The 105,784-nt window shown below is 71.9% G+C and carries 94 protein-coding genes (1 of these 94 running past the window's edge); 27 read left to right on the top strand and 67 right to left on the bottom strand.

Features of this window, described 5'->3' with window-relative positions:
- Positions 1-505: 505 nt before the first annotated feature.
- On the bottom strand, positions 506-1,513 hold the full coding sequence (locus AB0O28_RS18120; RefSeq protein WP_363641452.1) for a winged helix-turn-helix domain-containing protein: 1,008 nt from the start codon (positions 1,511-1,513) through the stop codon (positions 506-508).
- A 707-nt stretch (positions 1,514-2,220) separates the two neighbouring features.
- Between AB0O28_RS18120 and AB0O28_RS18115 the strand changes: the two genes are divergently transcribed.
- Positions 2,221-2,985: a PRC-barrel domain-containing protein gene (locus AB0O28_RS18115; protein WP_363641418.1), complete on the top strand. Its 765-nt coding sequence runs from the start codon at positions 2,221-2,223 to the stop codon at positions 2,983-2,985.
- 150 nt (positions 2,986-3,135) lie between these two features.
- On the opposite strand, the gene AB0O28_RS18110 is transcribed toward AB0O28_RS18115, so the two are convergent.
- The 5 genes from AB0O28_RS18110 to AB0O28_RS18090 form a co-directional block, all read right to left on the bottom strand.
- On the bottom strand, positions 3,136-3,672 hold the full coding sequence (locus AB0O28_RS18110; RefSeq protein WP_363641416.1) for an FxsA family protein: 537 nt from the start codon (positions 3,670-3,672) through the stop codon (positions 3,136-3,138).
- Positions 3,673-3,749: 77 nt separating this feature from the next.
- A complete protein-coding gene (locus AB0O28_RS18105) occupies positions 3,750-4,493 on the bottom strand; it encodes a polyprenol monophosphomannose synthase (protein ID WP_363641414.1) in 744 nt (247 codons plus the stop codon).
- Positions 4,493-6,049 (bottom strand): apolipoprotein N-acyltransferase, encoded by a 1,557-nt coding sequence (gene lnt, locus AB0O28_RS18100; protein WP_363641412.1) that lies wholly within the window; start codon positions 6,047-6,049, stop codon positions 4,493-4,495. The genes AB0O28_RS18105 and lnt overlap by 1 nt, the downstream gene beginning before the upstream one ends.
- A 466-nt stretch (positions 6,050-6,515) precedes the next feature.
- A complete protein-coding gene (locus AB0O28_RS18095) occupies positions 6,516-8,753 on the bottom strand; it encodes a PhoH family protein (RefSeq protein ID WP_363641410.1) in 2,238 nt (745 codons plus the stop codon).
- A 159-nt stretch (positions 8,754-8,912) separates the two neighbouring features.
- Positions 8,913-9,386: an Lrp/AsnC family transcriptional regulator gene (locus tag AB0O28_RS18090; protein ID WP_363641408.1), complete on the bottom strand. Its 474-nt coding sequence runs from the start codon at positions 9,384-9,386 to the stop codon at positions 8,913-8,915.
- A gap of 120 nt (positions 9,387-9,506) precedes the next feature.
- Between AB0O28_RS18090 and AB0O28_RS18085 the strand changes: the two genes are divergently transcribed.
- Positions 9,507-9,803 (top strand): hypothetical protein, encoded by a 297-nt coding sequence (locus AB0O28_RS18085; RefSeq protein ID WP_142572591.1) that lies wholly within the window; start codon positions 9,507-9,509, stop codon positions 9,801-9,803.
- Positions 9,803-10,861, top strand: coding sequence for a DUF6745 domain-containing protein (locus AB0O28_RS18080; RefSeq protein ID WP_363641406.1), 1,059 nt, complete (start codon positions 9,803-9,805; stop codon positions 10,859-10,861). Before AB0O28_RS18085 ends, AB0O28_RS18080 begins: the two co-directional genes overlap by 1 nt.
- Here the strand turns inward: AB0O28_RS18080 and AB0O28_RS18075 are convergent.
- The 8 genes from AB0O28_RS18075 to AB0O28_RS18040 all read right to left on the bottom strand — a co-directional run bounded on the left by AB0O28_RS18075 (position 10,837) and on the right by AB0O28_RS18040 (position 19,733).
- Positions 10,837-11,688 carry an STM4011 family radical SAM protein gene (locus AB0O28_RS18075; protein WP_363641404.1) on the bottom strand — a complete coding sequence of 284 codons (852 nt, stop codon included), beginning with the start codon at positions 11,686-11,688 and terminating at the stop codon, positions 10,837-10,839. The genes AB0O28_RS18080 and AB0O28_RS18075 overlap by 25 nt on opposite strands.
- Positions 11,682-12,950 carry an STM4012 family radical SAM protein gene (locus tag AB0O28_RS18070; RefSeq protein WP_363641403.1) on the bottom strand — a complete coding sequence of 423 codons (1,269 nt, stop codon included), beginning with the start codon at positions 12,948-12,950 and terminating at the stop codon, positions 11,682-11,684. The genes AB0O28_RS18075 and AB0O28_RS18070 overlap by 7 nt, the downstream gene beginning before the upstream one ends.
- Complete coding sequence (locus tag AB0O28_RS18065; RefSeq protein ID WP_363641450.1) at positions 12,947-13,738, bottom strand: STM4013/SEN3800 family hydrolase; 792 nt, start codon at positions 13,736-13,738, stop codon at positions 12,947-12,949. Before AB0O28_RS18065 ends, AB0O28_RS18070 begins: the two co-directional genes overlap by 4 nt.
- Positions 13,735-14,784, bottom strand: a complete 1,050-nt coding sequence (locus tag AB0O28_RS18060; protein WP_363641401.1) for an STM4014 family protein — start codon at positions 14,782-14,784, stop codon at positions 13,735-13,737. The genes AB0O28_RS18065 and AB0O28_RS18060 overlap by 4 nt, the downstream gene beginning before the upstream one ends.
- The gene (locus tag AB0O28_RS18055) at positions 14,781-15,740 is read right to left on the bottom strand and encodes an STM4015 family protein (RefSeq protein WP_363641399.1); all 960 of its coding nucleotides are present in this window, start codon (positions 15,738-15,740) and stop codon (positions 14,781-14,783) included. The genes AB0O28_RS18060 and AB0O28_RS18055 overlap by 4 nt, the downstream gene beginning before the upstream one ends.
- The gene (locus AB0O28_RS18050) at positions 15,737-16,696 is read right to left on the bottom strand and encodes an STM4015 family protein (protein WP_363641397.1); all 960 of its coding nucleotides are present in this window, start codon (positions 16,694-16,696) and stop codon (positions 15,737-15,739) included. Before AB0O28_RS18050 ends, AB0O28_RS18055 begins: the two co-directional genes overlap by 4 nt.
- A gap of 64 nt (positions 16,697-16,760) precedes the next feature.
- Positions 16,761-18,548, bottom strand: a complete 1,788-nt coding sequence (locus AB0O28_RS18045) for a tetratricopeptide repeat protein (protein ID WP_363641395.1) — start codon at positions 18,546-18,548, stop codon at positions 16,761-16,763.
- 66 nt (positions 18,549-18,614) lie between these two features.
- On the bottom strand, positions 18,615-19,733 hold the full coding sequence (locus AB0O28_RS18040) for a Xaa-Pro peptidase family protein (RefSeq protein WP_363641448.1): 1,119 nt from the start codon (positions 19,731-19,733) through the stop codon (positions 18,615-18,617).
- Between the two features lie 217 nt (positions 19,734-19,950).
- Between AB0O28_RS18040 and AB0O28_RS18035 the strand changes: the two genes are divergently transcribed.
- Both AB0O28_RS18035 and AB0O28_RS18030 read left to right on the top strand, forming a co-directional pair.
- Positions 19,951-20,847 carry a PP2C family protein-serine/threonine phosphatase gene (locus AB0O28_RS18035; protein ID WP_363641393.1) on the top strand — a complete coding sequence of 299 codons (897 nt, stop codon included), beginning with the start codon at positions 19,951-19,953 and terminating at the stop codon, positions 20,845-20,847.
- A gap of 25 nt (positions 20,848-20,872) precedes the next feature.
- Positions 20,873-21,775 carry a 5'-3' exonuclease H3TH domain-containing protein gene (locus AB0O28_RS18030; RefSeq protein ID WP_363641446.1) on the top strand — a complete coding sequence of 301 codons (903 nt, stop codon included), beginning with the start codon at positions 20,873-20,875 and terminating at the stop codon, positions 21,773-21,775.
- A gap of 28 nt (positions 21,776-21,803) precedes the next feature.
- On the opposite strand, the gene AB0O28_RS18025 is transcribed toward AB0O28_RS18030, so the two are convergent.
- Entirely contained in the window at positions 21,804-22,658 is an 855-nt protein-coding gene (locus tag AB0O28_RS18025) for a helix-turn-helix transcriptional regulator (RefSeq protein ID WP_363641391.1), read from the bottom strand.
- 118 nt (positions 22,659-22,776) lie between these two features.
- Between AB0O28_RS18025 and AB0O28_RS18020 the strand changes: the two genes are divergently transcribed.
- Positions 22,777-24,204, top strand: a complete 1,428-nt coding sequence (locus tag AB0O28_RS18020; RefSeq protein ID WP_363641389.1) for an RNB domain-containing ribonuclease — start codon at positions 22,777-22,779, stop codon at positions 24,202-24,204.
- Positions 24,205-24,432: 228 nt separating this feature from the next.
- Here AB0O28_RS18020 and AB0O28_RS18015 read toward each other — a convergent pair whose 3' ends face one another.
- The 9 genes from AB0O28_RS18015 to AB0O28_RS17975 form a co-directional block, all read right to left on the bottom strand.
- Positions 24,433-24,753: an enoyl-CoA hydratase/isomerase family protein gene (locus AB0O28_RS18015; protein WP_363641444.1), complete on the bottom strand. Its 321-nt coding sequence runs from the start codon at positions 24,751-24,753 to the stop codon at positions 24,433-24,435.
- Positions 24,744-25,022: a hypothetical protein gene (locus AB0O28_RS18010; protein ID WP_363641387.1), complete on the bottom strand. Its 279-nt coding sequence runs from the start codon at positions 25,020-25,022 to the stop codon at positions 24,744-24,746. The genes AB0O28_RS18015 and AB0O28_RS18010 overlap by 10 nt, the downstream gene beginning before the upstream one ends.
- Before the next feature lie 69 nt (positions 25,023-25,091).
- Positions 25,092-27,809 carry a DEAD/DEAH box helicase gene (locus tag AB0O28_RS18005; RefSeq protein ID WP_363641385.1) on the bottom strand — a complete coding sequence of 906 codons (2,718 nt, stop codon included), beginning with the start codon at positions 27,807-27,809 and terminating at the stop codon, positions 25,092-25,094.
- Positions 27,810-27,888: 79 nt separating this feature from the next.
- On the bottom strand, positions 27,889-28,782 hold the full coding sequence (locus AB0O28_RS18000) for a YegS/Rv2252/BmrU family lipid kinase (protein ID WP_363641383.1): 894 nt from the start codon (positions 28,780-28,782) through the stop codon (positions 27,889-27,891).
- 48 nt (positions 28,783-28,830) lie between these two features.
- The gene (tatC, locus tag AB0O28_RS17995; RefSeq protein WP_363641381.1) at positions 28,831-29,697 is read right to left on the bottom strand and encodes a twin-arginine translocase subunit TatC; all 867 of its coding nucleotides are present in this window, start codon (positions 29,695-29,697) and stop codon (positions 28,831-28,833) included.
- A 34-nt stretch (positions 29,698-29,731) separates the two neighbouring features.
- Complete coding sequence (tatA, locus tag AB0O28_RS17990; protein WP_363641379.1) at positions 29,732-30,049, bottom strand: Sec-independent protein translocase subunit TatA; 318 nt, start codon at positions 30,047-30,049, stop codon at positions 29,732-29,734.
- A 115-nt stretch (positions 30,050-30,164) separates the two neighbouring features.
- On the bottom strand, positions 30,165-30,314 hold the full coding sequence (locus AB0O28_RS17985; protein ID WP_363641377.1) for a hypothetical protein: 150 nt from the start codon (positions 30,312-30,314) through the stop codon (positions 30,165-30,167).
- A gap of 7 nt (positions 30,315-30,321) precedes the next feature.
- On the bottom strand, positions 30,322-31,272 hold the full coding sequence (locus AB0O28_RS17980; RefSeq protein WP_363641375.1) for a WYL domain-containing protein: 951 nt from the start codon (positions 31,270-31,272) through the stop codon (positions 30,322-30,324).
- On the bottom strand, positions 31,269-32,210 hold the full coding sequence (locus AB0O28_RS17975) for a WYL domain-containing protein (RefSeq protein ID WP_363641373.1): 942 nt from the start codon (positions 32,208-32,210) through the stop codon (positions 31,269-31,271). Before AB0O28_RS17975 ends, AB0O28_RS17980 begins: the two co-directional genes overlap by 4 nt.
- Positions 32,211-32,250: 40 nt before the next feature.
- On the opposite strand from AB0O28_RS17975, the gene AB0O28_RS17970 reads away from it, so the two are divergent.
- Positions 32,251-33,318 carry a DUF3866 family protein gene (locus AB0O28_RS17970; protein ID WP_363641371.1) on the top strand — a complete coding sequence of 356 codons (1,068 nt, stop codon included), beginning with the start codon at positions 32,251-32,253 and terminating at the stop codon, positions 33,316-33,318.
- Here AB0O28_RS17970 and AB0O28_RS17965 read toward each other — a convergent pair.
- Positions 33,264-33,740, bottom strand: a complete 477-nt coding sequence (locus AB0O28_RS17965) for a DUF3291 domain-containing protein (protein ID WP_363641369.1) — start codon at positions 33,738-33,740, stop codon at positions 33,264-33,266. The two genes, AB0O28_RS17970 and AB0O28_RS17965, sit on opposite strands and share 55 nt — an antisense overlap.
- 14 nt (positions 33,741-33,754) lie before the next feature.
- A complete protein-coding gene (locus AB0O28_RS17960) occupies positions 33,755-34,402 on the bottom strand; it encodes a transcriptional regulator (protein WP_363641367.1) in 648 nt (215 codons plus the stop codon).
- A gap of 232 nt (positions 34,403-34,634) precedes the next feature.
- On the opposite strand from AB0O28_RS17960, the gene AB0O28_RS17955 reads away from it, so the two are divergent.
- Entirely contained in the window at positions 34,635-35,513 is an 879-nt protein-coding gene (locus tag AB0O28_RS17955; protein WP_363641365.1) for a chitosanase, read from the top strand.
- A gap of 62 nt (positions 35,514-35,575) precedes the next feature.
- On the opposite strand, the gene AB0O28_RS17950 is transcribed toward AB0O28_RS17955, so the two are convergent.
- The 5 genes from AB0O28_RS17950 to prcB form a co-directional block, all read right to left on the bottom strand.
- The gene (locus AB0O28_RS17950; RefSeq protein WP_363641363.1) at positions 35,576-36,538 is read right to left on the bottom strand and encodes an FKBP-type peptidyl-prolyl cis-trans isomerase; all 963 of its coding nucleotides are present in this window, start codon (positions 36,536-36,538) and stop codon (positions 35,576-35,578) included.
- A 71-nt stretch (positions 36,539-36,609) separates the two neighbouring features.
- On the bottom strand, positions 36,610-37,968 hold the full coding sequence (pafA, locus tag AB0O28_RS17945) for a Pup--protein ligase (RefSeq protein ID WP_363641361.1): 1,359 nt from the start codon (positions 37,966-37,968) through the stop codon (positions 36,610-36,612).
- 69 nt (positions 37,969-38,037) lie between these two features.
- The gene (locus tag AB0O28_RS17940; RefSeq protein ID WP_363641359.1) at positions 38,038-38,724 is read right to left on the bottom strand and encodes a hypothetical protein; all 687 of its coding nucleotides are present in this window, start codon (positions 38,722-38,724) and stop codon (positions 38,038-38,040) included.
- Between the two features lie 158 nt (positions 38,725-38,882).
- Complete coding sequence (prcA, locus tag AB0O28_RS17935) at positions 38,883-39,704, bottom strand: proteasome subunit alpha (protein ID WP_363641357.1); 822 nt, start codon at positions 39,702-39,704, stop codon at positions 38,883-38,885.
- Between the two features lie 21 nt (positions 39,705-39,725).
- Positions 39,726-40,541 carry a proteasome subunit beta gene (gene prcB / locus AB0O28_RS17930; RefSeq protein WP_363641442.1) on the bottom strand — a complete coding sequence of 272 codons (816 nt, stop codon included), beginning with the start codon at positions 40,539-40,541 and terminating at the stop codon, positions 39,726-39,728.
- Between the two features lie 274 nt (positions 40,542-40,815).
- On the opposite strand from prcB, the gene AB0O28_RS17925 reads away from it, so the two are divergent.
- From AB0O28_RS17925 to AB0O28_RS17915, 3 genes are all read left to right on the top strand, one after another.
- Entirely contained in the window at positions 40,816-42,069 is a 1,254-nt protein-coding gene (locus tag AB0O28_RS17925; protein WP_363641355.1) for a CehA/McbA family metallohydrolase, read from the top strand.
- A 66-nt stretch (positions 42,070-42,135) separates the two neighbouring features.
- The gene (locus AB0O28_RS17920; RefSeq protein WP_363641353.1) at positions 42,136-43,347 is read left to right on the top strand and encodes a Gfo/Idh/MocA family oxidoreductase; all 1,212 of its coding nucleotides are present in this window, start codon (positions 42,136-42,138) and stop codon (positions 43,345-43,347) included.
- 10 nt (positions 43,348-43,357) lie between these two features.
- A complete protein-coding gene (locus AB0O28_RS17915; protein WP_363641351.1) occupies positions 43,358-46,141 on the top strand; it encodes an alpha-mannosidase in 2,784 nt (927 codons plus the stop codon).
- A 167-nt stretch (positions 46,142-46,308) separates the two neighbouring features.
- Here AB0O28_RS17915 and AB0O28_RS17910 read toward each other — a convergent pair whose 3' ends face one another.
- A complete protein-coding gene (locus tag AB0O28_RS17910) occupies positions 46,309-46,518 on the bottom strand; it encodes a ubiquitin-like protein Pup (protein ID WP_030507144.1) in 210 nt (69 codons plus the stop codon).
- A gap of 401 nt (positions 46,519-46,919) precedes the next feature.
- On the opposite strand from AB0O28_RS17910, the gene AB0O28_RS17905 reads away from it, so the two are divergent.
- Positions 46,920-47,891: a serine/threonine-protein kinase gene (locus AB0O28_RS17905; protein ID WP_363641349.1), complete on the top strand. Its 972-nt coding sequence runs from the start codon at positions 46,920-46,922 to the stop codon at positions 47,889-47,891.
- Between the two features lie 147 nt (positions 47,892-48,038).
- On the opposite strand, the gene AB0O28_RS17900 is transcribed toward AB0O28_RS17905, so the two are convergent.
- From AB0O28_RS17900 to AB0O28_RS17890, 3 genes are all read right to left on the bottom strand, one after another.
- On the bottom strand, positions 48,039-48,458 hold the full coding sequence (locus tag AB0O28_RS17900) for a PepSY domain-containing protein (RefSeq protein ID WP_363641347.1): 420 nt from the start codon (positions 48,456-48,458) through the stop codon (positions 48,039-48,041).
- A gap of 35 nt (positions 48,459-48,493) precedes the next feature.
- Positions 48,494-49,789, bottom strand: a complete 1,296-nt coding sequence (locus tag AB0O28_RS17895) for a HAMP domain-containing sensor histidine kinase (protein ID WP_363641345.1) — start codon at positions 49,787-49,789, stop codon at positions 48,494-48,496.
- Positions 49,790-49,892: 103 nt separating this feature from the next.
- Complete coding sequence (locus AB0O28_RS17890) at positions 49,893-50,573, bottom strand: response regulator transcription factor (protein ID WP_363641343.1); 681 nt, start codon at positions 50,571-50,573, stop codon at positions 49,893-49,895.
- A gap of 94 nt (positions 50,574-50,667) precedes the next feature.
- Between AB0O28_RS17890 and AB0O28_RS17885 the strand changes: the two genes are divergently transcribed.
- Positions 50,668-51,171, top strand: coding sequence for a hypothetical protein (locus tag AB0O28_RS17885; protein ID WP_363641341.1), 504 nt, complete (start codon positions 50,668-50,670; stop codon positions 51,169-51,171).
- A 59-nt stretch (positions 51,172-51,230) separates the two neighbouring features.
- Here the strand turns inward: AB0O28_RS17885 and dop are convergent, their stop codons facing one another.
- The 4 genes from dop to AB0O28_RS17865 all read right to left on the bottom strand — a co-directional run bounded on the left by dop (position 51,231) and on the right by AB0O28_RS17865 (position 57,136).
- Positions 51,231-52,748 carry a depupylase/deamidase Dop gene (gene dop / locus AB0O28_RS17880; protein WP_363641440.1) on the bottom strand — a complete coding sequence of 506 codons (1,518 nt, stop codon included), beginning with the start codon at positions 52,746-52,748 and terminating at the stop codon, positions 51,231-51,233.
- A gap of 78 nt (positions 52,749-52,826) precedes the next feature.
- Positions 52,827-54,068: an acyltransferase gene (locus AB0O28_RS17875; protein ID WP_363641339.1), complete on the bottom strand. Its 1,242-nt coding sequence runs from the start codon at positions 54,066-54,068 to the stop codon at positions 52,827-52,829.
- A 235-nt stretch (positions 54,069-54,303) separates the two neighbouring features.
- Complete coding sequence (arc, locus tag AB0O28_RS17870; RefSeq protein WP_357054602.1) at positions 54,304-56,067, bottom strand: proteasome ATPase; 1,764 nt, start codon at positions 56,065-56,067, stop codon at positions 54,304-54,306.
- A gap of 205 nt (positions 56,068-56,272) precedes the next feature.
- Complete coding sequence (locus AB0O28_RS17865; protein ID WP_363641337.1) at positions 56,273-57,136, bottom strand: tRNA (adenine-N1)-methyltransferase; 864 nt, start codon at positions 57,134-57,136, stop codon at positions 56,273-56,275.
- 162 nt (positions 57,137-57,298) lie between these two features.
- On the opposite strand from AB0O28_RS17865, the gene AB0O28_RS17860 reads away from it, so the two are divergent.
- A complete protein-coding gene (locus tag AB0O28_RS17860; RefSeq protein ID WP_363641335.1) occupies positions 57,299-58,411 on the top strand; it encodes a GNAT family N-acetyltransferase in 1,113 nt (370 codons plus the stop codon).
- A gap of 112 nt (positions 58,412-58,523) precedes the next feature.
- Here the strand turns inward: AB0O28_RS17860 and AB0O28_RS17855 are convergent, their stop codons facing one another.
- Positions 58,524-59,747: an aminotransferase class III-fold pyridoxal phosphate-dependent enzyme gene (locus AB0O28_RS17855; RefSeq protein WP_363641333.1), complete on the bottom strand. Its 1,224-nt coding sequence runs from the start codon at positions 59,745-59,747 to the stop codon at positions 58,524-58,526.
- A gap of 48 nt (positions 59,748-59,795) precedes the next feature.
- Positions 59,796-60,716, bottom strand: a complete 921-nt coding sequence (locus tag AB0O28_RS17850; protein ID WP_363641331.1) for a PfkB family carbohydrate kinase — start codon at positions 60,714-60,716, stop codon at positions 59,796-59,798.
- Positions 60,717-60,768: 52 nt separating this feature from the next.
- Here AB0O28_RS17850 and AB0O28_RS17845 point away from each other — a divergent pair, with 52 nt between their 5' ends.
- Entirely contained in the window at positions 60,769-61,359 is a 591-nt protein-coding gene (locus tag AB0O28_RS17845; RefSeq protein ID WP_363641329.1) for a TetR/AcrR family transcriptional regulator, read from the top strand.
- A gap of 52 nt (positions 61,360-61,411) precedes the next feature.
- On the opposite strand, the gene AB0O28_RS17840 is transcribed toward AB0O28_RS17845, so the two are convergent.
- Positions 61,412-62,944, bottom strand: coding sequence for an FHA domain-containing protein (locus tag AB0O28_RS17840; protein ID WP_363641327.1), 1,533 nt, complete (start codon positions 62,942-62,944; stop codon positions 61,412-61,414).
- A gap of 257 nt (positions 62,945-63,201) precedes the next feature.
- Positions 63,202-64,332, bottom strand: a complete 1,131-nt coding sequence (locus AB0O28_RS17835) for a site-2 protease family protein (RefSeq protein ID WP_363641325.1) — start codon at positions 64,330-64,332, stop codon at positions 63,202-63,204.
- 150 nt (positions 64,333-64,482) lie between these two features.
- Between AB0O28_RS17835 and AB0O28_RS17830 the strand changes: the two genes are divergently transcribed.
- The 3 genes from AB0O28_RS17830 (at position 64,483) to AB0O28_RS17820 (ending at position 67,602) form a co-directional block, all read left to right on the top strand.
- The gene (locus AB0O28_RS17830; RefSeq protein ID WP_363641323.1) at positions 64,483-65,343 is read left to right on the top strand and encodes a PD-(D/E)XK nuclease family protein; all 861 of its coding nucleotides are present in this window, start codon (positions 64,483-64,485) and stop codon (positions 65,341-65,343) included.
- 257 nt (positions 65,344-65,600) lie between these two features.
- Positions 65,601-66,860 (top strand): sensor histidine kinase, encoded by a 1,260-nt coding sequence (locus tag AB0O28_RS17825; protein WP_363641321.1) that lies wholly within the window; start codon positions 65,601-65,603, stop codon positions 66,858-66,860.
- A 58-nt stretch (positions 66,861-66,918) separates the two neighbouring features.
- The gene (locus AB0O28_RS17820) at positions 66,919-67,602 is read left to right on the top strand and encodes a response regulator transcription factor (protein WP_363641319.1); all 684 of its coding nucleotides are present in this window, start codon (positions 66,919-66,921) and stop codon (positions 67,600-67,602) included.
- Positions 67,603-67,823: 221 nt separating this feature from the next.
- On the opposite strand, the gene AB0O28_RS17815 is transcribed toward AB0O28_RS17820, so the two are convergent.
- From AB0O28_RS17815 to metH, 8 genes are all read right to left on the bottom strand, one after another.
- The gene (locus tag AB0O28_RS17815) at positions 67,824-68,849 is read right to left on the bottom strand and encodes a dipeptide ABC transporter ATP-binding protein (protein WP_363641317.1); all 1,026 of its coding nucleotides are present in this window, start codon (positions 68,847-68,849) and stop codon (positions 67,824-67,826) included.
- Positions 68,846-69,871 carry an ABC transporter ATP-binding protein gene (locus tag AB0O28_RS17810; protein WP_363641315.1) on the bottom strand — a complete coding sequence of 342 codons (1,026 nt, stop codon included), beginning with the start codon at positions 69,869-69,871 and terminating at the stop codon, positions 68,846-68,848. The genes AB0O28_RS17815 and AB0O28_RS17810 overlap by 4 nt, the downstream gene beginning before the upstream one ends.
- Positions 69,868-70,881, bottom strand: a complete 1,014-nt coding sequence (locus AB0O28_RS17805) for an ABC transporter permease (RefSeq protein WP_363641313.1) — start codon at positions 70,879-70,881, stop codon at positions 69,868-69,870. Before AB0O28_RS17805 ends, AB0O28_RS17810 begins: the two co-directional genes overlap by 4 nt.
- Positions 70,882-70,989: 108 nt before the next feature.
- Positions 70,990-72,762, bottom strand: a complete 1,773-nt coding sequence (locus tag AB0O28_RS17800; protein WP_363641311.1) for an ABC transporter substrate-binding protein — start codon at positions 72,760-72,762, stop codon at positions 70,990-70,992.
- A gap of 72 nt (positions 72,763-72,834) precedes the next feature.
- Positions 72,835-73,833, bottom strand: coding sequence for an ABC transporter permease (locus AB0O28_RS17795; RefSeq protein WP_363641309.1), 999 nt, complete (start codon positions 73,831-73,833; stop codon positions 72,835-72,837).
- A 363-nt stretch (positions 73,834-74,196) separates the two neighbouring features.
- On the bottom strand, positions 74,197-74,673 hold the full coding sequence (locus AB0O28_RS17790; RefSeq protein WP_363641307.1) for a cellulose synthase: 477 nt from the start codon (positions 74,671-74,673) through the stop codon (positions 74,197-74,199).
- Positions 74,674-74,743: 70 nt separating this feature from the next.
- Complete coding sequence (locus AB0O28_RS17785) at positions 74,744-75,385, bottom strand: HAD family phosphatase (protein ID WP_363641305.1); 642 nt, start codon at positions 75,383-75,385, stop codon at positions 74,744-74,746.
- 80 nt (positions 75,386-75,465) lie between these two features.
- Entirely contained in the window at positions 75,466-78,930 is a 3,465-nt protein-coding gene (metH, locus tag AB0O28_RS17780) for a methionine synthase (protein WP_363641303.1), read from the bottom strand.
- Between the two features lie 219 nt (positions 78,931-79,149).
- On the opposite strand from metH, the gene AB0O28_RS17775 reads away from it, so the two are divergent.
- Entirely contained in the window at positions 79,150-80,004 is an 855-nt protein-coding gene (locus AB0O28_RS17775; RefSeq protein WP_357054844.1) for a PAC2 family protein, read from the top strand.
- Between the two features lie 277 nt (positions 80,005-80,281).
- Here AB0O28_RS17775 and AB0O28_RS17770 read toward each other — a convergent pair whose 3' ends face one another.
- Positions 80,282-80,716, bottom strand: coding sequence for a cellulose binding domain-containing protein (locus AB0O28_RS17770; RefSeq protein ID WP_363641301.1), 435 nt, complete (start codon positions 80,714-80,716; stop codon positions 80,282-80,284).
- A gap of 293 nt (positions 80,717-81,009) precedes the next feature.
- Here AB0O28_RS17770 and AB0O28_RS17765 point away from each other — a divergent pair, with 293 nt between their 5' ends.
- Positions 81,010-82,464 (top strand): helix-turn-helix domain-containing protein, encoded by a 1,455-nt coding sequence (locus AB0O28_RS17765; RefSeq protein ID WP_363641299.1) that lies wholly within the window; start codon positions 81,010-81,012, stop codon positions 82,462-82,464.
- Between the two features lie 48 nt (positions 82,465-82,512).
- Here the strand turns inward: AB0O28_RS17765 and AB0O28_RS17760 are convergent, their stop codons facing one another.
- From AB0O28_RS17760 to AB0O28_RS17730, 7 genes are all read right to left on the bottom strand, one after another.
- Positions 82,513-83,259: a sirohydrochlorin chelatase gene (locus AB0O28_RS17760; RefSeq protein ID WP_363641297.1), complete on the bottom strand. Its 747-nt coding sequence runs from the start codon at positions 83,257-83,259 to the stop codon at positions 82,513-82,515.
- Positions 83,256-84,419, bottom strand: coding sequence for a uroporphyrinogen-III synthase (locus AB0O28_RS17755; protein WP_363641295.1), 1,164 nt, complete (start codon positions 84,417-84,419; stop codon positions 83,256-83,258). The genes AB0O28_RS17760 and AB0O28_RS17755 overlap by 4 nt, the downstream gene beginning before the upstream one ends.
- The gene (gene nirD, locus AB0O28_RS17750) at positions 84,416-84,772 is read right to left on the bottom strand and encodes a nitrite reductase small subunit NirD (protein WP_363641293.1); all 357 of its coding nucleotides are present in this window, start codon (positions 84,770-84,772) and stop codon (positions 84,416-84,418) included. Before nirD ends, AB0O28_RS17755 begins: the two co-directional genes overlap by 4 nt.
- On the bottom strand, positions 84,769-87,222 hold the full coding sequence (gene nirB, locus AB0O28_RS17745) for a nitrite reductase large subunit NirB (protein ID WP_363641291.1): 2,454 nt from the start codon (positions 87,220-87,222) through the stop codon (positions 84,769-84,771). Before nirB ends, nirD begins: the two co-directional genes overlap by 4 nt.
- A gap of 14 nt (positions 87,223-87,236) precedes the next feature.
- A complete protein-coding gene (locus AB0O28_RS17740) occupies positions 87,237-88,643 on the bottom strand; it encodes an FAD-dependent oxidoreductase (RefSeq protein ID WP_363641289.1) in 1,407 nt (468 codons plus the stop codon).
- The gene (locus tag AB0O28_RS17735) at positions 88,640-90,736 is read right to left on the bottom strand and encodes a molybdopterin oxidoreductase family protein (RefSeq protein ID WP_363641438.1); all 2,097 of its coding nucleotides are present in this window, start codon (positions 90,734-90,736) and stop codon (positions 88,640-88,642) included. Before AB0O28_RS17735 ends, AB0O28_RS17740 begins: the two co-directional genes overlap by 4 nt.
- 236 nt (positions 90,737-90,972) lie before the next feature.
- On the bottom strand, positions 90,973-92,343 hold the full coding sequence (locus tag AB0O28_RS17730) for an MFS transporter (RefSeq protein ID WP_363641287.1): 1,371 nt from the start codon (positions 92,341-92,343) through the stop codon (positions 90,973-90,975).
- Between the two features lie 470 nt (positions 92,344-92,813).
- Between AB0O28_RS17730 and AB0O28_RS17725 the strand changes: the two genes are divergently transcribed.
- Complete coding sequence (locus AB0O28_RS17725; protein WP_363641285.1) at positions 92,814-93,635, top strand: peptidoglycan recognition family protein; 822 nt, start codon at positions 92,814-92,816, stop codon at positions 93,633-93,635.
- A gap of 102 nt (positions 93,636-93,737) precedes the next feature.
- On the opposite strand, the gene AB0O28_RS17720 is transcribed toward AB0O28_RS17725, so the two are convergent.
- Positions 93,738-95,126, bottom strand: a complete 1,389-nt coding sequence (locus AB0O28_RS17720) for a hypothetical protein (protein WP_363641283.1) — start codon at positions 95,124-95,126, stop codon at positions 93,738-93,740.
- Between the two features lie 367 nt (positions 95,127-95,493).
- Between AB0O28_RS17720 and AB0O28_RS17715 the strand changes: the two genes are divergently transcribed.
- From AB0O28_RS17715 to AB0O28_RS17705, 3 genes are all read left to right on the top strand, one after another.
- Complete coding sequence (locus AB0O28_RS17715; RefSeq protein ID WP_363641281.1) at positions 95,494-96,144, top strand: class E sortase; 651 nt, start codon at positions 95,494-95,496, stop codon at positions 96,142-96,144.
- Positions 96,145-96,160: 16 nt separating this feature from the next.
- Positions 96,161-96,301: a hypothetical protein gene (locus AB0O28_RS17710; RefSeq protein WP_363641279.1), complete on the top strand. Its 141-nt coding sequence runs from the start codon at positions 96,161-96,163 to the stop codon at positions 96,299-96,301.
- 183 nt (positions 96,302-96,484) lie between these two features.
- Entirely contained in the window at positions 96,485-97,090 is a 606-nt protein-coding gene (locus AB0O28_RS17705) for a snapalysin family zinc-dependent metalloprotease (protein ID WP_363641277.1), read from the top strand.
- 92 nt (positions 97,091-97,182) lie between these two features.
- Here AB0O28_RS17705 and mshC read toward each other — a convergent pair whose 3' ends face one another.
- The 6 genes from mshC to AB0O28_RS17675 all read right to left on the bottom strand — a co-directional run bounded on the left by mshC (position 97,183) and on the right by AB0O28_RS17675 (position 102,161).
- On the bottom strand, positions 97,183-98,394 hold the full coding sequence (gene mshC / locus AB0O28_RS17700) for a cysteine--1-D-myo-inosityl 2-amino-2-deoxy-alpha-D-glucopyranoside ligase (RefSeq protein WP_363641275.1): 1,212 nt from the start codon (positions 98,392-98,394) through the stop codon (positions 97,183-97,185).
- A gap of 10 nt (positions 98,395-98,404) precedes the next feature.
- Positions 98,405-99,169, bottom strand: coding sequence for an NRDE family protein (locus tag AB0O28_RS17695; protein ID WP_363641273.1), 765 nt, complete (start codon positions 99,167-99,169; stop codon positions 98,405-98,407).
- A 94-nt stretch (positions 99,170-99,263) separates the two neighbouring features.
- Complete coding sequence (locus AB0O28_RS17690) at positions 99,264-100,025, bottom strand: SCO1664 family protein (protein ID WP_363641271.1); 762 nt, start codon at positions 100,023-100,025, stop codon at positions 99,264-99,266.
- A gap of 43 nt (positions 100,026-100,068) precedes the next feature.
- Positions 100,069-100,635, bottom strand: coding sequence for a DUF3090 domain-containing protein (locus AB0O28_RS17685; protein ID WP_363641269.1), 567 nt, complete (start codon positions 100,633-100,635; stop codon positions 100,069-100,071).
- Positions 100,636-100,644: 9 nt separating this feature from the next.
- Positions 100,645-101,346, bottom strand: a complete 702-nt coding sequence (locus AB0O28_RS17680; RefSeq protein WP_363641267.1) for a histidine phosphatase family protein — start codon at positions 101,344-101,346, stop codon at positions 100,645-100,647.
- Positions 101,343-102,161 (bottom strand): undecaprenyl-diphosphate phosphatase, encoded by an 819-nt coding sequence (locus AB0O28_RS17675; RefSeq protein WP_363641265.1) that lies wholly within the window; start codon positions 102,159-102,161, stop codon positions 101,343-101,345. The genes AB0O28_RS17680 and AB0O28_RS17675 overlap by 4 nt, the downstream gene beginning before the upstream one ends.
- 35 nt (positions 102,162-102,196) lie before the next feature.
- Between AB0O28_RS17675 and AB0O28_RS17670 the strand changes: the two genes are divergently transcribed.
- The gene (locus AB0O28_RS17670) at positions 102,197-103,135 is read left to right on the top strand and encodes an aldo/keto reductase (protein WP_363641263.1); all 939 of its coding nucleotides are present in this window, start codon (positions 102,197-102,199) and stop codon (positions 103,133-103,135) included.
- A gap of 150 nt (positions 103,136-103,285) precedes the next feature.
- Positions 103,286-104,359 (top strand): hypothetical protein, encoded by a 1,074-nt coding sequence (locus AB0O28_RS17665; RefSeq protein WP_363641261.1) that lies wholly within the window; start codon positions 103,286-103,288, stop codon positions 104,357-104,359.
- Between the two features lie 16 nt (positions 104,360-104,375).
- On the opposite strand, the gene AB0O28_RS17660 is transcribed toward AB0O28_RS17665, so the two are convergent.
- Positions 104,376-105,599, bottom strand: a complete 1,224-nt coding sequence (locus AB0O28_RS17660) for an acyl-CoA dehydrogenase family protein (protein WP_363641259.1) — start codon at positions 105,597-105,599, stop codon at positions 104,376-104,378.
- Positions 105,600-105,751: 152 nt separating this feature from the next.
- Here AB0O28_RS17660 and AB0O28_RS17655 point away from each other — a divergent pair, with 152 nt between their 5' ends.
- Positions 105,752-105,784, top strand: partial view of a LysR family transcriptional regulator gene (locus AB0O28_RS17655; RefSeq protein ID WP_363641257.1) — the beginning only. It continues 888 nt past the right edge of the window; only the first 33 of its 921 coding nucleotides appear in the window; it begins with the start codon at positions 105,752-105,754; its stop codon lies off the right edge, out of view.

The following is a 105,784-nucleotide window of genomic DNA, read 5'->3' as shown; positions in this document are numbered from 1 at the left end:
CCAGGAGGTGGCCCCGTGGCGGGAGAAACACGACGCCGTGCTACCCCCCCGAACGCACACCCCACCACCACAGTTGGGCCTGCCCCCCGCCCCCCCCCCCCGGCTCCTAAATCAAGTGATCGGCACCGCAAGCCCGCTGGGAGCTGGAGCCGACGATCAGGACAGATGATGTCTCAGCCGACGCGGCAATTTCCGTCAGCCACCCAACCGTCCCAAAGGCGGCAGTACAGGCCGGAGCAGCACGTATACGTGAAGAGACAGTGCTGACCCTCCTTGGTACATTCTTGAGCCACAGTGGACTGTGACGCAAACATGTGCTGCTGGAGGCTGTTGCCGGCCAGCCTGTCGGCGATAGAAGCCGTGATCATAAGTTTCACCTCCTCAAGTTACGTTTATCGAATCGCTGCAGCGAATCTTCAGGAATTACAACATGAATGTTCGAGCCCGGTCGAGGATCAGCTGGGCCGTCGATTTGAGTAGAGTCGAATCGACGAGGTCAACTCGCTTAAAAGATTTCATCGGTCTGGTGCACCGGTAGGCGGGCGAGGGCGTTGCCGAGGGGGCTACGCCGGTACAGCACCCGCTTGCCGTCACGCCCGCGATCGAGAAGCCCCGCCTTGTACAGGATGCCCAGGTGATGGGAGACGGTGCCGGCCGCCAGCTTGTGGCGCCGCGCGAGGTCGGCGGTGGTGTGAGCGATGTCGAGGTCGGCCAGCAGCGTGGCACGGGTCACCCCGAGAAGTTCCGTGAGGTCACGCGATGCCCGCCCGAGCGGCTGCCGTCCCGATGCGGCGTTGGCTCTCCCGGCGGCGGGGAAGTAGATGGCCACGGTGTCGTCGGGACGGCTGCTCACGAGAACCCGGTCGCTCATGAAGGCCGAGCCGACACACCACAGCCCCGAGCCAGCGGTCAGCCTGGCGCGTGGCGGGACGTCGACGAGGAGGGTGTCCCCGCTCCAGGCGAGGTGCCGGCTCATGTCAGCGATGGCCGCCTGCACTCCGTCGGCGGCGAGCAGCCGCGCACGTTGATCGAACCCCAACTCCAGGTCGGCCCGCAGCCCGTCCCAATACGGTGCCAGCGCCGCCTTCCAGTAGGTCCTCAGCTCATCCGCCAAAGTTGCCAGGTAGGCGTCCTCACCGCGCGCATCCAGCAGGCGAGTGGTCAGAGGCAAAGCTGAATGCTTCCCACCCGTGACGGCACAGGTCAGCTCTTCCAGAATCGATCCCGTCGGTCTGGTCACCAGTGCGTGCAGTTCCTCGTCGAGTGAGGACGAACCGCCGGGCGCCACCGGCAGGAGGAAGTCCGGCAGGTGCCCACCCAGCCCGGTGATCTCGCGTAATAGGCGCGTTCTGCCCGGCGTCAGCCGCCCACGCACATCGCTCCACCATCGCCGGATCCACGGCGTCCGGTTCCCTCCGGTGGCCGACCACAACGACAGGGTGGCCTCGCTCAGCATCGACCAGCCGAAGCGGACATGCCTGAGCCCTTCGGCAGGAATCTCAAGTGCCTGCATCACGCCCGCTCTCTGGGCCGGCCGGCCCAGAACCCCGGGACGTCACCGGGCGCGGCCACAGCCACCGGCGGCCCCACCCACGGCCGTGAGAAACGGCCGTGCATTGTGCTGGGCAGCAGTTTCAGAGCACGCGAAATCGGCACGCCGAACCCCCTCCACAGGCAAAGTGAAGCGCGCGGCGCGACACCGCCGCTCACCCCGATTGAGATAGTGATTTTGCGATCCTGACAACCATGAGTCAATATCTGCCTCGCATCTAGATGATCACACACAGCTATCTAGACAACGGCCCGTATTCAAATCCTTAAGACCTCACCAGGCGCTAACGCGAAGAGGCACGCAATCACTCCACCGGATTCCGACGCCGATAACTCCATCACCGCAATTGTCGAAGCCGAAAGTGATTAGCCTCGATCTTTCGCGCCTATGCGCCGGCCGGCCGAGCGGCTCGCCGGAGCCGGGTGAGGGGTGTGACCAGTTGACCGGCCCAGGGCGCGGCGATGCGCAGGCACGACGGCGGCCGTATTGCGAGCGTGCCGACAGGGCCGTGGCCGGATGTCTCGATCAGTGATCAGGGCCGGGCGAGGAGATCCAACGGGCCCAGGCGCATCGCGTGGCAGGGTGGTTTCCAGAAACAGGTGGTTTCCGCTCTCCCGTCGGTGGTAGCGAAGTAAGAGACCGACCAAGCGAGAGACAAGGAGAAGCACGTGATCACTCACGAGCAGATCCCCATGGTGCTCGACAACCCGGTCCACGACCTCAACGGCGACAAGATCGGCGAGGTCGCGCAGGTATTCCTGGACGATGCGACAGGACGGCCGAAGTGGCTCTGCGTCAAGACGGGACTTCTCCACACCAAGGAGACCTTCGTCCCGCTGCACGACGCGAACCTGACGGCCGGTCATGTCGAGGTCCCGTACGCCAAGGAGCACGTCAAGAACGCGCCCGACGTGGACCTGGACGCCGACGGACACCTGTCCGCCGAACAGGAGCGTGAGCTGTACCGTCACTACGACATGGGCTGGGACGCCGCCTGGGAGCGTGCCAATCAGCCCGACAGCCTCACCGGGTGGGCCGCCAGCGGTGGCCGGCACGAACGCGAACGCCTGGAGACCGGGATCGGCGATCCTGCCGACTACGCCGTGACCCGCGGCGGGGAGCGGTACGGCACCGACGACCCCGCGCTCAGTTCCATGGATCGGCTGGACGCCGACATCCCCGGTACGCGCCCGGGCGAGCCTCTGGCGCCGCGGGACCCGGAGACACGGTCCGGGGAACTGTTCGGCCGGGGAGACCCCTCGGTCTCGTCGAGCGAGCGATATGGAACCGAGGATCCGGCGGCCCGGTCGCAGGAACGGTTCGGCACGGGCGACCCGGTGACGCGGTCAGGCGACCGGTTCGTGACCGATCCGGAGGCGCGTGATCAGGTCGTCCGCCGCCGGGACGTGCCCGACCCGGACGAGCGGCTGTAACTCGCGACACCGCTCGTCACCAGCCCCGTTGCCCCGGTGTGCCTCCGCCGCCGGGGCAACGGCGTGCCCGGCAGGCGGACGCACGACGGAACCCGGAAGGCGGGCACATAAAACCCGGCAGGCGAAGGAGAACGAGAACGAGACGGCGGCTCAGTGCTTGTCGTCGTCGATGACCTCGCCGTGCACCACGCGGCCGCGGCCCGCACCGGAGGTCCCGCCGACGCCGTCCACGCCGTCGAAGCCCGCTCCGCCGAACCCTGCCCCGCCGAACCCTGCCGTACGGTCGAAGAGCGGCGCGTACGGCGAGCGGGCGGCCAGTGAGCGCACGCGGCGGCCGAGGAACCACGACAGCCAGCGCCGGGCGATCGGCCGGGTGAACGGCAGGATCGCGAAGAATCCGAACACGTCGCTCAGGAAGCCGGGGGTCAGCAGAAGAGCACCGCCGGCGACGATCATGGCTCCGTCGATGAGTTCCTTGTCGGGCATGCGCCCCGACTCGATGGCCGTGCGCAGCGCCGCCCATGCCCGCCGCCCTTCGCGGCGCACCAGCCAGGCCCCGAGGACGCTGTCGGCGATGAGCAGGGCGACCGTCTCCCACCCGCCGATCACGGACCCGACCCGGATCAGAAACCAGATCTCCAGGACGGGAACCAGGAGGAACCCGAGGAACAGCCCGATCCGCACCATGTCTTGCCCCACTCACCCCGGCAGTCGTACGTCTGCGTCAACGCTCACGCGGCCGCTGGGGTTCCTGTGGATCGCGCCTATCGCCTTGGGCGAAACCGGTCGGCGTACCCCGTGACGCCCCAGACGGCCACGCGCCAGAAGGCCTCAAGGATGATCTTCCGGCTCATCTTGCTGGTGCCCACGGTGCGCTCGACAAAGGTGATCGGCTTCTCGACCACCCGCAGGCCCTGCCGCACGGTGCGGAGCGTGAGGTCCACCTGGAAGCAGTAGCCCTGCGACTCGACGTCGTCCAGCCCGATCTTCTCCAAGGTGGCCGCGCGGTAGGCCCGGAAGCCCGCCGTGGCGTCGGACACCGGGATGCCGAGCACCAGGCGGACGTAGGTGTTGGCGCCCCGCGAGAGCAGCTCACGCGAGAACGGCCAGTTGACGGTCTTGCCGCCGGGGATCCAGCGGGAGCCGATGGCCAGATCGGCGCCGTGGCTCACCGCGTCGAGCAGCTTGTGCAGCTCCTCCGGCTGGTGGGAGCCGTCGGCGTCCATCTCCACCAGCACGTCGTAGCCCTCGGCCAGGCCCCAGCGGAACCCGGCGATGTAGGCCGCGCCCAGCCCCTGCTTGCTCGTCCGGTGGAGGACGTGGACGTGGTCGTCCGCCTCGGCCAGCTCGTCGGCGATCCTGCCGGTGCCGTCGGGGCTGTTGTCGTCGGCGACGAGCAGGTGGACGTCGGGCAACGCCTCCCGAAGCCTGCGCGTGATCATCGGCAGGTTCTCGCGCTCGTTGTACGTCGGAACGATCACCAGCACCCGTCCCGGGGTCTGCTCCATCAGCTCTTCCTCCGCCCAGAGATGGCCGCCACCGTCGCTCCGGCTCCCATGAGTATCAAAAGCCACTCCGGCAGCGCACCTACCTCGGCCGCCACCGTGTTCTTCGTCCTGACCGGGACGTCCACGACGTTCATCCCCGCCACCAGCTCGCCGGTGTGCCAGCCGACCCGGCCGTCCGGCTCGACGTACGCCGAGATGCCCGTGGTCGCCGCGGTGACGACCGCCCGGTTGAACTCCACCGCCCGTAGCTGCGACATCGCGAGCTGCTGCGGCGGCAGGTTGGTGAGCGCGTAGCTCGCGTTGTTGGTCTGCACGACCAGCGGAGTGCCGCCCGCCAGCACGGTCTCGCGCACCGTGCTGTCGAACGCCACCTCGTAGCACTCGACGGTGCCGATCGTCACCGGCCCCATCCGCAGCGCTCCCGGCTTGTTCCCCGCGACCGACTGGCGGCCGACCAGCTGGGCCCGCGACGACAGCGCGAGGAACAGGTCCTTCATCGGGGTGTACTCCCCGAACGGCACCAGCCGCCGCTTGTCGTAGTAGGCGCCGGGGCCGGTGACCGGATCCCAGACCACGCCGCGGGTGGCCCGTTCGTCGGAGCCGATCTTGACCACCGCGCCGACGAGGACGGGCACGCCGATGTCCTTCACGGCGGAGTCGATCACCTGCCGCGCGAACGCGCTGCTGTAGGGGTCGATGTCGGTGGAGTTCTCCGGCCACACCACGATGTCGGGCCGCTGGAGTTTCCCGGCGCGCACGGCCTCGGCCATCCGGTGCGTCTCGTCGGCGTGGTTGCGCAGCACGACGGCGGGCTCGTCGCCGAGGAAGTACATTCCCCGCCCAGGGACGTTCCCCTGGATGACACCGATCCGCACTGTCCTGCCCTCGTCGCCGGGCCGGGGCACGACCAGCCCCAGTACCGGTACGGCTATCGCGGCGAGGAGCGTTCCGGCAACCACCCGGTCGGCCCGCCATCTCGGCGGACGCCGGGTGACCAGCGCGGCGAGCAGCGTCCCCGTGAGTGCGACCGTGAAACTTACAAGCGGGGCGCCGCCCAGCGCGGCGAAGCCGGTGTACGGCGACTCCCCCTGGCTGAAGGCCAGCCGCGCCCAGGGGAAGCCCCCGACGGGGAACAGTCCCCGGGCCCATTCCTGCACCACCCACAGGCAGGCCACCCAGAGCGGCCACAGGCGCAGCCGCATGACGAGGACGGCGGCACAGGCCAGCGCCGCCCAGAACAGGCTCTCGATGCCTGCCAGGGCCAGCCAGGCGTCGTCCCCGATCGGGCGGACCCAGGCCAGCGTCGGCAGGAGGAACACCAGCCCCCCGGCGTACCCGAGCCAAGCGGCCCGCCGCACCCGGGTGCCGCGGATCGCGAGGGCGAGCAGCGCCAGGCCCGCCGGAGCGCAGAACCACCAGCCGAGGGGCGGGAAGGCGAGGTAGAGCACCAGGCCGCCCGCGACGGAGGCGACGAGGCGGATCAGCGCGCCCGGCACCCGCGGCCCGGGCGCCGCGACGGCGGCCGACTCCGCGTCCTGTGCCGTCTTCAATGCCACGGGACAGTTTCTCCTCGCGTATCGCTGGTTCTGACGCACGACATCATCACAGGTGAGAGTCGCAGACAGCGGCGCAAGCCGCCAAACCGTCTCCGCCACTCTACGGGTGGCGCGCAAAGGCGATCACGCGGGTGAGAAGGGAAGGGGGCCCGGGCGGCCCTTCGGACCGGTTCCGTCCCGTCGGCGGCGGGCGCGGAGCTCCGTTGTCTACTGGGTGCCCGGGCCCCTCCTGGGTCCAACCCCCCGGCCGGCTGGGGTGCCCCGCCTCGGCGGGACGCCGCCCTGCGCCTGGTGTGCTGACGGTGTCACGCTCCGTCATCGACGCAGAGGTCGGCGGCGCCATAGAGCGGCCAACCGGTCAGTCCCGTGCTGGACTGCGCAGCAAACTACCGACCTCAGCGCAGATGTCAACCGCGTCCCGATCAGCGGAAATACCACGTTTCCGCAGGTAGGAGCGGTAGCCCGTTCAGCGCCGTTTCAGGCCGTTCAAGACGTCGGGCAGCTCCTCCGTGTGGACGACGCCGAGGCGGCTGGTGGCCCGGGTGAGGGCGACGTAGAGGTCGCTCGGCCCCCGCGGCGACTCACGGAGGATCCTGCCCGGCTCGACCACGATCACCGAGTCGAACTCCAGCCCCTTGGCCTCGGTCACCGACAGCACCGCCACCGGCGCGTCCAGGGCGGCAGGGCCCGGCCCGGTGGCCGCGCCGGGCACGGCGGCCCCGACGATCTCCCCGATCTCCTCGATCGTCCCCGCCGGGGCGATGACCACGAGGCGGCCCTCCTCCACGACCTCCGCAGCGGCCACCGGGCCAGCCTCCGCGACGGAGGCGACCCGCAGGGCCCACGGCCGCTCACCGGTCTCCCGCACCGACTCCGGCGCCTTCAGGCCGGGGCCGACCAGTTCGAGCACGCGGGCGGCGATCTCCATCAGCTCCGCGGGGGTGCGGTAGTTGACGCTGAGGTGCTCCTCACGCCAGCGGCCCGCGACGTACGGATCGAGGACACGCGCCCAGCTCGCCGCCCCCGCGGCGGAACCCGTCTGCGCGATGTCGCCGACGATCGTCATGGATCGGCCCGGGATGCGCCGCATGACCATCCGCCAGGCCATCTCGGACAGCTCCTGGGCCTCGTCCACGATCACGTGCCCGAAGGCCCACGTGCGGTCCCTGGCGGCCCGCTCGGCCGTTGTGAGATAGGTCTCCTCGGCCTGCTGCCGTTCGGCGAAGCGCTCGGCGTCCATGATGTCGGCGAGGCCGGTCAGTTCCAGCACCTCCCGGGCGTAGGCGATGCGCTCCTCGCGTTCCTGCTCGGCCAGGCGCGCCGCCCGCAGCACGCCCTCGTCGATGTCGCCCAGCAGGTCGGCGGCCTCGTCGAGCAGCGGCACGTCGGCCACGCTCCACCAGTTCTCCCCCGCTCTGGGCGGCTCGCGCAGCAGCAGGCCGCGCTCCCGTTCGCCCAGCCCCGCCGCGGCCATCCGATCGTGATCCGTGAACAGGCCGATCAGCAGCTGCTGCGGCGTCAGGTACGGCCACAGCCGGTTGAGCGCCACCCGCACCGGCTCCTCGGTGCGCAGGTCCTCACGCAGGTCGGCGAAGTCGGCGTCGTCCAGCGCGCCGCGGCCCAGGTGGCGGGCCGCCTGCCGGGTGAGCACGGTCAGCAGGTGCCGGATGAAGACGGCCCTGGCCTGGTTGTGCGGACGGCGCGAGCGGCCGGCCTTCGACCGGGCCGCCTCCAGCGTCTGCCGGTCGAGCTTCAGCGTGAACTTGTCGAGCTTGATCTCCACGGGCGTGCGCGGCATCCGCTGGCGGTCGCGTACGGCCCGCGCGATCACGTCGGCCATCGCGATCCGGCCCTTGACCGCGGCGGCCTCCGGCGGATCCTCCCGCGACGCGGTGACGCCCGGGTACAGCTCGCCCACGGTGGACAGCAACACGTCGGTCTCGCCGAGCGACGGCAGCACCTGCTCGATATAGCGCAGGAAGGTGGGGTTGGGCCCGAGGATCAGCACGCCCCTGCGTTCCAGCCGCTCACGGTAGGTGTAGAGGAGGTAGGCCGCGCGATGCAGGGCCACCACGGTCTTACCCGTGCCCGGACCGCCCTGGACCACGAGCACGCCGTTCAGGTCGCTTCGGATGATCTTGTCCTGCTCGGCCTGGATGGTCGCCACGATGTCGCGCATGCGACCGGTGCGCTTCTCGCCGAGCGCCGCCAGCAGGGCCGCCTCGCCGTTGAGTGAGGCCCGGTCGGCGTCGGTGAGGCTGTCGAAGTCGAGCAGGTCGTCGTCGACCGCGGTGACCCTGCGGCCCCGCGTGTGCAGGTGGCGCCGCCGGGTGACGCCCATCGGGGCGGCCGGGGTGGCCCGGTAGAACGGCTGCGCCACCGGGGCCCGCCAGTCGATCAGAAGCCGTTGCTGGTCGTCGTCCGACAGGCCGATGCGGCCGATGTACAGCCGCTCGCCCTCGGCGTGATCGAGCCGGCCGAAGCACAGGCCGTTCTCCACGGCCCACAGGCGGGCCAGGCGCTGGGCGTACATGCCGGCGAAGGAGTCGCGCTCCGAGCGGTTCTGATGGGTTCCCGAGGCCCCCTGGGCCAGCACGGCGTCGAGCTGCCCGCGCGTGCGCTCCCGCAGCACGTCGAGGCGCTCGTACAGCGCGGCGACGTACTTCTGCTCCCGGGCCAGCTCACCCGGCGAAGACTCTGGCATAGGCCGCCAGATTCTACGTGCCGTCGGGCTCTTGTCCCGCATCGGGCGCCGCCCGATCACCCATGTGGTCACAGGTGCGGTCACAAATGGATCTCGGGGCCCGGCCTGTCCACGCCGGCCGCCTCGCAGCGGCTCGCCCGGCTCGGCGTCAGGTGGTGCTCAGCCCTCGGCTGCGTCCGCTTCCGGCTCCTTCTCGATCACTGGGGAGCGGTAGTCGTAGGGTGTGCTGAGAACGACGGTCGTGCGCGTGCTGACGTTGGCCGAGGCGCGGATCTGCTGGAGGAGCTCCTCCAGTGCGAGCGGGGAGGCGACGCGGACCTTGAGAATGTAACTTTCATCACCGGCGACGCTGTGGCACGCCTCGATGGCGGTCAGATGACTGAGCCGTTCCGGCGCGTCGTCGGGCGCGGAGGGGTCGATCGGCTTGATCGAGACGAACGCCGTCATCGGAAGACCGATCTCGTCGTAGTCCACGAGAGCGGCGTATCCGCGGATGACACCGCGCTTTTCCAGCCTGCGTACCCGCTGGTGCACGGCGGAGACCGACAGCCCGGTCTCCTTGGCCAGATCGGTGAAGCTCATCCGGCCGTCAGTCGCCAGCAGGGTGACGATTCGGCGATCGATCTCCTCCACGCCAGCAACGGTAGCGCCGCCGGAGAGTGTCTCGTCCCGAAGCCACCGAATTGCCGAGTTCCCAGGAATGTCAGTGGGCCTGGCTAGCTTGCGATCATCGCCGAGACCGGAGGTCGACTGATGTATCGACAGGGAGACGTGTTGATCGTGCCCGTGACGGAGGAGTCGGTGCCGCGCGGGCTGCGGCCGGTGCCGCGCGATCCGCGCGGGAGGCTGGTGCTGGCGGAGGGCGAGGCGACCGGGCACTGCCACGCGATCCCGGGCCCGGGAACGCTGTATCCGGGGTTCCTGCACCTGCCCGCGGGAGGACGCCTCGTCCACGAGGAGCACGACCCGATCCCGCTGCCGAAGGGCTGGTTCCGGGTGATCCGCCAGCGGGAGTACGTGCCCGGCTCGTTCCGCACGGTGGCCGACTGATGGGCCGGCTGATGGAGACCCTGGCCTGGGAGCAGGTGGCCTTCGCGACCGGCGTGGGAGACCACGACGAGGCGCAGGCGGGGGTGCGGCTGGCCTACCGCGAGGCGGGCCTGCGCGAGCCGGAGGTGATCGTACGGCTGGCCTCCCCCGCCGCCGGGGCGATCGCGGCGGTGTGGCTGCTCGGCACCGACGAGGTCCGGGCGGCGATGGAGGAGGTCGGCTTCGGGCGGCTGCGGGCCCTCGACGGCATCGACCCCGGGGTCTCGGTGCGGTACGAGGCCCGCACCGTGCCCTGGGAGAGCGCCAGGGCTGAGGCGAGCGCCGAGGCCGGGCCCGCCGGCTGGGCCCGGTTGTGGGAGGAGACGGGCGGGCGGCTGTGGCCGCGCGTCGACCGGCTGGTCACCGAGATCCGCAGGGCCATCGGCGACCTCGGCGGCGACGTGCTGCGCCAGGCGACGCTCGACGCGGTGCTCGGCCAGCACGACGCGCCCTGGCTGTCGGCCTTCGAGTGCGTGGAGGGGCTGGAGGGGCTCAAGCGGGTCGCGCGGCACGCGGGCTGGTGGTGGCCGTACGAGCGGGTCGCGATCGTCACCGACCGTCCGGTGGAGCTGCACCTGGACGACGCGGGGCGGCTGCACAGGGCTGAAGGCCCGGCCCTGTCGTACGCCGACGGCTTCACGCTGAACGCCTGGCACGGGATGCCGGTCCCCGCGGGGTTCGGCGCGACCATGGCCGCGCTCACCCCCGAGCGCATCCGCGCGGAGGAGAACGCCGAGCTGCGCCGGGTCATGCTGGAGCACTTCGGCCTCGACCGCTACCTCGCCGAGTCGGGCGCCCGGCCGCGGCACTCCGACGAGACCGGCGTCCTGTGGCGGATCGACCTGCCGGGCGACGAGCCGGTGGTGATGGTCGAGGTGGTCAACTCGACGCCCGAGCCGGACGGCACCCGGCGCACCTACTTCCTGCGGGTCCCGCCGTGGGTGACCAGGGCACGCCAGGGGGTGGCGTGGACCTTCGGCGTACGTGAGGAGGACTACCACCCCGAGCGGGAGACCTGACCCCACGCGGCCGGGATGCGTTCCAGGACCCCGCCGAGGAAGACGTCGTAGAGGCCGAGAGGCTCCAGGTGGACGTACCCGATGTGGCAGTCGCAGACGGGCAGCGGGCAGGCGCGGGGCCGCAGGGCGGGCCGGTACGAGCCGTCGTAGAGGTTGCCCAGCACCTCCGGCACGAAGTGGCAGCGCCTGACCGTCCCGTCGCCGTCCACCGAGATCACGCTGTCCCCGGTGCGGCACGGCAGGCCCAGGCTGCGGTGCGCGTGCCTGCTGTGGCCGAACAGCGGGTCGACCGCCGTCCAGTCCGCGGCCTCGGCGTCGCTGTAGACCCGGCCCTCCTGGGCGTTGACCCACAGGTAGGTCTCGGGCGGCAGGTCGGCCCTGAGCCTGCGGGCGTCGGCCAGATGCGCGGGGTCGCCGACGATCCCGACGCTGTGCCGTACGGGCAGCGAGCGGACCTTGGGCAGGAACCGCTCGTAGGGCACCTGCGTGGGGTGGTAGGTCACCCACAGCGCCGCCCGGTCCGACGCCTCCGCCAGCCAGCCGGTGCGGCAGCTCAGGTTCGTCTGGATCGCCACCCGCCGCACGTTGTCCAGCCAGGACAGCCGCACCAGCGCCTCGCGGTACCAGGACCGCACCAGCCCCTCACCCCACGGGGTGAACAGCACCGAGATCTCGGCGTCCTGGGCCGCCACCCACGCCGTGAACCGCTCCAGGGCGGCCCGGTCGGCGCGCAGCTGCTGCGGGGTGTCCCTGCGCTTGGCGAACGGGCAGTAGCCGCAGTCGTAGTCGCAGCTCGCCAGCGGTCCCCGATAGAGGACGGTCAGCACGCGGCGTATCCCTCCATGAGCGTCCTCACCCGCGGCGAGAACAGCGCGGGGCCGATGGCGTCGGAGTGGGCGAGCCCGTCGGGGGTCGGGCGCACGGCGGACGCGTCCGCCGTCAGCCAGCCCGGGAACCGGTCGAGCAGGGGGAAGTCGTCGAGCACGTCGGTGCCGAACCTGGACCGGTAGAGGTCCCGCGACAGTCCCTCGGTCCGCAGCAGCGACTGGATGAGGTGCCGTCTCCTGCGCTCCTCCTCGTCCAGCGCGAACCCCACGTTGGCCACGCCGAAGTCGTCGCGCCGCACGTAGTCGTCGATGATCGCCCGCACGTGCCGGGCCCCGACCGCGTACTCGAAGGAGTGGTGCAGCGTGCTCGTGTAGGACCTGGCTCCGCAGCCGAGGCCGGCCATGCCGTCGGTCTGGCAGCAGTAGTCCGTGGCGGCGTCCGGACCGGGCAGCCGGAACATCCGCATGGACACCTGTTCGTACCCCGCGTCGAGCAGGTGGTCGCGGCCCTGGCGGTACAGCTCCATCCGCTGGTCGTCCCAGGCACGGCCCTGCTTTCCGAGCCCGGTGAGCGGCCGGACGTACAGCGGGTAGAGGTACAGCTCCTCCGGCTTCCACGTCAGCGCGGCGTCCAGCGAGTAGTGCCAGGAGTCCGGCGTCTGCCCGTCGATGCCGTAGATCAGGTCGATGTTGAGGGCCGCGCTGCCCGACGCGCGGATCGCGTCGAGCGCGGCGTCCACCTCCGCGCGCTTCTGCGGCCGTACGGCCGCGCGGGCCTCGGCGTCCACGAAGCTCTGCACGCCGATCGAGATCCGGCTCGCGCCCCGCTCGGCCAGCACGGCCAGCCGGTCGGGCGTGGCGGTGGCCGGGGAGGTCTCCACCGACAGCGGAATCTCCCGCAGGTCGACGCCCATCGCCTGCTCTGTGAGGTCGAACAGGCGGGTCAGCTCCCGGGCGTCCAGATAGGTGGGCGTGCCGCCGCCGAAGGCGGCCGTCGTGAAGCGCGGCTCGTCCAGGGCGGCCCGCACGGCTCGCGCCTGCCGTTCCAGGGCGTCCAGGTAGGCGCCGATGAGGCCCTCCGGAGCGCCGGTGCGGGTGAACAGGTTGCAGAACCCGCACCGCATCTCGCAGAACGGGATGTGGACGTACAGCGCGCCCGCCCGTTCCCCCGCCCAGACCTCGCTCAGGGCCGGGCGCGGATCGAGCGGCCGGTAAGCGGTCTTGTGCGGGTAGGCGTAGACGTAGCCCTCGTAAGGCGTCAATCGTGCTCCCCATGGGGATTTGCCAGGATGAACTCGGCGTAGGGCACCGTCCAGACGACCTCGTGGCCGACGCGGTGCCCGACGTGCCCGTCCTCGCCGTACGCCGTGCCGTGGTCGGAGCAGACGATGACGAGGCAGGGCCGGCGCATCAGCGCGTACAGCCTGCCGATGTGCCGGTCGACGTATTCGAGCGCGGCGGCGTGGGTGTCCGGGCCGTCCCCGGTGGCGCCGGGCAGGTAGAAGTGGTTGGGCTGGTGCAGCGCCGACACGTTGACGAACAGGAAGACCGGCCGGTCCCGCCGGGCCAGCACCTCCTCGGCGCGGTCGATCTGCCGTTCCAGCGAATGAGGGCCGGTCACCCCGAACTCCGGCTCCCAGTGGCTCTCCGCGAACAGCCCGGGCAGCGCCGAGCCCAGCGGAGTCAGCTTGTTGAAGAACCCCACTCCGCCGATGCACACCGTGTGGTAGCCGGCGCGGGCGAGCCCGGTGGGCAGGTCGGGCGCGTCGAACACCCAGGTGCCCGCCCCGGTCGTCTCGCTGCCGGGGAACGTCGCGGCGAACGGGCGCGGGTGCGGCCCCGGTGTGACCGGCGTGGGCAGGAACCCCGCGAAGATCGCGGCGTGCGCGGCGTAGGTGAAGCTGCCGGGGCTGTGCCGCCGCTCCCACCTCCTGCCGCCGGGCAGCAGATTGGGCAGCCGCCCGGCGTCGGCCAGCTCGGCCGCGACGTCGTAGCGGAGCGTGTCGAGCGTGACCAGGAGAATGTCGTGGGTCCCCACGACCTCGTTCATGTCCATGGCCGGTCCAGGATCGCCTCCACCTGCTCGGCGTAGGTGTCCCTGCCCTCGCCCGCCAGGTCGCCCAGGCCGGGCAGGAGGTCGCCGAACGCGTTGACCTCCGCCACGGCCACCGACCGCCGGTCGGCGCCGACCATGAGGTCGACGCCGGCGGTCAGGCTTCCCGGGAAGCACGCGGCGGTCCGGGCGGCCACGTCGAGCACCCGCTCCCACAGGCCGGGCCGGGCCCTGACCACGCCGAGGTCCCCCCTCAGGCCGCCGAGATGCAGGTTGGTGATCGGCGTCCTGCTCGTGCGCGTCACCGCGTGGGTCGGGCTCCCGGCCACGGTCACGACACGCAGGTCGAACGTCCTGCCGCCCGCCGACGCCTTCGGGAACCACCGCTCCACGTGCAGCCCGTCGGGGGCGAGCGTCTCGACCAGCTCCTTCACATCGGCCTCGTCCTCATAGGTGCGGACCCGCAGCGAATTGCACAGCGTGCCGCCGATCCACGCCGCGGACGTGACCGCCTTGACCCGGCCGGCGTGGGCCTGGAAGGCGACCACCCCGGAGGCCGACGAGCCGTGGGCGGGCTTGACGAACACGCGGGCCCAGCCCCGCTCGGCCATCCGCTCGCGCAGCTCGCCGTACGAGCCGGCCGCGAAGGCGGGCGGCACCGGCACCCCGGCCGCCGACAGCCGGGCGTGACAGCGGCGTTTGTCGAACATCACCGCGATCTCCTCGGCGTTTCCCAGCAGGCGGACGCCGGGAAGCACGGCGATCCTCCGCAGCCCCGCCGTGAAGGCGGCGTACCAGGCCGCGCCCCCGCCGACCCGGGTCGGGTCCCCCGGTCCGCGCAGCAGCGCGTCGATCTCGGCGTCCTCGCCCGGCGAGTCGATCCGCACGAGCGTCCCCGGCGGCAGGCCGATCTCGCCGCCGGTCAGCACGTCACGCCACGGGACCACCAGCGGTTCCGGCAGCCCCCGGGCGACGACGGCGTCGCGGAACATCGTGACCCGCCGGTCGCCGGGCACCCCGACGACGGCCAGATGGGGCGTCACTCGCTCACCGCCACATAACGCCACTCCTCGGTCTGCCGCTCGGACAGGTCCACGTCGACATCGGGCAGGGACGCCGCGATCATGGCCATCATGGGCTCACCGAGGAAGTGGTGGTGCAGGTCGAGCCGGCGCAGATGGGTCAGCGGCTGCCCGCCGAGCAGCGCCTCCGCACCGATGTCGGTCAGCGCGCCCATGGCGAGGCTGAGCTCCTCCAGCCGGGCCACCACGGGGGCGGCGGCGACGGCCGCCGCGATCTCGTCCTGCGCCGGGCTGTCGCACAGGCCGAGCCGCCGCAGCGCGGGCAGCCGCTCCCCGGACAGGATCGGCGCCAGATCGGCCACGCTGGAGTCTCCTCCGTAGTCCGGCACGCCGAGCCACAGCTCCAGGTGCTCCAACGCCGGAAGGTCACCGACCCCCACCGCCCGCACCACCTCGGCGGGCAGGCCGCCGCACTCGAACCGCAGCACGCGCAGCCGCTCGTGCCGTACGGGCCGCAGGGTCAGCCCCTCCGACCCGCGGACGTCCAGCCGCTCCAGGCGGGGGAACGCCTCAAGCAGCGGCGTGATGTCGCCCTGCTGGACCCAGGAGATCTCCCACGCCTCCGCGCTGACGAACCCGAGGAAGACCGACCGGAGGCGGGGCAGCCGGTCCGCGTTGGCGGCGAGGAACGCGGGCGCGTTGCGCGCCCCGTAACCGGTCACGGTGATCGACTCGATCAAGCCGCCGTCGACCGTGTCGAGCAACTGCCGGAGCTCCTGCTCCAGCCCCGACTCTTTCCCGTCGCCGGGTGACAACTCGTCGGCGAGAGCCCACGCGACGGCCGTGGGATCGGGGACCGCTTGGCCCGGCGTCACCACCCGCCTGCCCGCGAAGTGCTCCTCGGTCTCCCAGCTGAAACCGTACAGATACAGGTCCTCCCGGACGAAGGTCTCGCCGGGGTCGGGCGCGGTCGTCACTCGCTCACCGCCACGTAACGCCAGACGTCCCCGTCCCCGAAGCGCCTGGCCTCCTCCTGTTTCGACAGGTCGACCTCGACGCCCGGCAGCGCCTCGGTCACCCGGGGGACCATCGCGTCGGTGAGGAAGTGGTGGTGCAGGTCGAGCCTGTTCAGGTGGGTCAGCGGCTGCCCGCCGAGCAGGGCCTCGGCTCCGGCGTCGGTGAGCATGCCCATCGACAGGGCGAGGGACTCCAGCCGCGCGACGACCGGCGCGGAGGCCACGGCCGCCGCGATCTCGTCCTGGATCTCGCTGTCCTGCAGGCCGAGGTGGCGCAGCGTCGGCAGCCGATCCCCGGACAGGATCGGCGCCAGGTCGGCGACCGTGGCGTCTCCGCCGTATTCCTGGATCCCGAGCCACAGGTCCAGGTGCTCCAGGGCGGGCAGGTCGCACGCTCCGATCGCACGCACGACCTTCGCGGGCAGCCCGCCGGTCTCGAACCGCAGCATGCGCAGCGACTCGTGCCTGACGGGCCGAAGCCCCAGCCCCGTGCCGCCGCGCACCTCCAGCCGTTCCAGCCGCGGGAACGCCTCCAGCAGCGGGGTCACGTCCGACTGCTGGATCCAGGAGATCTCCGCCTCGTCGCTGCTGATCGCGCCGACGAAGAGCGAACGGAGCCCGGGAAACCAGGCGGCGTTGTCCGCGAGCAGGCCGACCAGGTGCTCCGACGAGGTCTCGTAGCAGTTCCCCCAGCCCCCGATCACCAGTGCCGGGACCTTGGCCGTGTCGACACGCGCAAGCAGCGCGTCGAACGCCTCCTCGATCTCGTAGTCGTCCCAGCCCGAGCTGATCCGCACCGCCACCGAAGCCGGGTCGGGGATCTCCTGCTCCTCCGGAGCGATTCCGACGATCGGCAACCCGGCGTAGGTGTCCTCGTAACGATTCTGCTCATCGAAGCGGGCGCCATAGGGGATCATGGATTTCCTTGACTGGGGGGATCTGGTGGGTCCGTCCTACCAGACCCCGGCGACAATTCCGCGATCACGCCTCCGCGGCCAGCGCCCGTACGTCGGGGTGCATGCCGGGAGTCGCCGACACGAGGGCGGCGAGTGAGCCGAGGATCGTCACGGGCCTCGTCTTCGACGCCTCCACGGCGGCCAGGTAGCGCCAGGCCACCAGTCCGGCCACGTCGTCGCGGGCGTCCGGATCCACCCAGGCCGTCGCGATCATCCCCAGCAGGGCGGCCTCGGTCACCCAGTCCTCCGGCCCGTACGCCAGGTCGGCCAGCACGCTCCTGCGCTCGGACTCCGCCCACGCCTGGCCGGCCCGGTGGTGGGCGATGCCGAGGCAGGCCCACGCCTGGACCTGCCTGATCCACAGCGGCACGGCCGCGGGCTCGCCGTACGGCGACAGCGGCGGGTGGACGAGCACGCCGAGCAGGTCGCCGAGAGACAGGCCCGACAGGCGTACGGCGTGGTCGTAGGCGGCCGGCAGGTGCGGCCAGCGCAGCGTCGCGACGGCGGCGACGGCCTCCAGCGCCTCGCGGGACGGCGGCGGCACGGCGGGCACGGCCGTCATGCCGTCGTAACGCCACACCCGGCGTGCCACGCTCCGCACCGGGCCGTGGGCGTACACCTCCGGCACGGTCAGCCGCGCGTCGGGCTCCGGCGCGCCGTCGATGGTCACCTCGAAGCCGGGCACGACCAGGGAGAAGGCGAGCAGCGCGCTCGGCGGTTCGGGGGCGGAGACGGTGAGCTCGCCGCCGGCCGGGACCTCCTCCTGCTCCACCAGCTGGTAGAGCACGTCGATCACCGACTCCGTCGGGCCGGGGACGCGTCCCAGCCAGAGACGCAGCGCGCAGTGCTCGCCGAGGACCGCGTCACCGTGCTCGTTGCCGGGGTCGTCGCGCAGGTGATCGGCCAGCTCCACCAGGTGCCGGACGTCCCCGTCCCGTTCGAAACGCATTCCGCAGGCCGTCGGATAGGCGTTCGCGTGCCGGGGCTCGCGCCGCAGCGCGCGCTCCACCCACTCCAGGCCCTCCTCCGGGCGGCCGCTGTCGTGCAGCATCTCGCCGATGTCGGTGTACAACGCGAGGTTCGCGGGGTCGTGCTCGAGCGCCCGCACCATGGCCCGCTCGGCCTCGGGCCACCGGCGTAGGTCGCGGTACGCGTATCCCTCGGCCAGGGCGGCCTGGAAGGACGGCACCAGCGCGTAGGAGCGGGCGGCCAGCTCCACCGCCTCCTCGGCGTCCCCCACCCGGCGCAGGAGGAGCGAGGCCGGCCAGAGCAGCGCCGCGACGTCCGGGTGCGCGCGCAGCGCGCCCCGCACCAGGGCGACGTACGGCAGCAGCGCCTCGCGGCCGTCCTCCGGCACCGTGCCGGGCAGCCCGGAGGCCAGCAGCGAGACGAGTGAGCCCAGTTCGCCGGGCGGGATCCGCCCGGGCAGCTCGGGGTCGAGCACCCACGGCACGTGGGCCCAGCGTCCGCCCGGCTCGTGCCGCTGCACCGAGATCAGCAGGCGCAGCGCGGGCACGTGCTCGCCTCGCGCGGCCAGTGCGTGGGCGCGGGCCAGCGCGGTGCCGAGGAAGACCGGCTCCTCCAGGGGAAACAGGTCCGGCCCGCCGCCCGGCCCGGCCAGCAGCCGCGCCAGCGTCTCGTGGGCCTCGGGCAGGGCGGGATCGCAGGCCAGCGCCGCCGCGACGTGCGCGGCGGCGTGCCCGGTCTCCCCGTCCGCCAGGGCCAGGCGCGCCATGCTGACCTCGCCCTCGGCCTGGGCGCGGGGATCGTCCATGCCCTCGCCGATGCCTCCGCCCATGCCCTCGTGCGTCATACGTCCTCCGATACGGCAGTTGTGATCATCACTCTGCCAGGGCCGCGGAGAGCACGGTCGCGAGGATCAGCCGATCACGACCAGGTCCCTGGTGGTGTTGTTCATCCGCTCTCCGGCGGTCTCGCCGCACACGACGATGTCCTCGATCCGGGCGCCGTGCCGTCCGGGCAGGTAGATGCCCGGCTCGACGGAGAAGGCGAACCCGGGCGCCATCTCCTCGGTGTTGCCCGCGACGATGTACGGCTCCTCGTGCGTCTCCAGGCCGATGCCGTGTCCGGTCCGGTGGACGAAGTACTCGCCGTACCCCGCCTCCGCGATCACTTCGCGGGCGGCGGCGTCCACCGACTCGCAGCTCACACCGGGCCTGACGTGGGCGCAGGCGGCCTCCTGGGCGCGCTTGAGCACCTCGTAGTAGGCCGTGAACTCCGCCGGCGGCTCGCCCACGCAGTACGTCCGGGTGGAGTCCGAGCAGTAGCCGCTCGGCATGACGCCGCCGATGTCCACGACGACGGGCTCGCCGGGCCGGATCACCCGGTCGGTCAGCTCGGCGTGCGGGCTGGCGCCGTTCGGCCCGGACCCGACGATCACGAAGTCGACCCGGGCGTGCCCCGCGTCGAGGATCGCCTCCGCGATGTCCTTGCCGACCTCGCGCTCGGTACGACCGGCCTTGAGCAACCGGGGCACCAGACCGTGCACGGCGTCGATGGCCGCTCCCGCCTCCGCGAGCGCCGCGGCCTCGGCCGGCGACTTGCGCATCCGCAGCTCGCGCAGGACGCTCCCGGCCGGCACCTGCTCGGCTCCGGGCATGACCGCGCGGAACCGCAGCGACTGCAGCGCCCACATCCGGTCGGCGAGCCCGACCCGGGCGACCGGGCCCAGGCGGCGGGCCACCTCGGCGAACGGGTCGTCGGTCTCGTCCCACGCGACGAACTCGACGCCGAGCCGGGAGGCGGGCGAGTGCTCGGCCGCCGGCAGTTCCAGGCGCGGCACCATCAGGAACGGCTCGCCGGACGCCGGCACGACGAGACAGGTGAGGCGTTCCAGAGGCAGGGCGTCGTAGCCGGTCACGTAGCGCAGGTCCGGGCCCGGCGTCAGCAGCAGCGCGTCGAGGCCGGCGCGGCCGATGGCCTCGCGTACGGCGGCGGGACGGGTCGTCGGGTACAGGTCGGAAGGCTCCGGGGACATCGTCGTCACGCGACCTAATGTAACGAGCGGCGGCGCCGGCGAAACACGCAGGGCTTCTACCACACGCGCCACGCGGGCGAGCCTCGTGGGGCTTTGGCTTATTCCACGCGAAGGAAGAAAACCGACCCCCCAGTGATGCAGGACTGCTACGCTCCGCGTCAGGGCGATCACAGAACGTCCGAACGGCAATGCAAGAGCGGCATCGAGAGCGAGACAGATGGCCGGCGTAGTGGGCGGCACAAGGCCCGCCCTTCCCCCCGCGGACGACCGCGACCCGGACGTGACCCCCGGCGCCGCCCCCGTCGGCACCCTCACTGTGCAGAACATCGGCGGACGGCGGTGGACGGGGCGCCGCGAGCGGGCGGCCGAGGAGCGCCGCGTCGCATTGGCGTTGCGGGAGGCGATCCTTCCCGAACCCGGCGCGTCGATCGAGCTGCCCCACGCCAGGATCGCGGTCCGGTACGTCCCTGCGGGCCGGGCGTCGAGCCTCGGGGGCGACTGGTACGACGCGGCTCCGCTGCCCGACGGGCGCATGTTCCTCGCCGTGGGCGACGTGTCGGGGCACGGCCTGCCCGCGATCGCCGAGATGGCGCAGCTGCGGCACGCGCTGCTCGGCCTGAGCATGACCGGGGCATCCCCCGGCATGCTGCTGACCTGGCTTAACGACCTGGTCCTCACCCGGCTGGACGACACCACGGCGACCGCCGTATGCGGCCACTTCGACCCGGTGACCCGCCTTTTCACGTGGGCACAGGCGGGCCACCCCGCCCCGATCCTGGTGCGTCGCGGGGGCGCGCGCCAGCTCGGGGCGCCCCGGGGGGTCGTGCTCGGGGCGATGCCGGGCCTGCCGTACGGAGTGGCCGACGTCCGGCTCGAGCCCGGCGACCTGCTGCTGATGTTCACCGACGGCCTGGTCGAGCGCCGCTCCCGCGACATCGGCGCGGGGGTGTCCCTCATCGTGGAGGCGGCCGTGTCGACCGGCCTCGGCGAGCGCGGCACGGACCTCGACACGGGCCTCGACCGCCTGCTGGAGGCGATCGGCGGCCCCAACCCCGAGGACGACACGTGCCTGCTGGCCGTCGCGGTCACCGGAGAGGGTCCGCGGCACCCCTGACAGGCATGACAATGGCAGGGTGCAGATGCTTCTCGACACCCCGTCGCTGTACTTCCGCGCCTTCTACGGGATCCCGGAGTCGGTGACCTCGCCGGACGGCATGCCGGTCAACGCGGTGCGCGGCCTTCTCGACATGATCGCCACCCTGGTCCGGCAGCACCAGCCCGCCCAGCTGGTGGCCTGCATGGACGCCGACTGGCGGCCGGCGTTCCGGGTGGCCGCGATCCCGTCCTACAAGGCGCACCGGGTGGCGAGCGGCGACGAGGAGGAGGTGCCGGACACGCTGGCCCCGCAGGTCCCCGTCATCGAAGAGGTCCTGGACGCGCTCGGCATCGCCCGCGTCGGCGTCGCCGGGTACGAGGCCGACGACGTGATCGGCACCTACGCGACCGCCGCGACGGGAGCCGTGGACATCGTCACGGGCGACCGCGACCTGTTCCAGCTCGTCGACGACGAGAAGCCCTGCCGGGCGCTCTACACAGTACGAGGCATTCGCAACCTCCAGGTCATCGACGAGGCGTTTGTCCGGGAGAAGTACGGCATTCCGGGCCGGGCGTACGCCGACTTCGCGACGCTGCGCGGCGACCCGAGCGACGGCCTGCCCGGCGTCGCCGGCATCGGGGACAAGACGGCGGCGGCCCTCATCACGCGCTTCGGGTCCCTGGCCGCGTTGCTGGCCGCGCTGGACGGTGCGGTGGACGGGGGCGGCGCCGACGGCTTCCCCGCGGGCGCGCGGAACAAGCTCGCCGCCGCCCGCGACTACCTGGAGGTCGCCCCCGCCGTGGTCCGGGTGGCCCGTGACGTCCCGGTCCCGGACGTCGACATCACCCTGCCCGCCGCGCCGCGCGACCCCGAGCGGCTGGTCGCGCTGTCGGAGAAGTACGGCCTCGACAGCCCGCTGAACCGCCTGCTCGCCGCGCTGTCCTGAGCGCGGCCCTCCCCCGTGCGGGAGGTCCTCAGCGGTGACTGCGGTGGGCGGTCTGCGGGCCGACGGCACGGAGGAGTTCGAGAGCCTCGGCGCTCCTGGATCCCGGCGGCGGCGTGAAGAGACGGAGACGCTGGTCCGCGGCCTGCGTCTGCAGCGTCTCGTAGTCGAACTCGATAGGCCCGACAGACGGGTGCACGACACGTATCCGGCTGGCGCGGCGCACCGCGACCTCGTGCCGCTCCCAGATGGCGGCGAACTCCTCACTCGCCGCCCCGAGCCGGTCGATCAGGGCGCTCGAGGGCCGATCGTAGCCGCGGCCTGTCGCGGCGGCACGCAGGTCCGCGACGTGCATGCGGCTGAGGCGGTCGTGTTCCTCGGCGGGGTACGGCTCGCGCACGAACGGGTCGGTGAACCAGCGCCACACGATGTTCCGGTCCGGTTCCTCGACGGTGCACACGCACCCGAACAGCGCCTCGGCCAGGGCGTTCTGGGCGAGCAGGTCGCCGAGGTCGGTGAGCAGCTGGGCCGGCGTGTCGCCCAGCCGGTCGAGGAGATAGAGCAGGGCGGGCCTGACGTGGTCTCCGGCTCGCGTCCCCGCCGGCGGGCGGTGGCCCGCCAGCAGGTAGAGGTGATCGCGCTCGTCCTCGGTCAACCGCAGCGCCCGGGCGAGGGCGCTCAGCAACTGGACCGACGGCTGGGAGCCGCGCGCCTGCTCGATCCGCATCACGTAGTCGGCCGACACCCCGGCCAGCTGGGCCACCTCCTCACGGCGCAGGCCGGGCGTGCGGCGCCGCGGTCCTGCGGGCAGGCCTGCCTCCTGCGGCCGCAGACGCTCACGGGAACGGCGGAGGAAGTCCGCCAGCCTGGCGCGGTCCATTGTCATGTCACCCATCCTCCGCCCCGGCCCCTTCCTGCTTCGCGCACGCCGGGAGAGCCGATCCTAGACAAGAGGGAGATCCCGGTGGACGTCCGAAAAATCCTGACTCGGGTAAGTTGATCGCGTGCCGTACACGACGATCCGCCTCCGGGACACCGCGGACGGGCTCCGCGACGGGTTCGCCCGCATCCGCAAGGACTTCGACCTGCCGGACGGCTTCCCCGCCCCTGTGCAGGAGGAGGCGGAGCGCGCGGCGGCCGCCCCCGCGCTGCCCACGGAGGACCGGACAGATCTCCCGCTGGTGACCATCGACCCGCCCGGCTCGATGGACCTCGACCAGGCGCTGTGCATCGAGCGGCGCGGGCCGGGTTACCGCGTCTGGTACGCCATCGCCGACGTCGCGGCGTTCGTCCGGCCCGGCGGGGCGATCGACGGCGAGGCGAGGATCCGCGCCGAGACCGTCTACATGGCCGACGGCCGGGTGCCGCTGCACCCGCCGGTCCTGTCGGAGGGCGCGGCCAGCCTGCTGCCCGGGCGGACCCGCCCCGCGGCGCTGTGGCGGCTCGATCTCGCTTCCGACGGCGAGATCGAGGCGGTGGATCTGCGCAGGGCCCTGGTGCGCAGCCGCGAGCGGCTCGACTACGAGACCGTCCAGGCGGCCGTGGACACCGGCCGGGCGGAGGGGACGATAGCGCTGCTCGCCGAGGTGGGGCCGCTGCGGCTGGAGCGGGAGCGGGCCAGGGGCGGGCTGTCGCTGCCGGCCCCTGAGCAGCAGGTGGTCCCCGACGGGAACGGCGGTTATCGGGTGGAGTTCCGCACGGACCACCCCTGCGAGGCCTGGAACGCGCAGATCTCCCTGCTCACGGGGATGGCGGCGGCCCGGATGATGCTGGAGGCGGGCGTGGGCGTGCTGCGGGTCCTCCCCGAAGCGGGCCCGGAGGACGTCGGCAAGGTCCGCAGGGTCGCCGCCGCGCTCGGGGTGCCCTGGCCCGGCGGCGCGTCCTACGCCGAGGTCGTGCACGGGCTCGACCCCGAGATCCCCGGTCATGCCGCCTTCCTGCACGAGTCCACGGTGCTGCTGCGCGGCGCGGCCTACGTCGCCTTCGACGGCGCCGCTCCCGGCCAGGCGCTGCACGCCGCCATGGCCGCGCCGTACGCGCACGTCACCGCGCCGCTGCGGCGGCTGGTCGACCGGTACGGCACGGAGGTCTGCCTGGCCGTGTCCGCGGACGGGCAGGTCCCCGAGGAGGTCAGGCGGGCACTGCCCGAACTGCCGGAGCAGATGGCCTCGGGCGGCAGGCGGGCGGGCGCGGTGGAGCGGGCCTGCGTGGACCTGGTCGAGGCGGCCGTGCTGCGGCCCCGGATCGGCGAGGTCTTCGACGCGGTGGTCGTCGACGTCGCCGACGGCAAGCCGGGCGGGCAGGTGCAGGTCACCGAGCCCGCCGTGATCGCCCGCTGCGACGGCGACCGCCTGCCGCTCGGCGAACGCATCCCCGTACGGCTCACGCGCGCCGACCCCCAGACCCGCGAGGTCCGTTTCACCGCCGCCTGACCGGCCGCCACGGCGGCCCTGCGGCGGCCTCAGGCGCCCAAGCCGCCGCCCTACTACCGGCGGGTGAGTGAAGGTGATCGGCTCTCACCCTCGCACCGTACGCGTCGTGCCGGTGAGCGGTCACGGCTCAGGCTCCCGCACCCGCCGCGGCCAGCAGCTGGTGGGCGTACGCCTCCCGCAGGTCCTCGACGATCCGCCGCTGCCAGGACCGCCGCACGACCGCCCGGGTCAGCCGCCGCGCGGCCCGGGGCGCGGCGGCGGCGATCTCCCACGCCCGGTCCATGAGCCGCTCTGCGGCAGCACCTCGTTGACCAGCCCCCACCGCAAGGCCGTGCCGGCGTCGATCCGCTCTCCCGTGTACGCCAGATAGGCGGCCCGCTTGGCGCCGAGCAGCTCCCGCAGGACGAGATGCATGCCGTCGCCGGGAACCGACCCGGCGGCGAAGTTGCCGTCACCGATCAGGGTGTCGTCGGCGCACAGCGTGATGTCGCACATCAGGGCCAGCTCCTGGCGCGGCCCGGGACCGTTGAGCACTCCGATCACGGGAATGTCGACGTCGAAGGCGAGCCGCTCCAGCGCTTTGACGCCGTCGGAGTACTGCTCGTACAGGACATCCGCCGGCCACTCGGAGACGGGCTCGGCGAAGGACCGGGGGTCGAAACCGCGGGGCCGCCGCCGGTGTGCATGCGGACCTCGGCGATCCCCGTCTCCCTGCGGATGACGAAGTGCTCCTGATATCTGACGGCGTAGTCGTCGAGCTTCGGCCGGGCGACGAAGCCGCCGAGCCGGCGGTCACGGTCGTCCAGGATGTCGCTCACGATGGTCGCTCCACAGGGCCGGGAGTGTGGGCTGCCATCCTAGACGGCCGTGATCACGCTCCCCGGATCTCAGCTGACGGAGGAGTAGGCGACGACCCCGCGGCGCATGGCGTCGACGGCCTTGGCGGCGTTCTCGGCGACCTTGCTCCCCTTCGGTGCGGCGTCCCTGAGCTGGCCGAGCAGGTCGAGCAACTGCTTGACCCAGCGGACGAAGTCGCCCGCCGCGAGGTCGCAGTCGGTCAGCACGGCGTCGAGGCTGTGGCCCTTGGCCCAGCGGAAGGCCGCCCAGGCGAAGCCCACGTCGGGCTCGCGGACGAACGACAGGCCGTGGTCCTCCTCGATGCCCTCCAGCTCGCCCCACAGACGCACCATCTCCGCGAGCGCGTCACGCGTGGCGCCGGCCGGGATCTTGGGGCTGCGGACGTCGTCGGCCTGCCGCGACTCGTACACCAGCGACGACACGCACGCGGCCAGTTCGGCGGGGTCGAGGCGGTTCCACACACCGGCGCGCAGGCACTCGGCCGTGAGCAGGTCCAGCTCGGTGTAGAGCGAGGCCAGCCTGCGGCCCTGTTCCGTGACCGTCTCGCCGTTCAGGTAGCCGAGCTGGTCGAGCACCCCGCAGACCCGGTCGAAGGTCCTGGCGATGACGTGGGAGCGCCCCTCGACCCGGCGGCGCAGCCCCTCGGTCTCCCGCAGCAGCTTGTGGTAACGCTCGGCCCAGCGAGCGTGGTCCTCGCGCTCGTCGCAGCCGTGGCAGGGGTGCTGGCGCAGCTCCCGCCGCAGGCGCGTGATCTCCTCGTCCTCCGCGGCGTGGTCGCGCGCCCGCGGCGGCTTGCCGAGGTCGCGGTCGCCCAGCTTCGCGTGCACGCTCGAGACGAGGTTGGCCCGTTCCTTCGGCGAGCGCGGGTTGAAGCCCTTCGGAATCCTGATCGTGTCGACCGGCTCGACCGGCACCGGGAAGTCGGCCGCCGACAGACGCTTGACCTGCTTACCGATGGTCAGCACCAGCGGCGCGGGCCCCTCGTGCCCCCGGCCGTTCACGCCCGGGTCGAGCACGACCGCGATGCCGGCACGGCGCCCGCCCGGCACCCGGATGACGTCGCCGGGCTTGAGCACCTCCAGGGACTGCACGGCCTGGGCGCGGCGGGCCGCCCCCCGCTGGCGCGACAGCTCGGCCTCGCGGTCCGACAGCCGCCTGCGCATCGCCGCGTACTCCTCGAAGTCGCCGAGGTGGCACGTCATGGCTTCGGCGTAGCCCTCCAGGGCCTGCTCGGCCTTGCGCAGCTGGCGGGCCAGGCCGACCACGGCGCGGTCGGCCTGGAACTGGGCGAAGGAGTCCTCCAGCAGGGTCCGCGCCCGCTCCCTGCCGACCTGCCCGACGAGATTGACCGCCATGTTGTACGACGGCTTGAAGCTGGAGCGCAGCGGATAGGTGCGGGTGCCGGCGAGACCGGCGACGGACAGGGGGTCCATCCCCGGCTGCCAGACCACCACCGCGTGGCCCTCGACGTCGATGCCGCGCCGCCCCGCCCGGCCGGTGAGCTGGGTGTACTCCCCCGGGGTCAGGTCGGCGTGGGTCTCGCCGTTCCACTTGTCGAGCTTCTCGATCACCACGGACCTGGCCGGCATGTTGATGCCGAGCGCCAGCGTCTCGGTCGCGAAGACCGCCTTGACCAGGCCCTTGGTGAACAGCTCCTCCACGACCTCCTTGAACGCCGGCAGCATGCCCGCGTGGTGGGCGGCCAGGCCGCGCTCGAGGCAGTCGCGCCATTCGAGGTAGCCGAGCACCGCGAGGTCCTCGTCCGGCAGGTGCGCGGTCCGCTCGTCCACGATCTGGCGGATCTCGTGGCTCTCGGCCTCGGTGGTGAGGCGCAGCCCCGAGTAGAGGCACTGCATGACGGCGGCGTCGCAGCCGTTCCTGGAGAAGATGAACGTGATCGCGGGCAGCAGGCCCTCGGCGTCGAGCTTCTCGATGACGTCCGACCGGCTCGGCGTCGTGCCCCGGCCCGGCCGCGAATAGCCTCGCCTGCCCCGGGCCTGGGCCAGCCGCATCTCGTCGCGGGCGATCCGCATGAGGGACGGGTTGACCCGCAGGGTGTCGTCGCCCTCGTCGACGAACAGGTCGTACATCCTGTTGCCGACCAGCATGTGCTGCCACAGCGGGACCGGCCGGTGCTCGTCCACGATGACCGTGGTGTCGCCGCGCACCTCGCCCAGCCACTCGCCGAACTCCTCGGCGTTGCTGACCGTGGCCGACAGGGCCACCACCCGCACCGACTCCGGCAGGTGGATGATGACCTCTTCCCAGACCGCGCCGCGGAACCGGTCGGCCAGGTAGTGGACCTCGTCCATCACCACGTACGCGAGACCGGTCAGCGTGTTCGAGCCGGCGTACAGCATGTTGCGCAGGACCTCGGTGGTCATGACCACGATCGGGGCCTCGCCGTTGACACTGTTGTCGCCGGTCAGGAGGCCGACCTTGCCCGCGCCGTACCTCCTGACCAGGTCGTTGTACTTCTGGTTGGACAAGGCCTTGATCGGCGTGGTGTAGAAGCACTTGCGGCCCTGCTCCAGGGCCAGGTGGACGGCGAACTCCCCCACCACCGTCTTGCCCGACCCGGTCGGCGCGGCCACCAGCACGCCGTCCCCGGCTTCCAGCGCCTGACAGGCGTCGATCTGGAACTCGTCGAGCTCGAAGTCGTAAAGCTCGCGGAACGAGGCGAGAGCGGGTCCTGTCCCGGACTGCCCCTCACGGAAGGCGGCATAGCGTTCCGCTGGCGTACTCATACCGTCAACCCTACCGATAACGGGATTCCGGGCGTCCGTCATCGGTGATCCTTTTACGCGACCGCCTTTACGTCGTAGATCAGGGCGTCAGAACCCGCAGCGCTCCCGGCTCGACGGCGCAGGTCAGCGGGACCGGGCCGACCCGCTCGCCGTCGGCGTAGGCGATCACGTCCGGGGCCTCGATCACCACCCGCCGGGCCCGCCGCAGGGTCACGGCCGGGTGACGGGTGTGTCCGCCCCGGTAGACACGGGGGAACGTGCGCAGGAACTCGCCCATGGGCATCGCCCCGAGCACGAGCACATCGAACAGGCCGTCGTCGGGCCGGGCGTCCGGGCATATGCGCATCCCCGCGCCGTACGACCGGGTGTTGGCCACGGCCACCAGCATCGCCTCGCGCTCCACCGCCTCCCCGTCGAGGGTGATCCGGAACGGGATCGGCGCGAAGGAGCTCAGCTCGCGTACGAGGGCGACCAGATACTTCGCCATTCCGGGCGGCCGGGTCATGCCGTTGGCCCGCTCGTTGACGCGGGAGTCGAACCCGCAGGCGAGGACTCCGGCGAACCATTCGTCTTTCCTGTCCCCGCCCGCCCCGATCCTGCCGGCGTCCACGACCCGCGACACCCCGCCGGCGACGACGTCCGCGGCGGCGAGGAGGTCCCCGCGCGGGATGCCGAGGGCCCCGGCGAAGTCGTTGCCGGTCCCGGCGGGCACGATCCCGAGCGGCACGGCCGTCCCCGCCACGGCCTGCACGGCGAGGTGCACCAGGCCGTCGCCGCCGTAGGCGACGAGCGCGGCGGGGCCCGCGGCGACCGCCTCCCGGGCCCGGCCGAGGGCGTCCGCCGTCGAGGTCCCGACGATCACGGAAACCGGACGGCCGCCCGCCCGCAGCCGCCGGAGCACCGGGTCGAGCAGGCGCAGCGTGCGGCCGCCGCGGGCGGCGGGGTTCACCAGGACGACGATCTCATCGGCCACATGCGGAACCTACCGCCGCCCATGAGGCGGCACCAGAGGGAGATTCGGTCAGTCCCTCACGTCGAGCGAGTCCGCCGTGCCCTCCGCGGCGGACGGCCCGTCGAGCTCCTCCTCGATGGCCTTCGCGTGCGCCGCGTCGGCTTCGTCGCGCTTCTTGTCGTGGAAGTACATGAACGCCTCCGCGACGAAGAAGAGAAGGACCATGGGGAGCGCCAGGGCCAGCATGGTGATGGGGTCCTGGCTCGGCGTCGCGACGGCCGCGAAGACGAACATCAGGAACACGACCATGCGGGTGTGCTTGGACACCGTCTTGAACCGGAGCACCCCGATGACATTGAGGAACACGAGCAGCAACGGCATCAGGAAGGAGACACCGAAGATGATCAGCATCGCGAGCGCGAAGCTGAGGTACTCGTTGATGCTCACCAGCGTGAGCGTGCCCTCGGGGGCGAAGCTGAGCAGCAGGGACAGGCCCTTGTCCATCGTGACGTAGGCGAGGGCCGAGCCCGCGGTGAACAGCGGGACGGAGAGCCCGAGGAACGCCATGGTGTAGCGGCGCTCGTTCTGGTAGAGGCCCGGGGTCACGAACGCCCAGAGCTGGTAGATCCAGAATACGGCCGAGACCACCACGCCGAAGATCACTGCGACCTTCAGGTTGACGAAGAACGAGTCGAAGACCCCGTTCACCACCAGCAGGCACTGGTCCTTGTTGAACTGGTGGGCCTGCGGCAGCCGGCAGTACGGCTGCTTGAGAAAGTTCCAGATGGGCTCGAAGTAGATGAACCCGACGGCGGTCCCGACGACCACCGCCAAAATGGCCTTGATCAGCCGGTTGCGCAGCTCGCGGATGTGCTCCATGAGCGTCATCCGCCCGTCGTCCGCCGTGGCGGGAGTCGACCGTTTCAGCAGGGCCATCTAGCTCGTCCTGAAGTCAGTGGGGGTGCGGCGCCTAGTTGGAGCGCTGCTCGTTCTGCGAGCTCACCGGCTGCTGGCTCTCCCGCAGCTTCCGGTTCTCCTCCTCCAGCACACGCAGCCGCTCCTCGACGGACGGGGTGGCCGCCGGGATCTGCGCCGCCGGCGGAGCGACGGGCTCGGCCTTGACCGTCTGCCGCTCCTCGTCCTCCTCGCTCATCTTGCTGGTTTCCTTCTTGAACATGCGCAGCGACTGCCCCAGCGCTCTCGCGGTGTCCGGGAGCTTCTTGGCGCCGAAGAGAAGGATCAGAACCAGGAGGATCAGGATCCATTCCATGGGTCCGAGGTTGGGCATGTCGTGTCCTTACCGCGAGGGCCGTGAGTACTACCCCCCGATCGTACGCGCACCTCGCGCCAAAGTTCACCTGTCTCCGAGCCTCAAAATCGCATCAATTTGGGGCAAAATCACTCTATTCGGGCAGCCCGAGCCGTCCTCTGGCCCGCTCGACCTCGGCCTGCAGGTCCCGCGCCGCGGCGAGCACCCGGGCGGCCGGCCACGCGAGGACCGCGAGCCCGGCCACGGCCACGCCGACGAGAGCGAAGATCCACGTCATGTCCATCCGGGCGTCACACCGTCTCGTAGTTGGCCAGCGCCTGCTTGGCGACGGCCGTCACCCGCTCGGCGAGAGACGCCGGCGCCAGCACCCTGCCGCTGTCGCCGAGCCGGAGCGCGAGCCGTACCAGCCAGGACTGGTCGCGGATCCGCAGCGCGACGCGCAGGCGGCCCTCGCCCAGCTCGGCGACCTCCTCGCACGGGTAGTACTCCGCCACCCAGCGGCCCGCCGGGGTCAGCTCCAGCTCCACCAGCTCGTCGCTGTCCGACGGCCGGAACACGCCCCGGGCGACGTCCATCGGCTCGGCCCCGGCCGGCGGGTCCACGGGCACGTCGAGGACCTCGACGTCCAGGACCCGGTCGACGCGGAACATCCGCATCGCCTCGGCGCGGTAGCACCAGCCCTCCAGGTAGTGCCGCCCGTCCACCAGCACGACCCGCAGCGGGTCGACCTCCCTTGGGGTGATCTCGTCGCGCCCCGGGACGTAGTAGCGCAGCGACAGCCTGCGACCCCTGCGGGCGGCGTCGGTGATGACGGCGTGGGCGTCCGGGGCCGCGCCGATCTCCACCTGGACCTGGCTGCTCACCGTGGCCGCGCCCTCGCCCGCCGCCTGCTCCAGCTTCGCGATGACCCGCCCGAGCACGTCGCGGTCCTGGAACTCGGGCAGCTCGTCGAGCATGCGCAGCGCGACGAGCAGCGCGCTCGCCTCGTCCACGCCGAGCTTGAGTGGCCGGGCGATCGCCTCGGCGTTGTCGATGAGGATCTCGCCGCCGTCCCACGAGACGTCGATCAGGTCGCCGGGCGTGTGCCCGGGCAGGCCGCACATCCAGACGAGCTGGAGATCGTCGATGAGCTGCTTTTCCGACAGGCCGAACAATCGCGCCACCTCGGGCACCTGCGCGCCCGGGTGCGACATGAGGTACGGCACGAGCGCGAGCAGCCGCGGCAGCCGGTCCGAGCTCACTGCAACGCCCCCTTCAGACGGCGGATCACGGCCTCGCGCGCGTCCGGCGGGTCCAGCACGACGGCGTCGGGGCCGAGGCTGGCCAGCCATCCGGCCAGCCGTTCGGGGTCGGCGAAGGTCACCTCGGCCTCGTCCCACTCGCCCTCGCCGGGTCGTACGGCCTGGGCGGCGTGCCGCAGGCCCAGGCAGGTGCCCTTGCGCACCCGCACCAGGGCGACCCTTTCGCCGGGCAGCTCCTGGTAGCCCACCATCGCCCGCAGGTCCAGCTCTTCGGGCACGGTGAAGGCGCCCGGCCGCCCCAGGCCGGACACCGTCCCGGTGATCCGGCTCAGCCGGAAGACCCGGGCGGCGCCGCGGTCGCGGTCGTGCCCGACCAGGTACCACCGCCCGCGCCTGCTGACGACCCCCCACGGCTCGACCGTCCGCCGCAGCACCGACTCGCTGCCGGCCGACCGGTAGTCGAAGGCGACCACGCGCCGGTCCCGCACGGCCTCCCACAGCGCGGGGAACGCGGGATCGCGGGTGTCCACCCGCAGCTCCAGGGGGCTTTCCGCGAGGCCGGCGTGCACGCCGCCGGCGGTCAGCTTCAGCAGCGCCCCGCTGGCCGCCTCGGCCAGGCTCGCCCGCTGCCACACCTGCGCGGCCAGGCCGATGACGGCGGCCTCGTCGGGCTCCAGGGTGATCTCGGGCAGTTCGTAGGCCTCGCGCACGATGCGGTAGCCGGGGTCGTCCTCCCAGGGGTCCTTGTGGACCTCGATGGGGATGCCGATCTCCCGCAGCTCGTTCTTGTCACGCTCGAACATGCGCTGGAAGGCCTCGTCGTTGTCCGGGTCGTACCCGGGGACGGCCTGCCGGATCTGTTCCGCGCTCAACGGCCGCCGCGTCGCGAGCAGGCAGATAACCAGATTGAGCAGCCGCTCGGTCTTCCGCCGCGACATCCGGGCCTCCCTTCCAGTCGAGAACGCTACCCTTTTCGGCGTGATCAGATGGCGCAAGGGCGAGGTGGTGCGGGTCCGGCGCGAGTGGCCGGGGGCGGTGGAGCTCGACGTCGCCGTCGCCGAGGGCGAGTGCCGGGCGCTCGCCTATCCCCCGCTGGTGGGACGCCCTGAGGTGGGCGACACCGTGCTGCTCAACACGACCGCCCTCGCCATGGGTCTCGGTACGGGAGGGTACGCCATGGTGGTGGCCGTCCCGGACCGTTTACCGCAAGATCCTTCCGGTCCCGGTCACCTGGTGAAGGCACGCTACACCCCGTTGCAGGCCACCGTGCTCGGCGCGGACGAGCAGGAATCCCCGCACCACGAGGCGCTGCGTGACGCCGACTCGGTCGGCGGGATGCCGGTGGTGGTCGCCGACCTGCACTCCGCGCTGCCCGCGATCCTGTGCGGCCTGTACGCGGGCTCCCCGGGGATCAGGGTGGCGTACGTCATGCAGGACGGCGGGGCGCTGCCGGCCTGGTTCTCGATGTCGTGCGCGGCGCTGCGCGAGCGCGGCTGGCTGTGCGGAGTGGTGACGACGGGCCAGTCCTTCGGCGGAGACGTCGAGGCCGTCACGCTCCACACCGGCCTGCTGGCCGCCCGCCACGTGCTCGGGGCCGACGTCGCCGTGGTGACGCAGGGACCGGGCAACCTCGGCACCGGCACCCGCTGGGGATTTTCCGGCGTCGCCGCGGGCGAGGCCGTGAACGCCGCGGCCGTGCTGGCCGGGCGGCCCGTGGCCGCGCTGCGGGTCAGCGAGGGCGACCGCCGCGAGCGGCACGTCGGGGTGTCGCACCACTCGCTCACGGCGTACGGCCGGGTCGCGCTGGCCCCGGCCCAGGTCCCCGTGCCGGATCTGCCCGGCGCGTTCGGGGCGACCGTGCGCGAGCAGGCCGCGGCCCTGGCCACGCGTCACGAGATCGTGACCGTGCCGGTGGACGGCCTGCACGAGGCGCTCAGGGCGTCCCCGGTGCGGCTGTCCACCATGGGCCGCGGCCTGGAGGAGGACCTGGCCTACTTCGTGACCTCCGCCGCCGCCGGGAGGCACGCGGCGTCGCTGCTGTCGTAGAAATCCCTGAACGTGAACGCCTCCGGGCCCGGCCCCTGGACCCGGAGGAGGGCCAGGCGGTCCATGGCCTCGTCGAGCGGCGGCAGGTGGCCCTCGGGCACCCACCACATCACCGTGTACGGCTCGGCGATCCGGTGGAACCACTCCCGGCGGCGCCGCATCACCTCCAGGTGAGCGCTGCGGTAGACGAAGTTCCACAACGTCTCGCGGGACTCCCAGACCGAGAGGTTCACGACCAGCATCGGTCCGTAGTCGTGCTGGATCAGGTCCGTGGGCTCATCACCCTCCTTCATGCGCCAGACGAAGCCGGGCGCGGCGTCCGACACCTGGTAGACCGGCGCCAGGGCGGCGAGGAAATCGGTCAGCGCGGGCGAGTCGAGGGGTTCCCTGAGATGGGCGACGTTGAGCTGGGCGAGATGCATGCCGCGATTCTATGTCAATCTTTATTATTTTTAGAAGACATGAAGGCCACACAGCACTCCCCCGGCCTCGGATCGAGTGCCGCGGCGACCCCGGTCTCGCCCAGACCGGCCAGCAGCCCCTCGCAGAGCGCGAGGTTCATCGAGCACACGAGCAGCGGATGACTTTCGGCCAGCACGTGAAAGGGGCAGTTGCGCAGGCGAACCCGCCCCTCCTCCTCGTATGGCTCGTAACCACGCTCGCGCAGCACCTCCATGAGGTCGCCGGCCCCACCGGCAAGACGCTTTCCGGTCCTGCGGGCGGCCTCCTCGGCCTTCTCCTCGCCGCCCAGCAGGTCGACGGCCTCCGCCAGCACCAGCGCGAGCGTGCGGTAGTCGCGCGGCGGCAGGCTGACCGTCCGCTCCTCGCGCACCCGCCGGTAGACCTTCGCCGGGCGGCCGCCGCCGGGACCGGCTTTGCCCGACAGCCGCCGGAAGCCCGCTTCGAGCAACCCCGCCTCGACGAGCCTGTCCAGGTGGTGGGCCGCGAGCGTGCGCTGGATCCCGACCGCTTCGGCCGCCTCGTTGCGGCCCACGTCCCGCCCCTGCTCGGCCACGAACCGGTACAGCTCCCGCCGCACCGGATCGCCGAGCACACTCATCGATTCCAGGTCGTCGCTCGTCACAGCCCGGAGTCTAGGACGCGTCCCCGCGCTCACCGGGCGCGCCGCCGGGGTGAGGACGCCCCTGTCGAGCACGCCCGTTGACACCTCTCGGGCGGTGCTGCTTGCATCAGGAAACCTTCCTGCCTGATCCCCTCATGGAGGGCTCATCCCCCACCGCGCCGCCTTCCGCCTCCCCCCGAAAGATCGGCGCGGGGCGGCAGGAGGGGCGCGGGCGGAGAACGGAGCGACATACGTGCACGACCCCCTGATCAGGCGCACCGACCGGCGCGCCGCTCTGCTGCTCCTGGCCGCCGCCGCGGCCGTGCTCCCCGCGGGCGCGGCGGGAGCCGCCACCGGCGGCCCGGCCCGGAAGACACGGGAGACGCGGGAGACGCTGAAGATCACGGTCAGGGCCGCGCCGACCGGCCTGACGGACCCGGAGAAGAAGGAGATCGCGATGGAGCTCGTCTCCAGCGCGGAGAACTCCTCGCTCGATTGGAAAGCCCAGTACACGTACATCGAGGACATCGACGACGGGCGCGGCTACACCGCCGGGATCATCGGCTTCTGCTCGGGGACCGGCGACATGCTCGACCTGGTCGAGCTCTACACCAGGCGCAGGCCCGGCAACGTACTGGCGAAGTACCTGCCCGCGCTGCGGAGGGTGAACGGCACCGACTCCCACCGCGGGCTGGACCCGGACTTCCGCGGGGACTGGCGCGCGGCCGCCGCCGACCCCGTTTTCCGGCGGGCGCAGGACGACGAGCGCGACCGGGTCTACTTCGAGCCCGCCGTGGCCCGGGCCACGGCCGACGGGCTGCGCGCCCTCGGGCAGTTCGCCTACTACGACGCCATGGTCATGCACGGTCCCGGCACCGATCCCGTCAGCTTCGGCGGCATCCGCAAGGCGGCCATGAGGAAGGCGAGGACTCCGGCGCAGGGCGGCGACGAGGTCGCCTACCTCGACGCCTTCCTCGACGCCCGTAAGGCGGCGATGAAGACCGAGGAGGCGCACGGCGACACCAGCCGGGTCGACACCGCCCAGCGGGTGTTCCTCAGGGACGGCAACCTCGACCTCGATCCGCCGTTGCGCTGGAAGGTCTACGGCGACGACTACGAGATCCGGAGCTGACGCCCGTACGGCAGGGGCCCCTCCCACCGCCGGGTGAGAGGGGCCCCTGGAGTTCGTGGCTGTCAGGCCGCGCCGAGGACGTCCACGACGAAGACGAGCGTGTCGGTGCCCTTGATGCCGCCCTGCGCGTTGCCCTCCTTGCCGTACCCGAGGTCCGGCGGGATCGTCAGCAGGACGCGGCTGCCGACCGGGACGCCGGTCAGGCCCTGCGACCAGCCCTTGACCACCTGGTCGAGGCCGAACGTCGCGGGCTGGCCGCGCTCCCAGCTGGAGTCGAACTGCTTGTCGGTGCCCCAGATCTTGCCGACGTAGTGGGCGAGGACCTGCTGACCGGCCTTCACCTCCGGGCCATCGCCCTTGATCACGGTCTTGACGACCAGCTTCTTGGGCGCCTTCTCGCTGGTCTTGGTGGTCAGCGCCGGGGGCTTGTCGCCACCGGGATTGTCGAGCTTCACGCCGGCGACGCCGGGGTCGGCGGGGGTGCCCTGAACGGACTTCAGCGTGGCCGACACCACGTCGATGACCAGCACCTGGGACGCCGCGTTGAAGTCCTGGCCCTGCTGCTTGGCCGAGTCGAGCTGCTCGGTGCTCAGGTTGTCCTTGGCGACCACTGCCATCACCCGGCCGCCGGGCTTGGCGCCGACCAGCGCCTCGTGCAGCGCCTTGGGCAGCTGGGGGCTGACCGAGACGAACTCCGACTTGCCCTGGTCGTAGTCGGATCCGGCCGCCTTGTTCTCCTTGCCGTCCCAGTTGTAGACGGTGACGTTGGCGGTGAGGACGTCGCCGTCCTTGGCGGGGGTGCCCTGGCCCTCGACGACCTTGACGGAGGCGGACGTGAGTGAGGGCTTGCCCGCCGGGAAGGTCAGGGTGGGCTTCTTGCCGACCTCTCCCGTCACCTTGATGGCCGAGGCTGCGGCCTGGCCGCTGGAAGCGGGGCTCGCGCTCGGCGCGCTCTTCTGCGCGGTTCCGCAGGCGGCGGCGAGCAACAGGGGTAGGGCGGCGACGAGTGCCGTACTACGGCGCATATGGGAATCCTCAAACAGACAGCGGGTCCGGGCCAGGCTACCCGAACCCGCCGTCAGAGCGGTGTAAGAGATCACATACCCGCGATCAGCTTGTCGACCCTCTCGTCCACGCTGCGGAACGGATCCTTGCACAGCACCGTCCGCTGGGCCTGGTCGTTGAGCTTCAGGTGGACCCAGTCGACGGTGAAGTCGCGCCGCTTCTCCTGGGCCCTGCGGATGAACTCCCCGCGCAGCTTGGCCCGTGTGGTCTGCGGCGGAACCGATTTGGCCTCGAAGATGCGGACGTCGTCGGCCACCCTCTCGACGGCCCCCCGCTTCTGCAGGAGGTAGTAGAGCCCGCGCCTGCGGTGGACGTCGTGGTAGGCCAGGTCGAGCTGCGCGACGCGCGGCGACGACAGCGGCAGGTCGTACTTCTGTCTGTAACGTTCAATCATCTGGTACTTGGTGACCCAGTCGATCTCCCGGGAGACGAGGTCGAGGTCGCCCGTCTCGACCGCCCGGAGCGTGCGCTCCCACAGCTCCAGCACCCGCTTGGCGATCGCGTCACCGCCGCGGCGCTCGACGAAGTCCTGCGCCTTGGTCAGGTACTCCTGCTGGATCTCCAGCGACGAGGCCTCGCGGCCGTTGGCCAGGCGCACCCTGCGCCGCCCGGTCATGTCGTGGGACACCTCCCGGATCGCCCTGATGGGGTTCTCCAGGGACAGGTCGCGCATCACCACACCGGCCTCGATCATGCGCAGCACGAGGTCGGTGGCGCCGACCTTGAGCAGCATCGTGGTCTCGCTCATGTTCGAGTCGCCCACGATGACGTGCAGCCGGCGGAACCGCTCGGCGTCCGCGTGCGGCTCGTCGCGGGTGTTGATGATCGGGCGGGACCGGGTGGTCGCCGAGGAGACGCCCTCCCAGATGTGCTCGGCCCGCTGGGAGACGCAGTAGACGGCTCCACGCGGGGTCTGCAGCACCTTGCCCGCGCCGCAGATGATCTGGCGGGTCACCAGGTATGGGATCAGGACGTCGGCCAGCCGCCCGAACTCCCCGTGCCGGCCGACGAGGTAGTTCTCGTGGCAGCCGTAGGAGTTGCCGGCCGAGTCGGTGTTGTTCTTGAACAGGTAGATGTCCCCTGCGATGCCCTCCTCGCGGAGCCGCTTCTCGGCGTCCACGAGGAGACCCTCCAGGATGCGCTCCCCCGCCTTGTCGTGGGTGACCAGCTCCACGACGTTGTCGCACTCAGGGGTGGCGTACTCGGGATGGCTGCCCACGTCCAGGTACAGACGTGCGCCGTTGCGCAGGAAGACGTTGCTCGATCGGCCCCAGGACACCACTCGCCGGAACAGGTACCGCGCCACCTCGTCCGGCGACAGCCTCCGCTGCCCGCGGAACGTGCAGGTGACGCCGTACTCGTTCTCCAGCCCGAATATGCGTCGATCCATCACCTCACACTATTCCCCGAATGCGGCGGCCGAACAGTGATCAGGCGGGGGAATGCTGAGGCGATTCGGCTAAGCGGCGTAGATCTCCGTCACCTTGACGATCCGGCCGCCCTGGACGGTGATGAGCGCGCGCAGGTCACCGGCGTCGGCCCGCAGGATCAGTTTGTCCCGCGAGCAGCGCTCGGTGCCGAGGTACCGGCCGTCGATGGTCTGGTCCTTGCCGTCGCAGCCGACCGCGCTGAGGAACACGACATCGTTGGCGATGGGCGCGGCGAAGGCCGTCCCGTCGCCCTCCGGCGGCCCCTCGAAATGACCGCTGGCACTGCCGCCGTACTCCTTGACGAACTTGACGGGCCGATACTCCGCCACGTTCTCGTCGTGCATGGCGACCAGCTGACCGCGCACGACACCGTCCCTGCTCGGGCTGAGCCCCTTGGTGAAGTCGTGCCCGGGGTCCGACTGGAGGGTCCCGCCGAAGGGGGCCGGCGTCCTGTCCGTGATCGGCGGCCCGGCCTTGCCGGGCTTCCGCGTGGCCTCCGGCGTGGCCGGGACGGTGGGAGCGTCCTCCGCGGGGGTCTGCGCGGCCTCCGGGCCGGCGGACTGCTCCGCCGGGGACGCCGGGGCCGTCACCGTCACGGTGGCCGTCACGGTGGGGCCGGCCGAGGTGCCGGACGACCCCGAGCAGGCGGTCAGCGACAGGAGGGCGACGGCGGCGGCCGGAACGCCGGCCCGCCGAAAGAGATCAAAAGTCGTCACAACCGGATGAGAGTAGCGAAATCGGAGTTTGGTTGAGCCGAATCCCTGATCCGGCCCCTGGATCACGGCCGCACGGCCGAGCCGCACACCCGGGTCGCACAGCGGCGCCGCGCCCCCGCTGAGGGCGCGGCGCCGTGGCGTACGGACGCGAGGACGGGCTACTCGCCGGAACCCGTGTCGATGTCGCCCTCGGGAGCGATCGGCGGGGCGGTGCCGGGAGTCTGCTCCGCACCGGTCTCCTCGGAGGGGGCCTGCTCGGCGGGCTGCCCGGCGCCCTCCTCGCTCTCCTTGACGGCCTCCAGGAGCTTGTCCAGGCGGGGCCCGGTCAGGCGCAGGAACTTGCGGTGCTCCCTGCCCCGGTCGAGGACGGCGACCTCGATCTGGGTCGCCGGGGGACGCTCTCCTCCCGGCTCGGTCAGGGCGGCCAGCGCCGCGTCGAGGGCCTGCGGCAGCGGCAGCCCCTCGCTGTAGCGCTCCTTCAGGCGCCCTCCGACGGCCTCGGCCTGGCCACCGATCACGGCCATGCCCTGCTCGTCGAAGACGGAGCCGTCGAAGGTGATGCGGTAGATCTGGTCGTCCTCGGGGGCTTCGCCGACCTCCGCCACGACGATCTCCACCTCGAACGACTTGATCGACTCGGTGAAGATCATGCCGAGGTGCTGGGCGTACAGGTTCGCCAGGCCGCGGCCGGTCACGTCGTTGCGGTTGAACGTGTAGCCGTTGATGTCGGCATACCGGATGCCGGCCAGGCGGAGCGACTCGAACTCGTTGTACCGCCCCACCGCGGCGAAGCCGATGCGGTCGTAAATCTCGCTGATCTTGTGCAGCGCCTTGGACGGGTTGGGCGCCACGAACAGGATGCCGTCGGCGTACTGCATCACGACCACGCTGCGACCGCGAGCGATGCCCTTGCGGGCATACTCCGCCCTGTCCCGCATGATCTGCTCGGGCGAGGCATATCCTCCGAAGGGGATGGACACCGGGGGTGATCCTCTCTTGGGTTAGCGCAGCGGCGCGGTCGGGCCTTCGGGGGCGGTCATCCGCCTCTCCAGCATGGACTCCACGAACTCGGCGACCTCGTCGTCGGGGAGACGCCGGAAGCCGTCCGCGGTGATGACGGCCACGACCGGCCAGATCTTCCGCATCACGTCGGGGCCGCCGGTCGCCGAGTCGTCGTCGGCGGCGTCGTACAGGGCGTGCAGGCAGGTCAGGACGGTGTCCTGCGGGCTGGCGTTCTCCCTGTACAGCTTCTTGAGCGAACCCCGGGCGAAGATCGAACCCGAGCCGATCGAGTGGAACTCCCTCTGCTCGTACGGCCCGCCGCCCACGTCGTAGCTGAAGATCCGCCCGGAGTCGCGGGCCGGATCGTAGGCCGCGAAGAGCGGCACGACCACGAGGCCCTGCATGGCCATGGGCAGGTTTCCGCGGATCATGGTGGCCAGGCGGTGCGCCTTGCCCTCGGTGGACAGCGAGCGGCCTTCGGTCTTCTCGTAGTGCTCCAGCTCGACCCGGTACAGCCGGGCCAGCTCCAGGCCCGTGCTCGCCGTACCCGCGATGCCCATGCAGGAGTAGTCGTCGGTGCGGAACACCTTCTCGATGTCCCGCTGCGAGATGATGTTCCCGGAGGTCGCACGCCTGTCGCCCGCCATCACCACGCCGCCGGCGCAGGTCGCCGCGACGATGGTGGTCGCGTGCGGGATCTCGTCACCCACCGGCACCGCCAGCGACTCGTTGCGGGCGGGCAGTAGGTTCGGCGCGTGCACGCCTAGGAACTCCGAGAACGACGACGATCCCGTATATGTGAAGAGGCTGTTCATCCAGGCTGGCTGAGATGCCACGCGACTCCCTCCAAGCGTGCGTTGTTACGCCCGACCCTACTCAGGTCTCAGCGCTGGTTGCACTCTTCCCGATCAGCTCAGCGCGAACCAGACATCCCACAAGAGGCCGGGCACACGTCCCCTACCCGTTCACTCCCTCTGCCGCACGGGTCCCGGGCCGTTCACGCACGCGGGGAGAAAGGGCCCTCCGGGGGAATGTGGCAGTGGTGGAGAACCTCGGCCTTGCCCAGCTCGTTTCGACCGGGACGGCCGCGTGACGACCGGGGCCGCGATCAGCGGGACGTGGACGCTGGACGACCGGCTGGCCGGGCCGGTCGCGGAGGTGCCGGTGGAGGTGCGGCCCGGCACGGCCGCCCTCACCGTGCGCCTGTCCTACGACCGGTCGGCCGGCGTGCTCGACCTCGGCTGCGCCGGGCCCGCGGGGTTTCGCGGCTGGTCGGGCGGCGCCCGCTCCGCGTACACCGTCACCCCCTGCTGGGCCACCCCCGGCTACCTGCCGGGCGAGATCGAGCCCGGGGTGTGGCGGGTGCTGGTCGGGCTGCACCGGGTGCCCCTCGGCGGCCTGCCCTATGAGATCCGGGTGATCAGGCACGTGCGGTCGCCCGCCCGTCCGCGCCGGCGCCGTCCCTCCCGGGTGCCCGGGAGCCTGCGGCCCGAGCCCGCCGCCGTGCGCCGCCGCCTGCCGTCGCCGCCCGGGCATCGCTGGCTCGCCGGTGACCTCCACGCGCACACCGACCACTCGGACGGCACGCTGACCGTTCGCGAACTGGCCCGCCTGGCGGCTGCGTCCGGGCTGGACTTCCTCGCGGTGACCGATCACAACACCGTCAGCCATCACGCGGAGCTCGCGGCGGCCTCGGCGCCGACCGGCGTCGTGCTCGTGCCCGGGCAGGAGGTGACCACCGACCTCGGGCACGCCGGCGCGCTGGGGGACGTCGGCTGGATCGACTTTCGGCGGCCCCCGGACGAGTGGGCGAGGGCCGTGCGCGACCGGGGCGGGGTGCTGTCGGTCAACCACCCGGTGGCGGCCGACTGCGCCTGGCGGCACCCGATGGCCGACCGGCCGCGGACCGTGGAGCTGTGGCACCGGAGCTGGCGGGACCGCACCCGGGGCGCTCCGCTCGCCTGGGCGCAGGCCTGGGCCGCGGGCCTGACGGGCGATCTGGTGGTGGTGGGCGGCGGCGACTACCACCGGCCGGAGGAGGGCCACCCGCCCGGCGCGCCGACGACGTGGGTGCTCGCCGAGGGCGACGGCCGGGGTCCCGGGGCGGCCGGGGCGGTCGTACGGGCCGTGGCGGAGGGGCGGACGGCGGTGTCGGCCTCCCCCGGCGCTCCGCTGCTGCTGCGGCTGGAGGACGAGTTCGTGGCCGTGGACGCCGACGGACTGGTGCTGTGGGGGCCGGGCACCCGCCGGGTGGTCCGCGGGGACCTCGCGTTCCTGCCGGCCGGGCCCGGGGTCCACCGGCTGGAGACGGCCGCCAACGAGCTGATGGCCGTCTGCAGTTGACGGGGTTGCGCGCCACCCCCGATGGGGAGGTGCAGGGCAGGTCGCCGAGCGGAGGAGGGTGAGGACGTGGAGACGGTGAAGGTGGGCATCGCCGGGCTCGGCGTGGTCGCGCAGGTCGTCTACCTGCCCCTGCTGGCGCGCCGGCGCGATTTGTTCCGGATCGCCGCCGTGTGCGACCTCGACCGCGAGCACGCCGAGGCGATCGGCCGCGAGGCGGGCGTCCCGGCCTACGACGACCCGCCGGCGATGCTCGACAAGGGCGGGTTCGACGCGCTGATCGTGCTCACGCCGGGATCCCACGGCCCGCTGGTGCGGGCCGCGCTCGAACGCGGGATGTGGGTGCTTTGCGAGAAGCCCCTCGCCTACAGCCGGGCCGAGCTGAGCGGCTTTTCCGGTGAACGGCTGATGGCCGGCTACATGAAGCAGTACGACCCCGCCTCCCAGCGGCTGCTGGAGGCGCTGCACGAGGCCGGCGGGCCGGGTGTCGTCCGCCATCTGGACGCCACCGTGCTGCATCCGTCACAGGAGTCGCAGCTGCTGTTCGCCCGGGCGCGGCCGGGACGGCCCGCGCCCGATCGGGTGGCCCCCTACGCGGAGGCCGACGACAGGGCGCTCACCGCCGCGCTCGGCACGTCGTCGGAGCGGCTGCGGCGGCTGTACGCGGAGGTGCTGCTGGGCAGCCTCTGCCACGAGCTGTCGCTGATGCGGCTGTTCACCGGATCTCCCGACACCGTCGACCACGTGGCCGTGTGGCCGGTGGAGGCGTTCCCGCCGTCTCTGGAGGTGAGCGGGACGCTGGGGGGCGGATACTCCGGGAGGTACGGCATCCGGTGGCACTACCTGCCGAGCTATCCGGCCTACCACGAGGTCATGACGCTGCACCACGAGCACGGCTCGCTGGAGCTGCGCTTCCCCTCCCCGTACATGCTGAACACGCCCACCCGGCTGACGGTCACCTGCAGGGTCGGCACCACCGAGCGGACGGTCGTCAACGAGGACGTGGCCGAGGCGTTCGAGCGGCAGTTGCGCGCCTTCCACCGGTTCGTCACCCAGGAGAAATCGCCGCTCACCGGACTGGACGGGGCGCTGGAGGATATCGTCACGGCGCAGCGGATCGTGCACAGGTACGCACGGTGGGCGGGCATCCCCATCGGCGGGGAGTGCGCCCAGGAGGTCACCGGCGCCCCGCGGGAGGCGACCGCCGGGGCCGGCGGCAGCGACGCCGAGGAGGGCGCGAGTGGAGCCGGCGGTCACGCCGAAAAGAGCCTCAGCAGATAGCGACAGGATCGTGGTCGTCCCGCACACGCACTGGGACCGCGAGTGGTATCTGCCCTTCCAGCGGTTCCGCGTCGCGCTGGTGCGGGTGCTCGACGAGGTCCTGGACGCCATGGCCGCCGACCCGGCCTACCGCTTCACCATGGACGGCCAGCTGGCGGCGATCGAGGACTACCTGGAGATCCGGCCCGGGCGGCGCGGCGACGTCGCCCGTTTCGTCGCCGAAGGACGGCTGGCCGTCGGGCCCTGGCTGATCCTCGCCGACGAGTTCCTCTGCTCGGGCGAGACCCTGCTGCGCAATCTGGAACACGGCATGCGGGGGGCGGCCGCGCTCGGCGGCGCCATGCCCGTCGGCTATCTGCCCGACCAGTTCGGCCACTGCGCGCAGATGCCGCAGATGCTGGCGCTGGCGGGGCTGCGTCCGGCGTGCCTGTGGCGGGGCGTGCCCGCGCACGTGGACCGCGACGTCTTCGACTGGACCGGCGCCGACGGCACCACGATCAGGACCGTCTACCTGCCCGGCGGGTACGGCAACGCCGCCGGCCTGTTCACCGGCCCGGCCGAGGGGATGCCCGACCGCGTCACGGCCTTCGTCTCCTCGGCGGAGGGCTGGGCGGCCGGTGACACCCTGCTGGCGATGTACGGCGCGGATCACTCGGCGCCGGCCCGTGAGATCACCGCGGCGGGGCTCCGCGTCGCCACCCTCGCCGAGGCCCTGACCGCCAATCCGGCGGACGGGGAGATGCCGCGGGTGCGGGGCGAACTGCGCTCGCACGCGCGGGCCAACATCCTGCCCGGCGTGATCTCGGCCCGGGTGCCGCTGAAGCAGGCCATGGCGCGGGCCGAGCGGATCCTCACCCGCTACGCGGAGCCGCTGTCCGCGCTGTGGCTCGCCGACCGGTCCGCATCCGGGCGTCTGATCGACCTGGCGTGGCGGTCGGTGATCGCCTGCAGCGGGCACGACTCGATCACCGGATGCGGCTCCGACGAGACCGCCCAGCAGGTGGCCGCGAGGATCGCCGAGGCCGGGCAGACGGCCCAGGCGGTCGTGGACCTGGTCGCGGCGTCCCTCGCCGAGGCCGTGCCGAAGGACGCGCTCGTCGTCGTCAACCCGTCCCCGTTCACGCGGACCGGCCTCGTGCTCGCCGACCTGCCGGAGGACCGCGCGTCCCTGGCGGACGTCTCGGGCCGGCCCGTCCCTGTGGATGTTCCCGTGCAGCGGCTCGAACACGCCCCGACGCTGCTGGACGAGACCGTCATGGACGACCTTTCCCGGCTTCTGGGGCGCGTCCACGAGCGGGAACTGTACGGCCACGAGATCGTCTCCTGGGCTGCGGCGGACGGCGTGTTCACCATCACCGTGAGCCGCCACGCGTCCGGCGCGTACGCGTACGAGGACCTGCGCAGAGCCGTCCTGGAGGCCGGTCCGGGACCATGGGTCGTCCGCACGGTGGCCGAGCCCGTGGTCACCGTGGCCGCGCTGGTCACCGTGCCACCGCTCGGCCGCGCCGTCCTCACCGCCCGTCCGCCCGCACCCCGTCCGTCCGCACCCCGTCCGTCCGCGCCCCGCCGGCCCGCCTCCGTCGCGAACGCGCTGAGAACCGGCGCGTGCGGGTTCGAGCCGGTGCTGGACAACGGGCTGCTGCGGGTGCGGGTGGCGGACGACGGGACGCTATCGCTGCGCGGCGCGGACGGCGCCGAGGTCCACGGCGTCGGGCGGATCGTGCACGGCGGGGACGCCGGGGACACCTACAACCACGCGCCCCCGCCGGACGACCGGCTTCTCGACCGGCCCTCCCGCGTCGTCGTCGAGGAGATCTGCTCGGGCCCGCTGACCGGCGCCTTCGAGATCGTCCGGGTGTACGACTGGCCGGCCGGCCTCGGCGCCGACGAGACCGTCCCGACGGCCGTCACGACCCGGGTGGAGCTCAGGGCGGGCGAGCCGTTCGCGCGATGTGAGATCACCATGGAGGTGCGCTGCCGCGACCACCGTGTCCGCTGGCACGCGCCGCTGCCCCGCGTGGCCGCCGAGTCGTACGCCGAAGGGCAGTTCGCCGTGGTGCGGCGTGGTCTGACGGCCGAGGGCGGGGGCGGCGAGCGGCCGGTCCCGGCCTTCCCCGCCGAGTCCTTCGCCGCCGCCGGCGGCCTGGCCGTGCTGCTCGACCACGTCACCGAGTACGAGATCCTCAAGGACGAGATTCTCAAGGACGAGATCGGCGGGGGCGGGACCGAGATGGCGCTGACGCTCGTGCGGTCCGTCGGCTACCTGTCCAGGAACCACAACCCCTGCCGCGACGAGCCCGCCGGTCCCGAGGTGCCCACCCCGGCCGCCCAGTGCCAGGGCCCGCTGACCGTGCGCTTCGCCGTCCTGCCGTACTCCGGCGAGTGGCACGACGCCGGGCTGCCGCGGCTCGCGGAGGAGTTCCGCCACGACCTGCTCGCCGTACCGGGCACCGGCGCCGCCGATGCGTGCGGCACAGGGGACGGCGTGGGCGGGGACGACGCGGGCGGTCGCCTCGCGGTCGGCGGGGACGGCGTCATGATGGCCGCCCTGCGCGAGCGGCACGGACATCTGGAGGCCCGCCTGGTGGCCGAGCATCCCACGGCCACCGAGGCGGTCATCCGAGGAGATTTCACCGCAGCCTGGACGGCCGGTGTGCTGGGCTCTCCTCTGAGCCCTCTGGAGGTGTCCCACGACGACAGGGCGGACGGACAGACATCCCCGGCGTCGTGGCGGACGGTGCGCGTCCCGCTCAGGCCCTTCGAGATCGCGACCATTCATCTCGCCGGGGCCTGACGGCCTCCCGGCCGCTCACCGGGCTCTGCTCGTCAGTGCCGGCGCGCAGGTTCGGGCCCGCCCGGTTCGGGCCCGCTTCGCGCGCGGGGGCGGGGCCGGTGGCGGCCCGCCGGAGGGGCGCTTGGCCCCCTCCGGCGCCGCCACCGGTCCGGACGTCTCCCGCCGGGCTACTGCCCGCCCTTCTGCACGTAGGAACGGACGAACTCCTCCGCGTTCTCCTCGAGGACCTCGTCGATCTCGTCCAGGATCGCGTCGACGTCATCGGTGAGCTTCTCGTGGCGCTCCTGAACGTCCGGGGACGCCTGCGCCTCGACCTCCTCGACTTCCTGCTCCTGACGCCCGGTCTGCTTCTGGCCGCCGGTCTCCTTCGTCGCCATCCCTGACACCTCCGCTGCTCGGGGGGACGCCTTTCCTCATATCTTCCCCGAACCGACCGACAATGCGCGCGAAAGGGCGTGCGATCTTCAAGCCCGGCCCCGAGGCCGGACACCCTGGTGAGCGCCACGGGGGCGAAGACGCCGTATCCGGCCCGGCACCGGGCATGGCGGCCCGTGTGGCGGGCGCACGGCGGGCCGCACTTAGACCGGATCGTTATCGACGTCACACTCCCCGTGGCCGCCTTTCGGCGCAGAGCGACCGCATCCGGGACGAGAATTGGTGGATCACGGGGTCTGGGGCGGGTCTAGGACACGGGTGGTCGATGGCATCGCACGCACGGCAACTGCTGGCGGATCGGTACAAGTTGCTGACGCCCTTCCGGCGAGACGGCGGAGGGATCATGTGGCACGCTCATGATCTCCGCCTGAAACGCGACGTCGCGATCAAGGAAGTGCAGCCGCCGTACCGCGTCGACGTGGCCGACCTGCCCGCCGCCCGCCGGCAGGCGCTGAGGGAGGCCCGCTCCGCGGCACGGCTCAGCCACCCGGCCGTCGTCACCGTGCACGACCTGCTGGAGGACAAGGGCCGCCTCTGGATCGTGACAGAGCTCCTGCAGGGCCTCACGCTGGGCGACACCGTGCGTCACCTCGGGCGGCTGCCGGTCCACTGGGCCGCCTGGGTGGGCTTCCAGCTCCTGTCGGGCGTACGGCACGCGCATTCGATGGGCGTCGTCCATGGGGACATCCGGCCGGCCAACGTGATGCTGACCGAGGACCGGGTGGTGCTGACCGACTTCGGCATCGCCGCCTTCGACCGGGATCCGGCCGGGTCGTCGACCGTCCCCGTGGCGCGGTCCGGCGCCTACCTCGCCCCCGAGCGACTGCGGGGGAAGGGCCTGGCCCCCTCCGCCGACCTGTGGTCGTTCGGCGCCACGCTGTACTGCGGGGTCGAGGGACGCCCTCCATACCCGAACCTGGGCCCGCTGTCGGCCGGGATGATGCTCGGCCGACGGCCCGATCCGCCGCGCCGGGCAGGCATCCTGCGTCCGCTGATCGACGGCCTGCTGCGGCACGACCCGGACGAACGGCTCACCGTCGACCAGGCGATGCAGGTGCTCGTCGAGGTGTTGCGGCGGCAGGGCATCCCGGCGGCGACCCCGGGCCGGACGGCCGGCGAACTGCCCAGCCGTACCGCGCCCACGCTGAGCGGGGCGCAGCCCCACGGCCGCTCCCCCGCCGCAGGGTGGCCCCTGGCGCCGGAGGACTTCACGACCGGGGGTCCTCACGACGATTCGCGGCGCCGGGACAATCCCTATCTGCCCGCCCCCACGACCCGGCCCCGCCGCCACCGCAACGGCCCCCCGGCGCCCTGACCATCCCCCTGCCCGGCAGCACCGCCTCACCCCGTCACCGTGACCCCCGTGTGACCCCCGGCCGGACGGATGCCGGTGACGGCTCTTCCGCGTCCCCGCGGAAGAGCCGTCGTCTGCCGTCCCCGCCGTGCCGTCTTCGCCGAACGGTCAGTCGTCGTGCCCGCGGCCGTGTCCGCGGCCGTCGTGGCCCCTGTCGTCATGTCCCCTGTCGTCGTGCCGGCGGTCGTCGTTCTTGACGCGGAACTTCACGATCCTCCCGTTCGCGACGGAGACGTACACGTCATACTCCCGGTGGCCCTTGTGGAGCTCGACCTTCCATACACGGTGGCCGTGCTCCCACTCGCGCTCCACCGTGGCGACCCGGGCGCCGGGCACCCGCCTCTTGGCGATCGCGATCGCCTGGCTCCGGGTGATGGCGGTGGAGGCCGAGACGGCGGAGGTCGAGGCCGCGGCATGAGCGGAGGAAGCCGGGGCCGCGACGGAGGCGGAGGAGACGGCCGTTCCACCGGCGGTCAGAGCGGCGAGGGTCGTGGCGGCTGCGAGAGCGATCTTCGTTGTCTTTCCCATGACCCAACCGTCGCAGTGATCATGCTAGGGCCGCGCTAAGCGATCCCTAAAACCAGGCGAACCTCCGCCCCGCCCAGATCGGACCCGCCGGCGGTCAGGGATCCGCCCGACTCCTGTGCCACGCGACGAGCGATGTCGAGGCCGAGGCCGGTCGATCCGGCCCCGCTCTCCCCCCGCCTCAGCGGGTCGCCCGGGCCGAAGCCCGGACCGGCGTCCGAGACCGTGAGGACCACCGGGCCGCCCCGCCCCTCGGCGCCGTCCGAGGTGACGGCACCGGCGGCAAGGCGGACGCGGAACGACACCCCGTCGGGGGTGTGGGCGAAGACGTTGCCCAGGAGGGCGTCGACGCAGGCGGCGAGGTCCTCGGCGGAGACCGCCACCGGCAGCGGACCGGGGGCGAGGTCGAGCGCGACGGTCCTCGACTGGTCCTCGGCGAGCACCGACCAGAACGCGACTCTGTCGCGCACGACCGGGACGGCGTCACACGAGGCCCGCTCCCGCGACCGCCTCCGCACATCGTTGATCACCGCGGTGACCGCGCGCTCCAGCGCGTTCACCCGCGCCTCGATCCTCGCCGCCTCTCCGGGGTCCGACAGCGACTCCGCCTCCAGCCGCAGACCGGTGAGGGGGGTTCGCAGCCGGTGGGAGACGTCGGCCACGATCTCCCGCTCCTCGGCGAGAAGGTCCGAGATCCGTCCCGCGAGGTGGTTGAGGGCCAGGCCGGCCGTACGCACCTCGGGCGGGCCGAGCGGCGTCGCCCTGGCGGTCAGGTCGCCGGTGGCGAGGCGGTGGGAGACCTCGGCGAGCGCCGTGGTGGGCCGGACGACCGCGCGGGCGAGCCGGTCCGCGACGAGGATGCCGACACCGACCAGGGCGACCCCGAGGATCAGCAGCGCGAGCCATGTCCGGTGCACGCCGCGCGTCAGATCGTCGTCGCTGAGGAACGCGCGCACGACGGCGGTGCCGCCCGGCGTCCCCTCGACCGCCACCAGGATCTCCCGGCCGCCGGGCGCCGCCGCCGACAGGCTGCGGCCCCGCGCCGCGAGGCCGACGGCGGCCGTGCGGACCGCATGGGCTCCGAGCGTCCGGCCGTCCGGCAGGAAGACCGTCACCGGGTGGCCGCTCGACGCGCTCGCCTGCTCCGCGGTCAGCCGCAGCGTCTCCACGTCGACCGCGCCGACCGCGACCGCGACCGACTCGGCGGCCCGGGTCGCCGAGTCGACGGCCTCGCTCTGCGCCACAGAACGGACCAGCAACGCCAGCGGCACGAGCAGCGACACGAGCACGAGTGACGTCGTCGCCGCGACGAGGGCCGCGAGCCAGCGCCTCACGGACGCCCTCCCGGGCCCGCGCCCCTGGCCGGCTCCCAGGCGGCCTCCCAGGCGGCCCGCGAGGCGGCCTCCCGGCCGGGTCCGCCGCCGGTGGCCGTTCCGGTCATGCGGGCGCGGTGAGGCGGACGCCGACGCCCCGGACGGTCTGGACGTAACGCGGCTGCTGGGCGGTCTCGCCGAGCTTGCGGCGCAGCCAGGAGAGGTGGACGTCGACCGTCTTGTCGGTGCCCCCGTAAGGGATCTGCCAGACCTCGGTGAGCAGCTCGCGCTTGGTGACCACCTGCCCGGCCCTCGCCGCGAGATAGTGCAGCAGGTCGAACTCGCGCGGCGTCAGGTCCAGCGGGGCGCCGTCGAGCGTCGCCTCCCGGGTCCCCGGGTCCACGCGCAGCGCCCCCACGGTCAGCGAGGTGTCCTCGCGGGTCGTGTCCACACGGCGCAGCACGGCCCGGATGCGGGCGTCGAGCTGCGCGGCGCTGTACGGCTTGACCACGTAGTCGTCGGCGCCCGCGTCGAGCAGGCGGACCATCTCGGCCTCCTCGTCCCTGGCGGTGGCCACGATGACCGGGACGCGGCTCACGGCGCGGAGCATGCGCAGCAGGTCGCCGCCGTCCATGTCCGGCAGACCGAGGTCGAGCACGATGAGGTCCGGGCGGTCCTCCACGACCGACCGCAGGCCGTCGAGGGCGGTGGGGGCTGAGGAGACGGCGTGGCCGCGGTCACGCAGGCTCCGGGTGAGGGAGCCGCGGATCGTGGCGTCGTCTTCGATGAGGAGCACGCTTGGCATTTGGCCGCTACGTTAGCCCCCTGCGGTCCCGCGGCATAAGTCCGTTATCCGGGCCTTAGCGCTCCCTTAGCGTCCGCGGTGGGAGAGTGGGCCCGTGAACCCCCGCCTCGTTCTCGCCGTCGCCGGATGGCTGCTGGCCGCCGCCCTCGCCACCGGGGCGGGCGTCGCGGTGCTCGGCCTGCTCGGCCGGCCGCTCGCCGGACCCGCCGAGCGGCCGATGACGGCCGAGGAGATCCGCCTCGCGCTCGCCCGGGACACCCCGGCCGCGCCGTCCCCCGGCTCCTCACCCGGTGCCGTACCGGCCGGATCCCCCGACGCCGTACCGGCACGGTCTCCCGGGCACACGGGGGCGGGCGCCACGCCCGTCACCGGACGGAAGCTGATCTCGACCGGCGCGGGCAGTGTGATCGCCCGGTGCGACGGCGGCCTGGCGCGACTCCAGTCGTGGACGCCCGCTCAGGGGTTCGAGGTCCACGACGTCGATCCGGGGCCGGACGACCGCACCCGGGTGCGGTTCGAGTCGGACGAGGGCAGGGTGGAGATCGAGGTGCGCTGCGCCGGCGACGTCCCCGTCCCCCAGATCACCCGTCACGGGTGATCACCCGCCACGACTGATCACCCGTCAGGACTGACGACCTGCCACGGCTACCGCGGGGGTCAGCCCTCGCCGGTGAGGGCGGCGACGAGGTCGGCGGCCGTGCGGCAGCGGTCGAGCAGGTCGCCCACGTGCGCCTTGGTGCCGCGCAGCGGCTCCAGGGTCGGCACGCGCTGGAGCGACTCACGGCCCGGGATGTCGAAGATGACCGAGTCCCAGGAGGCGGCGGCGACCGACTCGCTGTACTGCCGAAGGCACCGGCCGCGGAAGTAGGCCCGGGTGTCGGTGGGCGGCGTCTCGACCGCGCGGTCAATGTCCTCCTCGGTCACCAGGCGCTGCATCCGGCCGCGGGCGACCAGGCGGTTGTACAGGCCGCGGTCGGGGCGGATGTCGGAGTACTGCAGGTCGACCAGCTGCAGCCGGGGATGGTTCCAGGGCAGGTTGTCCCGGGTGCGGTAGCCCTCCAGGATCTCCAGCTTGGCGACCCAGTCGAGCTCCCGGGACAGTTGCATCGGGTCCTCGGCGAGCCGGGTGAGCACAGACTCCCAGCGGTTGAGCACGTCCTTGGTGAGGTCGTCGACGCCCGCGCCGAAGCGGTCCTCGACGTACTTGCGGGCCTGCTCCAGGTATTCCATCTGGAGCTGCACAGCGGTCATCTTCCGCCCGTTGCGCAGCGCGATCTCGTACTTGCAGGTCGGGTCGTGGGAGACCGCGCGCAGCGCCGCGACCGGCGACTCGGGCGTCAGATCGATGGTGAGGAAGCCCTCTTCGATCATCGCCAGGACCAGGGCCGTCGTACCGAGCTTCAAATATGTCGAAATTTCCGACATATTGGCGTCGCCGATGATCACGTGCAGCCGCCGGTACTTCTCGGGGTCGGCGTGCGGCTCGTCCCGGGTGTTGATGATCGGCCGCTTGAGCGTGGTCTCCAGCCCGACCTCGACCTCGAAGAAGTCGGCCCGCTGGCTGATCTGGAAGCCCTCGGTGCGCGAGTCCTGGCCGATGCCGACCTTGCCCGCGCCGCAGACGACCTGCCGCGAGACGAAGAACGGCGTCAGGTGCCTGACGATGTCGGCGAACGGCGTCGCGCGGCGCATGAGGTAGTTCTCATGACACCCGTACGACGCGCCCTTGGCGTCGGTGTTGTTCTTGTAGAGCTGGATGGGCGCGTTGCCGGGCGTGGACGACGCCCGCACGGCGGCGTCGTACATCACCCGCTCGCCCGCCTTATCCCAGATCACGGCCGCCCGGGGATTGGTGCACTCGGGCGTGGAGTACTCCGGGTGGGCGTGGTCGACGTACAGGCGCGCGCCGTTGGTGAGGATCACGTTGGCGAGCCCGAGGTCCTCATCGGTGAGCTGGCTCTGGTCCGCCACCTCGCGTGCGAGGTCGAACCCTCGGGCGTCGCGGAGCGGGTTCTCCTCCTCGAAGTCCCATCGGGCCCGGCGAGCCCGGGCGGCCGACGCCGCCAGGTACGCGTTGACGACCTGTGAGGAGGTCACCATCGCGTTCGCTCCCGGTTGACCGGGCACGGCGATGCCGTACTCGGTCTCGATGCCCATCACCCGCCGAACCGTCATTCGCACCCCGCCTGCTTCAGGCCGTCGTCGTAGTCATATCCGAGCCTAGCCCTTTCTCTATGCCCTGCTACCGAACAGTTACGGCACAGATGCCTCGGGACTTTGCGCCGGAATGGCCGTCGTGGTCCGGGAGGTATCGCCACGGCCGCGGGAGCGGAACCTCCGGGAGCGGCCGAGCAGGGCCCCCAGCCTGGCGCGAAGCCATCGCTGACCGGGCTTGTCGACCATACGATAGATCAGGTACGCGAGCCCGATCGCGACCGCCATCGTGATCGCGGTCAGCAGCCACGGGTCCACCACGTCCCGGTACGCGGGGATCAGAACGGCCGAGACCGTCTGGTGCAGAAGGTAGAGCGGATACGTCAGAGCCCCGAGGGTGACCAGCCGGCGCCAGCGCACCCACCGCAGCCGGCCGAGGGCGACCGCGGCCATCAGGAGATAGATGACCGTGATCGCGACGACGACGGCCTCCGGAGGCGCCGGGTAGTGCTTGATGCCGATCAGGCGCACCCGCTCCCCCACGCGGTCCAGGGCCGCGTACAGGGACATGCCGTAACCGGCGGCGATCAGCAGCCACGGGACGAAGGACCCGGAACGCGCGCCGAATCGGTGGATCAGGAAGAAGGCCATGCCCGCGATGAAGTACGGCGCCTGCCGCGGCATGAAGACGAAGACGAGCGTCTCGTTCTGGGTGAACTCGGCCAGCAGAGCGAGGCCGGACCAGGCCGCCAGGAACACCAGGCAGCGCCGCAGCGTGATCCCCACGAGGGAGAACAGCGCCAACAGCACGTAGAACCGCAGCTCCACCCACAGGGACCAGAAGACGCCGCCGGCGTGGCCCACGCCGAAAGCCCCCTGGAACATCGTCAGATTGAGCAGGTACTCGCCGTCACTGAGCTTGGGATCGAAGCCGACGACCCCGCTGAAGCGGTACATGATGAAGATCACAAGCACGGCGAACCAGTACGCCGGGTACAACCGCGACACCCGGGAGACGGCGAACTCGCCGACCGTGTGCCCCCACACGCTCATCAGGATGACGAACCCGCTGATGAGGAAGAACAGCTCCACGCCGAGGATGCCCAGCGTGGTCAGGCGGGCGACCGGCTCGAACAGCGTGGTGGGGTACTCGTCCCACAGCGACCTGCTGGCCGCCATGAAGTGGAAGGCCATGACGGCGAACGCGGCCACGAAGCGCAGGACGTCGAGCTCGACCAGGCGACGGCCCCCCGCGGCCCCGGCGGCGTTCCCGGCCGGGACCCCGCCCGACGCCGGAACGGCCGAGGCGAGAGCGCCTGGAGCCGGGGCGGGCTGTCGCACGGGCTGTCTCACGGCAGTCCCCCGCGCGAGCCAAAGAAGATCATGCCCTCTTTGACGTGATCACTCCGGGCTTCGGTTCCCCCGGATCACGATCGTCGCGAAAGATCCCTTTTGCCCCTTTTACTGCAATCCTGTCCACATGTCGGCCTCGATAGGGCCCGGAAAGCCGGAGGAGCGGCGCGATCCGGGATCGCGCCGCTCCTCGATGGCACCGGTCCGGCCGGTGCGGGGCGTTCTACAGGTACTGACCGGTGTTGGCGACCGTGTCGATCGACCGTCCGGCCTCGGTGCCCTGCTTGCCCTGCACGAGCGTGCGGATGTAGACGATCCGCTCGCCCTTCTTGCCGGAGATGCGGGCCCAGTCGTCGGGGTTGGTGGTGTTGGGCAGGTCCTCGTTCTCGGAGAACTCGTCCACGCAGGCGGCCAGCAGGTGCGAGATCCGCAGGCCCTTCTGCCCGGTGTCGAGGAACTCCTTGATGGCCATCTTCTTGCCCCGGTCCACGATGTTCTGGATCATGGCGCCGGAGTTGAAGTCCTTGAAGTACAGGACTTCCTTGTCGCCGTTGGCGTAGGTCACCTCGAGGAAGCGGTTCTCCTCGCTCTCGGCGTACATCCGCTCGACCACCCGCTGGATCATCGCGGCGATCGTGCCCTCGCGGCTGCTGCCGTGCTCGGTCAGGTCGTCCGGGTGCAGCGGCAGGTCGCTGACGAGGTACTTCGAGAAGATGTCCTTGGCCGCCTCGGCGTCGGGCCGCTCGATCTTGATCTTGACGTCCAGCCGGCCTGGCCGCAGGATCGCCGGGTCGATCATGTCCTCACGGTTGGAGGCGCCGATGACGATGACGTTCTCCAGGCCCTCGACACCGTCGATCTCCGACAGGAGCTGGGGGACGATGGTGTTCTCGACGTCGGAGGACACACCGGAGCCGCGGGTGCGGAAGATCGAGTCCATCTCGTCGAAGAACACGATCACCGGGGTGCCCTCGGAGGCCTTCTCGCGCGCTCGCTGGAAGACCAGGCGGATGTGCCGCTCGGTCTCGCCGACGTACTTGTTGAGAAGCTCGGGGCCCTTGATGTTCAGGAAGAAACTCTTGCCGGACTGGCCGGTCTTCTCCGCGACCTGCTTGGCCAGGGAGTTGGCCACCGCCTTCGCGATGAGCGTCTTGCCACAGCCGGGCGGGCCGTACAGCAGCACGCCCTTCGGCGGCCGGAGCTTGTGCTCGCGGAACAGGTCGGCATGCAGGTAGGGCAGCTCGATGGCGTCCCTGATCTGCTCGATCTGCCGGCCGAGGCCGCCGATCTCCTCGTAGGAGATGTCGGGGACCTCCTCGAGGACGAGCTCCTCCACCTCGGACTTGGGGATGCGTTCGTAGACGTAGTTGGAACGGGGTTCGAGAAGGAGGGAGTCACCGGCCCGCAGCGGCTGGTCCAGCAGCGAATGGGCGAGTTTGACGACCCGCTCCTCGTCGGCGTGCGAGATGACGAGCGCGCGGTCGCCGCTCTCCAGCAACTCCTTGAGCATCACGATCTCGCCGACGTCCTCGTAGCCGAGGGCCTCGACGACGTTGAGCGCCTCGTTCAGCATGACCTCCTGGCCACGCTTGAGCGAGTCGACGTCGACCGCAGGACTGACGTTCACCCGGAGCTTGCGCCCGCCCGTGAACACCTCGATCGTGCCGTCATCCCTGGCTTCGAGGAACACGCCGAATCCGGACGGCGGCTGTGCCAGCCGGTCGACCTCCTCCTTGAGGGCGACGATCTGGTCCCTGGCCTCCTTGAGGGTGGAGACCAAACGCTCGTTCTGGCTTGTGAGGGCGGCCACCTGGGCCTGCGCCTCGTGGAGACGCTCCTCGATGACCCTGGCCTGCCGGGGAGACTCGGCCAGCTTCCGGCGCAACGCGGTGATCTCCTCTTGCAGGAAGGAGACCTGTGTTGTGAGATCGGCGACCTCCCGTTCGCGCTGCGCGGCTCGAGCCTCAGCGTCGTCGCGAGCTGCCACGCCCCGTCACCTCCTTCCCCGTCGAGAACGACTACTCAAGACCCTACCTATCTTGGCGCTGTACGTAACCTGGCCGGGCAGTGTTCGTGTAGTTACGTTGGGTGTTCGGCGTTTGATACCTTATGGACCGATTGTTCGGGTCACCATTAGGAACACACCCAAATGTTCCCGTGTCACGCGGCTTTGCCGGGTTGTGGCCGAATTGTCACCCTTGTTCGATCCCCTCTCCGTACGCCCCCTTTGCGGGGCGCCTGCGCCGCGGCGGGGGCGTGACGCCGTCCGCCATGCGACGAGCCGTGACGAGAAACCCCGTGTGGCCGACCATGCGGTGGTCGGGCCGTACGGCGAGGCCCTCGACATGCCAGTCGCGAACCAGGGTCTCCCACGCGTGGGGCTCGGTGAAACTCCCGTGCTCCCGCAGTGTTTCCACGGTTCTGGACATCTGGGTAGTTGTCGCAACATAGCAGCAAATAACTCCCCCTGGGGTCAGGGACTTCGCCGCCGCGTCAACACACTCCCAAGGGGCGAGCATGTCGAGGATGACGCGGTCCACGTCCGTCTCGTCGAGCGCGTCGACGAAGTCGCCCACCGCCAGACGCCACTGCCCCATCGGACCGCCGAAGAACTTCTCCACGTTCTTGGTGGCCACCTCGGCGAAGTCCGCGCGCCGCTCGTAGGAGGTGACCCTCCCCTCCGGGCCGACCGCGCGCAGCAGGAAGCAGGTGAGCGCGCCGGATCCCACGCCGGCCTCCACCACCCGGGCGCCGGGGAAGACGTCGGCCATGGCGACGATCTGGGCCGCGTCCTTCGGATAGACCACCGCGGCCCCGCGCGGCATCGACACCGTGTAGTCGGCGAGCAGATGCCGGAACGCCAGGTACGCCGTGCCGCCGGAGGACCGCACCACGGACCCTTCGGGCTGTCCGATCAGGTCGTCGTGCGGGATCGACCCCTTGTGCGTGTGGAAGACGCCGCCCTCTTTCAGCGTCACCGTGTGCCGCTTGTTCTTGGGGTCGGTGAGCTGAACCTGATCTCCGGCCTGGAATGGGCCGTGCCTGCGAAAACCCATGCGGAAAAGGCTAGTGCCGCGACCGACGAGATTTGCCCGGCGGAGCGGTGTCCGGAGTGGTGCATCGCAAGGCGGAGGAGGAGGCCACAGCGGAGGGGCGGGGGCGGGGCCGGCCGGGAAAACACCTGGCCGGTACGGTGTCACCGCTGGTAACAATGGGACATGTTGCCCCAAGAGGCGATCCCTGCCGGGCCGGCCGTTCTGCGCCCGCCGGTCCAGGGGGACGCCGACCAGATCGCCCGAGCCTGTGCCGACCCCGATATCGCGAGGTTCATCCCCTTCCTTCCCTCGCCGTACTCACGGGACGACGCGCTGGCGTGGATCACCAAGACCATGCCCGGGGTGTGGGAGAACGGCGGCGCCGGTTTCGTCGTGGCCGACCCGGTCACGGACGAGGTCCTCGGGACGGCGATGCTCAAGCCGCCGGACCGGTTCGGCGCGACGGAGGTGGGCTACTGGCTCGCGCCGTGGGCCCGGGGGCGCGGCGTCGTCACGGCCGTCGTGCGAACGCTCGCCGAACGGGCCTTCGCCCGGGGCGTCCCCCGGATCGGGCTGCTCACCGACGTGGAGAACGTCGCGAGCCAGCACGTCGCCCTCCGGTGCGGTTTCGCCCACGAGGGCGTGCTGCGCGGGGCCGGAACTCCCCGGGGCGGCACCCCCGCCGACATCGCCGCCTTCGGGCGGCTGAGCACCGACCCCGGCGACCCGATCACGCCCTTCCTGCCGTTCTTCCCCGGAGGGTTCCCCGGCGGCTCGCTCACCGACGGCGTCGTCCGGCTCACACCGCTGACCACCGCCGACGCCGCCGACTACTTCGCGCTGGCGTCAGTGCCCGACGTGATGGACTCGCACGTGCCGCCGGCGGAGCCGTCGTACGCCGAGATCGAGGTCGTCTGCAGGTACGCCGGGCACCGGTGGCTGACCGGACAGCGGGCGGACATCGCGATCAGGGACGCCCGCACCGGCGCGTTCGCCGGGGACATCCAGCTCACCGGCGTCGTCCCGCCGCTCGGGCAGGCGATGCTCGGCTACAGCCTGCACCCCGCCCACCGCGGGCGCGGCATGGTGACGCGGGCCGTGAACCTGCTGGCCGAGTGGGCGTTCACGCACACCCCGCTGCGCCGGATCGTCGCCGGGACCACGCCGGGCAACACCTCCTCGCAACGGGTGCTCGAACGGGCGGGGTTCGTCCGGGAGCACCTCGTCGAGGGGCTGCTGCCCGGCCCGGGAGGCTCCCGCCTGGACGACATCCAGTGGGCCAGGACACGCCCCTGAGGGGAACGGACCTGCCGCGCTCGGGCACCGCCCGGAACCCGGTGCCCGAGCGCGGGGCGTCCGCGGCGCGGGACGCCCGGGCGTCCCGGCCACGCCGGTGTCCGCCGGTCCCTCAGTCGGATCCGTACGCGGCCCGCAGCTTGGCGAAGGCGGCGTCGGTCCCCTGGAGGGCCCGGTCGATCTCCTCGTCGGTGTGCGCGGCCGACAGGAACCAGTTGTGCCAGGCGTGCAGGTAGACCCCCTCCTCCAGGCAGGCTCCGGCCCAGGCGATGCCCTTCTCCAGGGTGTCGTCGCCCTCGAAGGACAGCCACGGCACCTGCACGGGGCCGGTCTGGCGGACCACGAAGCCGTGCGCCGCCGCCTGGGCGGCGAGCCCCTCGCGCAGCCGGGTCCCGGCCCGGTGCATGAGCGCGGGGCCGTCGGTCTCGCGCAGGATCTCGATCGTCGCCTTGGCGGCGGCCATCGCGGTGGCGGAGAACCAGAAGGAGCCGGTGGAGTACAGCGTCTGGGCGGCCCCGCGCAGCGCGTCGGTCCCGGTGAGCGCCGCGATGGGGAACCCGTTGGCCATCGCCTTGCTCCAGGCCGTCAGGTCGGGCCGCACCCCGAGCGGCTCCCACGAGCCGCGCAGGTCCAGCCGCCATCCGGCGCGCACGTCGTCGATGACCAGCGCCGCGCCGAGCCGGTCGGCCAGCGCGCGCACGCCCCGGGCGAAGTCCGCGTCGGCGTCCTCCTGGTCTTCGAACGAGTCGTGCTTGAACGGGGTGACCAGGATGGCGGCGACGTCGCCGTCCGCCTGGGCCGCGGCGGCCTCGGCGCTCGCGAGGTCGTTGTAGGTGAATTCGATCGTGTCCGCCCGCTGGTTGGGGGTGACCCCGTTCAGGCTGGGCGTGCACCAGGGGTCGGCGCCGTGGTAGGCGCCGTGGGCGACCAGCGCCTTGGTCCTGCCCGTGGCGGCCCTGGCCACCATGAGGGCCTGCGTGGTGGCGTCGGTGCCGTTCTTGGAGAACATGGCCCAGTCGGCGGAGGGGATGAGGTCCACCAGGAGTTCGGCGAGCTCCACCATGACCGGGCCGGGACCGTTCAGGCAGTCGCCCGCCGCCTGCTGGGCCGCCGCGGCGGCCTCCACCTTCGGGTTCCGGTGGCCGACGATCATCGGGCCCCAGCTGCACATCAGGTCGACGTACTCGCGGCCGTCGGCGTCCCACTGGCGCGCGCCCTCGGCCCGGACGAAGAACTGGGGGTAGCGGTCCCCGTGCAGGGCCGCGTTGAGGTGGCCGTACATGCCGCCGGGGATGACCGCGGCGGCACGGGCCCGCAGGGAGGCGTCGAGGGACATGGGCGGCACTCCTGAGATCGGGGGAATCGGGGGAGGTTTGAGCCGGGATCAGGCGTCCGGGCCGGGGTCGCCGGGGACGAAGCCGTCCAGCCCGGCGTCGGAGCCGAGACCGCCCGCGACCCTCGCGGCGACGGCCGTGCCGAGGCGTGCGGCGCCGAGGACGTCCCGGCCGTGCAGCAGTCCGGCGGCGAATCCGGCGCAGTACGCGTCGCCGCAGCCCGTGGTGTCGACCACCGGCACGTCCAGGGCGGGCACCCGGGTGACTCCGTCGGCGGTGGCCACGAGGCTGCCGGCGGCCCCCAACGTGACGATCACGCCCTTCGGGCCCTCGGCGAGCAGCGCGGCCGCGGCCTCCTCGGGCGTCGGCGCCCCGCTCAGCATGAGCGCCTGCTCCTCGTTGGGCAGGAGGTAGTCGACGTGGGGCAGGAACGCGCGCACGCCGGGCATGAGGTCGGCCATGTTCGACAGCAGGTCCAGCGTGACGGTCGTGCCGCCCTCGCGGGCCTTGCCGAGCAGCGCGAAGAAGGCCGGGTCGTGCAGGCCCCAGGTGACGTCCATGCCGCCGAGGTGCACCACCTTCGCGGCGGTCAGGCGGGCGGCGTCGAGGTCGGCGGTCGCCAGGCCCAGGTTGGCCCCGGGCACGTGGAACGACGGCCGTCCGCCGTCGGGGCGGATGGGCAGGATCGAGGCCGCCGTCTGCTCCCCCGCCCTGCGCACCACGCCGCTCACGTCGACGCCGTGCCGCGCCATGATCATCAGGAGGAAGTCGCCCAGCTCGTCGTCGCCGACGGCGCCCATCGAGGCGACCGGCACGCCGATCTTCGCCAGGGCCACGGCCGTGCCCGCGGCCGCTCCCGCCGCGGTGATGCGGATCTGCTCAAGCAGGTGGGTGTCCTGACCGGCCGGGATGGACTCGACCGGGCGGGCCAGGACGTCGACGATATGTACGCCGACCGTCACTACCGTCATGAGCGGATAATAGACGGGCGCCCGACTAAAATGTCAACCGAGGTGGTGGACCATGCCGAAGATCGTCAATCACGAGGAGCGCAGGGGCGAGGTCGTCGCGGCGGCCCGCCGGATCATCCTGCGCGAGGGCATCGAGGCCGCGACCACGCGGGCCATCGCCAAGGAGGCCGGATACTCCAACGGCGTGCTCACGCATTACTTCGCCGACAAGGACGAGATCCTGCTGTCGGCCCTGGAGGCGTCCCATCGCCGGATCGCCGACCGGCTGCGGGACAAGCTGTCCGGCCGCACCGGCCTGGCGGCACTGCGCGAACTGCTGCTCGACAACGTGCCGCTGGACGAGGAGCGGGCCGGCGAGACCGGGCTGGAGGTGGGCTTCTGGGGACGCAGCCTGACCAGCCCCGCGCTGCTGGAGGTCCAGCGGCGGGAGGCCGCCGAGCTCCGCTATCTGGTGACGAGCCTGCTCGGGTCCGCCGCCGAGGCCGGTGAGATCCGTACGGACGAGGACCTGGAGGACGTCGCGGAACGGCTGCTGGCGCTCGTGGACGGACTGAGCGTGCACCGTCTGCTGTACCCGTCGCAGGTCACCGGCGAGCGGCTGGAACGGCTGATCCTGAGCGAGATCGAGCGGCTGCGCCCCTGATCCGCCTGATCCGGCCGCCGGGAGCCGGTGGCCCCGGCGGCCGCGGGAATCGTCAGGCGTTGCGGTGGGGCTCGTACCGCATCGTGCGCGAGACGCCGACGCGCACGGTCGTGCCGGGCAGGATCGGCACCGGCTCGTTCGGCGGGATGTCGTAGAAGTTGGGGTCGCCGGGCGGCTGGATCTGCGTGCCGTTCACCGAGCCCAGGTCGAGCAGGTTGACGTCCCAGTTGTCCAGGAAGACGCGCAGGTGGCGGCGCGACACCGAGCCGTCGGGGCTGGTGACCTTGGCCGGCCTGGCCTCGCCCGACTGCACCTCGGGCGCGCGCTCGGGGTCGCGGCCCAGCAGGTAGTCGGCCTCCAGCGGCAGCGCCACGCCGTCATCGAGCAGCAGCACCCCGAGCTGCGGCCTGGGGCCCTTGTACGGCACCACCGCCCGCTGGTCGATGGGGATTCCGCAGACCGCGCAGTAGGGCGCGCGCGGGTCGTTGAAGTGGTCGTTCTTGCAGTCGACGCCGTAGACCATCGGCCGCTGACCGGGCTCGGGCGGCACGTCCATCTGGGTCGCCTCGCCCGGCTCCTCCTCGGCGGGCACGTGCGGCACCGGCTCGAACGGCCCGCTCGGCGGGCCGTCGGGCCCGCCGAGGTCGTGCAGCAGCCCGCCCAGGTCGTGGGGACCCGAATCGTGCTGCGGGGCGTCCCGGTCCTCGGCGGGCTCAGGCAGCGAAGGCAGCGGCTGCGGTCCCGAGTGGTGCGACGGTCCCGGATCGGGGACGACCGGCGGCAGCGGCTGGGAGACGTGGGACGGCGGCGGACCGGGCGGCATCGGGAGCGGCTGGGACGAGCCCAGGGACGGCGCTCCGTGCTCGGGGCCGGGCGGCGACCCGGCCGGGAACGGCGACGCGGGCGGCGGCGGCACGGGCGGCGGCGGCACGGGCGGCGGCACGGGCGGCGGCACGGGCGACGGCACCACGGGCCCGCGCGGGGCGATCGGTTCCGGGGCCCCGATCTGCGAGGGCTGCACGCTCTGCTGACCTTGGTGCTGCGGCTGCGGCTGCGGCGGGCGCGGGGGCAGCGGCGGGAACGCGAGGTCGCCGTGCTGGGTGAGGTCGCACTCCAGCCCGGCACCGGTGACCACGCCGCCGTCCAGCCGGGCGTACGGGCTCGACGGGCCCGCTCCGGGCAGGCGCAGCTCGACCCGGGACACCGGGCCGCTGACGAGACGGTCGGTCCAGGTCAGCGCGTCGTGCCCGGCGAGGCGGACCTCGCCGTCGGGGCCGCCCGACACGGTCGCGTACGCGGCCCCGCTGACCAGCACGGCCACGCCGCCCCCGGCCGGTCCGGCCACCGCGCAGGCCGCCGGCTCGACGCCGATCGACCTTTCCATGGCGCGCGCCAGGACCTGGGCCACCCGCCGGGCCAGCGCCCGGCCGTCCCCTCCCGTCGTGGCGGTCTCGCTCAGCGCGCCCAGCAGGTCCTCCACCGGCTGGTCGCCACCGGTGGCGCACACGAGCAGCAAACCGTTCAGATGGGCGACCACGCCCTCCCCCGGCAGCGGGCGGACCACCCCCACGCCCTGTTCCGTCACAGAAGTTCTCCCTCCGGAAACGCCACCGGATGACCGGCACCATCGCCGGCACGCCACGTGCCGGATCGATCACCCCAGAAATTAGCAAAAAACAGTGATGAACCGGCCTGCGGGAGCGCGCGACGGGCGGCCGAACGGCACCCGCCGGTCCCGGTCCCGGTCAGCACCCTAGTCCCCGGTGACCCGTCGGACGAGTGCGCGGAACGCACCACACCACAGTGCGCGGAGCGCCGGGGGCCGCGGTCGCCGCGCCGCGCTCACACACCGGTGAACATGCGGTTGACGTCGGTGGTGGCGAGCACGCCGTAAATCTCCCCGCCCCGCTCGACCAGCAGGTATTCCGGTGCCGGACTGTCCCGCATGGCGTCGAGCAGGGACTCCCCCTCGAGATCGGCGCCGAGCACGAGCGAGGGCTCCAGTGCGCGTGACAGGGCGCCGACGTTCACCCACGGCCTGCGCTGCTCGGGAGTGGCGTTGATCGCCGTCTCGTTGACGATGCCCACCGGCCGCCCGTCGTGGTCGACCACCACCATGGCCCCCGCGCCCGCCTCCCGCGCCCGGCGCAGGCCCTCCGACAGCGGCACCTCGGCGGTGACCGCGACCGCCCGGCGGGCCAGCGTACGGGCCCGCAACTGCGGCAGCCGGGCCCGTACGCGGGCGACCCGCAGCGACTGGGAGGCCCCGAGCCAGATGAAGGACGCCAGCACCACCGTCCAGAGCATGCTCCCGATGCCGGGCTCCTGCCCCGCCATCAGATTCATCAGCAGCGGCACCACGACCACCGCGACCGCGACACCGCGGCCGACCCACGCGGCGGCCATCGTGCCCGTGCCCGCGTCCCGCTTGACCTTCCACACGGCCGCCCGCAGCATCCGGCCGCCGTCGAGCGGCAGGCCGGGCAGCAGGTTGAACAGTCCGACGATCAGGTTGGACAGCCACAGCTGCCACACCAGCACCTGTGCCAGGCCGCCCGATGGCACGACGAACGCCTCCGCCAGGGCCCCGATCCCGGCCAGCCCCAGCGACAGCAGCGGCCCGGCGAAGGCCACGTTGAACTCCCGGCCCGCCGTCTCGGGCTCGCGCTCGATCTCCGAGACGCCGCCGAGCATGTAGAGGGTGATCCGGCGCACCGGCAGGCCGTAGTGCTTGGCCACGACGCAGTGCGCCAGCTCGTGCAGCAGGACCGAGACGTACAGCAGGACGGCGAAGGCCAGCGCGACGGCGTACGCCGCGGTCTCGCTGTAGCCCGGCAGCATGTCGGCGAACTGCGGCTGGAAGCTGATCGTGATGAACGCCGCCACGATGAGCCAGGTGGGCGAGACGTAGACGGGGATGCCGAACGGCCGTCCCATCCGCAGCCCGGTGGACTCCTTGACAGGTGTGCTCATGTGGCCGCCTTCCCCTTCCACGCCCCTCGATGCTACGTGCCACGAGGTGAGATCAGCCTAAGAGCTCGCCCGCCCGTTGCGTACCGTGCGAGGCTCCGGGGAAGGCGGGGCGGGAGCGTTCTGTCGGCCCGGTGTCCTACAGTTCGGGGCATGACCCTCGCCGAAGAGCGCGCCGTCATCGGGGCGCTTTCCCCCTCCCGGGCCGGTGACTTCATGACCTGCCCCCTGCTCTACCGGTTCAGGGTGATCGACCAGCTCCCCGAGCGGCCCTCGGCCGCCGCGGTCAGGGGCACGCTCGTTCACGCCGTCCTCGAACGGCTCTACGACCTGCCCGCGGAGGCGCGGACCGTCGCCGCCGCGCAGGACCTGCTGGAGCCCCAGTGGCGGCGGCTGCTCGACGAGGAGCCCGACTACGCGGGTCTGTTCGAGGACGACGCGGAGCGGGACGCCTGGCTGAAGCAGGCCCGCGGCATGGTCGAGCGATACTTCACGCTGGAGGACCCGCAGCGGCTGGAGCCGGCCGAGCGCGAGATGTACGTCGAGGTCGTGCTCGACAGCGGGCTTCTGCTGCGCGGCTACATCGACAGGCTCGACGTGGCCCCGACCGGCGAGATGCGGGTCGTGGACTACAAGACGGGCACGGCGCCGGGGCGCGAGTGGGAGGCCAAGGCGCTGTTCCAGATGAAGTTCTACGCGCTGGCGCTGTGGCGGCGCAGCGGCCAGGTCCCCCGCATGCTCCAGCTCATGTACCTGGGCAACGGCGAGATCATCCGGTACGTCCCCGACGAGGCGGATCTGCGGGCGACCGAGCGCAAGGTGGAGGCGCTCTGGGCGGCCATCGAGCGTGCCGTGCGCACCCGCGAGTGGCGCGCCCGCCGCTCGCGGCTGTGCGACTGGTGCGACCACCAGGCGCTGTGCCCGGAGTTCGGCGGCACCCCGCCGCCCGTGCCCGACCGCGAGCCCGGGCTGTCCGCCCGCGTCAGCAGAAGGTCTGCCAGCGACGAGCTGTGACCGTGTTCCCCGCGTCCGCCGTCGGAGCGCTCACTCCCGCCGTCTTCCCTCGTCGCGCTCGGTCGCTCCGCTCCCACACGCTCCTCAGTCCAGACCGGCGGCGCACCCCATCGGCTCGCTCGGTGTCTCCCGCTTCGCTCATCGGGGCGCTCACATCCGGATCGCTCGGACTCCTCCGCGCGGCTCCTCCGCGGGGAGGAGGGGGATATCCCTCCCGGGCAGGGTGGACGCGGGCGGCGACCGCCTAGATTTGGTACGTGCGCACCACCCCCGGCAGTACGCGGTCCTGGCTTCGGGCTCGTCCCCTGCTCTCCGACTCCGTCCTCGCGGTGGTGCTGACGATCGTGTCCCTGTGGACGATCGTCGCCTTCGCCCAGCATGGGGTCGGCGCACCCGCGCCGGCCCGCCCGCCGGACGCGCTCAACCTGGCGCTGGCGGCGTCCTGCACGCTGCCCCTGGCGCTGCGGCGGCAGCGGCCGTTCGCGCTGCTGGTGGCCACCGCCCTCCCCGATGTGGGGATGATCGTGCTCGGCTACAGCCCCGGCCTGAGCGGGATCGGCGCATTCGTCCTCCTCTACTCGGTCGCCGCCCACCGGGGGCTGGCGTTGAGCCTGGCCGCGCTGGTCGTCTCCTTCGCCACCTACGCCGCCGTGGCCGGCGTCGCGCCCCTCCCGGTCTCCTGGACCAACCACGTCGTCGTGGCCACCGTCATGCTGCTGTGCTGGGTGTGCGGCCGGGCGGTGCGGCTGCGCCGCGCCTACCTCGCCGAGCTGGTCCATCGGGCCGACCGGCTGGAGCGTGCGCGGGAGGCCGACACGCGGGCCGCCCGGGCAGAGGAGCGCTCCCGCATCGCCCGGGAGCTGCACGACGTCGTCGCCCACCATGTGAGCGTGATGACGGTCCAGGCCGCCGCCGCCCGCAGGATGCTCGACACCAAGCCCGACGTCGCGCGGGACGCCCTGACCGCCATCGAGGAGATGGGCCGTACGGCGATGGCGGAGATGCGCAGCATCGTCGGTGTGCTGCGCACCGACGGCCCGGCCGAGCGCGGGCCGCAGCCGGGCATGCACGACCTGCCGGCGCTGGTGGACCAGATGCGCGAGGCGGGGCTGCGGACCCAGCTGTGGATCGAGGGCGAGCGGCGGGGGCTGCCGCCCGGGGTGGACCTGGCCGCCTACCGGCTCGTGCAGGAGGCGCTGACCAACAGCCTGCGCCACGCCGGGCCCACCGCCCGCGCCTGGGTGACCGTACGGCACGAGCCGAACGAGCTCAGCATCCGCGTCGAGGACGACGGGCGCGGCACGGCGGAGGAGTCGGTGCGGGTCGAGGGCAAGGGCCACGGGCTCGTGGGCATCCGCGAGCGCGTGGCGCTCTATGGTGGAGTCCTGCGGATCGGTCCCCGCACCGGGGGCGGATTCGAGGTCCGGGCTCACTTCCCCCTCAGTCACAGCCCCCTCAGTCACAGCCCGCTCAAGCACAGCTCCCTCAAGCACAGCTCCCCCGAGGACACAGCATGACGATCAGGGTGTCTCCCTCCACCCGGCGGCCCGCCGCCCATCCCAGCACGGACGCACGATGACGATCCGGGTGTTGCTGGTCGACGACCAGCCGCTGCTGCGCACCGGGTTCCGGTTCATCCTGGAGGCGGAGCCGGACGTCACCGTCGTGGGCGAGGCGGGCGACGGCGCGATGGCCATGGACCAGTCCAGGGCCCTGATGCCCGACGTGGTGCTCATGGACGTCCGCATGCCCGGCACCGACGGCATCGAGGCGACCCGCCGCATCGTGCGGGAGGCCGCACCGAGCGCCCACGTGCCGAAGGTGCTCGTGCTGACGACCTTCGACCTGGACGAGTACATCGTGGAGGCGCTGCGCGCGGGCGCGAGCGGGTTTCTCCTCAAGGACGTGCCGCCGGACGAGCTGGTCCAGGCGATCCGGGTGGTGGCGGCGGGCGACGCCATCGTGGCGCCGAGCGTCACCCGGCGGCTGCTGGACAGGTTCGCCACCCGGCTTCCCTCCGCGCACCGGCAGGCCACCCCCACACGGCTCGACCGGCTCACCGAGCGCGAGCTCGAGGTGCTGGGCCTGATCGCGAAGGGCATGTCGAACGCCGAGATCGCCGCCCGGCTCGTGGTCAGCGAGACGACCGTGAAGACCCACGTGGGCAACGTGCTGACCAAGCTGGGGCTGCGCGATCGGGTCCAGGCGGTCGTGCTCGCGTACGAGACCGGTCTGATCGTCCCCGGCGCCTTCTCCTGACCTTCGATCTACAACTCGGGAGGAGCGAGGCGGGCCCGGTCCTCCCCTGGTGGTGGACGCGAGTCGTACGAGAGGCCGATGCCGGACGGGCGGGCGGGCCGATACCGTCGGAACAGTGGCGTGGCCGAGGTTGCGGAACACGCCGCGCCGGTACGGCTCCCGCGGACCGTCTGCGCTGACCATCTGGGGGGAAGACGGCGGGAGCCGTACCGGCGGAAAGTTCAGACGGCCGTCTCCTGAGGGGCCGCGGCCGTGCCGCCCGAAGGGGCGTTCTCGGGGAAATGACAGGCCACCTGGTGGCCGGGGGCGAGTGTCGCCAGCGGGGGCTCGACCTGCTTGCAGATCTCCTGCGCCTTCCAGCACCGGGTGTGGAACCGGCAGGCGGGCGGCGGGTTGAGCGGCGAGGGCACGTCGCCCTGCAGCCGGATCCGCTCCCGCTCCTTGCGCCGCTTCGGGTCCGGGATCGGCACCGCCGACAACAACGCGTTGGTGTAGGGATGCATCGGCGATTCGTACAGGCCCTTGCGGTCCGCGATCTCGACGACCTTGCCGAGGTACATCACCGCGACGCGGTCGCTGATGTGCCGGACCACCGACAGGTCGTGCGCGATCACCACGTAGGTGAGGTCGAGCTCGCTCTGCAGGTCCTCCAGCAGGTTGACGACCTGGGCCTGGATCGACACGTCGAGCGCGGACACCGGCTCGTCGGCGATGATCAGCTTGGGCTTGAGCGCGAGCGTCCTGGCGATGCCGATGCGCTGCCGCTGTCCGCCGGAGAACTCGTGCGGGTAGCGGTTGTAGTGCTCGGGGTTGAGGCCGACCAGTTCGAGGATCTCCTGGACCGCCTTCTTGGTGCCCTGCTCGGTCTTGATGCCCTGGATCCGGAACGGCGCCCCCACGATGGCGCCCACCGTGTGCCGGGGGTTGAGCGAGCTGTAGGGGTCCTGGAAGATGATCTGCACGTCCCGGCGGAGCGGGCGCAGCCGGCCCTGGGACATGTGCGTGATGTCGTTGCCGTCGAACAGGATCTTCCCGCCGGTGGGCTCGATGAGCCGGGTGATCAGGCGTCCGGTGGTGGTCTTGCCGCATCCCGACTCGCCGACCAGGCCGAGGGTCTCGCCCTTCTTCACGTCGAAGCTGATGCCGTCGACGGCCCTGACCGCACCGACCTGCCGCTTGAGCAGACCCTTCGTGATCGGGAAGTGCTTTTCCAGCCCCTGTACGGACAGCAAGGGCTCCTCGTTCACGAAGCCTCCAGGTTCGGCTTGATCTCGTTCTCCCAGATGGCGCGCCGCCGCTCGCGCGGCAGGTGGCAGCGCACCAGGTGACCGCCCTCGGTCTCCAGCAGCTCGGGGACCTCCGTCTTGGCCCGCCCGCCCGTACGCTCCTCGAAGGCGCAGCGCGGGTGGAAGGCGCAGCCGGACGGCACGTTGATCAGTGAGGGCGGGGAGCCCTTGATCGGCAGCAGCCGCTCGGTCGGCTCGCGGTCCAGGCGCGGCATCGAGCCGAGCAGGCCCCACGTGTAGGGGTGCTCGGGCCGTTCGAAGATGTCCTCGGACGTGCCGTACTCGACGCACTTGCCGCCGTACATCACGAGGATGTCGTCGGACAGCTCGGCGACGACGCCGAGATCGTGGGTGATGACGATCAGCGCGGCGTCGAAGTCGCGCTGCAGATCGCGCATCAGGTCGAGGATCTGCGCCTGCACGGTCACGTCGAGGGCCGTGGTCGGCTCGTCGGCGATCAACAGCTCGGGGTCGCAGCTCAGCGCCATCGCGATCATCGCGCGCTGTCGCATGCCGCCGGAGAACTCGTGGGGGTAGCTGTCCACGCGGCGCTCCGGCTGTGGAATGCCCACCCGGCCGAGCATGTCGATCGCGTGCTTGCGCGCGACCTTCTTGCCGACGTCGTTGTGGATGCGGTACGCCTCGACGATCTGGTCGCCGACCGTGTAGAACGGGTGCATCGCCGACAGCGGATCCTGGAAGATCATCGCCATCTTCTTGCCGCGCAACGTGCGCACGTGCTCGGCGCTCGCGCCGACGAGCTCCTCGCCGTCGAGCCAGATCTCGCCGGAGATGCGGGCGCGCCCGCCCTTGTGCAGGCCGAGGATGCCGAGGCTGGTCACGCTCTTGCCGGAGCCCGACTCCCCGACGATGCCGAGCGTCCTGCCCCGCTCCAGCGTGAACGACAGCCCGTCGACGGACTTGACCAGGCCGTCGTCGGTCGGGAAGTGGATCCGCAGGTCCTTCAGTTCCAGGAAGCTCATCCCAGCCTCACCCTCGGGTCGACGACGGCGTACAGGACGTCGACGACCAGGTTGGCCACGACGATGAAGACGGCCGCGATCAGCGTGACGCCCATCACCTGCGGGAGGTCGTTGTGGCCGATGGCGTCGACGGCGTACTTGCCCAGGCCCGGCAGCGAGAACGTGCTCTCGGTGAGGACGGCGCCGCCGAGCAGCAGGCCCAGGTCGAGACCGACCATGGTGAGAAGGGGGGTGAGCGTGGCGCGCAGGCCGTGTTTCACCACGACGGACCGCTCGCGAAGGCCCTTCGCCCGCGCCGTGCGGATGTAGTCCTCCCCCATCGTCTCCAGCATGCCCGCCCTCGTGATGCGGGCGTAGCTGGCCGCGTAGAGGAACGCGAGCGTCACCCACGGCAGGATGAGGTTGTTGGCCCAGGTCAACGGATCTTCTTCGATGGGAACCCAGTCGGCGACGTCGCCCACGAGCCCGAGCTTGTCCCTGAAGATCGCGAGAGAGACGATGCCGGTGAAGAAGATGGGCAGCGAGACTCCCGCGAGCGCGACGCCCATCGACAGCCGGTCGAAGAAGCTGCCCCGCCGCAGCGCCGAGACGACGCCCGTCGCCACACCGAACACCACCCAGACCACCACCGCGCCGGCCGCCAGCGAGAGTGTGACCGGCAGGCGGTCGAGCAGGTCCGGCAGGACGGGGTTCTGCGTGACGTACGAGTAGCCGAGGCAGGGGGCCGGGCAGTGCTCAACGCCGGGGCCGTAGTTCCGGTCGATCCCCAGGAAGATGCCCTTCACGAACCGCCCGTACTGGACGACCAGCGGGTCGTAGAAGCCCAGCCTGACGGCCGTGTCGTGGATGATCTCGGCATTGGCCGCCTTGCCCACGTAACGAGAGGCGAGGTCGTCAGCAGACATACCGGCGAGCCGGGGAACGAGGAAGAAGATAGCGAACGTGGCGATGCTCACCACGAAGAGCAGCATGACAGCCGCTATCAGCCGCTTGATTATGTATGTGACCACTGATCTCGGTCTGACGGCCGGGTCGCCCGGCCGTCAGACCTTCACCTGCCTTCGACAGAGGTTCCAGGGGGGTTCCCGGGAGATCGTGGTGTCTCCCGGGAACGCGGACTACTGGGTGCCCAGAGTGAGGTACTCGTACATGCCCCAGTTCTGGCTGACGAAGACGTTCTTCAGCGTGGGCGGCCGGTAGAAGAGGCTGTGGGCCCAGACGTAGGGAAGGACGTACGCGTCGTCCATCACCTTCGCGTCGACGTCGGCCCAGGCCTTCTCACGGGTGGCGTCGTCGGTCGCGGCGGCGGCGGCGTCGACGAGCTTGTCGATCTCCGGGTCCTTCACGCTGAGGTTGGTGTTACCGGCGGGACGGATGGTCCGGCTGTCGACGATCTGCTGGAAGAAGCCGTAGCCCTCGGGGTAGTCGGCGCCCCAGCCGTAGAGCATGATGCCCAGGCCGTTCTTCTTCGCGAAGTCGGGCTTGCCGGCGTAGAGCTTGAAGTAGTCGCCCTGCGGGTAGCCCTTGAGGTCGAGCTTGATGCCGACCTTGCCGAGCGACTGCTGCAGCGCCTCGGCCGTCTGCTTCTCGGCGTCGCGCTCGTTGCGGAAGGAAACAGAGGTGCTGAAGCCGTCCGGCTTGCCGCACGCCTTGAGCTCTTCCTTGGCCTTGTCCAGGTCACCGGTCGGGTGGGCCTCGACGCCGTAGGGGTCGATCTTCTGGTAGCCGGTCATCACCGGCGGCATGAGGCTGAGGGCGATGTCGCCGCCGGCCTCGGGACCGCCGAAGGCGCCCTGGATGGCCGACCGGTCCGCCGCGTACAGCACGGCCTTGCGGCAGTGGATGTTGTCGAGCGGCGGAACGTCCCCGTTGAGGTTGGCGAACCAGGTGCGGGACAGCGCCGCCGAGTCGGCGTACTGCTTGCGCTTGGGATCGGTCAGCACGCTCGCCCGGGCGTTGGCCCCGACGCCGCTGCTGTTGACCACCACGTCCAGCTTGCCGGAGATCAGGCGCTGGTCGAGGTCGTCCTCGTTCTGGCCCAGCAGCACCTCGATGGAGTCGTTGAGCTGCTTGCGGTTGGGGTCGGAGCTCGGGTCCCAGTTCGGGTTCTTGACCAGCTCGATCCGCTTGCCGAGCTCGTGGCTCTTGAACATGTACGGGCCGGTGGCGACCGGGTGCTCCTTGTACTTCGAGCCCGTGTCCTTGGCCTCGGGCACCGGAGCGGTGATGGGGAGCATCGCGAAGTAGTCGAAGCCGCCGTACGGCTTCTTGAGGTGGAACACGATGGTCTGGTCGTCGGGCGTCTCGATCGCCTTGAGGTCGTCGAGCTTGCCCTTCATCTTGTAAGGACCGGTGTAGCCCTTGAGGTCCAGCCAGTCGTTGAAGTAGGTCGGGCCGCTGGGCAGCACGTCCTTGTCCAGCGCACGCGCGACGCCGTACTTCACGTCCCTGGACGTCACCGGCGTGCCGTCCTCGAACTTCACGCCCGCGCGGAGCTTGTAGGTCCAGGTCTTGCCGTCGTCGCTCGGCTTGCCCAGGTCCTCGGCCAGGTCGCCGACGAGCTGGAGGCCCTCCTTGCCCGGCACCGGCTTGAACATCGTGAGCGCGCGGGTGTAGAGGCGGGCGAAGTTCCACGAGTAGCCGTAGTACATGTCACCCGGGTCGACCGAGTCGAAATCGCCCGGCATGCCCATGCGGAGCGTGCCGCCCGTCTTGTCCGACGGGTTGACGACCTGCGTGACCGCGGCGTTGTACTCGCTGGACGGCGCTTCCCCGCCGCCCGAGCCGGACTTGGCGCCGCTCTTGCCGCTGCCGCCACCGCCGCAGGCGGCGAGGGCGAGGGCGAGGCCGGTGGTCACCGCGACCGCCGACGCCATTGATCTGAACTTCATCGACCTGACACCCCATCTGTAGGAGTCGTTGTTTGCCTTCGGAAGTACGTTGACTGAGGGACAAGCACGCCGTTATCGGGCCTTGGGATCGAAGGCGTCCCTGAAACCGTCGCCGAGCAGGTTGAACGCGAGCACGGTGACGAAGATCGCCAGGCCGGGGAAGATCATGTAGTTCGGCGCCACGCTGTACTTGTGCACCGCGTCGGCGAGCATGGCCCCCCAGGTCGGGGTCGGCGGCTTGACACCCACGCCGAGGAACGACAGAGCGGCCTCGAACAGGATGTTCGACGGGATCAGCAGCGTCGCGTAGACCATGATCGGCGCAAGCAGGTTGGGCAGGATCTCCTTGAACAGGATCGTGTGGTTGCGCGCGCCCAGGCTCCTGGCCGCGTCGACGAACTCCCGTTCTCGCAGGGAGAGCGTCTGCCCGCGGACGATCCGCCCGACGTAGGGCCAGTTGAAGAAGCCGATGATGAACACGAGCAGGCTGATCCTCAGCGCGTCGCCGGACAGGCCGAACGCGCTGTCGGGGATGACGCCCGCCAGCGCCAGTGCGAACACCAGCAGCGGGAAGGCGAGGAAGATGTCCATCAGCCGGCTGATGATCGTGTCGACCCAGCCGCCGAAGAATCCCGCCACGATGCCCAGCACGGTGCCGAGCACCACGCAGAGCAAGGTGGCGAAGAACGCGATCAGCAGCGAGACGCGGGCGCCGTAGACGATCCGGCTGAACAGGTCACGCCCCGTCGTCGGCTCGACGCCGAACAGGTAGTCCCAGCTCATGCCGCCGAACGAGCCGAGCGGGGCCTGGATGGCGGGGTCGATCTTCTCCCGGTGCCACTCGTCGGGAGGGTGCCCCAGCCAGGACACCAGCAACGGCGCGAAGATCGCCACCAGGATCAGCAGGATGATGATCACGCCACCGGCCATCGCGACCTTGTCGCGCTTGAGGCGCATCCAGGCGATCTGGCCGAGGGACCGGCCCTGGATCGCCTTCCCGCCCACCCCGTCGACGACGGCCTCCGGAGTGGCCTCCGTGTCGCCACCGGTGACGTCCATCGGCGCGGTCATCGATCCTCCTTCGCCCTGCCCGAGCGGACCGCGACAGCGGTGACACGCTCGGGGTAGCCCGGGATCGATCCGGCGGAGAAGCGGCGGCCGGTTACGACCTTGCCTCGCACGGCCATGTGGTGCAGGCCCCCTGGATCCCAGACGACATTGTCCGAAGGGGTCGCGTGGTGTGCGACCCCCGGAGGCAGAATCTATGCTCTGAGCTGGGCTGACCAGTCCCCGGAGGCGGCCTGTGGCTTAACTGTGATTCACGCGAAACTCATTCGTGTTGATCTTGAAGCTAATGTCCGCGTCCCGTTCCGGTTGTGTCGTGGAACCGTAACATTGCACTGACCGGTAACTTGGTCCCACGATGTGGGATGATCAGCTGATCCCCCGGCGCTTGAGAATGTCCTCGATGTCCGAGAAATCATCCCCAGCGGGCTGTTCGACCTGTCGTGGCGCCTTCTTTGCGGTTTGCGCTGCTTTGGGCGCCGCCGTCTCCGGCGCGGCGGCCGCACCGGCCGGCTCGGGCCGTGCCGTACGGGCCCGAGAGAGGGTACGGCCGCGCAGCGTGCCGGAGACGACGAACAGCAGCGCCGACAGCCCGGCCAGGACCACCCCGGCCCACACGGCCGGCGACAGGACCAGGCCGGTCACGAAGCCCACCGCGGCCGCGCCGATGTTCCACAGCGTCCGCAGCGCGCCGGCGAGGTAGGCGGCGAGCGGCAGCAGGGACCAGGCGGTGGCCCGCAGGCCGGCGGTCACCCCCCTGCGCCGGAAGGCCAGATAGCTGAGCCCGATCCCCACCGCGGTAAGGCCGGCGCACAGCGGCAGCCAGGCGATGTCGGTATATGTCATGGCGGGTCCCCTTCGTCCACGGCGTACCCCCCATCCTGGCACCCCGGAGGCGACGGCGCGGGGGCCCGCGTCAGAGGACGAGCGACCGCAGGAAGTCCACGTCGACGTCGAGCAACGACGGCATGACGACCCGCCCTGGCGCCTGGGCGATCGGCAGGACGCCGGGCACGGCGACGACGCGGCAGCCCGCCGCGGTCGCCGAGGCGACGCCGTTCGGCGAGTCCTCCAGCGCGACGCACCGCTCAGGGTCCACCGACAGCAGGCCGGCCGCGGTCAGGTACGGCTCCGGGTGCGGCTTGGTGCGGGTGACGTCGTCGGCGGTCACGACGATCTCGAAGTGCTCCCGGCCCACGGCCTTGAGCACGGCGTCGGCGATGCCGCGCAGCGACGAGGTGACCAGCGCGGTGCGCACGCCCTGGTCACCCAGCCCGCGCAGCAGGTCGAGGGCCCCCGGCATGGGCTCGACGCCCCTCGACAGCCGGCTCTCCATTCCGTCGATCAGCCACTCCCCCACCACGGCGGGATCGACGTCGGCCTGCGTCAGCTCCAGCATGTACGCGACGGTGCGGTCCCAGGAGCCGCCCACGAGCTGCTCCTGGTGCTCCGGGCCCCAGGCTCCGCCGAGGCGGGTGACCACCTCGGTCTCGACCTCGAACCACACCCCTTCGGTGTCGACGAGCAATCCGTCCATGTCGAACAGCACGGCGTCCACGTGGCCCCTTCCCCCGGTGAGACCCCCGATCAGGGGGGACCAACATGGTAAGGGGCGCGCGTGGACGCCCATGCGGCCGGTCAGACGTTGAAGTACTTCGCCTCGGGGTGGTGGACGACCAGGGCCGAGGTGGCCTGCTCGGGGTGCAGCTGGAACTCCTCCGACAGCGTCACGCCGATGCGCGACGGGTCGAGCAGCTCCATGACCTGCACCTGATCCTCCAGGTTGGGGCAGGCCGGGTAGCCGAAGGAGTAGCGGCAGCCGGCGATGTTCACCTTGAGCATGTCGGCCAGCGACTCGTCGCCGCCGATGCCCAGCTCCGACCGCACCCGCGCGTGCCAGTACTCGGCCAGCGCCTCGGTGAGCTGCACCGACAGGCCGTGCAGCTCCAGGTATTCGCGGTAGGCGTCCTTCGCGAACAGCTCCGCGGCGGCCTCGCTGATCCGGTTGCCCATCGTGACCACCTGGAAGGCGACGACGTCGGTCTCGCCGGACTCGCGGGAGCGGAAGAAGTCGGCCAGGCACAGGTGGCGGTCGCGCCGCTGCCGGGGGAAGGTGAAGCGGGTCCGCTCCTTGCCGTCGTCGTCCAGGATGATCAGACTGTCGCCCTCGCTGACACAGGGGAAGTAGCCGTAGACGACCGCCGCCTCCAGCAGGTTCTCCGTCTGCAGCCGCTCCAGCCACATCCGCAGCCGCGGCCTGCCCTCGGTCTCGACCAGCTCCTCGTACGACGGGCCCTCGCCGCCCCGGGCGGCCTTGAGGCCCCACTGGCCCATGAACGTCGCCCGCTCGTCGAGGAAGGCGGCGTAATCGGCCAGCGGGACGCCCTTGACCACCCGGTCGCCGAGGAACGGCGGGGTGGGCACCGGGTTGTCCGCCGCGACGTCGGAACGGGCCGGCAGGTCCTCCTCGGCGGTCCGCTGCAGCACCGCCCCGGTCTTCACCCGCCGCGCGCGCAGCGGCGGCAGCGTCGCGCCGTCCTCGCCGCGCTTGACCGCCATGAAGGCGTCCATCAGGCGCAGGCCCTCGAACGCGTCGCGCGCGTACCGCACCTCGCCCCGATACACGTCGGCCAGGTCCTGCTCGACGTACGCCCTGGTCAGGGCGGCACCGCCGAGCAGCACGGGGTATTTGCCGGCGATGCCCCGGGAGTTCATCTCCTCGAGGTTCTCCTTCATGACCACCGTGGACTTCACCAGGAGCCCGGACATGCCGACCACGTCGGCCCGATGCTCCTCGGCGGCCTCCAGGATCGCCGACACCGGCTGCTTGATGCCGAGGTTCACCACGTCGTATCCGTTGTTGGACAGGATGATGTCGACGAGGTTCTTGCCGATGTCGTGGACGTCGCCCTTGACCGTGGCCAGCACGATGCGGCCCTTGCTGCTGCCCTCGACCTTGTCCATGTGCGGTTCGAGGTAGGCCACGGCCGTCTTCATGACCTCGGCCGACTGCAGCACGAAGGGAAGCTGCATCTCGCCGGAGCCGAACAGGTCGCCGACGACCTTCATGCCGTCGAGCAGCACGTCGTTGATGATCTCCAGGGCCGGCCGCTGGGCCAGGGCCTCGTCGAGGTCGGCCTCCAGGCCCTTGCGCTCGCCGTCGATGATGCGCCGCTTGAGCCGCTCCCACAGCGGCAGCCCGGCCAGCTCGGCCGCCTTGCCGGCCTTCATCGACGCCGCGTCCACGCCCTCGAACAGCTCCATGAACCGCTGCAGCGGGTCGTAGCCCTCGCGCCTGCGGTCGTACACGAGGTCGAGCGCGACCTGGCGCTGCTCGTCGGGGATGCGGTTCATCGGCAGGATCTTGGAGGCGTGCACGATGGCCGAGTCGAGGCCCGCGTTCGCGCACTCGTTGAGGAACACCGAGTTGAGCACCATGCGGGCGGCCGGGTTGAGGCCGAACGACACGTTGGAGACGCCCAGGGTGGTCTGCACGGCCGGGTAGCGGCGCTTGAGCTCGCGGATCGCCTCGATCGTCTCCAGGCCGTCGCGCCGGGTCTCCTCCTGCCCGGTGGCGATCGGGAACGTCAGGCAGTCGACGACGATGTCCTCGACCCGCATGCCCCAGTTGTGCACCAGGTCCTCGACGAGGCGGGTGGCGATCCGCACCTTCGCCTCCGCGGTGCGAGCCTGGCCCTCCTCGTCGATGGTCAGCGCGACCACGGCCGCGCCGTGCTCCTTGACCAGGCGCATGATCTTCTGGAAGCGGGAGTCGGGGCCGTCGCCGTCCTCGTAGTTGACCGAGTTGACCACGGCCCGGCCGCCGATCATCTCCAGCCCGGCCTCGATGACGGCGGGCTCGGTCGAGTCGATCACGATCGGCAGCGTCGAGGCGGTGGCGAAGCGGAACGCCAGCTCCTTCATGTCTGTGACGCCGTCGCGGCCCACGTAGTCGACGCACAGGTCGAGCAGGTGCGCGCCGTCGCGGGCCTGCGCCCTGGCGATCTCCACGCACTCCTCGTAGTTGCCGGCCAGCATCGCCTCGCGGAACGCCTTGGAGCCGTTGGCGTTGGTCCGCTCGCCGATGGCGAGGTAGGAGGTGTCCTGCCGGAACGGCACGTGCTGGTACAGCGACGCCGCGCCCGCCTCGGGACGCGGCCGCCGCTCGCCGCGGGCGCGGCCGCCCACCCGCTCGACCACCTGGCGCAGGTGCTCGGGTGTGGTGCCGCAGCAGCCGCCCACCAGCGCGAGCCCGTAGTCGCGGGTGAACGCCTCGTGCGCGTCCGCCAGCTCCCCGGGACTCAGCGGGTAGTACGCGCCGTCGGCCGTGAGCTGCGGCAGCCCGGCGTTCGGCATGCAGGAGATCGGGATCCGCGAGTGCCTGGCCAGGTAGCGCAGGTGCTCGCTCATCTCGGTGGGACCGGTGGCGCAGTTGAGCCCGATCAGGTCGACGCCGAGCGGCTCGATCGCGGTCAGCGCGGCGCCGATCTCGGAGCCGAGCAACATCGCGCCGTTGGTCTCGATGGTGACCTGCGTGATGATCAATACGTCCCGCCCCGCGGCCTCGACGGCCCGCTTCGCGCCGACGACCGCCGCCTTCACCTGCAGCAGGTCCTGGCAGGTCTCGATGATCACGGCGTCCGCCCCGCCCGCGATCAGACCGGCGGCGTTGTCCCTGTAGGCGTCGCGCAGCGTCTCGTACGGCAGGTGGCCGAGCGTGGGGAGCTTCGTGCCGGGGCCCATCGAGCCGAGGACGAACCGGGGCTTGTCCGGCGTCGACCAGTGGTCGGCCCGCTCCCTGGCCAGCCGCGCGCCGGCCTCGGACAGTTCGAAGATGCGGTCCTCGATGCCGTACTCGCCAAGGGCCGCGCGGTTGGCGTTGAAGGTGTTGGTCTCGACGCAGTCGACCCCCACCTCCAGATACGCGTCGTGAACGGCACGCACGATGTCGGGACGGCTCACGTTGAGCACGTCGTTGCAGCCCTCGTGGCCCTGGAAGTCGTCAAGAGTGGGGTCGTAGGACTGCAGCATCGTCCCCATGGCCCCGTCGGCGATCAGAACTCGCTCGGACAGCACGGTACGGAAGGACGGTCTGCTGGTCATGGAGCAAGCCTATCGGCCCCGCCGAACCGAATATCGTTCGCGCGCGCGAAACCGGGATACGGGCCGGGTAAGGGGCGCCCGGTTCCCGGCCGCCGGGGCGAGAGCCGCTGGTCAGGGCAGCGCGACGGGCCGGTGCCCCGGCGGAGGTGACGTACGGGGCCCCTCACCGAATAGTCTTGGAGTGAGCCATAGTGCACAAGGCCAGTGAGGAGGCGGCGCGTGATCGAGTTCGAAGGGCTCCCCGAGCTCGTCGACCCGGTGCTGATCGCCGCGTTCGAGGGGTGGAACGACGCCGGCGAGGCGTCCAGCGGCGTGCTCGCGCACCTCGAGTCCGAGTGGAAGGCCACCCCGCTCGTCGAGCTGGACCCTGAGGACTACTACGACTTCCAGGTGACCCGGCCGGTCGTCGAGCTCGGCGACGGCCTGACCCGCTCCATCGTCTGGCCGACCACCCGGCTGCTGCTCGCCCGCCCGCCGGGCGCCAAGCGCGACGTGGTGCTGCTGCGCGGCATCGAACCCAACATGCGGTGGCGCTCGTTCTGCGCGGAGATCGTCGGGCTCTGCCACGACCTCGGCATCGAGCTGGCCATCCTGCTCGGCGCGCTGCTCAACGACTCGCCGCACACCCGGCCGGTGCCGATCACCGGCTCGGTCAGCGACCCCGGCATGGCCCGCGCGCTCAACCTGGAGCTGACCAAGTACGAGGGCCCGACGGGCATCGTGGGCGTGCTGCAGCACACCCTGGGCACCGCCGGGCTGCGGACGGTGTCCCTGTGGGCGTCGGTCCCGCACTACGTCGCCCAGCCGCCCAACCCCAAGGCCACCCTCGCGCTGCTGCGCCGCATCGAGGACATGCTCGACATCCCGATGCCGTACGGCGACCTGGCAGAGGAGGCGCGAGCCTGGGAGCACGGCGTGGACGAGCTGGCGGCCCAGGACAGCGAGGTGGCCGAATACGTGCGGGAGCTGGAGGAGCGCAAGGACGCCGCCGAGCTGCCCGAGGCCAGCGGCGACGCCATCGCGGCCGAGTTCGAGCGCTACCTGCGCCGCCGCGACCGCGGCACCGACCGCTGACGACGCCGGCACCGCCGGAACGGCGTTTCCGAGCGGAATTCCCCGCGCCGGGCCCCCGGCGGTCGCGCGCCCGATGACACAGCGTCTCACCGGCGAGTAGGCGTCATTCCCATGAAACGCCTTTTCATGAAACATGCGCCCCGGACGGGACCCGGCTCCTTTTCAGAATAAACGCGCGGCGGCCCGGACGCGCCTTTCATGAAACGCCGGCCGCTTTTCATGAAACAACGGCCCCCGCTCCGGAATGTGAGCGGGAGCCGTCGGCCTCATGCGGCGATCAGGCGCAGACGGCGCCCTGCAGCGTGAACGCGTCCGGCACCGCGGCCTCACCGCCGGAGTTGAAGTCGAACCCCAGCTGCCCCGCGGCGGGCACGTCGCTGTTGTGCGGCAGGCCGTTGACGTACACCGTCCGCCCGATCTGCGTGTAGCCGACGCCGCCCACGCCGGCCACGTGCTGGGTGCCGGTCCAGTCCCAGGTGAGCTCCCAGTTCCTGATCACGTCGCCGGAGTTCTCGATCCTGACCTCGCCGAGGAAACCGGTGTTCCACGAGTTCGTCACCCGGTAGGAGACGGAGGCGTGGAGGCCCTCGCACTGGTAGGTCCGCCACGGCGTGGCCGCCGAGGCCGGAGCGGCGGAGGCCGCGACGAGGGCGGAGGTCAGCAGCGCGCCGCCGGCGACGATACCGGCGAGCCCCTTCATGGTGCGCTTCATTTCCAGTCCTTTCTGGATTCCGCGTTAACGGGGTGTTACGAATCGGCGTGCGCTTCCGCAGCGGCGCCGAGACCAGTGAATCGGGAATCGTCCCGCCGTCCCAGGAAGAACCACCGGCCGGATTTCCGGCGGAAAGACCGGCATTTCCACACCCCCCCGGACCGCCGTTCTGCCGGGTGAATACAATGGCCCACGGAAAGGGCGGGAAAAATCCCGCCGGCAGCGCGAACGGAGAAAGCGACGCCCGGCACCCACACGACGCCGGGGGACCACACAACGGCGGAGGGGTGCCGGTGGACGGTGAACGGCGGGACGGATTCGGCGGGGTGCTGCTGGCGCTCAGACGGGCCGGCAGGCTCACCCAGGAGGAACTGGCGGAGGCGTCCGGGCTGAGCGTGCGGGCCATCCGGGAGCTGGAGCGGGGGCGTGTGCGCGTGCCACAACGGCGGACGGCCTCCGCGCTGGCCGACGCGCTCGGCCTCGTCCCGGAGGACCGGCACCGCCTGCTGGCCGCCGCGCGGGCGGGCCGCCCGGCCCCCGCGCCCTGCTCACCCTCGGGGTCCCCGGAGCCCCCGATGTCCCCGCTGCCCCCGATGTCCCCAGTACCCTCACCGCCCTCAGCGCCCCCAGGGCCGGCCCGTCCGGAACCGTCCGGTGGGGCTCCGGGTGCCCCGGCCGAGCTGCCGGTTCCGCTGGGCGACCTCGTGGGCCGGGAGGCGCAGGCCGCGTATGTCCGTGAGCACGCCTCCCGCGTCGCCGCCGGGGACCGTCGCGGCGCGCCGGTCCTGACGTTCCACGGCCCGCCCGGTGTCGGCAAAACGAGCCTCGCGGTGTACGCCGGGGACCGCGTGCGCGCCGCCTTCCCCGACGGGCAGCTGTTCGCCGAGCTCGGGGGCACGGCCGCCGAGCCCCTCGATCCCGCCGAGGCGCTCGGCGCCTTCCTCCGTTCACTGGGCACTCCGGAGGAGCGGATCCCGCCGGCGACGGCCGAGCGGGCGGGATTGTTCCGCACCCTCACGCGGGGCCTGCGGCTCCTCGTGGTGCTCGACGACGCCGCCCACGAGGGGCAGGTGCGCCCCCTGCTGCCCGCCGGGCCGCACTGCCTGGCGCTGGTGACCGGCCGGCGGCCGCTGACCGGGCTGGACGGCGCCGCTCGGATCGCGCTGGACGTCCTCGCGCCCGGCGACAGCGTGCGGCTGCTCGGCGGCATCGTGGGGCACGAGCGCGTCGAGCGCGAGCCGGCGCAGGCTCGCAGGCTGGCCGAGCTGTGCGGGCACCTGCCGCTCGCGCTGCGCATCGCCGGCGACCGCCTCGCCGGCCGTCCGGGCTGGCGGGTCGGGCACCTGACCGGCTGGCTCGGCGACCACCGGCACCGGCTGACCGCGCTGACCGCCGGCGATCTGGAGGTGCGCTCCGCCTTCGACGTCTCCTACCGGCGGCTCGGTCCCGGAGCCGCCGCCGTCTTCCGCCACGCCGCGCTGATCCCGGGACCCGACTTCGGCGCCGAGTCCGCCGCGGCCGCCGCCGGAGTGGCCGTCCCCGATGCGCTCGCGGCCCTGGAGGAGCTGGCGGACGCGGGGCTGCTCAGCACGACCGGCACGCGCTACCGCTTCCACGACCTCCTGAGGCTCTACGCCCGCGAGCGCCTCGACGCGGAGGATCGGCACAGTCACGGCCCGCGGCCGGCTCACTCACGCCTCCGCGAGACCGCCGGCCTCCGGTGGCAGCGGAGCGCGACGAGCGCGTGACCTCCGGCAGCAGACGTCGCAGGACCGGCGCTGCCGGCCGCGGCGGGGTCACCACCGGGCGCGGGCGATCCCCGGCGGGACGGACGTGGCGGCGGGCACGGGATCGCGGGACACGGAGTGCCGGGCGAGTGCCTCGTCGAAGCGGGCCCAGACGAGGGCGGCCAGGTCGTCGTCCACGCCGAGGGGCGCGCTGACCAGGTCCGCGCCGCTGCTCACCAGCCTGTCGTGGAAGAAGCCGGGCGCGAGCAGGTAGGAGGCGACGGCCGCCCGGGGGGTGAGGCCGGCCCTGGCGCGTTCCAGCGCCTCGGCGACCGTGGGCGTCCCGGCCGAGGAGAAGGCGGCGGTGACGGGACGCGAGAGCCGTACGGACAGCAGCCGGGCGGCGGCGCGGACGTCGTCCAGCGCGGCGGGGTCGGACGAGCCGGCCGCTCCGAGGATCACGGCGTCGCACGGCCGCAGGCCCGCCGCGGCCAGGCGGCGCGTCAGCACCGAGGTCAGCAGCCGGTGCGGCCCGAGCTGCCCGGCGACCACCGCGTCCGGCCGGGTGCGGGCGACGACCGCCGGCAGGTCGATGTGCACGTGATATCCCCCGGCCAGCAGCATGGGGACCACCACGACCGGTCCGGGTGTCTCCGCCAGCACGCCGGCGAGCAGCGGCGCGCTGATCTCCAGGAACCCGAGCTCCACCGGTGCGCCCGGCCGCGCGCGGCGCACGCGATCCGTGAGAGCCTCCATCACGGACTCCCAGTGGCCGCTGCGTGCCCCGTGCGCCGCCATCACCAAAGTGGGGGTCATCTCTCGTCCCGGCCGCAGGCCAGGCGGTAGCCGCGCTTGACCACGGTCTCGACGATGCCGGAGGGACCGAGCGCCCGGCGCAGGCGGGTGATGGCCATCTCGACCGCGTGCTCGGCCGAGTCGCGGGACGGGCCGCCGGGCAGCACGACCCGCAGGTCGGCCCGGTTCACGACGTGCCCGGGGCGCTCGGCGAGCCGCTTGAGCACGGCCATCGGGGCGGGCGGCAGCGGCTTGAGCTCGCCGTCGACCACCACGGCGTGACCGCGGATCTCCAGCTCGTGCCCGCCCGCGACGAGCCGGGTGACGCCGTTTTCCGGCAGGTGGCGGGCGAGGGTCCGGGCGAGCGCGCCGAGGCGGGCCCGGTCGGGCTGGACGACCCGCACGTCGCGCTGGGTCAGGGGCCCGGCGGTGACCGGGCCCACGCAGGCCGCCACGACGCGGGTGTCGAACGCGGCGAGCAGCGCGTCCTCCAGCCCGTCGGCGCGGGCGGCGCCCAGCATGGCCAGCACGGCGGGGGCGCTGGTGAAGGCCACCGCGTCCACCGAGCCGGTGATCGTCTGGCTGATCAGGCGGCGCAGCGGCGAGGTGTCGCGGTAGGGCAGCCACCGGTAGACCGGCACCTCGATCACCTCGGCGCCCGCCTCCCGCAACGACGCGACGAAACCGTCCAGCGGCTCGCCGTGCAGTTGCACGGCGATGCGACGGCCGTGCAGGTCCTGCGCGAGCAGGTACTCCTTGACCTCCTCGCACGACTCGGTGGCCGGCGTCCAGGCGTCCACCAGGCCCGCCGCGCGCACGGCCCCGCGCGCCTTGGGGCCGCGGGCGAGCAGTCGCGCGCCGCCCAGGTGGGCGTTCAGCGCGGCGGACAGGCCCCAGCCCTCCGCCGCCGCCATCCACCCGCGAAACCCCACACCGGTGGTGATGACCACATCGTCGACGGGCGCCTCCAGGCAGGCCCGGGTCGCCGCGAGCAGCCCGGTGTCCTCCGCGAGCGGCACGATGCGGATCGCGGGCGCCCGCACGACCCGGGCGCCGCGCCGCTCCAGGAGCGCGGAGAGCTCTTCGCTGCGGCGGGTCGCCGTCACCCCTATCGTGAACCCGGCCAGCGCGTCGGGCGCGGTCTCAAGGGTCATCGGGACCTCCTCCAGCAGCGTGGTCATGCCACGCTCACCTCCACGGTTCCGTCCGTCATACGGATGGGATAGGTCGGCACGGCGACGCGGGGATCGTCCACGCACACGCCGGTGACCAGAGAGAACACCTGCTTGTGCATGGGCGAGGCGACGGTCGGCTCGCCGCCCCGCGTGCCGACGATGCCCCGGGACATCACCTGCGCCCCGCTGAACGGGTCGAGGTTGCCCAGGGCGTAGAGGGCGCCGTCGAAGGCGCGGAAGACCGCCACCTGCCGGTCGCCGACGAGCACCGCCGCGCCCCGCTCGGGCAGCAGGTCGGTGTAGGAGCAGATCGGAATCCACTGGCCGGCACGGGTCGCCGTCATGTCGAGGACGGTCATCTGCGGGTCACCTCCAAGGGAATCAACACCGGCTTGATCTGGTCGCGCTCGGTCTCGAAGGAGATCGAGGGGTCGGGAACGCCCGGCGCGTTCACAAAGCTGACGAAGCGGCGCAGCTTGTCGGGGTCCTCGATGGCGGCGCGCCACTCGTCTGCGTACGTGGACACGTGCCGCTCCATCTGCGCGTCGAGTTCGGCGCAGATGCCGAGCGAGTCCTCCATGATGACTTCACGGAGGTAGTCGAGCCCGCCGTCCAGGTTCTCCAGCCAGGCGGCGGTGCGCTGGAGCCGGTCGGCGGTGCGGATGTAGAACATCAGGAACCTGTCGATGGTCCTGACCAGGTCGTCGGTGGACAGGTCGGACGCGAGCAGGTCGGCGTGGCGGGGCGTGAAGCCGCCGTTGCCGCCCACGTAGAGGTTCCAGCCCTGCTCGGTCGCGATGATGCCGAAGTCCTTCGACCGGGCCTCGGCGCACTCCCTGGCGCAGCCGGAGACGGCGGACTTCAGCTTGTGCGGCGAGCGCAGCCCCCGGTAGCGGAGCTCCAGGGCGATGGCCATGCCCACCGAGTCCTGCACGCCGTAGCGGCACCAGGTGGACCCGACGCAGGACTTCACCGTCCGCAGCGCCTTGCCGTACGCGTGGCCGGACTCGAAGCCGGCGTCGACGAGGCGGCGCCAGATGGCGGGCAGCTGCTCGACCCGGGCCCCGAGCAGGTCGATGCGCTGCGCCCCGGTGATCTTCGTGTAGAGCCCGAAGTCTCGGGCCACCTCGCCGATCACGATCAGCTTGTCCGGGGTGATCTCGCCGCCCGGGATGCGCGGGACGACCGAGTAGGTGCCGTTCTTCTGGATGTTGGCCAGGAACTGGTCGTTGGTGTCCTGCAGCGCGGCCTGCTCGCCGTCGAGGATGTGGCCGCGGCCGAGGGAGGCGAGGATCGAGGCGACCGCGGGCTTGCAGATGTCACAGCCGCGGCCGGTCCCGTGCTCGGCGATGAGCTGGGAGAACGTCGTGATCCCCCGGACGTTGACGATGTCGAACAGCTCGGCCCTGCTGTGCGGGAAGTGCTCGCACAGCGCCTTGCCGACGTCGACGCCCGACTTCACCAGGATCTGCTTCAGCATCGGCACGCAGCTTCCGCAGGTGGTGCCGGCCCGGGTGCAGTCCTTGATCCCCTGCACGTCGGTCAGGCCCTTGTCGGCGATCGCCTCGCAGATCCTGCCCTTGGTGACGTTGTTGCAGGAGCAGACCTGCGCGTCGTCGGGCAGGTCGACCGACGCCTTGCCCGCGCCGGCGAACAGCAGGTCGCTCGGCGCGCCGGGCAGCGGCTTGCCGACGAACGGCCGCAGCGCGTTGTACGGCGCGGCGTCGCCGACGCAGATGCCGCCGAGCAGGGTCGTGGCGTCGTCGCTGATGAACAGCCGCTTGTAGACGCCGCCGACGGGGTCCATGTAGGTGACGTCGAGCGCGCCCGACATGGCCCCGAACTGGGCCACCTCCACGCCCAGCAACTTGAGCTTGGTGGACATGTCGGCGCCGGTGAAGGCGGCCGTCCCGTCCAGGATCCGTTCGGCGGCCACCTCCGCCTGGGTGTTGCAGGGCCCGACGAGGCCGTAGACCATGCCCGCGGCCAGGGCGCACTCGCCGATCGCGTAGATGTGCTCGTCGGAGGTGCGCATGCCCGCGTCGACGACGATGCCGCCGCGTTCGCCGACCTCCAGGCCGCAGGCGCGGGCGAGCTCGTCACGCGGCCGGATACCGGCGGAGAAGACCACGACCTGCGCGTCGATCGCCTCGCCGTCGGGCTTCACGAGCGACGTGACCCGGCCGTCCTGGCCGGCCTCGATCGACCGCACGCCCGCGCCCGTGTGAATCGTCAGCCCGAGCCCCTCGATGTGCCCGCGCAGCACCGAGCCGCCGCCCTCGTCCACCTGGCGCGGCATCAGCCATCCGCTCATCTCGATGACGTGCGTGGCGAGGCCGAGCCCGCGCAGGGCGTCGGCCGCCTCCAGGCCGAGCAGTCCGCCGCCGATGACGACACCCGCGCGGGCGTCCCGCGAGGCCTCCCTGATGGCGTCCAGATCGTCGATGGTCCGGTACACGAAGCAGCCCGGCAGGTCCCGGCCCGGCACCGGCGGCACGAACGGCGCCGACCCGGTGGCCAGCACCAGCACGTCGTACGGCTCGCTGTCGCCGGCGTCGGTGGTGACGGTGCGGTTCGCGCGGTCGATCGCGGTGACGCGGACGCCGGTCCTGAGCGTGACGCCGTCCGGCACCGGATAGGTGAGGTCCTCGACGCTCTTGCCGCTGAGATAGGAGGTCAGCGCCACCCGGTCGTAGGCCGGGCGGGGCTCCTCCCCGAACACGGTGACCGTCCCGTCGAAGCCCCGGCCCGCGAGCGTCTCGATCAGGCGGTGTGCCGTCGGGCCGTGTCCTACAACGACGAGTCTCATCCGCTTACGGTCCTTCATGCGCTCACGCCTTCCTGCTCACACAACCAGCCGACGATGCCCTCGACCGCGTCGCGGCAGCTCCCGCAACCGGTGGTGGCCCTCGTCGCGGCGGCCACGGCCTCCACGTCCCGCGCGCCGGACTCCCAGCACGCCCTGATCTGGCCTTTCGTCACGTTGTTGCACTGGCAGACCCGGGCCGAGTCCGGCATCCGGGTGGGGTTGCCGGCCACGGCCGCGCCGACGGGCCCGAGGTCCGGGAACAACAGCCCGGTCCGGTCGCCGGGCAGGGGCCCGCCCCGGTCGAACAGCTGGGTGAGCGTGCCCACGGCGGAGGTCTCGCCCAGCAGGATCGCGCCGATCAGCCGGCCGTCGCGGATGACGAGCTTGCGGTAGGTGCCCCTGTGCCGGTGGGAGAAGCGGACGATCTCCGCCTCGTCCTCGCCCAGCTGGGTCTCTCCCATGGCGGCGAGCTCCACGCTCTTGGCCTTCAGCCGGGTGACCAGCCGCGAGCCGCGGTATCGCGCGTTCTTGTCGGCGCCGGTGACGAGGTCGGCCACGACCGACGCCTGCTCCCAGCCGGGGGCGACCAGTCCGTAGACGCGGCCGGCGTGCTGGGCGCACTCCCCGATCGCGAAGATCGACGGGTCGTCGGTGCGCAGCTCGTCGTCGACGACGATGCCGCGCTCCACCTCCAGCCCAGCGTCGCGGGCGAGCCCGACGACGGGTCGCACGCCGCAGGCGAGCACGACCAGGCCGGCCTCGATCAGCTCGCCGTCGGCCAGTTCCACGTGCCGCTCGCGGATCGCGCTCACCGTGACGCCCGTGCGGACGGCGACGCCGAGCGCGCCGAGCGTCTCGCGGAGGATGAGCCCGGCCTCCGCGTCGAGCTGGCGCTCCATCAGGTGCCCGGCCAGGTGCAGCAACGTCACCGGGACGCCCCGCCCGGCCAGGCCCCGCGCCGCCTCGATGCCGAGCAGCCCGCCGCCGATCACGACGGCGCTGCGCGCGCTCGCGGCGGCCCCCCTGATCCGGTCGCAGTCGTCCAGCGTGCGGAACGCCGTCGCCCGCTCCACCCCGGGGATCGGCGGGACGACCGCCTCACTGCCCGTGGCGATCACGAGCACGTCGTACGGCTCGCGCGTGCCGTCGGCGGCGACCACGGTCCGGCAGTCCCGGTCGATCGCGGTGACCGCGACCCCGAGGCGGGCGGTCACGTCGTGCTCGGCGTACCAGCGGGGGTCGAGGAGCCGGACCTGGTCCGGGCTCGACGTGCCGGCCACCACGTTCGACAGCAGGACCCGGTTGTACGGCTGCCAGGCTTCGGCGCCGAACACCGTGATCTTCACGTCCTTGTCCCTGGCGCGGACCTCGCTCACCAGGCGCGCACCCGCCATCCCGTTCCCCACCACGACGAGCCTCACGCGACACGCTCCCCTTCGGCGCACCGCTCGATCGCGGCGGCGCAGACCTTGAACTCCGGCATCCGCGACATCGGGTCGAGCGCCGGGTTGGTGAGCAGGTTGACGCCCTCCCAGTGGAACGGCATGAACAGCGTGTCCGGCCGGATCGAGGCGTTCACGCGGGCGACGCCCTCGGCGGCGCCCCGGCGGCTGCGCACGCGGACGCGGTCGCCGGGGGCGACGCCGAGCCGCTCGGCGAGGTCCGGGTGCAGTTCCACGAACACCTCGGGCGACGCCTGCGTGAGCGGGCGGATCCGCCGCGTCTGCGCCCCCGACTGGTAGTGGGCGAGCACCCGCCCGGACGTCAGGTAGAGCGGGAACTCCTCGTCCACGTCCTCGGCGGGCGGGCGGTGGTCCACCGGCACGAGGCGGGCCCGGCCGTCCGGGGTGGCGAAGCGGTCCAGGAACGGCCGCGGCGTTCCTGGGTGCGGATCCTCTCCGGTGTCGGGGCACGGCCAGAACACCCCGGTCTCGGCCGCGATCCGCTCGTAGGTGATGCCGGAGTAGTCGGCGACGCCTCCGGCGGAGGCCCGGCGCAGCTCGTCGAAGACCGTGCGCGGGTCGGCGGGGAACTTCTCGCCGCACCCGAGCCGCTCGGCGAGGCCCCGCAGGATCTCCAGGTCGCCGAGCACGCCCGGGGGCGGCGCGGCGGCCTGGCGGCGCAGCAGGACCCTGCCCTCCAGGTTGGTCATCGTGCCCGACTCCTCGGCCCACTGGGTCGTGGGAAGCACGACGTCGGCCATGGCCGCGGTCTCCGACAGCACGAAGTCGGCGACCACGAGCAGGTCGAGCGCGTCCAGCCGCCGGGCGACGTGCCCGGCGCGCGGCGCGGACACGACGGGGTTGGAGCCGAACAGCAGCAGCGCCCTCGGTCCCTCCGGCGTGCCGAGCGCGTCCAGCAGTTCGTACGCGGACCGGCCGGGACCGGGCAGACCCGCCGGGTCGATCCCCCAGACGGCCGCGACGTGCGCCCGCGCCGCCGGGTCGTCGATCTTGCGGTAGCCGGGGAGCTGGTCGGCCTTCTGGCCGTGCTCCCTGCCGCCCTGGCCGTTGCCCTGCCCGGTCACGCAGCCGTAACCGGAGCCCTCACGGCCGGGCAGCCCGAGGGTGAGCGCCAGGTTGACGAACGCGGTGACCGTGTCGGTGCCCTTGGCGTGCTGCTCGGCGCCCCGGCCGGTCAGGACGATCGCCCGCTTCGCCTCGCCGAGGATGCGTACGGCCTCGCGCATCCGCGCGACCGGGACGCCGGTGACGCGCTCCACCCGCTCCGGCCACCAGGCCGACACCGACGTCCGCACCTGTTCGAAGCCGGTCGTGCGGGCGGCGAGGTAGTCCAGGTCGGCGTACCCGTCGGCGATCGCGATGTGCAGCAGGCCGAGCGCCAGCGCGAGGTCGGCGCCCGGGGTGACCTGCAGGTGCAGGTCGGCCAGCTTGGCGGTCTGGGTGCCGCGCGGGTCGATCACGACGAGCCTGCCGCCCCCGGACCGCATCGCGGTCAGGTGCCGGACGAAGGGGGGCATGGTCTCGGCGACGTTGCCCCCGGCCAGCAGGACCGCGTCGGCGCGGGCGATGTCGGTGACGGGGAACGGCAGCCCCCGGTCCATGCCGAAGGCCCGGTTGACCGCGGCCGCCGCCGAGGACATGCAGAACCTGCCGTTGTAGTCGATCTGGCTGGTCCGCAGCGCCACCCTGGCGAACTTGCCGAGCTGGTAGGCCTTCTCGTTGGTCAGCCCGCCGCCGCCGAACACCGCCACGGCGTCCGACCCGTGCTCGGTCCTGATGGCCTCGATCCGGGCGGCGACGTAGTCGAGCGCCTCGTCCCAGCTCACCGGGCTGCCGTGCAGCAGCGGGGTGGTGAGGCGTTCGGGCGAGGTCAGCAGTTCGGCCGCCGTCCAGCCCTTCTGGCACAGGCCGCCGGCGTTGGCCGGGATGTCCTCCCGCGGAGTGATCTCACCCTTCGTCACGTACATGCCGCACTGGAGCGCGCAGTACGGGCAGTGGGTGGCCGAACCCACGGCGGCGCCCACGGCAGCGCCCGCGGCGGCCTGTGACATCACAGGGCCGGGAGCGTGTGGTGAGATCGGCATGTCTCCGATGGTGCTGACAGGCGGTTTCACCGCTGGGTCCCTTCTGTTACCGCTGTGCTACAAGGCGCCAACCGCCCTAACTTCGGCGAGCGCGGCGTGTGAGAGACCCCGTCGTCTCGAAAGCTGACTTGTGCTGACGCCGTCTGTGAGGCGCGAGCCCGGCAGAGGCGGGTGCCGTGCGGGCGCCCGCGAGCGGCCGCGTCTCAGATTCGGGCCGCCGCCAGGCTCGGTGCGGCCTTCGCGCCGAAAGTCCGCATGTAGCAGAACCAGGTGAGCGCGAAGCAGATCGCGTAGAAGGCGGCGAAGGCCGCCAGCGCCGCCCCCGCGCCGCCGGTGGCCGAGATGGAGCTGCCGAACCCGCGGTTGATGAAGAACCCGCCGAACGCGCCGATCGCGGAGATGAACCCGATGGCCGCCGAGGCGTCGCGCTTGCCGGTCGCCAGCGCCTCCTCGTACGCGGGGGTGCCGGGCTCGACGCCGGCGACCGCCTTGGCCCGGAAGATGGCCGGGATCATCCGGTACGTCGAGCCGTTGCCCACGCCCGCGGTGCCGATCAGCAGCATGAAGGCGGCGAAGAACAGCACGATGCTGTGGGCGGACATGGCCTGCCAGACGAGCAGGACCGAGGCGATCATCGCGGCGAAGTTCCAGAACGTCACCGAGGCGCCGCCGAGGCGGTCCGCCAGCCAGCCGCCGGCCGGGCGGATGAGCGACCCGGCCAGCGGGCCGAGGAACGCGAGGGAGATCAGTCCGGCGTGCTCGGGGAACTGCGACTTGATCAGCAGCGGGAAGGCCGTCGAGTAGCCGATGAACGAGCCGAACGTGCCGATGTAGAGCACCGACATGATCCAGGTCTGGGCCCGGCCGGCCGCCCTCGCCATCTCCCTCGGCTCGGCCCTCGCCGAGGTGAGGTTGTCCATGAAGAAGTAGGCGCCGACAGCGGCGGCCAGGACGAACGGCACCCAGAACAGCCCGGCGGCGGCCAGGCCGAAGGCGCCGATGACCAGCGGCATCAGCAGCTGCACGGAGCTGACGCCGATGTTGCCGCCGGCGGCGTTCAGGCCGAGGGCGGCGCCCTGCCTGCTCTGCGGATAGAAGTGGGTGATGTTGGCCATGCTGGAGGCGAAGTTGCCGCCGCCGAGCCCGGCCGTCGCCGCGATCGCCAGGAAGGCCCAGTAGGGCGTGCCCGGGTCGTTCACGGCCACCGCGAGCAGGACGGCGGGGACCAGCAGCAGCATCGCGCTGACGACCGTCCAGTTCCGGCCGCCGAACCGGGCGGGCGCGAAGGTGTAGGGGATGCGCAGCGCGGACCCCACCAGGTTGGGCAGCGACACGATCCAGAAGAGCTGGTCGGTGGAGAACTTGTAGGCGCCGAGCTTGACGGAGACGATGCTCCACACGGTCCACAGAGTGAAGCCCAGGTGCTCGGCCAGGATCGAGAACGCCAGGTTCCGCCGTGCCGTCTTCTTGCCGGTGCGCTCCCAGAAGACGGGGTCGTCCGGTCTCCAGTCGCCGATCCAGCGGCCCTTCCGGGGTTCTTCCGGGGCCGTGCGCGCCGCCTGCGTCGCCGTCATCGCTCCTCCTGGGTCCTTGTCAGCTGGGGCCGATAACAGAAGCTAGGAAGAGCGCGTTACGCACATTGACCATGCGTGACCGTGCGGCCGTTACATGTGCCGCACCCGCGAAACATGCAATCCACAGGCATAACGGATGCAACGTCGGGTTAACACGGGCGCGCCCTTCGCGCGGCCCGCGTTTCGCCCGCGTGACATCGCGCGACCTGTGCCCGAGCGGCGCCGTCACGCAAGGTCAGCACACCGGCCCCGGCCCGTACGCGGGTATTTCGGATAATTACCGCGATCACGGTAGTGCTATTCGATGACCGGCCTGTGTGAATTCCGCCGGAGGAATGGCACGGACATTTCGGTTGACATGCGACCGGTTTTGCGTCGGCAGGAATATCCGCGACGGGGAAAGGGGATATCGATGCCGCCTCCCGCCGTATGAGGGCCCCCGAGGGCCCGCACGCACTCGGGGAGGACGGATGCCAGCGATCTCACGCCGCGCGTTTCTTTCGACGGGACTCCTCTGGCCGGTATGCCTGCCCGCCGCGATCCTGACCGCGCAGAGCGGGATCATCGCGACGGCCACGCCCGCCTGGGCCGGTGGCCGTCCACGGCGGCCGCGCGTGTACACCCGGTCGGACTGGAAGGCCGATCCACCCAGAAGCAAGGCCGAGGTGCTCGACCGTGCGCCCGACCGGCTCGTCGTCCACCACACGGCGACGGCGAACACGGGCCCCACCGACCTCGAGGCGGCATTCCGGCTGTCGCGGACGATCCAGCGCTACCACATGAAGCACAACGGCTGGGAGGACATCGGCGAGCAGTTCACCGTCAGCAGGGGCGGCTATGTGATGGAGGGCCGCAACCGCTCGCTGCCGGCCGTCGAGTCGGGCAAGCACGTGATGGGCGCGCAGGCGGCCGACCACAACAATCACACGCTGGGCATCGAGACCGAGGGGACGTACACCGCCGGCCTGCCTCCCGCCCGCCAGCTGTCCGCGCTGACCGCGCTGCTGGCCTGGCTGTGCGACGTGTACGACCTCGACCCGCACGAGGCCGTCATCGGCCATCGTGACCTCAACCGGACGGCCTGCCCCGGCGACCGCCTCTACGCGTACCTGCCCCAACTGCGGGACGACGTCGCCCGCCGGCTCGGCGAGCGGGTGCCCGCGCGCGCCGAGGCCCCGCCGCCGCGGCTCGCGCTGCCCGCCGGCCCGTATGAGGGAACCGCGCTCGTCGGCGACCTGCCGTACGAGCACGGCCCCGCGGTGGGCCCGCACGACCTCACGAGGCGCGGCTGACGGAAACGGAACGGGCGGCCCCCTGAGGTGCCGCCCGTGACCGTTCGTGCAGACGTTCGGTGTTCGACTCTCGGCCGGCGCGCCCGTCGCACCGGCGCCGGTCTACTCCGTGCCGGTGGACCGGCGGCGCCGCCACGGCAGCAGGCCGCATCCGAGGGCGAGTGCCAGCAGACCCGCGCCCGCCGCGCCCACGCCCGCGGGGGCGCCGGTGAACGGGAGCTGCGCGCCACCGGGGCCGCCAGGGCCTTCAGGCGCACCGCCCATCATCGGGGGAGCCTGCTCCTCCCCGGGAGCCTCCTCGGACTCCGACATCTCCGGCTCGTCCTCGTGATCCTCTTCGAGGCTCTCTTCGGGCTCCTCCTCCGTGGAAGCCTCGTCCGCCTGCTTCTCGGGCGCGAGGGCCGCCACGGGAGAGGCGTCGGCCTGCTGCATGGCGTTCTGCACGGGAGCGACCCCGCCGTTGTCACCCGTGCCGGCGGCGGGCGCCACGACGGGCTGCGCCTGGTTGTTGCCGTTGTTGTTCTGGGTGTCGTTGTAGGTGTAGGTCTGGGGCCAGTTGCTCCATGACCAGTTCCTCGGCTGAACCCAGTTGTTGTTGTTGCAGTTGCCGTTCGGGCAGTTGCCGTTCTCCACCGCCTCCGGCTCCGCGGCCTGTTGGGTCACGGCGACGGGCTCGGTCTCCACGACCGGCTCACGCTCCACCACCGGCTCGCTTTCCACGACCGGCTCGGTGTCGTTCCGGGCCTGTCGCACACCGTCGTGGTCCGCGTCGTCGTCCGCGTCGTCCGCATCGGCGTCCTCGGCGTCCTCCGAGTCGTCCTCGCCCGATACGCGGTCGCCGGCGAACGTGCCGTCCGCCGGCAGGCCGTCGTCTCCCGCCGGGCCGTTGTCACCCGCCAGGGCCAGTGTGTCGGCGGCCGCGGGCTCCTGCGCGCCGGCGGCGGCCGGCGCGAGAGCACTGACCGGCTTGACGTCCGTCGCGTCCTGGGTGTTCTGGGTGTTCTGCGCGGCCGGCGCGAGAGCACTGACCGGCTTGACGTCCGTCGCGTCCTGGGTGTTCTGAATGTTCTGCGCGTCCGCCGCGACCGGCGCCGGCTCGCTCTCGGCCGCCTTGGCGCCCGCGGTGTCCGCCGCGGCCTTCTCTCCGTCGGCACAGTCGCGGTCGGCGTCCGCGGCGACCGGAACGGCGTCCGTGACCGCGTCGGCCTCGGCGTCCTCCGTCACCGGAACGGCATCCGTGACCGCGTCGCTCTCGGTGTCCGCCGCCATCGGGACCGCGTCCGCGGCCGGGTCTTCCGCGTTCGGATCCGTCGAATTCGCGTTCTTCTCGCCCTGGACCGCGCCGCCCTCGTTCGCGTTCTCCGACGCCTGAGGATTGTCAAGCTGGGGCGAGTACTGCTCCGGCTGAGTGGCGGCCCTCGGCTCCGGCGAGCGGGTTTGCGCGTTGGCGATCCCGTGGGTGCCGAGTGTCAGGCCGCCCGCGACCGTCACCGCCAGAAGAACAGGTACAGTATTTTTTCGCGCCACTTTGGACTCCCGATAACGGTCGCTCAATCAATAGAGCATTTGCCCGGATTGCCAGCGACATTTCGCTGCCCGACTGTTGTATGCGCCCGGCGCGGAGCCACCTCATTTCGGCACACGGTGCTTACCGAAGGATCGTCCAGGTTTTCGCTTCATTGACCACAACCTCGCCGGCCGGGCGAAAGGGCAGGCCGGGAGGACCGTACGCGCCACGGGGAACGGGCGCCGCCGTGTTCGCCACCCTGGGGGCGGAGTGCCAAAGAATTCACCAATGGCCCCCATGTGGCCTTCATATGGACGGGGCCGGGCCGCACCCGGCGGCGATACTCGGTCCGTGCGCGGAGAAAACGACGGGGCCGCGAGAACGGCCGTACGGGTCGTCGGCGAGCTGTGCCTGCCCGCGGGGCTGGTCCTGCTGCTGTTCTACGCGTACCTGCTCTGGGGCACCGGAGCCCAGACCGAGCGGGAGCAGCGCGTGCTGCAGCAGCGGCTCGACGAGGTCTTCACCAGGGACAGGGTGCGCGCGAGCCCGGACGGGATCAGGCTCGGCGACGCCCTGGCGCTGCTGCGCATCCCCCGGCTGGGCGCCGGCTACCGGTTCGCCGTCGTCGAAGGCGTCGGCCCGGAGGAACTACGCAAAGGCCCCGGCCACTATCCCGGCACGGCGCTGCCCGGCCAGCTGGGCAACTTCGTGCTCTCCGGGCACCGGACCACGTACGCCGCGCCGTTCAACCGGATCGACGAGCTGCGGCGCGGCGACGACATCGTGGTGGACGCACGGGACGCCCGCTACACCTACGAGGTCACCCGCAAGGAGGTCGTGGATCCCGGCGAGATCGACGTCGTCGCTCCCGTCCCCGGCCACCCCGGACGGCGGCCCACGGCCGCGCTCATCACCATGACCACCTGCCACCCCGAGTTCTCCGCGGCGCAGCGCCTGATCGTCCAGGGCGTGCTCGTCCGCCGCGAGGAACGCCAGAGCTGACCGAGGGAGATCCGGCGTGTACAGATACCTCTGGCGGCGTCTGCCCGGCGGCACCGCGCTCCGGCTGGCCGTCGTGCTACTGCTGACCGGCGTCGCGGCGGCCGCCCTGTGGTACGTCGTGTTCCCCTGGCTGGCCCCCCGGGTGCCGCTCGGTTAGCGAAGCGCGTCCCGTGCCCCCATAACACGGCGGTAGGGGAAAACTGGCCTGTCCCCCCGCCGAGCCCGCCGAACGTACCGTGGCGGGTGCCCCACCCGAGACTCCACCGATCATCTGCGTGCCCGCGCCGCCGATTCTCCCGGCGCGCCTCGCGGTGGTCATCCCCCGACTGAGGAGACCCCGATGCACAACCCAAGGTTCCTCCGGGCCGTCTCGGCCCTGCTCCTGGGACTGGCCGTGCTGTTCACGGCGTCGCCGGCCCGGGCGGCCACACCGGCGGGCGAACCGGCGGCGAGCGGCGCGGCGGCGAGCGCCGTGCGCGTGCTGCGGTATGACGCGAGCCGGGCCGCCGAGTTCCGCACGGTGGTGGACCAGGCCGCACAGGTCTGGAACGCCGCCGTCGCCAACGTCCGGCTCGTGGCGGGCACGCCCGCCGACTTCGTGGTGCTCGCCGACGACGGCTGGCCCCGTACGAGCGTCAGCAGGCTGGGCCGTGGCACGATCTGGATGGGCCGGGAGGCGACCGCCGAGGGCTATTACCCCCTGCGCATCGCCGCCCATGAGATCGGCCACATCCTCGGCCTGCCCGACCGGCGCACCGGCCTGTGCACCGACCTGATGTCCGGTCACAGCGCCCCGGTGAGCTGCACCAACGCCAACCCCAGCGCAGCGGAGCGCCGCACGGTCGACGCGAACTTCGCCGGCTCCGCCCTCGTCGCCGGGGACCTCGCCGCCGGGCTCTTCGTCGACCGGGCGGACGCCGCCGGCGACCTGGTCTCCGCGCCTTAGCACGCGTCCGGCGCGGTCACCGCCCCCGAGGTCCGGGCCCCGGGGGCGGCCCGAGGACGCCACGTGGCCGGGAGAGCGTCACGAAGCGCGGATCAGAGGGCGATGCCGAGGAGCGCGTCGGCGACGTCGCGCACCAGCGCCGGGGAGGAGGCGTCGTCTCCCTCCGCCGCCGCCCAGGCGTCGATCACCGTGAGCGCGCCCGCGGCGTCGAGATCGTCGGCGAGACGCTCGCGCACCGCCGCCAGCACCGGGCCGCCCGCGGGGCCGGCCGGACGCGTCACCGCCGCCCGCCATCGCGCCAGCCTGTCCTCGGCGGCGGCGAGCTGATCCGGCGTCCACTCCCAGTCGGTGCGGTAGTGGTGCGGCAGCAGGGACAGCCGTACGGCCATGGGATCGGCCGTCTTCCGCAGTTTGGAGACGAACACGAGGTTGCCCCGGGACTTCGACATCTTCTCGCCGTCGAGGCCGACCATCCCCGCGTGGACGTAGGCCCGCGCGAACGGCCACTCGCCCGTGGCCACGTGGCCCTCGCAGGCGCCCATCTCGTGGTGCGGGAAGATCAGGTCGGAGCCGCCGCCCGCGACGTCGAAGCCGCTGCCCAGGTTGCGCAGGGCGATGGCGGTGCACTCCACGTGCCAGCCGGGCCTGCCGCGCCCGAACGGCGAGTCCCAGGACGGCTCTCCCGGCCGCTCGGCCCGCCACAGCAGCCAGTCGAGCGGGTGGCGCTTGCCCTCCCTGCCGGGGTCTCCCCCGCGCTCGGCGAACAGCTCCAGCATGGTCTCCTCGGAGTAGCCCGAGACCGCGCCGAACTTGGGCGCGGCGGCGACCGAGAAGTAGACGTCACCGTCGATCTCGTACGTGGCGCCCCGCTCGGCCAGCCGGGCGATCAGGTCGGCGATCTCCCCGACGGTCTCGGTGACTCCGACGTACTCGCGGGGCGGCAGGATGCGCAGCGCCTCCATGTCGGACCGGAACAGCTCGATCTCGCGCTCGCCCAGCGAGCGCCAGTCGGTCCCGGTGGCCGCGGCCCGCTCCAGCAGGGGGTCGTCCACGTCGGTGGCGTTCTGGGTGTAGTGCACGTCGTGGCCGTTGTCCCGCCACACCCGGTTGACCAGGTCGAAGGCGAGATAGGTGTTCGCGTGCCCGAGGTGGGTGGCGTCGTACGGCGTGATACCGCAGACGTACAGCCGGGCCTCACCGGCGGGCGCCGTCCCCCGCACCTCACGGGCGGCGGTGTCGTACAAGCGGAGCGGAATGCCCAAACCAGGTAGTTCGGGGACATTCGGAGCAGACCACGATCGCATGGTGTGAAGCCTATCCGCGAGCGCGGCGGACCGGTTCAGCCGGTCTGCTCCACGAGACGTCGATCTCGTGCCAGGTGGCGGTGTCGTCCGGCTGCGGGCAGAAGTCGTAGCGCAGCCCCTCCTCCGCGAGGGCGACCAGCGTCACCGACAGACTGGCGAAGACCCGCCCGTCCGGCAGCCGCCGGCGCATGACCAGTGCGCGGGGATCGTCCAATGGCATTCCCGCGCCCGACGCGGGGTCGAGCCACTCCCCCCAGAACCGCTCGGACGAGCCGCCCGTGGTCCACCCGGGCCGGACGGCCCTGGCGAAGCGGGGCACGAACCAGGCGGTGCGCGGCCGGCCCTCGCTCCGGTCCCAGCCGCTGTTCACGATCCCGTGCACGCCCTCGGGCAGCTTCTCCTCGGACAGGGTCTCACCGTCCCAGCTCCACAGCCGTACGCCGTCGAGCCCGCCGAGAACAAGATGGAAGGGGTCGTACCAGGACAGGTCGAGCGGCGGCAGCTCCCCCGCGGCGGCGGCGAGGAGCGGCAGCTCACCGCGCGAGTGGCGGCGTCCGGCCGGGGCCGCGGCGCCCTCGCCGTTCAGCAGCGCGGCCACGCGCCGCCCGGCGGGGTCGGCGGCCAGCCAGGTGCCGCCCGCCTCCAGGTCGCGGCCTCCGATCAGCCCTGGATACGCGGGCCAGTGACGATCCGGCGACATCCAGGGCCGCGTGACGAACTCGTCACGCACTCCCGCGAGGAGCACCGGCGTGGCGGCCTCCGGCTCGACGCTCACGATGACCGTACACAACGCGTGTTCCCTCCAATAACGGTAGAGACCCCTGCAGAGTGCACAATCCACGCGTTTTGCGCAAGCCTGCCTGCGGTGATCAAATCGGAGGCCAGGGGATCGCCGGCCAGTCTTCGGAGGGGTGCGGGTGGACCCCCGTGGTCAGCAGCCTCTTGACCCGCTCCCACGTGGCCTCCACCTCGGCCTGGGTAAGCAGCTCGCGCAGGCGCCTGCCGAGGCGCCCCCGCTCGATCTCGCGCTCCAGCCGCACCAGCACGTTGACCGCCTCGCGCGGGAGCGTCTTGCCGCGCCACTGCCACAACACGGTGCGGAGCTTGTCCTCCACCGCGAAACACACCCCGTGGTCGACCCCGTACACGTGCCCGTCGGGCAGCGGCAGCAGGTGACCGCCCTTGCGGTCGGCGTTGTTCACCACCGCGTCGAACACGGCCATGCGGCGCAGGGCGGGGTTGCGGCTGCGCATCAGGGCCATCAGGTCGGTCTCGGGATCGGCGTCGATCCACAGCTGCACCATCCCCGGGCCGAAGGGCCCGTCCCGGTAGACGGTCGGCGGCACGATGCGCCATCCGGTCGCGGCCGCCACCTCGTAGGCGGCCACCTCCCGGGCCGCCAGCGTTCCGTCCGGGAAGTCCCACAGCGGACGCTCCCCGCGCACCGGCTTGTACACGCACGCCGCCGCGTGCTCGCCGTTGCCGATCGAGCAGTAGAGAGTCATGTTCGTGGCCTCGACGAGTCGTCCGGCCACTTCTAAGGTGCCCTCCCGCAGCAGGCGCATGGCCGCCGCGTCGTCCAGCCCCGGCCCGTCCACGTCGCTGATACTCGCCTCGCCCTCGGCCGTCATCCGCTTCCCCGCCCGCACGGCGCGAGGCCGCGCTTCCACCCGCTCATGCCGACAGTCTCCCGGGGTGGTGGCCGTTGAGCCGTACGCAGATGTGGCCCTCGGGGTCGAGGGGCCGGCCGCACAACGGGCACGGCGGGCGGCCCGCGGCGACCACCTCCAGCGCGCGGCGGCTGAACGCGCGGGCGGCGGCGGCGCTGATCCGCACCCTGAGGACGGCCGGCTCGGGCCGGTCGTCCAGCGGCGGCTCGTCCTCCTCGTCGCCCTCGGTCGCCTCCTGCGCCTCTATGATCACCTGCGCGGTCTCGGGATCCCAGGCGAGCGCCATCGTCCCCACCCGGAAGTCCTCGTCGATCGGCAGTTCGAGCGGGCCCTCGTCGGCCAGCTCCGTGGGGGCCATGGCAGGGACCGGCGCGCGCCCGCCGCTGCGCCGCAGCACCTCGTCGAGCAGCTCGTCGAGGCGGTCGGCCAGCACGGCGACCTGAAACTTCTCAAGCGCCACCGTGGTGATCCTGCCCTGGCCTCGGGCCTGCAGGAAAAAGGCTCGTGCGCCCGGTTGCCCCACGGCACCGGCCACGAACCTGTCAGGCGGATCGTAGTCGAAGACCGGCATAGCCCGACCTTATGTGGTCCCGGGTCCGCCGCCGACGGCGGCGTCGCTTCCGGTGCTGTTTTCTCCCCCGTCGCCGTCCCCCGACACCTCCGGCGGAGGAACCAGGTTGGCCACTCCCCCGCCCACGTCGTTCGCCCTGAGCAGGAAGGGGCGAAGGGGGGTGTAGCGGATCACCGTGACGGACGTGGGATCGGCGGTGATCCGCTGGAACTGGTCCAGGTGCAGGCCCAGCGCGTCGGCCACGATCGCCTTGATCACGTCCCCGTGGCTGCACACCAGGTAGGTGGCCTTCTCGCCGAGCCGCTCGTTCCAGTCGCGTACCGCCCGCACGGCCCGGCTCTGCACCTCCGCCAGGGCCTCGCCGCCGGGGAACACCGCCGCACTGGGATGGGCCTGCACGACCCGCCACAGCGGCTCCTCGGCGAGCTCCTTCAACGGCCTGCCCGTCCAGTCGCCGTAGCCGCACTCGCCGAACCTGTCGTCGGTCTCGACCGTGAGCGCGCGCCCCTCGGCGATGGCGGCGGCGGTCTCCCGGCACCGCTCCAGCGGGCTGGACACGATGGCGTCCAGCTCCAGGGGCGCCAGCCGTTCGGCCACCGCCCGTGCCTGCTCCCTGCCACGCTCGTCCAGATGGACGCCCGGGGTCCAGCCGGCCAGCACCGGGCCGGTCATCGCGGTGAGCCCGTGCCGTACGAGCAGGACGGTCGTCATGATTGCACCACCCCGAGGGCCAGCAGCGTGAGGAGGAACGTTCCGGCGAAGACGCGGTAGACGACGAAGACGAGGGTCGAGTGGCGCGCCACGTACCGCAGCAGCCAGGCGATCGCGGCGTAGCCCACCACGAACGACACGACGGTCGCGATCAGGGTCGGCACGACCGGCGGCCCGCCGCCCTCTCCGACGTCGCGCAGCTCGAACAGCCCGGACAGCACCACGGCGGGGATCGACAGCAGGAACGAGTAGCGGGCGGCGGCCTCGCGCGTGTAGCCCAGGAACATCGCGCCGGTCATCGTCGAGCCCGAGCGGGAGGCGCCGGGGATCAGCGGCGCCATCTGCCAGACACCGATGATCAGGCCGTCGCGCATGGTGAGGTCGGCGACCTCCTTCTTCTTGCGGCCCAGTTGCTCGGCGGCGAGCAGCAGCAGGCCGAAGACGATGAGCATGGCGGCGTTCAGCCACAGGTTGCGGGCCGGGCCCTCGACCGCGTCCTTGAACAGCAGGCCGGCGACGCCGATCGGGATCGTGCCGAGCCCGATGTACCAGCCCATCCGCGCGTCGAGGTCCCCGCGCAGCTCCGGCGTCCACAGGCTGCGCAGCCAGGTCCAGAAGATGCGAACGATGTCGCGCCAGAAGTAGATGAGCACCGCGAGCATGGTGCCGAGCTGGATCACCGCGCTGAACGCGGCACCGGGGTCGTCCCATCCGGCCAGCTTGGGCACGATCAGCAGGTGGGCCGAGCTGGAGATGGGCAGGAACTCGGTGAGACCCTGCACGAGCCCGAGCACGATCGCCTGTAGTACGTCCATGGTGCGGACAGCCTATCGGCTAGTCTGTCGGCACAATGGACCAGCGATTAGTCGGGCGCAGCGGCCTGTCGGTGTCCAGGATCGGTCTCGGCACGATGACCTGGGCCCGCGACACCTCCGCGGAGGAGGCGACCGCACAGCTGACCGCGTTCACCGAAGCGGGCGGCACGCTGATCGACACCGCCGACGTGTACGGCGGGGGCGACGCGGAGCGCCTGATCGGACGGCTCATCCGCGACGTGGTGCCACGCTCGGAGCTGGTCATCGCCACCAAGGCCGTGCTCGCCCCCGGCGGTGAGCGCGACGCCTCCCGCCGCCACCTCATCCGCGCGCTCGACGCCTCCCTGGCCCGGCTCGGGCTCGACGAGGTCGACCTGTGGCAGCTCCACGCGTTCGACCCCCGCGTGCCGCTGGAGGAGACCCTCGCCGCGGTCGACTTCGCCGTCTCCACCGGGCGTACGGCCTACGCGGGCGTGTGCAACTACACGGGCTGGCAGCTCGCGGCCGCCGCCACGTGGCAGCGGTGCGGCGACGCGCGGGCGCCGATCGTCGCGGCGCAGGTGGAGTACTCCCTGCTGTCCAGGGACGCCGAGGAGGAGCTGCTGCCCGCCGCCGGGCACGTGGGCGCCGGGGTCCTCGCCTGGTCGCCGCTGGGACGCGGCGTGCTGACCGGCAAGTACCGCACCGGCATCCCCGCGGACTCCCGCGCCGCCACCCCGCACTTCGCCGAATTCGTCCAGCCGTACCTGGACGAACGGTGCCGCAGCATCGTGGAGTCGGTGAGCACGGCGGCCGAGGGACTCGGCGTGTCGCCGCTCGCCGTGGCACTCGCCTGGGTGCGCGACCGCCCGGGCGTGTCGTCGGCGATCGTCGGCGCGCGCACTCACGCGCAGCTCCTCGGCGTGTTGCAGGCCGAGAAGCTGACGCTGCCGTGGGAGATACGCGAAGCTCTGGACGACGTCTCCGACCCCTGATCCCCGCGCCGGGACCGGGGGCGAACGAGAATCGTCCTCACGTATCACACATCGATACCGAACTGCAACTTTCTACTGCATAACCCCGCGCTCTGGCGAAGAGTGGCGGGTATGTCGGGGGATGGACCAGAGCACTGCGGAAGGGGACACATGGGGATCGTAGGCAAGGCCTCCGCGATCTCCGCCGGGGCTCTCGCGATCACCCTGGCAGGAGGACTCCCTCTCGCCGCATCCCCGGCACAGGCGCTCGACTGCACGGGAGGCGGCGGGCTGGTCTCGGGCATCACCGGCGGCGTCTGCTCCCTCGTGGACGGCGTGGGCCGCCTGGCGGACGGCGTGACCGACGTCGCGGACAAGGCCACCGGCGGAGTGACGGAACCCGTGACCAAGGTCGTGGACAACACCCTGAAGACGACCACCGGAGCCGCGGGCACGGCGGTGCACGACGTCGGCAAGACGGTCGACAAGGCCGGACGGACGCTCAGCGGGGCGGCGGACACCGCGGCGGGCGCGGCATCCGGGGCCGCGCCCGCCGCGACCGGCGCCGCATCCGGGGCGGCCGGCAAGGTGAGCGAAGCGGCGGACACCGCGGTCGGCGCGGCCACCGAAGCGACGCGGACGGCGACGGAAGCGGTGACGGGCGGCGACGCGGGCGGGCACAGCCCCGCTCCCGGTGTCCAGAAGCTCACCGACGGCCTGACGCGTACCGTACAGGACACCTGCCTGCCGCTGGTCGCGGGCGAGGGCTGCGCGTCCCGCGATGACCACGAGGGGACCGAGGGCGCGCAGAGCACGCGAAAGGCGCGGCCGGCCGGCAAGAAGACGGCACGGCCGAAGGCGTCCATGACGCCCGAGGGCACCCTTCCGGCCGAGCCGTACCGGCCGCGTCTCGTCGCGGCGCGCGACGACGCGCCGGAGACGGCCCACCCGTCCAAGGTGAATCCCGACAAGGAGGGCGTGATCCCCCTCCTGTGGCCCGGACAGAAGCTCCCCCGGCTGCCCGAACTGCACGGCGGCCCGGCGGGGGCGTCCGCGCGGGCCCACCGGTCCTACGACACCCTGGGGACGGCCCTCACCGCGGCGCTGCTGCTGTCGGCGCTGCTCGCCACGCGCGTCGTCTCCGCCCGGCGGGCGCGCGCCGGGCAGCAGGAGCCGCGCGAGTCGATCCCGTTCGAGGGCGGCCTGCGGCTGCCGGGCAAGACCGGCCGCCACCGGCTCGCCTGAGCCCGGGGCCCCGCGCTCAGGAATACCAGGTGGGCTCGGGGATCTCGTCTCGCAGGCGGTGGACGCCCACCTCACGGCGCTTGTACGCCACGGGGTCGTGCAGGGTGTGGGTGCGCACGTTGCGCCAGAACCGGTCGAGCCCGTATCGGGACGCGGTCGAGCGGGCTCCCGTCGCCTCGAAGATCCGCGAGGTGACCTCCAGAGCCACGTCGGTGGCGTGGGCCTTGACCGCGGCCACCCGCACCTCGTGCTCCCCGCGCAGGCGGGGGGTGACCTCGTCCGGGTTGAGGTGGAGCCACAGGCCCTCCCTCGCGACCTCGTCGGCCAACGCCTCGGCCGCCCACAGCTTGGCGGTGAGGTCGCCGTAGAGGTCGATGACGTACGGCTCGTCGACCGCGCGCTCGTGCCCGCCGTGCAGCCACGGGCGGGTGTGCTCCCTCGTGTACGCAAGCGCCGTCTCCAGAGCCCCCCTGGCGATGCCGAGGTAGAAGTTGACGAACACGAGCTGGATCGTGGGGACGTTGAGGGTGGCGTAGACGCGCGGCCGGAACTCCTTGTCCACGTAGCCGAGGGCGTCGCTCCACGGCGCGCGCACGCCGGCGACCGTGACGCTGCCGCTCTCGGTCAGCCGCTGGCCGATGTTGTCCCAGTCGTCGTGGAAGGTCAGCCCCTCGGCGGCGGACGGGACGATGGCGAAGACGTGCTTGTCCGTGCCCTCCAGCACGCCCTCCAGGACCGTGACGTCGGAGACCTTGCTGCCGGTGGAGAAGGTCTTGCGGCCGTCGAAGACGAGGGTGTCGCCCTCGTCGCGCACGACGATGTCCCGGTCGCGGGGGTTGACGGCCCCGCCGAAGAACCACCGGTGCCGGGCGGCGTCGGCCTCGACGCGCTCCCACTGCTCGCGGGTGCCCACCAGGCGCGCCGCCCAGTTCCACAGGTAGTGATAGCCGAGCAGTTGCCCGATGGAGCCGTCGGCCGCGGCCACCTCGCGGACGACGCGGTAGGCGGTGGGCCAGTCCTGCCCCGCGCCGCCGTGCTCGGCCGGTCCGAGCAGCGTGACCAGGCCGGAGTCCTTGAGCAGCCCGATCTCCGCGTACGGCGTCTTCGCGGCTTTGTCACGCTCGGCGGCGTCCACGGCGAGGACGGCCGCCACCTCCCCGGCACGGGCGATCCACTCGTCGGGAGTGCGCGGCGTCGGGCCGTCCGTCCAGTCCGCCCGGCCGGTGTGAGCGATGGTCACGTGTCGTCTCCTCTCGTGTGCGGCGCGTCGCGCCGTCTCTCGCTCACCAGGTTAGGCAACATTCTTTACTTGTTAAGTAGGAAAATTGCCGAACGGACGGTAGGGTCGCCCTTGAACACCACCGGCGAACCCCGTGGACGAGGTGCACGACGATGCGCATCGAGCAGCTTGAGTACATCCGTGCG

The organism is Microbispora sp. NPDC088329 (assembly GCF_040685655.1).
In the GTDB taxonomy this organism is placed as follows: domain Bacteria; phylum Actinomycetota; class Actinomycetes; order Streptosporangiales; family Streptosporangiaceae; genus Microbispora.
The sequence above is the reverse complement of the archived record's forward strand: the minus strand, read 5'-3'. Positions and strand labels throughout refer to the sequence as shown.

Coding starts and splice junctions, on each gene's coding strand:
- AB0O28_RS18080 (WP_363641406.1), top strand. CDS start 9,803: ATGGGCCGGCTGATGGAGACCCTGGCCTGGGAGCAGGTGGCCTTCGCG.
- AB0O28_RS17675 (WP_363641265.1), bottom strand. CDS start 102,161: ATGGACGTACTACAGGCGATCGTGCTCGGGCTCGTGCAGGGTCTCACC.
- AB0O28_RS17830 (WP_363641323.1), top strand. CDS start 64,483: ATGACCCTCGCCGAAGAGCGCGCCGTCATCGGGGCGCTTTCCCCCTCC.
- AB0O28_RS17975 (WP_363641373.1), bottom strand. CDS start 32,210: ATGTCGCGGCGGAAGACCGAGCGGCTGCTCAATCTGGTTATCTGCCTG.
- nirD (WP_363641293.1), bottom strand. CDS start 84,772: ATGACCGTCCTCGACATGACGGCGACCCGTGCCGGCCAGTGGATTCCG.
- tatC (WP_363641381.1), bottom strand. CDS start 29,697: ATGGCCCTGCTGAAACGGTCGACTCCCGCCACGGCGGACGACGGGCGG.
- AB0O28_RS17760 (WP_363641297.1), bottom strand. CDS start 83,259: ATGACCCCCACTTTGGTGATGGCGGCGCACGGGGCACGCAGCGGCCAC.
- AB0O28_RS17910 (WP_030507144.1), bottom strand. CDS start 46,518: ATGGCGACGAAGGAGACCGGCGGCCAGAAGCAGACCGGGCGTCAGGAG.
- AB0O28_RS18035 (WP_363641393.1), top strand. CDS start 19,951: ATGGCCGGCGTAGTGGGCGGCACAAGGCCCGCCCTTCCCCCCGCGGAC.
- AB0O28_RS18005 (WP_363641385.1), bottom strand. CDS start 27,809: ATGAGTACGCCAGCGGAACGCTATGCCGCCTTCCGTGAGGGGCAGTCC.
- AB0O28_RS17865 (WP_363641337.1), bottom strand. CDS start 57,136: ATGGGTTTTCGCAGGCACGGCCCATTCCAGGCCGGAGATCAGGTTCAG.
- dop (WP_363641440.1), bottom strand. CDS start 52,748: ATGACGGTTCGGCGGGTGATGGGCATCGAGACCGAGTACGGCATCGCC.
- AB0O28_RS18030 (WP_363641446.1), top strand. CDS start 20,873: ATGCTTCTCGACACCCCGTCGCTGTACTTCCGCGCCTTCTACGGGATC.
- AB0O28_RS17770 (WP_363641301.1), bottom strand. CDS start 80,716: ATGAAGCGCACCATGAAGGGGCTCGCCGGTATCGTCGCCGGCGGCGCG.
- nirB (WP_363641291.1), bottom strand. CDS start 87,222: ATGAGACTCGTCGTTGTAGGACACGGCCCGACGGCACACCGCCTGATC.
- AB0O28_RS17795 (WP_363641309.1), bottom strand. CDS start 73,833: ATGACCGCGCCGATGGACGTCACCGGTGGCGACACGGAGGCCACTCCG.
- AB0O28_RS18105 (WP_363641414.1), bottom strand. CDS start 4,493: ATGGAGCAGACCCCGGGACGGGTGCTGGTGATCGTTCCGACGTACAAC.
- AB0O28_RS17755 (WP_363641295.1), bottom strand. CDS start 84,419: ATGACCACGCTGCTGGAGGAGGTCCCGATGACCCTTGAGACCGCGCCC.
- AB0O28_RS17730 (WP_363641287.1), bottom strand. CDS start 92,343: ATGACGGCGACGCAGGCGGCGCGCACGGCCCCGGAAGAACCCCGGAAG.
- AB0O28_RS17790 (WP_363641307.1), bottom strand. CDS start 74,673: ATGACATATACCGACATCGCCTGGCTGCCGCTGTGCGCCGGCCTTACC.
- AB0O28_RS17950 (WP_363641363.1), bottom strand. CDS start 36,538: ATGCGCCGTAGTACGGCACTCGTCGCCGCCCTACCCCTGTTGCTCGCC.
- AB0O28_RS18040 (WP_363641448.1), bottom strand. CDS start 19,733: ATGTCCCCGGAGCCTTCCGACCTGTACCCGACGACCCGTCCCGCCGCC.
- AB0O28_RS17810 (WP_363641315.1), bottom strand. CDS start 69,871: ATGAGCTTCCTGGAACTGAAGGACCTGCGGATCCACTTCCCGACCGAC.
- tatA (WP_363641379.1), bottom strand. CDS start 30,049: ATGCCCAACCTCGGACCCATGGAATGGATCCTGATCCTCCTGGTTCTG.
- AB0O28_RS17725 (WP_363641285.1), top strand. CDS start 92,814: ATGCCAGCGATCTCACGCCGCGCGTTTCTTTCGACGGGACTCCTCTGG.
- mshC (WP_363641275.1), bottom strand. CDS start 98,394: ATGCGATCGTGGTCTGCTCCGAATGTCCCCGAACTACCTGGTTTGGGC.
- metH (WP_363641303.1), bottom strand. CDS start 78,930: ATGACCAGCAGACCGTCCTTCCGTACCGTGCTGTCCGAGCGAGTTCTG.
- prcB (WP_363641442.1), bottom strand. CDS start 40,541: ATGAACAGCCTCTTCACATATACGGGATCGTCGTCGTTCTCGGAGTTC.
- AB0O28_RS17735 (WP_363641438.1), bottom strand. CDS start 90,736: ATGTCACAGGCCGCCGCGGGCGCTGCCGTGGGCGCCGCCGTGGGTTCG.
- AB0O28_RS17905 (WP_363641349.1), top strand. CDS start 46,920: ATGTGGCACGCTCATGATCTCCGCCTGAAACGCGACGTCGCGATCAAG.
- AB0O28_RS18050 (WP_363641397.1), bottom strand. CDS start 16,696: ATGATCCCCTATGGCGCCCGCTTCGATGAGCAGAATCGTTACGAGGAC.
- pafA (WP_363641361.1), bottom strand. CDS start 37,968: ATGGATCGACGCATATTCGGGCTGGAGAACGAGTACGGCGTCACCTGC.
- AB0O28_RS17835 (WP_363641325.1), bottom strand. CDS start 64,332: ATGAGCACACCTGTCAAGGAGTCCACCGGGCTGCGGATGGGACGGCCG.
- AB0O28_RS18110 (WP_363641416.1), bottom strand. CDS start 3,672: ATGGTGCGGATCGGGCTGTTCCTCGGGTTCCTCCTGGTTCCCGTCCTG.
- AB0O28_RS18065 (WP_363641450.1), bottom strand. CDS start 13,738: ATGAACGAGGTCGTGGGGACCCACGACATTCTCCTGGTCACGCTCGAC.
- AB0O28_RS17985 (WP_363641377.1), bottom strand. CDS start 30,314: ATGGACATGACGTGGATCTTCGCTCTCGTCGGCGTGGCCGTGGCCGGG.
- AB0O28_RS17665 (WP_363641261.1), top strand. CDS start 103,286: ATGGGGATCGTAGGCAAGGCCTCCGCGATCTCCGCCGGGGCTCTCGCG.
- AB0O28_RS18095 (WP_363641410.1), bottom strand. CDS start 8,753: ATGCCAGAGTCTTCGCCGGGTGAGCTGGCCCGGGAGCAGAAGTACGTC.
- AB0O28_RS17680 (WP_363641267.1), bottom strand. CDS start 101,346: ATGACGACCGTCCTGCTCGTACGGCACGGGCTCACCGCGATGACCGGC.
- AB0O28_RS17900 (WP_363641347.1), bottom strand. CDS start 48,458: ATGGGAAAGACAACGAAGATCGCTCTCGCAGCCGCCACGACCCTCGCC.
- AB0O28_RS17890 (WP_363641343.1), bottom strand. CDS start 50,573: ATGCCAAGCGTGCTCCTCATCGAAGACGACGCCACGATCCGCGGCTCC.
- AB0O28_RS17685 (WP_363641269.1), bottom strand. CDS start 100,635: ATGCCGGTCTTCGACTACGATCCGCCTGACAGGTTCGTGGCCGGTGCC.
- AB0O28_RS18120 (WP_363641452.1), bottom strand. CDS start 1,513: ATGCAGGCACTTGAGATTCCTGCCGAAGGGCTCAGGCATGTCCGCTTC.
- AB0O28_RS17820 (WP_363641319.1), top strand. CDS start 66,919: ATGACGATCCGGGTGTTGCTGGTCGACGACCAGCCGCTGCTGCGCACC.
- AB0O28_RS18025 (WP_363641391.1), bottom strand. CDS start 22,658: ATGACAATGGACCGCGCCAGGCTGGCGGACTTCCTCCGCCGTTCCCGT.
- AB0O28_RS17690 (WP_363641271.1), bottom strand. CDS start 100,025: ATGACGGCCGAGGGCGAGGCGAGTATCAGCGACGTGGACGGGCCGGGG.
- AB0O28_RS18045 (WP_363641395.1), bottom strand. CDS start 18,548: ATGACGCACGAGGGCATGGGCGGAGGCATCGGCGAGGGCATGGACGAT.
- AB0O28_RS17705 (WP_363641277.1), top strand. CDS start 96,485: ATGCACAACCCAAGGTTCCTCCGGGCCGTCTCGGCCCTGCTCCTGGGA.
- AB0O28_RS17850 (WP_363641331.1), bottom strand. CDS start 60,716: ATGACGGTAGTGACGGTCGGCGTACATATCGTCGACGTCCTGGCCCGC.
- AB0O28_RS18085 (WP_142572591.1), top strand. CDS start 9,507: ATGTATCGACAGGGAGACGTGTTGATCGTGCCCGTGACGGAGGAGTCG.
- AB0O28_RS17860 (WP_363641335.1), top strand. CDS start 57,299: ATGTTGCCCCAAGAGGCGATCCCTGCCGGGCCGGCCGTTCTGCGCCCG.
- AB0O28_RS17845 (WP_363641329.1), top strand. CDS start 60,769: ATGCCGAAGATCGTCAATCACGAGGAGCGCAGGGGCGAGGTCGTCGCG.
- AB0O28_RS17670 (WP_363641263.1), top strand. CDS start 102,197: ATGGACCAGCGATTAGTCGGGCGCAGCGGCCTGTCGGTGTCCAGGATC.
- AB0O28_RS17855 (WP_363641333.1), bottom strand. CDS start 59,747: ATGTCCCTCGACGCCTCCCTGCGGGCCCGTGCCGCCGCGGTCATCCCC.
- AB0O28_RS17965 (WP_363641369.1), bottom strand. CDS start 33,740: ATGCATCTCGCCCAGCTCAACGTCGCCCATCTCAGGGAACCCCTCGAC.
- AB0O28_RS17800 (WP_363641311.1), bottom strand. CDS start 72,762: ATGAAGTTCAGATCAATGGCGTCGGCGGTCGCGGTGACCACCGGCCTC.